Source organism: Aminobacter sp. SR38 (genome assembly GCF_014843375.1).
GTDB lineage: Bacteria > Pseudomonadota > Alphaproteobacteria > Rhizobiales > Rhizobiaceae > Aminobacter > Aminobacter ciceronei.
Genome location: NZ_CP062120.1, coordinates 55,227 through 168,094, shown reverse-complemented (window position 1 = coordinate 168,094; position 112,868 = coordinate 55,227). Strand labels below are relative to the sequence as shown.

The window sequence follows — 112,868 nt, the reverse complement described above, 5'->3', positions numbered from 1 at the left end:
CAATAATCTCCCGTCTCTCACCAGAATATCGACGCCATTAAGCACCGTGCCCGCGACATCCCCGGTGACCAGCTGGTGAAACCCGGTGTAAAGAGTAGGTGTGGCGGTGTGGCTCATGGTATCTCCCTTTTTCTGGTAAACCTGTCTGATGGCATGGTTTCACGAAACACCGGTGTTTGTCAACGTAGTTGTCGTGTAGACCGTGTTTTTATGCAGCCTCGTTCAACTGCATTTCTTGCCTCTCCGGATTGAGTGTGTTCCCGGTCTGGGCTGGAGATCGAAACCTGCCAGATCATTCCCAGACTTGGTGCCACCACTTCAACTGGCAGCTTTCTGGATCCTTTGAGATATAAAGCTTGCAGCTTGGCAAGGTACTCGATGGCAGGATGCTCGCCGGTGGCCTGCCAGGGCAGCTTTGCAATGGCGACGAGCAACGACCGCACGGGGCGAATTCCATCAATCAATCCCTCGCGGACCAGGGAGGCCCTGCTCGGTGGTTTGCGTTTCTGGGTTTCGGTGATCAAGGCTTCAAGACGGGCACGCAACTCAGCATCTGGCACCGCACCTTGCGCGCTCAAGGCAACAAGTTCGCCGAGCAGCGTTTTGTACATTGCGGCCCAATTGACGGTAGCGGGGACATCGGCGGCAGCCTGACGCCACAGATCGGCGATCCGGCGCTGCACCATAAGGATCAACTGGTCTGTGGTGGTGAACAGGCAATACCGAAGAAAGCATGCGACCTCCACGGTGCGCGCTGGCTCTTTGATCTTGGCTCCGGCTGAGGGCGGCCTGGAGACAAGTCGGCGCGCGTAGCGGCGCAAGATGAGATCGGGGATGTCTGCCAGGTGCTTATGAACGTCCAGCGTGTAAAGCAGGTCGATGCGCTCCAGTACCTCGCTGATTTGGCGGGTTGAGTGTTTCGCCGGTGCAGCCCATAGCCAACTCTGCTGGGTTTGTCCATCTGGGCGCAGCTCTGAAACTGAGGCTCGCCAGCGATCAAGTGTTGCTGGATCAACGCTGGCGGCGATGGCGGTGCCTGTTTCAACTTCAAGCTGGGCAAGTGCCGCCGCAATCAGTGTCCGAATTGCCCGCTCGTGCACGATCACCAGCTTGTTCTTGTACAGCCATTGACGCGCCCGCACGAGTAGCTGATCGCGGTCGGCGCAGCGCGCCACTTCGTCGCGCAGTTCACGTACCAGTGAGCGGCGCTGGTGCTCGCTCATCCACTGGAATCCAAGGACCGTGCAGGCTACTTGTTGGTGATCGAATAGCGTGCGCCCGCGTTCATACATGGCTCTCAGCGAGGCGACTTCTGGTGCTGCAATGCCAAGCTCGTTGCCAAGGTGGCGCCACAAGGCTACTGGAATTACCCGAAAGGCACCGAGCAAACGCCCACTCATGCGCAGGAAACCAATATGGAGCGCCAGACCAAGCTTGTGGGAATCACCTCGGCGTGCATTGATTGCGTCGCGCTCGGCACCATCGAAGGTGAAAAATGCCTTCATCTCGAAGTCGCTGATATCGCGGGGGAGCCCACGCATCCCCAAAAACGTTGTGTGCCAACCCTGCATCGTGAACCTCAAAAGTGGGAGGCCACCATACCCGTTTACAAAGCGAACAGGAAAGTCAATGAAATCAACGGTCTACCCAGACCACCCCCGCGCCAGTGCTAGCTTTGCGTACCGTCACTTATTGCACTGAAAACGAGGAGACCCCGCCATGGCCAAAATGCGCAAGGTCACCACCGTTCGCGGCTACGGTGCCTTTGTCGGCGCCAACCACCTCGAAGTGGAAGAAACCACCGGCACGGGCCAGGAGAAGACGGGCACCAAGAAGGTCATCGCCTTCAAGCGCGCCATCATCGCCGCTGGCAGCCAGGCCGTGCGCCTGCCGTTCATGCCCAACGACCCGCGCGTGGTCGATTCCACCGGCGCGCTGGCGCTCAGCGGCGTGCCCAAACGCATGCTCATCCTGGGTGGCGGCATCATCGGCCTGGAAATGGGCACGGTGTACAGCACCCTGGGCGCACGCCTGGATGTGGTGGAGATGATGGAAGGCCTGATGCAGGGCGCCGACCGCGACCTCGTCAAGATCTGGCAAAAGATGAACGCCAAGCGCTTCGACAACATCATGTTGAAGACGAAAACCGTCGGTGCCGAGGCCACACCTGAAGGCATCAAGGTCACATTCGCGCCAGCGGAAGAGGGCGGCACCGCCCCCGAGCCACAGGTGTACGACCTGGTGCTGCAGGCCGTGGGCCGCACGCCCAACGGCAAAAAGATCGCTGCTGAAAAGGCTGGCGTGGCCGTCACGGACCGTGGCTTCATCAACGTCGATATCCAGATGCGCACCAACGTGCCGCACATCTTTGCCATCGGCGACATCGTGGGCCAGCCCATGCTGGCGCACAAGGCGGTGCATGAGGCACACGTGGCGGCAGAAGTGATTGCCGGTGAACTGCAAGGCAACAAAGAGCTGGCAAGCGCCGCCTTCAACGCCCGCGTGATCCCAAGCGTGGCCTACACCGACCCTGAAGTGGCTTGGGTGGGCCTGACGGAAGACCAGGCCAAGGCCCAAGGCATCAAGGTCAAGAAGGGCCTGTTCCCCTGGACGGCCTCGGCCGCGCCATTGCCAACGGCCGCGACGAAGGCTTCACCAAGCTGCTGTTCGACGACAGCCCCGAAGCAGGATCAGGAGACGGCCATGCTGGCCGGGGCCACGGCAAGATCCTGGGCGGTGGCATGGTCGGCACCCACGCGGGCGACATGATCGGAGAGATCGCGCTGGCTATCGAGATGGGTGCGGACGCAGTGGACATCGGCAAGACCATCCACCCGCATCCGACGCTGGGCGAGAGCATCGGCATGGCGGCGGAAGTGGCGCATGGCAGCTGCACGGATGTGCCGCCTGCGCGCAAGTAAGTCCGCAGCCAAGCTACCCTGACAAGGCCCGAACTGGCGACGGTTCGGGCCTTGTGCTTTGCGTACCCAAACAATCGCCGCAGAATACTGTGCATTTGTACAGCATTCATGTCAGCCACTTCCAAGCCCAAGCTCTACAACCCACGCCACCCCGAACGCACGCTGCTGTACCAAACGGTAGCCGAGCACTACGAGACCTGGCTAGAGTTGGCCAGCGCGGGTCAGTTCGACGGCCAGGGCGACCACCACACCCCCAAGCCCTTCGTGCGCAAAGCGTTTGCCAAGTATCTTGAGTGCGGCATCTTTGCCCATGGCTTTGCCCGCGCTCGCTGCGGCGACTGTGGGCACGACTACTTTGTAGCCTTCTCCTGCAAAGGCCGGGAGTCTGCCCTCGTGCACCACCCGGCGCATGGTGGAGACAGCAGCGCACCTGAACGATCACGTATTCCCCGCCTGCCGGTGCGCCAGTGGGTGCTCTCCGTGCCCAAGAGGTTGCGGTACTTCATGCAACGCGACGGAGCGGTGCTGAGCATGGTGCTGCGCATCTTCTGCGGGTGATCGCACAAACTCTGCAGACCCACAGCCCCGGTGCGGCCCATATGGACAAGGCAGGCCTGCACATCGGTGCCATCGCCTTCATTCACCGATCGGCTCCAGCTCAATGAACACGTCCACTTCCACGTTTGTGTGGTGGACGGGGTGTTTGAGGAAGTGGAGGGCGAGGGCGATGCTGATGCGACCCCTCGAATCTCATCGCCGGGTGTCATCTTCACGCGGCCACCGGCATCGATGCGGCTACCGTGGCCCCAGTGCAGACCACACTGCAAAAACGCATCCTGCGCGCCTTCGTTGCTCGGGGCCTGCTGGAGAACTGTGACGCCAAAGACATGCTGGGCTACAAACACAGCGGCTTCTCGGTGGACGCCGGTGTCTGCATCGAAGCCCACGACCGCGCTGCGCTGGAGCGGCTGCTGCGCTATTGCGCGCGTCCACCGTTTTCCATGGAGCGCCTACGCAAAGAGGGAAGCAAACTGGTGTACCGCTGTGCCAAACAGCGCAGCGAGCCCACCAGTGACAAGCGTGGTGCCAAGGCAGATGAGCTGCACCTCACACCGCTGGAACTGATCGACCGCATCGCCGCGCTGGTGCCACCGCCACGCACCCACCGGCACCGCTACTTTGGTGTGCTGGCACCAAACTCGCCGCTGAGAGCGGCGGTAACGGCGCTGGCCCAGCCTGCTGCGTCGCAACCAGCCACGGTGGAGACTGCACAACCTGGCGCGGGCGTACCTGGGGTGGCGGCGCCGGGCAACGCGGCCACACCCACACCCGAACCTGAAGCACGCCCGAAGCGAGCGGCGCATTACTTGTGGGCGGTGCTGATTGCCCGCATCTACGAGGCATTTCCGCTGCTGTGCCCCATGTGCGGTGGGCAGATGCGCATCATTGCCTTCATCACCCACAGCGCCGAAATCCGCCACATCCTGAACCACATCGGGGTGGAGTCTGCCCCCCCGCACATCACCCCGGCACGCGGGCCACCGCTGTGGGAGGGCTGCGACGCGCCGGTGGATGATGGTGCGCAAGGCGAGCCGGATTGGGATCTGGCAGCTCAACCCGACGAGGTAGACCAGCGCGTCAATTGGTGACCCAGTGAAGCGGCGGTATCCATCGCTGCGGGGAAGCAGCTGCACGCGCGCCAGGCCCAAATGCATACTGCCTCCCAAGCTCTTGCCATTGAGCGGCAAGCGAGCGCTCAACCTTCCTTGGCCGAACGTGTTTCGAGGCCCAAAACTCGTGCCATACTTGGCCTCATGCGGTTGAATTTCCTATCCGTGGGCACATCAACGTCAAAGAATACAGTGAGATGAGGAGAAATCACTCCTTCACAGCCACCCGACATGATGATCGGCACAGCATCCACCGCAGTCATCTCCATGAATTGCTGCAGATAGTGCCGCAGGGCTGCTGTGGCGAATCCGCGTGTAGTCGTTGACGCAGCCGTTACCCTCCGTCTTCCCGAGAATACCCGTGATCTTCCTGTGAGGGATACCGCCGCCGCAAGCGCTCGGTCGAGCGCCCCTACATCGTCCGGCCCAGACTGCGCCACTTTTATAAGCGATGACGTATCCATAGGTGAATCAGATTAAATTCCGCAAAGCTAGCCGCCCAGTACTCGTTTTCTAGCCGTGGCCCGATCAGTCATGGGCGAAAGACAGAAGCTGGTTCAATCGTCAAATCAAGTCGATGGCACGCGACACTCGCGTGTTGCGCGGCGAGCCTCCGCGAGCTGCCCTTACCCGCTCAATAAGATCCTCATCGAAAGGAATTTTCTGAAGCCTCGTAAGACCGTGGACCGCTTCACTACCGAGTTTGGCCGCATTGTACATGGCGGTCACACCCCTGCTTGCGCAAAAAAATTGCCACCATCTTCCCGGATCAGCTCACGCTGCTGCGTGATCATACGGGAGAGCAGTTCCGCGCAGGCCTCACTGCGGGTGTGCACGACCTCGACTCCTAGCTCCCGCAGACGATCTTCACCCCACTCGCGAACGGTTGGGGTGCCGATCACGACCTTGGGAATACCATATAGGATCATCGCTCCTGTGCACATTGGACAGGGCGAAAGCGTCGTGTAGAGCACAGTTTCTCGATAAAATTCCGGCGGTTGCCGACCGGCGTTGGCGAGCGCAGTCATTTCTGCGTGATGGAGAGTGCTGCCGGTCTGCGCCCGGAGATTGCGTCCGCGTGAGACCAGCTTGCCGCGGTGGACGAGTACCGATCCGATGGGAAGGCCTCCTCTAGGAAACTTGCTTCCGCCTCCTCGATTGCGATCTGCAGCATGCTTGATTCAAATTTCGTGTGTTCCATAGGTTATTTTTAGACCTGTCAGGCAAAGAATAGATACGAACACCGCATTGAGCACAGAGTAACCCACTCGCGACCCAATCGCCTTCCAACCCGGGTGCCCGATGTAGATGCTCGTCGGAAACGGGCTGCCGAACGCGCCCGTGAGAATCGACGATACGCCATTATAAAGCATTGAAGGCAGCATCGGGTAGCGATCCCCGGCGCCGTCGCAGATTCAATGTTTTGCAGGAGATGATCACACTGATGCATCCGATGGGGAGAATTACAGGCAGAAACAGGGGAAGCATCGAGAACGAAGCGACCAGATCGCCCAACACAGGAACTGGCGGATAGAAAGCGAGGCGGGCATCAGCGAGGTTTCCGACCGGGACTACCTGCGCGCCTTGGACAAAATGGAGCATCCACGCTAGGCCAGTGCCGGTCACCAGGATGATCAGGCCGGAAGGGATCCCACCCTTGATGCGAAGCCGTCCAAAATAGAACAGAAATGTGACACCGAGTGTGACGAGCCCGAGAAGCGGAGAGGCGTAGGCACGAAAGAAAAGTCCATCGAAAGGAAACAGAGGCCAATGCCTCCAACGGGTGCGAGCAGCGCAGCCCGTGGCGTAAATCGACGGATACTCTCCGCCACGAAACTGCCGAAGAACTCGATGAGCCCCGAGACGAAACAAGCCAGTATACCGGCCCGCCAAGCAAAGATAGCGACATCATCCCCGGTCAATCCCTGTGCCTCGCCGATGAATTTCGCTGGGTAAAGTACGAGGAAAACAAAGGCGATTAAGGTGATGATGTTGATGCCGAACGGCAGTGCACAGACGTCGCTTCGCCCCTGCAAGCGCACCTGCTTCGCCACCCTGGCGGCGACCGGGTGATGGCCCAGGTGCTCATGGCCATCACCCTGCACGGGCTCGATGACGTGCTGGTGGCCGTGGAGTTGGCGCTGCAATCGGGCCGCGTGAGTGCCGACCATGTGCTCAACGTGCTGGCCAGGCTCAAGGAGCCCCAAGCCGTGCAAAGCCTGCCTGAAGCAGCCTTGCCTTCACTGACGCTGCACGAGCCGCCTCAGGCCGACGTGTCGCGCTACGACAGCCTGCGCCAGTCCCAGGAGGATGACCATGTCCAATGACATCGCAGCAAGCCTCAAGGGCTTGAGCCTGCACGGCATGGCCAGTGCCTGGCCGGAACTGCTGGGCATCGCCCGGCTCAAATCGCTCGACCACGAAGCCCTTCTGCATCAGCTCATCAAGGCCGAGGGCGCGCACCGGGAAGTGCGCTCCATGGCCTACCAGATGCGGGTGGCCCGATTCCCTCACCACCGCGATCTGGCTGGCTTTGCCTTTGATCAGGCCCAAGTGGACGAGGCGCTGGTGCGTCAGCTGCACGAGTTCAAGTTCATCGACTCAGCCCACAACGTGGTCTTCGTGGGCGGCCCAGGCACGGGCAAAACACACCTTGCCACAAGCCTGGGCGTTCATGCCATCCGTGCACATGGTAAGCGGGTGCGCTTCTTCTCGACCGTCGAGCTGGTCAATCTGCTGGAGGCCGAGAAAGCTCAAGGTAAGGCCGGGCAACTGGCACATCGGCTCATGTACGTGGATCTCGTCATCCTCGACGAGATGGGCTATTTGCCCTTCAGTCAAGCCGGTGGGGCCTTGCTGTTCCACCTGCTGTCCAAGCTGTACGAGCGCACCAGCGTGGTCGTCACCACCAACCTGTCGTTCTCGGAGTGGGCCAGCGTGTTCGGCGACGCCAAGATGACCACCGCGCTACTCGACCGACTCACCCATCACTGCCACATCGTCGAAACCGGCAACCAGAGCTGGCGCTTCAGGCACTCGACTGCACAACCGTCTTCGATCATCAGAGCCACACGAACCAAAACGGCCAAAGGAGCACCCCAGACAGATCACGCAGTAGACTTATCCACATCCGAACAGTCCATTTCTTCGTCAACTTAGTGGCTCAGTTTTGGACGTGACGCCTGGCTCAGTTTTGCTCGTGATTCAACACAGACCACCCCCGCGCCAGTGCTAGCTTTGCGTACCGTCACTTATTGCACTGAAAACGAGGAGACCCCGAGCGAGGCGAAAACCGCCTCGGGTGTCCGAGGCGGCAAGTCTGCATGCGGTTCAGGGAGGAAGAAACCGCGCCGGCGATCAGGGAGGAAAACCGCGCGGCCTGATGTGCAGCTCGGCCACTTTAGCCGGATTTTTCGACTTATCCGATGCGAGCGGCCCGCCGTGGGCGCTGCTCGATCTGCTGTTGCTTTTTCTCGACGTGCTTCTGCTCCTGGTGCTGCTGCTCGTCGCGCTGCACCTGGCTGATGGCCGCGCCGATCTGCCGCTTCACGCCCTCGATGCCCAGCTCGCTCTTGTGCGCCAAGTCGTTGAAGTCGGTGTGCTGCTTCATCGTGGACAGCGCCGCGATCTGCGCGCCGCTCAACATCGACGCCTTGAGCTTGGCCGCCTCGTCGCCGGCCAGCTCGACCTTGCCGGCGGCGGCGTCGGCAAGGCGCTGCTCGGCGCGCAGGTGGGTCTTGAAGCTGTCGGGCGTGATGGCGGGCAAGTCGCGCGGGTAGGTGTTCTCGGCCGGCGCGAAGATCGGGAAGATCGCCTTGCCGCCCACGGCCTGGGCGGCCGCCTCGGCCTTCTCCCGGCCGGGGTTGTTGCCGTGGGTCATGACCAGGTGCCGGTCGTCGTCGCCGGCGATGATGACCGGCTTGTCCGGGAACTTGGCGTGCAGCGCCTTCGCCACGGCCTCAAGGTTGCCGCTGTCGAAGGCGGCGACCGTGGCGTGGCCCACGGCCTCGGCCACCTGGGCCGCCGTGGCGTAGCCCTCCGAGATCACCAGCGCCGGCGCGGCCGCCAGGGCGTCCATGCCGCCGACCGGGTGGAAGCATCCTTCCTTCTTCGAGTCCTTGGCGAACCGCTTAGTGCCGTCCTCCTGGATGTATTGCATCGTCCATTGCTTGCCCTCTGCGTCGAAGGCCGGGATGTAGGTCTTCTGGCCTTCGCGGTCGGTCATCACGCCGGCCTGCGCCTGGATGCCTTTGGCTTGCAGGTAGGGCGTCGGCTGCTCGATGGGCACGAGGTCGGCCATCTGCCGACCGACGCGCTGCGCGGTGGCCTCCTGGGCCTTGTCCTGCTCGACGGCTCGCTGTGCCAGCTTCTCGGCCGCCTCGGCCTGGAGCTTGGCCTTCTCCTGGTCGCTCAAGGCGTAGCCCTTGCTCTTCCAGGTAATGTCCGTGCCGGTCTTGTTGTTGATGATCCGCCCGGCCGGGTGCCCGTCCAGGTGGCCCACGTAGAAGCCATCGAGCGCGCCCTTCTTGCCGCCCTCGACCGGCACGCGGTGCCGCTTGCCATCCATGATCGGGTGATCGCCCTGGGCGTTGCTGCCGGTGAACAGGCCGGCGCTGCGCATGGCCTCGGCGAACTCTTCCCTTGGCGTCATCGCTGGCCCTTGCTGGGCCTGCACGTTCTCGGGCTTCCAGCGTTCGAGCTTCGCCGCGTCGGCGCGCGGGCCGACATACCAGGACTTCGCGGCCTTGTCCCAAAGCGCGCCGGCGGCCTTGGCCGCGTTGCGCTGCTCGTAGGGCACGGCCAGGTACTGGCGGGCCTGCTGGGCCTGCTGCGCGGGCTTCTGCGCCTCGCCCTGGGCTTCGGGTGCCGGCTGGGCCGAACGCGGCTCTACGGCCGCTGTAGCGGCTCCCTGCGCCCATTTGGCGAAGGGAGCGGCATCGGTGCCCGGCGGCACGTACCAGGACTGTTGCTGCCGATCCCAACGCGCCCCGAGGCTCTTGGCCTCGTCCTTCTCCTTGTACGGCACGTTGATGTACTGCCGTTCGGGCTTTCGGCCTGCGGCTGCGCCTGCTGCCGCTCGCGTTCCTGGCGCTCCAGCTCGGCCGCGCGGCGCTGCGCGTCGCTGTCGTTGAGCATGGCCGACGCCTCGGCGGTCTTGCGTGCCTCTTTAGCGGCTGAAATGTCCTCTTCGGTCGCGTTGGGGTCGCGCCGTACACGCTCTTCCTGCACGCGGGCCAGCTTGGCGGCGCGCTCGTGCTGGTTGTCGGTGCCCAGCGCATCGACCAGGTGCAGGCGCTCGGCCAGAGCCTCGGCCTGGCCCTCGGTGCGGGTGCCGGCGACGAAGGCAAAGGCGTCCTCGCCGAACTGCGCATCGGCCTTGCGCGCGTAGACCTGGAACGCCTGCGGCTCGATGCCGGCCTGGGCGGCATCGACGGTCTGGCCGTCCTGCTCGGCCACGCCGACGATGCGCAGCTCTCCGCTCCAGTCGGGCGGCAGCTCAACGCCAAGGTGTTGACGGGTCGCGTCGGCGAACGCCTGGCCGTCGATCTCGCCGGCGGCGAGCTGCCGGCGCGCGGCGGCGGCCTGCTCGATGCCCTGCACCGCGTCGGCAGGATGGGCGGCCAGCAGGGCGGCCGCCTGGTCGTTGGTCGGTGGGGTCATGTTCGCCTCCTGGTCTGCGACGGCCGCTTGCTGCTGGGTCAGCGCCGGCAGGGCCATCAACTGGTCGGGCGCGTAGTTGTTCAGCTCGTCCAGGCTGCGAACCTGGTGGGGTTCACCGTCCTGGTCGTGGAACGCAAAGATGCGCTGGCCGTCGCTCCACCTGGCTTCGGCGTCGATGCTCGACACGATCTGTTCGCCGTGCTGCTGGAGCTGCTGCGCGAGGTGGAGCTGTTCGGCCATGTTGGCGAACTCTTGCGCCAAGCCCTTGCGCTCCAGGTAGGCGTTGTCGGTGTCGGTGTGGCTCGGGTCGATGCCGAACACCGGCGACAGCCGGTCATGCGCGACCGCGTAGAACTGCTCGGGATCGGTGCCGGTGATGCTGCCCACGGTTTCGAGGCCACGGCTGCGCAAGGCGTCTTCCAGGGTGTCGCCCTGGAATGCCTGGTAGTGGCTGAAAGACACGTCCGGGTTGTCCAGGACTTCGGCAATGTCCACGGCCAGGGCCTGGGCCACGGCTTCGTCCTGGGCCTGGCTCTGCTGCTGGTCTTGCTCCTGAACCTGCTTCTGCTCGAAGGCCAGCACGTAGTCGTGAATCTTCTCGGCATCGGCGGCCGCGCGGAACACCTCCAGCGGCTCGTCTTGCAGCGCCTTGATCCACGAACCCACATAGGCGGCGTGCTGGCCCGGATCGTGGCCGATGCCCAGCTCGTCGCCGACGATCATGGAAGCGATCTCGGCGCGCAGCTCTTCCTTGGCGTACCCCTCGCTCCCGAACGGGTGCGCCAGGTCGCGGTCAAGGCGCGAAGCGTGGCCCGTCCAGTGGCCCAGCTCGTGCAGCGCGGTCGCGTAGTAGCGGTCGGAGCTGGGGAACTGGCCGCGCTCCGGCAGGGTGATGCTGTCGGTCGAAGGGCGGTAGAACGCCCGATCACCGGCGGCGTGGGTGATCGTCGCGCCCGAGGCTTTCAGGATGTGCTCGGCGCGCTCGACGGCGTTCCAAGTCTGTTCCTTCTTCGGCTGGAGCGGCGGCAGGCCGTCGATCTGCTCGCCGTTGAACACGGTCGCAAAGAACACGCGCGGCCGCTCCAGCATGACGGTTTCCTTGACCGGCTGGCCCTTCGCATCGAGGACGGGCCGGCCGCTGTCGTCCAGCTTGTCTTGCTCTTCGCTGAACTTCCAGTATTGAACCGGCGTGCCTTTCTCGCCCTTGCGAACCTGCGCGCCCACGGCGGCGGCCTGCTTGTAGGTCATCCAGCGCGCATCGCTGCGGCCCTGGGCCATCAGGTGGATGGCGTTGATCCCTTTGTACCGCTTGCCGGTGGTCGGGTTCATCGGCAGGTAGGCGTTGGGTTCGCCCGGCTCCCACGGCTTTTGCCACGGTGCGGTGCCGGCCTTGAGCTGCTCGATCAGCTTTTCGGCCACGACTTCGTGAAACGGCTTCTTCGGCTCCATGTTCTCGTCCCTTCGGAATAGCTCGTTGAACTGAGGGAAGTTCTGCTGTGTCCGGGAACGGTCGCGCAGGCCCTGGGCGACCATGCACACGATGTTGTGCAGGTCGTCGGCCTGCATGGGCCGCACGCGGGCGATGCAGGTTTCCGTGAATGACTGTTGGCCGCGCTGCTGCACCTGGTCGGCGACCTGGTGCTGGCTCGGCTCGATGCCCTCGCAGTGCAGGGCAAACACTTCCTCGGCGCGCACGTCCAGGGACTGGCCGGCATAGCGCCGGTTCACGTCATCCCATAGCGGCTTGAGGGTGGGTTCGTTGCGGGCGGCCGCCAGGCCGTCCAGCAAGGCGCGCTTCTCGCCCGGCGCGAAGGTGTTGGCCCCGTAGTGGCCTAGCACCTCGTGCCGCAGCGTCATCAGTAGGTCGCTGGCGCTCTCGACGTTCTGCAAGGGCACGTCCACGCGGCCACGGTAGGCGCGGCCGGCGTGCAGCGTCTCCTTGGGCACGTAGCCGCCCTTCATGTCGGCCGGCACCTCGGCCGCTCGCGGCCCGTACAGCTCGGCCGCGTCCTCGCGGAACTTGTAGGCCAGCTCCAGCGCGCCGGGGTAGTCGCGGACGAAAGCCCGCGTCACCCCTTGCGCCTCGGCTTTCGTGATCGGCATGGGTCAGCCCTCCGACGCCTTGCGCGCGGCGGCCTGGGCAACCGTCTCGCCGGGCCGCAGGTCGTACAGCTCGCGGGCGTTCGTGGTGGTGATGAACGGCGGGATGTCGGCGCTCGGGCCTTCGTCGTCCAGGAATGCCGGCTCCAGCGCGCCATCGACTTCCACCAGGTCGTCGCCGCTCGCGGCGGCGTCCTGCTCGGACAGCGCGTCCTCCACGAACGCGCCCACGCGCTCGGCTTCGTCGGGGTCGAACTCGACCTGGAAGCCGGGCGTCAGCGCGTCGGCCATCTTCTCGCGCACGGCCTCGCGGCCGGCGGCGTCGTCGTCAACCGGCGGCAGGACGGCCAGCGGCTCGTCGTGGGCGGCGGTGTTGGTGGTGGTTTGCTCGTTCATGGTCGATCTCCTTCGCTGTGGTCATTCGGATGCCGGGCCGTTGCGGCCCTTGCTGTAGTCGGGCCGACCCTTGAGGTCGGGGTAGGTCTGCTTGCATGTGGGGAAGTTGCTGCAACCCCACCAGAATTGCCCCTTCTTCTTGCTCGGCCGGCGCGACAAGCCGCTGCCGCAGGCCATGCACTTGTGAAGGGATGACACCGGCGCGGCTTCCTTGCCGCCGGCGATGGTCACGGCTCCGCTGTTGGCCTTCGCCACCTGGTCGCGGATGAACGTCTCTTGCTTCGTGATGAAGGCGTCCAGGGCGGCCGTGCCCTGCTCGACGCCTTTCAGCATCCGCTCGTAGAGCGCGGTCAGCACCGGGCTTTTCACAACCTCGGGCAGCGCGTCGATGACGCTGCGGCCGAGGGTCGTGCTGATGATCTGCTTGCCTTTGACGGCCAGGAACTCGCGCCGCTTCAACTCGGAAATGATCGACGCGCGGGTGGCCGACGTGCCGATGCCGTCGCCCTCGCGCAGCATCTTCTTGTGCTCGGCATCGCTGACGAACTTGTGGATGTTCTCCATCGCGCGGATCAGCGTGCCCTCGGTAAAGCGCGCTGGCGGCTTCGTCTTGGCGTCCTTGCGGGTGGCGTCCGTGCAGGTCACGGCGTCGCCCTGGGCCATCGACGGCAGGGCCTGCGTGCCGCTGTCGTCGTCCTCGTCCTTCTCGCCTTCCTCGTCGGCCTGGCTGTACACGTCACGCCAGCCGTTGCGCGTGACTACCTTGCCGCTCGCGGCGAAGTTCTCGCCCGCGATCTCGACGCCCACGGTGGTCTGCATGTACTCGTGCAGCGGGTAGAACTGCGCCAGGTAGGCGCGCACGATCAGGTCGTAGATGTTGCGCTCGCGCTCGCTGAGGGCGGCCTTGCTGCCCTTCTGCATGGTCGGCACGATGCCGTGGTGCGCGGTGATCTTCGAGTCGTCCCACGTCTTGGACTTGATACGCGGATCGGCACCATCGACCAGGCCGGCCAGTTCGGGGTTGACGTGCTTGATCGCCTCCAGCACGCGCGGCGCGTCGGCGTGCTGCGACTCCGGCAGGTAGGCGCAGTCGGTGCGCGGGTACGAGGTCAGCTTGTGCGTCTCGTAGAGCGCCTGGCAGGTGTTCAGCACGTCCTCGGCGCTGTAGCCGAACTTGGCCGAGGCCAGTGCCGTAATGTCGGACAGGGCGAAGGCCAGCGGCTGGTTCTGCTTCTTGGCCTCCTGTTTGTACGCGGCGATGGTGCCCGGCTGGCCCTTGACGGCGGCCACCAGGGCGTCGGCGACGGCGGTATCGACAAGGCGGCCTTCGCTGTCCAGGCCGGCTTGATCCTCCTTCGCCTTCCATGCGGCGGCGAAGCTGCCGCCGGCGTGCTGCACCACCGCCCGGATGGTGTGGTACGGCACGGCCTTGAATGCCTCGATCTCGCGGTCGCGGGCGACCACGAGGGCCAGCGTCGGCGTCTGCACGCGGCCCACGGTCAGCAGGGCGCGCGAGCCGCCGCGCTGCGCGCGCAGCGTGTACGCGCGGCTGAGGTTCATGCCGATCAGCCAGTCGGCGCGCTGCCGCCCGCGTGCAGCGTCGGCCCAGCCTGCATAGGTGGTGTTCTCCTTCAACGCGGCCAGGCCGCGCTTGACGGAAACGGAGTCCTGCGCGCTCACCCAAAAGCGGCGCACCGGCTTGCTGTTGCGGAAGTGCTCCAGCACTTCGTCAACCAGCAACTGGCCTTCGCGGTCGGGGTCGCCGGCGTTGACGATCTCCTTGGCCTCCTTGAGCAGCTTGCCGATCACGGCGAGCTGCTTCTTCGCGTCGTCCTTGGGCTTGAGAATCCAGCTCTCGGGGATGATGGGCAGCTCATCGACGCGCCAGACCTTCTTGCCGGACTGGCCGCGCGGCACGTCATCGGGCGTGTACTCGTCGGGGTCGGCCTGTTCGAGCATGTGCCCGAAGCACCAGGTCACTTTGTCGGTGCCGCACTCGATGAAGCCGTCGCCCTTGCCGGTCGCGCCCAGCTCGCCGGCGATGGCCTTGGCGACGGACGGCTTTTCTGCGATGAAAAGGCGCATGGTGTGTCTCCTACCAGGTGATGACCGGACGGATCACGGTCTTGATTTGCGAACGATTGATCGGGCCGAAGTAGCGGCCGTCGAAGGATGTGGCGCTCACGTCCGACATAAGCAGCACCTCGGAATTGCCGAGCGTGTAGCTGTTGGACTGATAGCGCGGCAGCGGCCGACCGGCCTTGTCGGCCTTGATCGGCGCGCTGAGGGCAGCAGCTCGCCGTTGACGCGCACGCCGTCATCGGCGACGGCGACGGCATCGTCTTTAGCGGCTAAAACGCGCTTCATCATGTAGCCGTAGCCGCCCTGGCAGAAGCCGGCCCCGATGTAGCCCCTCTCCTTGGCGTCATCGAACACGCCGAGCTGCGGCGGGCAGAAGAGGACGTAGGCCCCCTTCTCCACCGGCGCGCTGCTCGTCCAGTACAGGCCGACCGGAATGCTCTTGGTGGTGTTCACGCGGGCACCGGCGGCATAGCCGCCGGCCAGCAGCAGGGCGGCCACGCCCGCGATGACGACGCCTGCCGCGATGCGTTTCAGGATGCGGCTCATATCGTGATGCCCTCCCCTTCCGTCTCGGCCTGTGCGACGGCGCGCAGGCGGTCGCTGACCTTGGGCGCAGGGATCGCGGCGCGTGCCGAGAACACTGGGTCTTTGAAGTACAGGGGTTGCTTGCCGTAGATCGCCGGGTAGCCCGCGACGTAGATCACCATGTCGCCGGCTTCTTCGATCTCGCCCTGGGCGTTCTTCTTTGGCCCCGGCATGCGCAGGCATTCGTCGGGCGTCAGCAAGGGCCGCTGCACTTCCTGGTAAGTGCGCGACACCTGGCCCAGCATCGCCGCCGTGCGGCGGCCGCTGGTCGTGATCTGCTCCTTCACCACGGTGGTCTGCCCGGTGAGGCGGGACAGGTGTTCGGCCGTCTCGACGCGGTTGGGCGGGTAGGCGTTCTGCACGTGGCAGTTCGACGTGATGCTTTCGTCGTGGCCGTAGCCCGTCTCGCGGCTCTTGAGCTGGTTAATGTCCTGGCAGATGAGGTAGCACTTGATGCCGTAGCCGGCCACGAAGGCCAGCGACTCTTGCATGATCTCCAGCTTCCCGAGGCTCGGGAACTCGTCCAGCATCATCAAGAGCCGGTGCTTGTAGTGCGCCACCGGCCGGCCGCCCTCGAAGTCCATCTTGTCGGCCAGCAGGCGCACGATCATGTTCACCATGACGCGCACCAGCGGCCGCAGGCGGGCCTTATCGTTGGGCTGGGTGACGATGTAGAGGCTTACCGGGTCGTCCTCGTGCATCAACTGCTTGATGCGGAAGTCCGACCGGCTGACGTTGCGGGCCACCACGGGGTCGCGGTACAGGGCCAGGTACGACTTGGCCGTGGACAGCACCGATCCGGCTTCTTCCTCGGGCCGATCCATCATGTCGCGGGCCGCCGAGCCGATGGCGTGATGGTTCTGGCCGTCTACGTGCCCGTAGGTCGCCATTTCCATCCAAAGCTCGCCAATGTCCCGGTTCGGGTCGGCCAGCATCGCATCGACGGACGGCAGCGTGGCGGTGCCGCCATCGTCCTTGGCCTTGTACAGCGCGTGCAGGATCACGCCGACCAGGAGCGCGAAGGCGGTCTTCTGCCAGTGCGAGTCCAGGCCCTTGCCGTCCGGGTCAACGATCAGCGTGGCAAGGTTCTGCACGTCACCCACCTCGTATTCGGTGCCGAGGCGGATTTCGTCCAGCGGATTCCAGCAGACGCCGCCCGAGGTGCTGGCCGGCTCGAAGCGCAGCACCTTGTTCTTGGCGTGCTTCTGCCGCCAGCCGGCGGTCAAGGCCCACAACTCGCCCTTCAAGTCGGTGATGACGCTGCTCGCGCCCCACGACAGCAGCGTGGGCACCACCAGGCCGACGCCCTTGCCCGAGCGCGTGGGCGCGTAGGTCAGCACGTGCTCGGGGCCGCTGTGCCGCAGGTAGAAGAAATTGCCGTCCTTGTCCTGCCAGCCGCCCACGTACACGCCGGTAGCCGTGGGTGCGGCCTTGCCGGTGACGATCTCCAGGACGTTGCGCTCGCGTGGCAGCAGGCCGGCCGCCTGAATGTCCTTCTTCTCGGCCCAGCGGGCCGAGCCGTGCAGGTACTCGTTCGCCTTCGAGCTGTTGGACGTGACGACCTTCGCCACGGCCACGCCCAGCAGGCCCACGGTCGAAACCAGCATCCCCATGCTGCCGGCCTTCATGATCTCGTCCGGGTACTGGCTGTACCACTTGTACGTCCAGTGCAGGATCGACCAGGGCGCGTACACGTGGCCCACGTTGGGGCCGAGGGTCGCGTGATAGGCGAACGTGTGGGCGAAGAACTGCGTCGCGGCCTGGAGGCCGCCGACCATCGAGGCCGCGCCCAGCACCGGCAGCAGCTTGCTCGGCTTCGGTTTGGCGGTTCGGACTTGCGGCCCTACCGCGTTGTTCATCTTGATCTTCATCTACTCCTTCCTTTCGACGTTTTGATGGAGCCTTTCGCGGTGATCGAGACGGCATCGCCGACCGCGATGCGCGTCAAGCGCCGGGCCGTGGCCTGGTCGATGGGCATAACCATGACCTCATCACCTCGTTTCAAGAGGGCCAGCGCCTGGCCCTCGATAGTCCTGGTGCCCTGGAACGTGAGCGCACCATCACCGGCAGTATATCGGGAATGCTTCGGTATATCGAAACCTTTTAGGCGCTTTGCCTCGCGTTCGGCGATGTACTTGTCGGCGGCGGCGACGCCCGGCGGCGTCTGGCCTACTCCTGTTCCTGGCCGAGAAATTCCCCGTCGCAGTGCGTGATCTGGTTGGGTTCCTTGCTGCTCCACGTGACGAGGAACATCACGCGGCAATAGCACTTCACTTCCGCCGGCGATGCGAACCACACCGAGTTCGGACAGTGCTCGCAAACGGTGCTGGCTTTGGGGCGGCGGTTTTCTTCCAAGGCGTCCAACGTCGGGCTTCCGGTGGACGGTGGCGGCGTGAAGGCCGGCGTCGGCGCGGTCGCCTCGGCCGGCGGCTGGCCGGCCGTCGCCTGCTCGGGCGACGGCTGCGGCTCCGGTAGCGTGCTGGTCGGCAGCGGGCCGCTGTCCAGGGCCGCCAGCGCCGCGTCCAGTTCGTCCTCGATGCTCTGGTCTTTCGGTTCGCTCATGGGTGTTCTCCTTGTTCAAAAGCGCCTGCCGCCGGCTCTCAAGAGCCGGATCGGTGAAGGTGATGGGTAGCTGGGAATCGACGGCGGCGCGGATCATCTGCGCCTTGAACTCCACCGTGCCGTTGACGGTGATGCGGTTGCCGTAGCGTTGCATCGCCAGGCGCAGGGCTTCTTGCAGCCCTTCGCGCGTGGCCTCGCGGGAGACTTGCAGGCGGTCACCGTCATCGCGCACGGCGCTCATGCCGGCGCGGAAGATGATCGTCCCCTTCTTCGTGATGTTGTCCACCGCCGGCGCGTGGCCGGGCTTCGCCTGGCCCTCGCCCCGGATGGTGTTGCCCTTGAGGCCCTGGGCCGCCTCGCGGGCGCGCAGGGCGGCCAGGGCGTCGGCGCCGCCGTGCTGCGCCTCCTTCTTGAGCCAGTCGGCCCACGTGCGCCGGCGGTGCTCGGCGTAGAGGGCCGTGCGCTCCTGCTGGAACTGCTTGTTGATCGCCTGGATTTCGCTGCGCAGGGCCTTGCTCGCCTGGGCGTACAGCAGCTTCTTGTTCGCGCGGCCCTCGCCGACCACCTTAATCGTGGCGCGGCGCAGGCGGTTCGACCTCTTGGCCGCCTCGATCAGCCGATCCTTGCGATGCCGGGCGCGCTCCAGGGCCTGGGCGCGCGCCGTGGTCAAGTTCTGCTGCTCGGCCTTGTACTTCGCGTACAGCTCCACGGTGTTGACGCGAAGGCGGATGGGGTCTTTGCGGTACTGCCGCTTCGCGGTGGTTTGCGCCTGCCGTTCGGGCGAAGCCTCGAACGGGCCAAGCCGCGCCTCCAGGCTCGGCTTGGAAAGGTCGCGGGCTACTGTGCTCGCCTTCACCATCGTTCCGTCGCCGGCCTCGAACACGAGGCCATTGGCGCGGACGCGCAGCTCCATTCCGTTGTCGCGCATGACCTGGTGCAGTTCCTGCCAGGACTGCGCGCCCTTGATCTCGTCCAGGCACTCGCGCTTGACCCAGCCGACCAGGCTTTCAACGCCGGCATGCCGCTCCATGTCGGCGGCCCGGCCCTCCGCGCCGCGCTTGCGCGGCTCGTGGTTGTCGCGCTCCAGGCCGTAGTCGCGCTCCAGGGCCGTGCAGAGTTCCGCCAGCGCCCGGTGCGGGTAGTACGGCTCGTGCATCGTGTGCCGCGTCGGGTGAATCTTGTTGATGGCGATGTGGATGTGCAGGTTGTCGGTGTCGTTGTGGACGGCACTGATTCGCTGATGCTCGCCATAACCCAGCCCGACGCAGATGCGTTCCTCAATCGCGCGCAAGGTGTCGGCGCTGGGCTGCTCGCCGGCCCGGAAGCTGACGATCAGGTGGTAGGTCTTGTCGCCCTTCGCGCGGGTGTTCGTGTGCTGGGTCGCCAGCACCTCCGTGATGGCGTCCTGGATGGAACCGGCTTCGCAGTTCGTCGCCTGCACGTGGCCCAGCCGGTGGTCTTTGCTTTGGGCGTCGGTGATGTAGTTCGCCAGGCCCGCGAAGTCGCTCTTGCCAAGCGAGCGCATCGGCACGTGCTTGGCGATCATGGCCGCCCCTCCGGCTTTTTAGCCGCTAAAGAAGTCAAGGCTCGGCCCTCGGCTGAACCACGGCCTTCATGATCCGGCTCATTTCGTCCTGGGTGGCCTCGATCCGGCCCAGCAGGGCCAGGATGGTCGCCTCGCCGAACTGGAGCGTTCGCACGTCATCGGTCAGCCAGAGCTTGAGCAGGCCGCCAAGGCGGCCAAGGTCGCCGTTGACGCGCACCAGCTCGCGCACGTGCTGGTAGTCCATGACGCCCTTGATCTGGTAGCCCTGGCCCACGTCGCGCAGATAGCGCGCCACGCTGACGCCCGCCCTCTTGGCGTTCGCCTCGATCTCGTCTTTCTCTTCGGGGAACACCGGCACCCGCAGGTGCTGCCGCCGCCGGCGGCCGTGTTCCTTTTCGTCGTTCTCCATGCCTCGCCTCGTCTCTCATGCCGGCGGTAGCCGGCTGCCTCGCAGAGCAGGATGACCCGTTGAGCGCCCCCGGCGCGAATAAGGGACAGTGAAGATAGATAACCGGCTCGCCGGTTAGCTAACTTCACACATCCTGCCCGCCTTACGGCGTTAATAACACCAAGGAAAGTCTACACCAGCCATTACGATTTATCCGCAACTATCGCGCTATCAGGCCGCAAAAGCAGCAACGGATATAGCGAAACCGCCACAATGGCCCATAATGCCGCTATCGAAGCGTGCCAATGCACGCCGATAGCGGACTTTTTGCGTTGCCGTAGCGCCGCTTAGTAGCGTTACATTTGCGATGAGAGGATTAGATGGACGAACACGATGCCAAAGACCTACCCCGAAGAGCTGGCTGAATGGGTGAAGGGACGGGAAGCCAAGAAGCCGCGCCAGGACAAGCACGTGGTCGCGTTCCTGGCCGTCAAGAGCGACGTTCAAGCGGCGCTCGATGCGGGCTATGCGATGAAAACGATCTGGGAGCACATGAAGGAAACCGGCCGGCTGCGCTGTCGGTACGAAACCTTCACCCAGCACGTGAAGCGGTACATCAAGGCCGCGCCGGTAGCTTCCCCGCCGCCTCCCGCCACTCCCCCGGACAGCCAGCCCAAGGGCGCGAAGCCCGAGCCGAAGGCCGCCCGCCGGCCTCGGAATCAAGAGTGAGCCGCCCAAGATCGGCGGCTTCACGTTTGATGCGACTCCAAAGAAAGAGGATTTACTGTAATGGCGAAAATTCACATGGTTCTGCAAGGCAAGGGCGGCGTCGGCAAGTCGATGATCGCGGCCACCATCGCGCAGTACAAAGCCGGCAAGGGACAGAAGCCGCTTTGCATCGACACCGATCCGGTGAACGCGACGTTCGAGGGCTACAAAGCCCTCAACGTGCGCCGGCTCAACATCATGGACGGCGACGAGATCAACACCCGGAATTTCGACGCCCTGGTCGAGATGATCGCGTCGGCCGAGGGCGACGTCATCATCGACAACGGGGCCAGCTCGTTCGTGCCGCTGTCGCACTACCTCATCAGCAACCAGGTGCCGGCGCTGCTCCAGGACATGGGCCACGAACTCGTGGTGCATACGGTCGTCACCGGCGGCCAGGCCCTGGTGGACACGGTGAGCGGCTTCGCCCAGCTCGCCAGCCAGTTCCCGGCCGAATGCCTGTTCGTGGTCTGGCTGAACCCGTATTGGGGGCCAATCGAGCACGAGGGCAAGGGGTTCGAGCAGTTGAAGGCGTACACGACCAACAAGGGCCGTGTGTCCGCCATCATCCAGATTCCGGCGCTGAAAGAGGAAACCTACGGCCGCGACTTCGCCGAAATGCTCCAGGATCGGCGCACCTTCGATGAGGCCCTGGCCGATTCGGCGCTCACGATCATGACGCGGCAGCGGCTCAAGATCGTGAAAACCCAGCTCTTCGCCCAGCTCGAAAACGCGGCGGTGCTCTGATGGCGGCCGACGACAAGATCGAGGAGCTGATACGGGAGATCGCGGCCAAGCACGGCATCGCCGTGGGCCGCGACGATCCGATCTTGATCCTCCAGACCATCAACATGAAGCTGATGCAGGACAGCGCATCGGCCCAGCAGGAAATCTTGGACGCCTTCAAGTCGGAACTGGAGTCCATCGCCCACCGATGGGGTGATGACGCCAAGGGAAAGGCGGAAAGGACGCTCAACGCGGCGTTGGCGGCCAGCAAGGACGCCATGACGCGGGGAATGCAGGAGGGCGCGAAGGCGGCCGCCGAGGCCGTGCGGCGTGAGGTTGAGGCGGTGACGGCGCAGCTCGTCGCGCCGATCCGCGAGGCGCGGCGCGTCGCCATGATGAACATGGTCGCGGCCGGCATGGCGGTCGTGGCCGCCGGCCTGGCCCTGTGGGCCTCGCTGTAGATGGCGATGCGGGATCTCATCGTCAGAACTGGCGATGGTCGACCGCGCCGGCGGCATCGCCAGGTTCGGCGATGCTGGCCAGCTCCCGGCATCGTCGCTTGTGACGATGCTGCAGGATGATTCCACCAGGCCCTCGGCGGGCCTCCCTCGCCAGAAATGGCGATGCTCGAGAAAAAAGCCCGGCGACCGCCGGGCTTCGTTTTTATGCGGGCCTGGCTGACAGGCCCAAGGACTGCGATCTCCCTGGCCGCTCCTGGGCCTGGGATTGCTTGCGCTCCTGCTCCTGCTTGCGCATCAGCAGCTCATGCCGGCGGGCGGCCTCGCGCATGGCATCCCAATCGGAAGCCAGCTCGGGGTTCTCGGCGCGCATCTTGCGCGTCGCCAGCTCTTCGATCTTCGGCGAGTGCAGGCCCATGCCTTCCTTGATCTCGCGGACGGCCTCCAGGCGCGCGTGAAGCGTCTGCAAGCGGGCCTGCTGCTGCGCCTGCTGGTTCTGCCAGGCTCGCTTAGAGCCGGGCAAGGAAAGCCGGCCAGGCGCGGACGCCTGGGTCTGCTGCAAACGGGCCTGCTGCCGGTCGATCAGGTTTTCTAGCCTGTCCTCGATGTGCTCCACCTGGTCGTGCTTGGCCTGCACGTAGAGCGCCAGGGTTTCGGGGTAGGACTGCTCGACCGGGGCCGCCTCTAGGGTGGCCTGCTGCTCGATCTCGGCCGCCTGGGCGGCCTCCAGCAAGTCGGCTCCGGTGTCCTCGCGCGAAGCGCCGAAGGCGGCACCGCCGAGGGTGGCCGGCGCGCTGACGCGGGCCGGCTTGGTGGCGCGGCTCTCGGTGCCGCTGCCGGGGATGGTGAGTCGTTTCAAGGGCGTGCCTCCTTTTTAGCCGCTAAAGCTACATGGAGCGCCCCCGCGTCAGTTTCGGGGCCTCTGCGGCGACTGCCGCCTTGCCCTGGGCGTTGTAGCTGATGCTCTTTGCGCTCCCAATTTCAGGTACTTTATCGAAATCTGACCGAGCGTGCATGACAAAGTTCTTGCCGATCTGCTGGTACACGTTGGTGGCGTCGGCATGAACGATCACGCCGGCGTGGGTCTGCTTCTTGTCGGCCGCTTGGGCCGTGTACAGGTTGTAGATGCCGGGCTTCAACGCGCCCGCCTTGTCTACTTTCTGATTCGTCCAAGCGCCGTCCTTTTCGGCCTGAACGATGCGTTGACCGTTCATGACCAAGAGGCGTTCTTTCATCGGGCACTCCTATGGTTGCCGTAGTTCTCAAAAGGGTGATGGTGGCCCCATGCAAGCCGCGCTCCAACAAAAAAGCCGACCTCGGCAAAGCGAGGCCGGCTCTTCCCAGCGGCCGGGTTGTGCGTTTTGTCAGGGTTCCAGGGTAATTTTAAGGAAAACCAACCGATTTATCAGGTCTTTTTGCGTCCGCCGCTGGTCGGATCGGCCGCCCGGCCTTGCGCCATGACGGTTTCCAGGGCCTCCAGCCGGCCGCGAAGCCCGGCCGCTTCCTCGCGGGCCTGGGCAGCGTCGCGCTTCGCCTGGTCGCGCTCGCCCTGGGCGGCGGTCAGCCGCTCGGCCTGGCGGTGTGCCTCGGCCGCCATCGCCTTGCGCTGCTCCTGGTGGGCCTGCTCGGCCGCCTCGGCCTTGGCCTGCACCTTCACCAGCTCCGCGCGCACCTGGTCGCGCTCGGCGGCGGCCGCCTCGGTGGCCTTCCGCTGCTCGGCCTGAGCGGCGCGCGCCTGGTCGGTCGCCTGGTTCGCCCGCTCCAGGTCGGCACGCAGCTCGCCGGCGCGGCGCTCGATCTCGGCGGTACGGCTGTTCGCGGCCGCGAGGTCGGCCCGCAGGGCCTCCACCTGGTCGGCGCTGGCCGTGGCCCTCTCCTGGGCCTTGTCGCGCTCTGCGCGCGCCTGGCGGGCTTCCTGATGGGCGTGATCCAGCTCCGTGCGCAGCTCGCCGGCCCTGGCCTCGGCCGTGGCCGCGCGCTCGCTGGTCGCCGCGAGCTTGCCGCGCAGCTCGTCGGCCTCGCCCTTGGCGGCCGCCTCGACGGCCTCCAGGGCCGCGATGCGGGCCTTGGCCTCGTCCAGCTCGCCGGTGAGCTGGTCGGCCAGCTCTGCGGCTTCCTGGCGCGCTGCTTCCGTCTCCTGGCGCACGGCCTCCAGCGCCTCGCGCTCGGCGGCCAGGCGGTTGTTCGCCATTTCCAGCGCCACGGCCCACAAGTCGCCGCCCAGCTCGGCCAGCTTGTCAGTGATCGCCTGCGGTGCCGGCTCGCGGATCGGGGCGGCCTGGCTGGCCTTGCGTGCGCGCCACTCGTTCATCGCCTCGCTGATGGTGGTGAAGCTGCCGCTGCCGAGCTGCTTGCGCACGTTCGCCAGCGTGGGGTTCTGGCCGGCCGCGTCCAGTTCGTCGGCCACCGCAAATATCTGCTCCTTCGAGATCGCCATGTCGGGCCTCCTTTGGCCGGTTGTATGTTGTAGCGTGAAGCATACTACAACATACAACACTACGCAAGCGGTTTAGCTGAACTTTTTTTAGCGGCTAAAACGCGGGCAAAAAAAGCCCCGCTCGATGGCGGGGCGATGGGTGGGGGTCGGTGGTCGGCGATGCCCGGCGCTGGGCGTGTCAGCCCTCCAGCAGCGCGACAAGCTGCACGGTGCCAAGGTCGGCCTCGAACTCCTGGCCGTCATCCTCGTATTTGAGCCAGGCCCAGCCCTCGGCCGGGGGCCGGCGGTTGAGGATCAGCCGTGCCGGCCGGTCGTCGTGCTTGACCTGGATGATGGCCTTCTTGAGCTTGTCGGGGTCGGCCTCCTTCGGCTCCTTCTTCCCCTTGGCGTCATCATCCTGCGGCCCCTGCTCGCCGTCGCCGGCCTCGGCGTCGGTCTTGCCGGTCAGCGCATCGACGGTGTTGGGATCACGGTCGCCGTCCTCGTGACTGCGCTTGTCCTCCAGGAACTCGCGCAGCAGCTTCACCGAGCCGCGCGTCAGCTCCTGGCTGTCGTCGGCCAGCCAGGCGGCCACCTCGTCGGGGTTCTTCTTGTAGGCCGTCACCAGCTCGTTGATGACAGTCACGTCCTTGCCCCGGCCGCTATTGAACGCCTCGGCAATGGGTTCGGGCAAGTCCAGCAGCGTGACGTGCTGCGTGACGAAGGCCGGCGACTTGCCGATCTCCTTGGCGATCTCGCCCTTCTTCTTGCCCTTCGCCAGCTCGCGGCCGATGAAGTCGGCGATCTCACGCGCCGTCAGCTCGTTGCGTTGCAGGTTCTCGATAACCTGGTCGGCCTCGTTGTAGTCGTTGTCGATGAAGGCCGGGATCGTGGTCTTGTGCGCCCACTTCGAGCCGCGATAGCGCCGCGCGCCGTGGTTGATGAGGTAGCGCCCGGTGCGTCCGGGTTCTCGCGCACGCTGATGGGCGACTTCACGCCGCGCGCTTTGATCGTCTCGCCGATCTCCGCGATGCTCTCCGGCGAGAAGCCGGGGTTGTCGGCCGTGCGCGGCTGGTGCGGGTCTTCGTCGATCAGGTCAAGCGGCAGCTCCTGCGGGCCTGCGCCGCCGGCGTTGGCCGCCGGCTGCTCGTTCAGCAGGCCGGCCAGGTCGCCCAGCCCGTCCAGGCCCAGCCCGGACGATTGCGGCTTGTCCTGCTCCTTCTTCTTGGCGTTGGTCTTGGCGCTCATTGCGCGATCTCCATCTTCGTGAACACGTAATCCGCCAGCGCACGCACCTCCTGGGTGGCCTTCCGCGCGGCGGTCTTCTTGATCTTCCACACCGGCATCTGCTCGCCCAGCGCCTCGGCGATGCTGTCACGCGCGCCGATGCTGAACGGCAAGATGAGCTGCGGGTATGCCTGCTGCAACGTCGCCAGGTTGTTGACGTGGCGCGGCTTCCGCGCGTCCACCTTGTTCGGCACCATGCCGAGGAAGCGCAGCTTGGGGTTCTGCTTGCGCAGGTTGCTGATGACCGCGACCATCTTCTTCATGCCCTGCAAGCTGTACGCCTCCATTTCGATGGGCGACAGCATGTAGTCGGCCGTCAGCACGGCCGCCGTCATGGCGACGCCAAGGGAGGGGGCCGTGTCGATCAGGCACACGTCGAAGAACTCGCCCAGCGCGGCCACACTGGCCCGCAGCGCGGCGGCCGCCTGGGAAAGCTCCATCTTGTCCAGGTTCGCCAGGTTGGCGTCTGCCGCGATCAGCGCCAGGCCGTCATCCTCCCGGTCAGCGAACCAGGCGCGCAGCTCGTCGCCGCCGGCGGTGAACATGCGACTGGCGGGATAGCCCGAGTCGTGGCCGGCCAGCGTCCAGCTCGCATTGCCCTGGGTGTCCAGGTCGATCACTGCAACCCGAAGGCCGCGCTCCTGGAAGTCGAACGCCAGGTGGCAGGTTGCGAACGTCTTGCCTTGACCGCCTTTCTGAATTGCCGTGACCAGTGTTTTCATGAGTTGGGTTCCTGTTTCCTCTTTCCCTTGGCGTCGGCTTCCCAACGCTTGACGATGAACGCTTGATGCTCCGGCAGTACCGCCGTCACCCGCTCGAAGCCCTGCGGGAGCACTTCCCCCGCCACTGCCCACACGCGGCTGACCGCTTGCGATACCGCCCCCTTGGTCAGCCCCAGCGAGGCCACAAACTCGGCCTGGGGCCTTCCATCGACCAGCACGCCGCGCGCTATGTCGATGGTCTGTTGCCCGATCTCCAGGCCCTTGATCGCCGCCTGGAATTGGGCTTCGGTTAGCCGTTTCTTCATGGAGAACACCCATATAAACTCCACACCCGGTTGTTGAACAAAGGCGGTGCCAGCCGCCGACCATGTGCAGAAGTTTAGCTAAACTCGCCGCCCGCGTCAAGCGTTTTAGCGGCTAAAAATGGGCGCGTGATCTTCTTTCTTGGCGTTCAACCTGGCCGCGTCAGCGGCACTCATGAAGAACGTCATCAGCGGGCCGACCGTGCGGCTCGAACCGTTGGCAAAGCACACGTCGAACTGACCGCCGGCGGTGTGCGGATCGACGCCTTCCACCAGTCGCCAGGGGTCAAGGCCCCATTCCTCGGATTGCGCGCTGTACCAATAGGCCGGCGCATCGCCGTTCAAGTCGCTGGCCGCGTACTCGCGCACCAGGACGGCCACCCGGCCGGTGTTCGGCTCCACGAATCCCGGCGGGTAGGGTAGGGTCTGTTTTTTCATGTCAAAGCCCCTTCGGCTTGTAGATCGAAACGAAGTAGGTGATCGCGGTCAGCACCGCGAAGTACGCCAGGAACGACCAACCGGCATACACGCCAGGCGTGTTCCAGTGGTAGAGCATCCGCACGAACTGGAAGAAGGTGGCAATCGACAGCACCCACTTGAGGATCGGCCAGACCAGCACGGTCGCCACCCATACGAACTTGACCAGGCCGGCCAGCAGGCCAGCACCGGGGGCCTTGTTGGGGGCAGCAGACGCGGCGGCAGGCTCCACCGGCGCGGGCGCGGCGGGCTGCTCGATCTCCTTGGGGAACTTGATGATGTTGGACATAGCTTGACCCTCCACGCGCTTACGTGTTGAATGCTGGGTGCTCCCACTCGGAAGCATGGTTACGGTGTGCCAGCACCAGGCCAAGCGCCCCGGATCACTCCGGGGCGTTCCTCCACCTGGGGCCGCCCTTGATCTTGCCTCGGCTCACGCAATACTCCTTCTTGGCGTCCTCGATAGGCCCGGCCGTTGCCGACCGGGCCATGTGCTCTTACCAGCCGGCCCGGCGCTTGGCCTGCTCGACGGCTTCCATCGACCAATGGCCCTTGGCCTGCCCCTCCAGGGAGCATCCGGCGAAGTACGCCTTGCCGCGCAGTTCCTCGGCTTTGCACACCAGCTCGGCCGCCTCGGCCATCATGGCCGCGATCTCGTCACGGCGGGCCGGGAAGTCGGTCGCTGCCGCGCCCTCCAGCTCGTCAATCCAGGGCATAATCTTGTTGTCGCTCATCGGACTTTCTCCGGTAGTTGACCTGGGCAATGTGCCCGGCCTTCAAGTGCTATATTAGGGCAAAATGCCCTAGCCTGTCAAGCACTTTAGCTAAACTTTTTTCGCTTTACCGGAATCCGAAGGCTAAACTTTAGCCGCTAAAACCTTTCCCTTGGCGTCAATCCTCTTTCCAGATCACGCCCAGCCCGGCCTGGTCGCACAGGATCGCCCATGCCGCATAGGGAATCGGGGTGTCCTCGCCGATCCAGCGGCGGATCGTGCGGTCGCCCTTCGCGCCCAGCCCCAGCGCCTTCGCGGCCTTGCTGCCGCTGAACCCGGCCAGGCGCAGCACCTCTCGGACTTCCTCGCCGGTCGGTTGCGCCCAGCGTTCGGCCGGCTTCAAGCACTCCAGCCGGATATTGGCGTCGTTCGTCATTCGTTCGTTCTCCTGGTCAAGTGATAAGCCGCAACTGGTCGAAGCCGTAGATCGACTGGATGCAGCTCGGGTCTGAATCGACCACGCGCCGGCCTGCGCGATTGGTCTTGTACGTTACCGGCCTGTCGTCGTGCGCCCACACCTGGCGGGTGTCGGGATGCACCTTCACGATGATGATGCGCTTGCCGATGTAGCGGTCGAAAACCGGGTGATGGACGCTCACGATCTCGCACCGCTGGCCGGGCTTGAACTCCACCAGGTCGGCCGGGCCTCCATCGCCATTCCTGGCGATGCTGCAGGTTGCCGCGCTCGCTCGCGGCATCGTTGTTTCCGGCGATACAGGCCCGCCCTCGCCCGGCTCGGCATCGTCGGCTTTGACGATGCTGCAGGTCATCGTCGTTTCTGGCGATGCGGGATCTCGCTCCGGGCCTGCGCCGGTGATTTTTCCCTTGGCGTCCAACCCGGCGGCCCTGGCCGCCTTGATCCTGGTCGCGGCCTCGGCCGCCCAGCGCCTGGCGATGAAGGCCCGATGCGAGGGCAGCACCACATCGACCAGGACGAACCCCGGCGGCACCAGGACGGTCGCCGGTGCGCGCCGCGCCGGCGGCTCCAAGCCGGCCAGCCAAGCGGGCAGGGGAGCATCGGCCAGGCGGTCGCGGTAGCTGGCCTCGACCATCACCGGGCGCTTCTTCTCGGCTCGCTGCGCAGCCAGGATGCCGCGCGCAACCTCGTCCACCGTCATGCAGCCCTGCGCCGTGTCGAAGTGCGAGCGGTAGCCCGTTTCGGAGATAAACGGCCTGTCCAGGTCGATGACGTGGAACTGGAAGTGGGCACCCAGCGGCCCGCCGTAGCCGGCCTCGTACTCCACCAGGGCGCGCATGTCGCCATCCGCGACCAGGAACTGGCCGCGCTGGCCCCACAAGGGCACGTCGCCAGGCACCGCCGCGCAATGGCGCTCGATGACCTGGCCGGGCGCGTCGTGGTCGGCCATGCTGCCCACGTGCGTTCCGCCGTTCATCTTCCAGATGACGGCCTCGTATCGGTCGCTGGCCGCCTCGGCGGCCGCACCGTCACCGCGCATGATCGCCGCGTCGATCTCCACCACGGCCGCCACGGCGGCGGCCAGCAGCTCGTCGCGGTCGGTGGGCAGCTCGGCCAGCAGCTCGGCCGCCGGCGCGTTCCAGTCCTGGCCCGGCTGGGCCGGCGTCTTGCGTTTCTTCGCCATCGGCCGGCCCCTCGTGTCAGCACGCCGCCACGCGATCACGTCGCGGGCTTCGTAGCCGTGGCGCTTGCAGTCGTCGCAGAATCCCGAGCTGAACCCCTTGTGGTTCGTGCCGATCCATGCGGCCGGCTTGCCGCATTCGTGGCCGTAGGTGCCCGGCTCGGCGTTGTGGCACTTGCCGTCCGTCGCGTAGCTGTTCGTCGGTGCCTGGGGAGCGTTGTTCCTGGTCATGGTCGCCTCCTGGAAGCCCCGGCCGAAGCCGGGGCCGCCCTCATCAGTCAATAGCCCGGTAGATCGCGGCCGCCTCGGCGTGGCTGGCTGCGAAGCCGCGCAGGAAGTGATAGCGGTCGATCAGGGCATCGCCGGCGTCCGTGTCGGCGGCCTCGGCCGCGAGCTGACCCAGCGCGAACAGGGTTGCGACAATGCCGGCGGCGTCGGCCGACAACTCGCCTCGGAAGCCGTTGCCGTCCACCTCGATCTCCAGGCGGTCGGCCAGGTCGGGGGCCATGTAAAAACCGCCGTCCGACAAGGTGTAGTAGTGCCAATACGCGCCGCTGTAGCGTTCGCAGAGCCGGCGAAGCCAGGCATACACCAGGGCCTCGCCGCGCATCATCAGACGCGGGCCGAAGTAGGCGGGCAGGAAGTCGAGGCGCTGGGCCTCGGCGACCAGGGAAGCGGTAACGGGTTGCTCTTGGGTGTTCATCGGACTTTCTCCGGTAGTTGACCTGGGCGAAATGCCCGGCCTTCAAGTGCTATATTAGGGCAAAATGTCCTAATCGTCAAGCACTTTAGCTAAACGTTTTAGCCGCTAAACCTTGCCCTTTCCCTTGGCGTGCATTACAATGTAATTCACGAACCCAACCGGAGAACCAATCATGGCTGCAAACCAGCTCGTACAAACGCGCATCGACGGCGCGATCAAGGAAGAAGCGGCGGCCGTCCTGGCCGCGATGGGCCTTACCGTGTCCGACGCGGTGCGGCTGCTGCTCACGAAGGTGGCCCAGGACAAGGCGCTGCCCTTCGAGCCGCTGATTCCGAACGCCACCACCATCGAGGCGATGAAGGAAGCCCGCAAGGGCAAGCTGCCGCGCTTCGCCACCGTCAACGATCTGATGGCCGATCTGCATGCGGCAGATTGAGCGCACCGGCCAGTTCAAGCGCGACTACAAGCGCGAGGCGAAAGGGCAGCACCGGGCCACGCTCGACGCCGACCTGGTGCCCGTCCTGGTCGCGCTCGCCGACGACCAGCCGCTGGAACCTCGGCACCGCGACCACGCGCTGACCGGGGACTGGAAGGATCACCGGGATTGCCACGTCAAGCCCGACCTGGTGCTGATCTACCAGAAGCCCGACGCCGACACGCTGCGCCTGGTGCGCCTCGGCTCTCACTCCGAACTCGGCTTGTGATCGGCGCGGGCCTGGCCCCGCGTCTCACGTTTCATTGACACTTGAGGGGCGCTTTCCGCGCCACCGGCCGAGCTGGCCGACCCCCTTCCTTGGCGTAAAACCTGCGGCGGTGGAGCTGCTGCGATGCTTGAGGATCGCGCGGCCGGTCGAACCGCGGCGACCTGGTTGGGGAGTGTGAGGGGGCTTTGCCCCCTCGCAAGCTCTCGAACTTACTGCCTTCCGCCAGGCGCTTGCGCCTGGCTCTCCTAAGCCGTAGCGCCGAAGGCGCTCCATTGTGGGGTGAGGCCGCAAGGCGGCCGAGGGGCGTAGCCCCTGGGGGGATGGGAGGCCGCTTGCGGCCGGGTGGGATCGAGAAGGGGGGTTTCCCCCCTTCGGCGGCCGGTCATGCTGCGCGGTAGCTTGGGCCGTGTTGCCGTTTTTTTCGCCAGCCTCTGGTTAAAACTACCTGGTTATATAAAAAGGTTATAAAGACGGTTAAAAACCTGGTTAGCATGACCGAAAAACGCGCGTAAACCGTTGTCACGCCAAGGAAAAGCGCGAAGAGGCAGCCCCTCAAGTGTCAATGGATAAGCCCCCCATGTGTCAATACGCTGCCCCTCAAGTGTCAAGAACCGCGCCCCTCAAGTGTCAGTAGGGCCGCCCCTCATCAGTCAATAGCCCGGTAGATCGCGGCCGCCTCGGCGTGGCTGGCTGCGAAGCCGCGCAGGAAGTGATAGCGGTCGATCAGGGCATCGCCGGCGTCCGTGTCGGCGGCCTCGGCCGCGAGCTGACCCAGCGCGAACAGGGTTGCGACAATGCCGGCGGCGTCGGCCGACAACTCGCCTCGGAAGCCGTTGCCGTCCACCTCGATCTCCAGGCGGTCGGCCAGGTCGGGGGCCATGTAAAAACCGCCGTCCGACAAGGTGTAGTAGTGCCAATACGCGCCGCTGTAGCGTTCGCAGAGCCGGCGAAGCCAGGCATACACCAGGGCCTCGCCGCGCATCATCAGACGCGGGCCGAAGTAGGCGGGCAGGAAGTCGAGGCGCTGGGCCTCGGCGACCAGGGAAGCGGTAACGGGTTGCTCTTGGGTGTTCATCGGACTTTCTCCGGTAGTTGACCTGGGCGAAATGCCCGGCCTTCAAGTGCTATATTAGGGCAAAATGTCCTAATCGTCAAGCACTTTAGCTAAACGTTTTAGCCGCTAAACCTTGCCCTTTCCCTTGGCGTGCATTACAATGTAATTCACGAACCCAACCGGAGAACCAATCATGGCTGCAAACCAGCTCGTACAAACGCGCATCGACGGCGCGATCAAGGAAGAAGCGGCGGCCGTCCTGGCCGCGATGGGCCTTACCGTGTCCGACGCGGTGCGGCTGCTGCTCACGAAGGTGGCCCAGGACAAGGCGCTGCCCTTCGAGCCGCTGATTCCGAACGCCACCACCATCGAGGCGATGAAGGAAGCCCGCAAGGGCAAGCTGCCGCGCTTCGCCACCGTCAACGATCTGATGGCCGATCTGCATGCGGCAGATTGAGCGCACCGGCCAGTTCAAGCGCGACTACAAGCGCGAGGCGAAAGGGCAGCACCGGGCCACGCTCGACGCCGACCTGGTGCCCGTCCTGGTCGCGCTCGCCGACGACCAGCCGCTGGAACCTCGGCACCGCGACCACGCGCTGACCGGGGACTGGAAGGATCACCGGGATTGCCACGTCAAGCCCGACCTGGTGCTGATCTACCAGAAGCCCGACGCCGACACGCTGCGCCTGGTGCGCCTCGGCTCTCACCCGAACTCGGCTTGTGATCGGCGCGGGCCTGGCCCCGCGTCTCACGTTTCATTGACACTTGAGGGGCGCTTTCCGCGCCACCGGCCGAGCTGGCCGACCCCCTTCCTTGGCGTAAAACCTGCGGCGGTGGAGCTGCTGCGATGCTTGAGGATCGCGCGGCCGGTCGAACCGCGGCGACCTGGTTGGGAGTGTGAGGGGCTTTGCCCCTCGCAAGCTCTCGAACTTACTGCCTTCCGCCAGGCGCTTGCGCCTGGCTCTCTAAGCCGTAGCGCCGAAGGCGCTCCATTGTGGGGTGAGGCCGCAGGCGGCCGAGGGCGTAGCCCTGGGGATGGGAGGCCGCTTGCGGCCGGGTGGGATCGAAGGGGGTTTCCCCTTCGGCGGCCGGTCATGCTGCGCGGTAGCTTGGGCCGTGTTGCCGTTTTTTTCGCCAGCCTCTGGTTAAAACTACCTGGTTATATAAAAAGGTTATAAAGACGGTTAAAAACCTGGTTAGCATGACCGAAAAACGCGCGTAAACCGTTGTCACGCCAAGGAAAAGCGCGAAGAGGCAGCCCCTCAAGTGTCAATGGATAAGCCCCCCATGTGTCAATACGCTGCCCCTCAAGTGTCAAGAACCGCGCCCCTCAAGTGTCAGTAGGGCCGCCCCTCATCAGTCAATAGCCCGGTAGATCGCGGCCGCCTCGGCGTGGCTGGCTGCGAAGCCGCGCAGGAAGTGATAGCGGTCGATCAGGGCATCGCCGGCGTCCGTGTCGGCGGCCTCGGCCGCGAGCTGACCCAGCGCGAACAGGGTTGCGACAATGCCGGCGGCGTCGGCCGACAACTCGCCTCGGAAGCCGTTGCCGTCCACCTCGATCTCCAGGCGGTCGGCCAGGTCGGGGGCCATGTAAAAACCGCCGTCCGACAAGGTGTAGTAGTGCCAATACGCGCCGCTGTAGCGTTCGCAGAGCCGGCGAAGCCAGGCATACACCAGGGCCTCGCCGCGCATCATCAGACGCGGGCCGAAGTAGGCGGGCAGGAAGTCGAGGCGCTGGGCCTCGGCGACCAGGGAAGCGGTAACGGGTTGCTCTTGGGTGTTCATCGGACTTTCTCCGGTAGTTGACCTGGGCGAAATGCCCGGCCTTCAAGTGCTATATTAGGGCAAAATGTCCTAATCGTCAAGCACTTTAGCTAAACGTTTTAGCCGCTAAACCTTGCCCTTTCCCTTGGCGTGCATTACAATGTAATTCACGAACCCAACCGGAGAACCAATCATGGCTGCAAACCAGCTCGTACAAACGCGCATCGACGGCGCGATCAAGGAAGAAGCGGCGGCCGTCCTGGCCGCGATGGGCCTTACCGTGTCCGACGCGGTGCGGCTGCTGCTCACGAAGGTGGCCCAGGACAAGGCGCTGCCCTTCGAGCCGCTGATTCCGAACGCCACCACCATCGAGGCGATGAAGGAAGCCCGCAAGGGCAAGCTGCCGCGCTTCGCCACCGTCAACGATCTGATGGCCGATCTGCATGCGGCAGATTGAGCGCACCGGCCAGTTCAAGCGCGACTACAAGCGCGAGGCGAAAGGGCAGCACCGGGCCACGCTCGACGCCGACCTGGTGCCCGTCCTGGTCGCGCTCGCCGACGACCAGCCGCTGGAACCTCGGCACCGCGACCACGCGCTGACCGGGGACTGGAAGGATCACCGGGATTGCCACGTCAAGCCCGACCTGGTGCTGATCTACCAGAAGCCCGACGCCGACACGCTGCGCCTGGTGCGCCTCGGCTCTCACTCCGAACTCGGCTTGTGATCGGCGCGGGCCTGGCCCCGCGTCTCACGTTTCATTGACACTTGAGGGGCGCTTTCCGCGCCACCGGCCGAGCTGGCCGACCCCCTTCCTTGGCGTAAAACCTGCGGCGGTGGAGCTGCTGCGATGCTTGAGGATCGCGCGGCCGGTCGAACCGCGGCGACCTGGTTGGGGAGTGTGAGGGGGCTTTGCCCCCTCGCAAGCTCTCGAACTTACTGCCTTCCGCCAGGCGCTTGCGCCTGGCTCTCCTAAGCCGTAGCGCCGAAGGCGCTCCATTGTGGGGTGAGGCCGCAAGGCGGCCGAGGGGCGTAGCCCCTGGGGGGATGGGAGGCCGCTTGCGGCCGGGTGGGATCGAGAAGGGGGGTTTCCCCCCTTCGGCGGCCGGTCATGCTGCGCGGTAGCTTGGGCCGTGTTGCCGTTTTTTTCGCCAGCCTCTGGTTAAAACTACCTGGTTATATAAAAAGGTTATAAAGACGGTTAAAAACCTGGTTAGCATGACCGAAAAACGCGCGTAAACCGTTGTCACGCCAAGGAAAAGCGCGAAGAGGCAGCCCCTCAAGTGTCAATGGATAAGCCCCCCATGTGTCAATACGCTGCCCCTCAAGTGTCAAGAACCGCGCCCCTCAAGTGTCAGTAGGGCCGCCCCTCAAGTGTCAATACCGGGGCAGGGTTCCTAACAGGGTTATCCACAACTTCGGTGGATAACTCCATGCCGATCAGGCACTTAGGCCGCCTCGGCGGCCGCCTGGACGGCTCGACCAGGCCGAAATCGGCCGCTGCCCCCCAAGTGTCAACATCGCGCCGGCCCCGCTGCCCCTCAAGTGTCAACGTCAGGGCTGCGCCGGCCGGCCTCGGCCGACTTGTCCCGAAACTGTCCACAACGGCCGCGCCGGTGGGGCAGGGCAGGGAAGGCCCCGGAAACGGGCCAGGAAGGCCCGTCAGGGCCGCAAAGCCCAGCGGCGAGGGCCACCGGCCCGGTGAGCGTCGGGAAGGCGCTGGAAGCCCGCCAGGGGCGAGACGGGCGGCTCTGCCGCCTGGCTCGATGCGCAGCACGACATAGCCGGTTCTCGCGGCCGCCGGCCGGGAGAATCCCCCGCAGCTCGGCCCCTCAAGTGTCAAAGGGTGGATCTCATCGTCAGAAGCGGCGATGCGAGATCCAGCGCCGGCGTCGGCCGTCATCGTCGGAACTGGCGATGGGGCCCTCGGTTCATCGTCAAAGGTGGCGATGGTCGACCGTGGCCAGGACGTGGCCAGCCTCGCCGGAAGTGACGATGCTGCAGCTCGACGTGCGCGAGCTGGTGCGCGGTACTGCCTGGGGTCGCCTCAGAAAACGGAAAATAAAGCACGCTAAGCCGGTTGCAGCGGTCGTAGCGGCCTGAACTTGCCCGCGCCGATCTTGGCGCTGCTGCGCCAGAGGTAATCGCCGGTGAGGTTGATGTGTTGAGATGGACGGCTCCTGCTCCAACCGCTGTGCCATAGTGGCGTGCGGGTAGAAAACTGGAGGAGCAGTTGATGAAAACGATCGCGACGATTGGCCTTGATCTGGCGAAGAATGTTTTTCAGGTGCATGGTGTCGATGATGCCGGAAACGTTTTGGTTCGGCGGCAACTTCGGCGAGCTGAGGTGCTACGGTTTTTCAGCAGCATCCAGCCTTGCCTTGTTGGCATCGAAGCGTGCGGCAGCTCACATTACTGGGCGCGGGAAATCGAAAAACTCGGCCATACTGTCAGGCTTATGCCGGCTGGCTACGTGAAGCCGTATGTCAAAAGGGGCAAAACCGATGCCGCCGATGCAGAGGCGATCTGCGAGGCCGTGACACGACCAACAATGCGTTTTGTTGCTGCCAAGTCTGCCGAGCAACAGTCTGTACTGATGATGCACAAGGTTCGCGAGCTTCTTGTCCGCCAGAGGACGATGCTGATCAATTCATTGCGTGGGCACTTAAGCGAATTCGGCATTATCGGAGCTGGCGGAGCAAAGAACGTGCCCAAGCTTGTCGAACATTTCCACGAGATGCAGAGCACATTGCCTGAAGTGGCTCGGACAATCCTATGGGCGATAATCGATCAGCTGCGGCGCTTAGGCGCCGAAGTCGTAAAGATCGAAAAGAAGATCGTCGACGCTGTGAGATCTGACGCCGCAGCAAGGCGCCTTCTCTCAATACCGGGCGTAGGGCCCATAACGGCGAGTGCGATCACCGCGGCCGTGGCGGACATCAAGAACTTTTCTTCCGGACGGCGCTTCGCTTCCTGGTTGGGATTGACACCAAGACCGCACAGCTCCGGCGGAAAGGAACGCACAAGCGGCATCAGTAAGCAGGGTGACGGATACATTCGAAAGCTATTGGTTGTCGGTGCAACCGCAATAATTCGTTTCGCCAAAAATGGGAGCAGCGCCAGTCACGATTGGGCTGTGAGCCTGATGGATCGAAAGCCGGCACGCGTCGTAACGGTCGCACTTGCAAACAAAACAGCGAGGATCATCTGGGCGCTGTTGATACGAGAACAGCGGTATATGAAAGCCGTCACGGCTTAAGTGAGATTTCGGGCGTATCATTACGTCCGAGATGGCGGAGAGGTGCTGAAATGTGATGATCGAGCCGGTCGAACCGGAGACGAGGAAAGCCCCTGGGAGCATTGAGCTTCAAAGCTCGATGATGTGTTTGGGACCTTGTCTGCGGACTTCATCATGGCCAGCGACCAGTGCGGTCGCGCGAGTAGGCCGGACACATGATTGCAATCGACCGCGAGATATCACATGAATCACCCCTGTGCCGCAGGAGCCGTCCACACATGCTCCCAACCGAGCGGCGACAGGTACTGCAACAGCGCGTCATCAACGGCATGGCCGTTGCCACGCAGCGCGTGCGCAGCCCGTTCCAGATAGACCGTGTTCCACAACACGACGGCAGCCGTTACCAGATTGAGGCCGCTAGCCCGGTAGGGGTCTCCTCGTTTTCAGTGCAATAAGTGACGGTACGAAAAGCTAGCACTGGCGCGGAGGTGGTGTTGGTAGATCGTTGATTTCATTGACTTTCCTGTTCACTTTCAAATCTGCGATTCGTGGCGTCAAACCGTGGTCGGTTTCATCCATTGGTGCCAGTTATCGATGCATTTGGCCGCGAAGGCAGGATTTGGTCAGCATAGCGGTCAACCGGGAAGCGAAACACACCCCGCAAGTTGATGCTCTCCAGCCTGGTGGGCGCAATCTTCCCGATCAGTTCCGGTGGAATGACCTGGCGGCGGTTCGACCAGCGATCCAGGACCGCCTGCATCTGTGAGGTATTCCACGCCATCACGATGTTGGCCATCAGGCTCAACGCATCGGCCACAGCCTGCATTTCATCGACACGTTTGGCCTGCGCCGGGCTGATCCGGCCGGTATAAATGGCGCGCTTGAGGGCGTTAACAGCCTCGCCCCGATTGAGCACCCGGCGCAACTCGTTCCTGAAAGCGTCCTTGACAAAGTAGTCAGCCAAAAACGCCGTACGCAGCAACCGCCCCAATTGCACGCCAGCCTCATAGATTGGATCGCCCTGGGCGGCAGAACCGAACCGCGCAAGAGCTGCCACCGCACTGGCATGTCCGCTCATGACCGAGGCTGCCAGGTGCACCAGACTATCCCAATGCTTTTCGATCAAAGCGACGTCGACATTGGCTTCGCACACCGCAGCGATTTCTGCGGGCACTTTGGTGCCGCGTGGCACAAAGAGGTGGCGCTGTTACTTGAACCATGGTACCTATTTCTTCGGGGGCAAAATCCCTAGTCATTGAAACCCCAATCGCAAGCCGCTTCTCAGAAACTTCTTGTTGTGCCACTTCACGGGAAGTAAATACGGTAGCATGAGGAGTCATTACCCCCTCTGTTCCTCCAGACATTACAAAGGCAATTTTCTTCTCAACTTCTTTGGTGTCTACATTAAGATATTCCGCCATTAAGGACGAAAAAGAAGCAGTGCAAAACCCACGTGTGAAATCATTAACACAGCCGTTGCCTTCTGTCTTGCCCAAAATAGCTACTACTTCCTCCGGGTTTAACTGACCACTGTCAATTAACTCTTTCAAACCGGAAACATCATCGGGCGAATCCATAGGAATGCGATACACTTTTACATCGAGCATAGTCAATACCTCCTATTTTGCATTTTTGTGGGGGAGATCAACCCTCCCCCACACTTAAAACTAAGCAAATAATACACCAATCACTATAATTATGAATAATGAGGCAAGACTGTAAGGTAAGTTTCCTTTAATAATATCCATAACATTCTGCTTAAAAGCACCAGCAAGAACTGCTATGTTAATTTGAACCGGACTCACCTGGGTGCCAAAACCAATGGCTACTGCTACTAGACCTAGCGCTAAGGGAGATAGCCCAATTGCAGCCAGTGTAGGCAAAATTAACGCTGCGACAGCAGTAGATAGAGCTCCTACCGGGATAGCAAGAAGATATCCGATTAAAATGGCAATGGGTACAACCAAGACTTGGGGAACATTATTGACTAAGTTTGCAATAGCTACAAAAGTGCCAATTTCACCAATCATATTGATAAAGCCCAAGAACAAACCGACAGAAAATAAAGTTACAAGAAAAATACGACTGCCGTCTACTAGGGCATCTGATGCTTCTCGGGGACTAAACTTAGCACAGACCATAGTAAGGATTACTGTAATTATAACATTTATCGCTGGAGTAAAAATATTAATGTGAATAAGTTTGTTAATATTAGATCCGAACACCGCCATAATCAAAAGCGCAATAAAGGGTACCGCTTTTATCCACATTTGATTAACAGAATCAGTAGCATCCTCTGCAGCCGCAGCATTTTCACTGGTCTCACTTCCAGTGCCTTTAAACATAGTCCCCCGTTTTAATACTCCAAATACTGCAATTCCTATGCCTATCACAAAGAACAGAGCAACTATCGGCTGCATTAAAGAAAAATATTCAAATATATCAATCTTAGCCATTTGAGCCGCAACTACAGCATGACCCGATACTGGAGTGGTAGAAAAAGCAACTGCGGAGACAATCGTCATACCGGCTATAACTTCAGGCACCGCACCGAACGCAGCAAAGACTAAAGGTGCTATTACGATACTATTACTTGATGCTAACCCTGACATTAAAGTGGCTACTCCCTGGATTAGAACCATAAAACCTGCCAGTATCGCTATACGTCCTTTAAAATAATGATTAGCCAAATTTACAACAGAATTGATGGAACCAGCTTTTGTAACCATTGATGCCGTAGCGGCATACAAAATTGGAACCGTCATACCGAGCATTTTGGTAATGCCTTCTGTAAAAAGCTTATTAATTACTACTGCATCTAATCGTCCCAATATAATTGCTAAGGCTCCGCCTATGAATGCCGCAACCAACATATGCTGCTTCCGCACCAAAAGAAAGATAATAATCAGCAAAGGTAATACCAGTAATAAAAATTCCATGTTATTCATCTCCTCAAATTAACATCAATAGGTAAAAATCTTACGCGTTAGGGAAATGCTGAACAAATCAAGTTCAAGCGCCCGCGGACCGATTTCGAGCGCGTATCAGTGATGACCATTCGAGGTCGAAGACATTTTTCGCTTCCGATCGGGTCGTTCACGGGCTGTTGCCCCCCGTTTTCGCTCCTTGGTGTCCCATCAGGACGCACCTCGGGCATGAAGCGCCAACAACGGTCGGCGCGCCAGGAACAGATTGGCCAGGCCGAAGAGCGAGAACAACTGAGCTTCGTTCTTCGCCAGCCCGCGGTAGCGGGTCTTCTTATGCTTGAAGAGGTTCTTGACCACATGGAACGGGTGCTCGACCTTGGCGCGAATGCTCGCCTTGACGCGCTCAAGCTTCTCGAGAAGCTTCCCCAGCCGGTTGGCCGGCAATGCCTTGCGCTTGCTGCGCTTCATGGCGACGTGCCAGGTCACCTTGGTGCCCCGGTTCTCTTCGCGCTTCTCGACGCCCTGATAGCCCGCGTCACCGAGCACCTCCGTCTCCTTACCGTGCAGCAGCTTGTGCGTCTGGCTCACGTCGCTCACGTGGGCGGCCGTCGCGACCACCGCATGCACCAAGCCTGACTCGGCATCGACGCCGATGTGCGCCTTCATCCCGAAGTACCACTGGTTGCCCTTCTTTGCTTGGTGCATCTCGGGGTCGCGCGCCTTGGCGCGGTTCTTGGTCGAGGGCGGCGCAGCGATCAGGGTGGCATCAACGATGGTGCCCTCGCGCATCATCAGGCCCTTCTCGGCGAGATGCGTCTTGATGACCTCGAAGATCTTGCGCGTAAGCCCGTGCGTCTCCAGCAGGCGGCGGAACTTCAACAGCGTGGTCGCGTCGGGCGCCGCTTCCCGAGCCAAGTCGATGCCGACGAAGCCGCGGATCGCCTGGCTGTCGTAGATCGCGTCCTCAATCCCTTCGTCCGACAACCCGAAACACTGCTGCGCCACGTACATCCGCAGCATCCGTCCCACCCCGATCGGCGGGCGCCCGCGACCCGCGCCCTTCGGGTAGAACGGCTCGATCTCGGCCTCCAGCGCCGACCACGGCGTCACCGCCTCGATCTCGGCGAGGAACCGGTCACGCCGCGTCTGCTTCTTCTTGGCGGCGTACTCCAGCTCGGAAAAGCTCGATTGCATCGGTTGAGGTCCCGTTGTGGCTCAGCAGCGGCCATTATCTCAAAGGCATCCCACCAGCCGGGCGGTGGCGGACGAATAAATCAGTGGCTCCAATGAAAGAACGCAAGGGACAACACGCCTTCAACTGGCGGCTTTTCTTGGGTTCGGTTTCGTTTTGATCGGCGATTTTGCCGATCGGCTAAATCTCTTCCTTCCGCTGGATGGGTGATTTCCCGCCCCTCGGTTCTCGAACCAATCTCCAATACGTGACCTGATGCGTTAGCTTCGGTCACAGAGTGACGTTCGGCTCCCGGTTTCCCATTCTCCTTTATGAGCGCAGCCCAGACCTGCCGGGCTCGCTAGCCAGCGATCAGGACAACCGGGATATTGTCGACGTGCTCTCCATGTTGCTTTCGCCGCGCTGCTCGTAGGCGCGCTGGTCCCGCAGGATCTGGAAGGCGATCGTCAAAAGCTTGCGCGCGATGGCCACACGCGCCTTGTTTGTTCCTCTGATCTTCAGATGTTCGTATTGGGCGCGAAGCTGCGGATCGCTGGCGATGGCAGGAGAAACGGCTTCGACGAAAGCCCAGCGCAGCCACTTGTTGCCTTGCCGGATGATCTTACCGTGGAAGGTCTTGCCGCCGGAGGAATAGGTCGACGGCACCAGTCCGGCATAGGCGGCGAGCTTCTTCGGGTTGCGAAACCGCGATATGTCGTCGATCTCCGCGTCGATCAGTCTTGCAAAGAACTCGCCGATGCCGGGGATCGTCTTCAACAGCTTCACATTGGCATTGGCTTTGGTCATCGCCCGGATCGTCGCTTCCGATTGCTTGATCCTGACATCGATGTCGCCGATGAAGGCAAGACCTCGGTCGATCTGAATGCGGTCGATCTCCGAGACCTTGACCTGCGCAAGTTGAATGCGGCCGGCCTTGCCAAACAGGTCGCCCAGCTTCTTCAGCTGCGCCGTCTGCTCCGGATACCGATCAAACACCGTGACGATACGGTTCTTCGTCATCGTGCGCAGCCGCACATAAAACATTCGCTCGCGTAGCGCGACACGCAGCTCTCGGGCCTTTTCGCCGGGTGCCCAAGCCTCCGGCACCAGGTCGGCTCGCAGCAGATGCGCCAGCACCGTCGCATCGATCTTGTCCGTCTTGATCTTGGCGTCAGCGATCGCCTTGACCTTCAATGGATGGGCGAGAACGACATCATCACAAATGTCGTCGAGCCAGTCGTAGATCACCATCCAGTTGCGGGTCGCCTCGACAACCGCATGGCTATTCTCACGATATCGCTCCAGAAACCCGCCTAGCGACTGGCGGTCGTTCTTCACCCGGCCGGATCTCAGCGTCTTGCCACTGCTGTCCTGTACAACCAGGTGGCTGTAGGATTTGTGGTAGTCGACCCCGATGTGGTATTCATAAGAGGCAGTCATGCTTCCAACTCCCTTATTGAGATCTTCAAAACCCCAATAGGATAAGCCGAAAGGCTGGAAGTGTGACTGTCCCTCTATCATCACCTGCATCTCAGTGATCCGTTCTCTCAGCGGCGGCGACCTCTTTCATGTCACCTCCTTGTTGTTGAGGGGGGCGGGCGCGCCTCTTCGCGCCGCTGGCATTGTGCCCGGCAAAGGCGTTGTGCGCATGCCGGGCGCTACCGCCATTGCTTTCTGGGGACGCTGTGTGTCTTTGTTTAACGACTGAGATTGTGGGTATCCTGCGTTTCGTCGTTTAAATCAAAGTTAGGCCCATGACAACACCGTCCTCGCCCACCAATGCGCCCTCCGACGCGGACCGTGAGTCGCTCGGCGCCCTGTATCAAGTCACCGCCGCCGACATTGCATTCTTCAAGCAGCAGCAGTGGACAGTCATGAACTACACCGTTGGCCTAGACGCTGCGCTAATAACGATCTCACAGCATTCGGCAACGAAGCCCCTGACTGTTGCTATAGCCTGGGCATTGGTGTTTCTTGCTTGCGCAATACCAGTTGTCGCGGCTATGGCCTTGGCTCGCCTACGAAAGTCACTTGATGCCCGCCGCACGCGACTTGCTCAGACCCGCACCCTCTTGGGCCCTGTCTTCATCTCGGCCTGGGAAGTCCCAAAGGAGCCGGATGACTTCTACTTCTTGTTTGTTGGCGTACTCCTGTGCACCTGGGTGGTCACACTCTTTCTCGCCTGGCCGCGCGCATAAGGCCTAACCCCTCGGTCGAGGCGAGGCCCAACGGCGGGCCACCAGGCCCGGACTGGCGGTACGCGGTACATTCTCGCCAGTCCGGGCCTGGCGTCCCACCATTGGTCCCGCCTCACCTCAAACGTCAAGCCTCACGAGGGAGCCCTCGCTACGTGAGAAGAACATGCCCATGACATCCAGTCTCCTCCTCTATCCGATGGCGGCCCACATCGGCCTCACGGCCATCCTCTATGCGCTTCTGACCATGGCTCGTGCCCCGTCAGTCTGGGGGGTCGGCCGCGCGCCAGACGGCAGCAATCCCTGGGCTGGTACAGAGCGCCGAATCAGCGCCAACCTGTCGAATCAGTTTGAGTGGCCTCTGTTCTTCTACGTCGCGTGCTTGTTGCTGCTTCAGCGGCCACTGGCCGGGCAGTTGGAGCTTTCTCTGGCGTGGCTCTTCGTCGCAGGGCGGGTCGCACACAGTTGCATCCAGGTCTTCACAACGAATGTGCGTCTGCGCGGCATTGTCTTCACCGTCAACTTTTTGGCCGTCCTGGCCATGTGGGTCGCGCTGCTTGCGCAGTCGGGCGCACCGTAGCCTGCGGCCTCACCCGATTGCCGGCAGCACCTCGCCCCGGCTCTCACCAAACCCGATCCTCGCCGCCCCAGGCTTCTCGCACCAGCCGCGCAGGATCACGGTGTCGCCGTCTTCCAGGAAGCGGCGCTGCGCGCCGATGCCGGGCAACGGCACGTCCTTCGTGCCGCCCACGCTGAGTTCGACGATGGCGCCGGCCTCTGCCGCCGTGGGGCCCGAGATCGTGCCCGTGCCCAGCAGGTCGCCGGGTTGCAGGTTGCAGCCGCCCACGGTGTGCTGCGCCAGCATCTGCGCGATGGTCCAGTACTGATGGCGGAAGCTGGTGGCCGAGAGGCGGTCGGGGGCGATGCCGCGTTCGCGGTGCTCGCGCGCTTCCAGCCGCACCTCGAGCTGCACGTCCACCGCGCCGCTGGCGGTGTTGGCGGCGCTGTCCAGGTAGGCCAGCGGCTGCGGTTCGTCGGCCGGGTGCGCGAAGGGCGCGCGGTAGGGCGCGAGCGCTTCCATCGTCACGATCCAGGGTGAGACGGTGGTGCAGAAGTTCTTGCCCAGGAAGGGGCCGAGTGGCGCCATTTCCCAGAACTGGTGATCGCGCGCCGACCAGTCGTTGAGCAGGCACATGCCGAAGATGTGGTCTTCGGCTTCGGCCAGCGGAATGGGCGAGCCCAGAGCGTTGCCCGGGCCGACGTAGAAGCCCATCTCCAGTTCGTAGTCGAGCCGCTTGCAGGCGCCGTACACCGGCGCGCTGGCGCCCGGCGGCATGGCCTGGCCCATGGGCCGCTTGAATGCCGTGCCGCTGATGACCACGCTGGACGCGCGGCCGTGGTACGCGATGGGGATCCACTGGAAGTTGGGCGTGAGCGGGTCGTCCGGTCGCATCACGCGGCCCACGTTGCGCGCGTGGTGGATCGAGGTGTAGAAGTCGGTGTAGTCGCCGATGCGCGTGGGCACGCGGTGCTCCACCTCGGCCTGCGGCACCAGGCTGGCGCGCAGCGCGTTCATGCCGGGGCCGCTGGCACCCGTCTTGAGCAGGTCGAACAGCGCGTGGCGCAGCGCGCGCCAGGCCGATGGCCCCATGGCCAGGAAGTCGTTGAGCGCGTCGCCGGTGCAGGCATTCACCGCCTGCGCCGCCGGGCCCGACACCGCGTTGTCGCGCGCTATTGCCGCGAGGTCGATCACTTGGTCGCCGATCGCGACACCACCGCGAAAGGCCTCGCTGGAGCCCTTGCGGCGGAAGACGCCGAAGGGCAGGTTCTGGATCGGAAAGTCGGTGCCCGGTGCGTTGGCCGATTCGAGCCAGCTGCGCGCTTCGGGGTCGTGTGTGTGGTTCAGTTCCATGGTGTTCATGCCGCGGTGGCTTGCAGGGCGTCGTCGAATATGGCGACCGCACGGGTCCAGCCGGCCGAGGCGCCGCGGATCTTGTGCGGGAAGCAGGAGATGAAGAAACCGTCGGCCGGCAGGACCTCGAGGTTGTGCATCTTTTCGATGTGGCAGTAGCCGATGTCGCGCCCGGCCTTGTGGCCTTCCCAGATCAGCGAAGCGTCTTTCGTCTCGCCGTATTTCTGCGCGGTGTGCACGAAGGGCGCGTCCCAGCTCCAGGCGTCGGTGCCGGTCAGGCGCACGCCGCGCTCCAGCAGGTACATGGTGGCCTCGTAGCCCATGCCGCAGCCGGCCGAGACAAAGTCGTTGTGACCGTAGCGCGAGCCGGCGCGCGTGTTCACCACCACGATCTCCAGCGGCTTGATGGTGTGGCCGATGCGCTTCAGCTCCGCTTCCACGTCGTCGGCCGTCACCACGTAGCCGTCGGCGAAGTGGCGAAAGTCCAGCTTCACGCCGGGCTGGAAGCACCACTCCAGCGGCACGTCGTGGATCGCGATCGCGGGCTTCTTCTCACCCAGCGCCTTGTCCATGGTGGAGTGGAAGTGGTAGGGCGCATCGAGGTGCGTGCCGTTGTGCGTGGAGAGCTGCACCAGCTCCACCGCCCAGCCTTCGCCGTCGGGCAGGTCTTCCTTCTTCAGGCCGGGAAAGAACGGCTCGATCTGCTCGAAGGTGTTGTCGTGCGTGAAGTACTGGATCTTGGGCGCGAACGCGGGCGGGTCGCTCAGCACGTCGTTTTCCAGGTAGATGGACAGGTCGATGAATTTGCGGGGCATGGTGTTCTCCAGAGGGGCGGTGATGTCAGGGGTGTTGCCAGCGCAACAGGGATTTTTCGGCCACGGCGAGCAGCACGTTGCTCAGGAAGCCCATGGCCCCGAGCAGCACGATGCCGGCGAACAGGTCGCTGGCCTGGAACGAGCGCGCGGCCAGCAGGATGGCCTGGCCCAGGCCGGGTTGCGAGGCGATCATCTCGCCCACCACCGAGACGATGAGCGAGACCGTCATCGACAGCCGCATGCCGGCGAGGATGTCGGGCATGGCGTTGGGCAGGCCGATCTTGAGCACGAAGGCGAGGTGGCTCAATTCCAGCGAACGCGATACCTCGCGCAGCTGCTTGTGCACGTTCGCCAGGCCGTGCAGCGTGGCCAGCAGCACCGGCCACATGGCACCGAAGGCCACCACCGCCAGCACCATGCCACCCGAGAGGCCGAACAGCGCGATGGCCAGCGGCATCACCGCCGAAGCCGGTAAGGGGCGGATGAACTCCAGCGTGGGCGCGATCCACTCGCTGGCGCGCCGGGAGCTGCCGATCAGCGCGCCCAGCGCGATGCCCAGTGCGCTCGCCAGCACCCAGCCGCTGAACATGCGGCTGAGCGTGGCCCATGTGTAGGCCGCAAGGTCACCGCCGGCCAGGCCCTGCACCAGGCTGACCAGCGTGGCCTGCGGCGTGGGCAGGAAGGCGCGATTGACCCAGCCGCTGGTGCTGGCCGCCCACCACAGGGCGATGAAACCGCCGAGCACCAGGAGGGAACCGGAGGCGCTGCTCAGTGCGCCGAGGGCTCGATGTGTTTTGTGTGCTGCGCTCATGCCGCTTGCTCCCCCATGGCGCGCGCCACGCGGCGCTGCAGCGCCAGCGCGCCGACGTTGATGGCGTAGCCGACCACGCCGATCCAGGCCAGCCAGGCCAGCATGAGCGCCGGGTCCAGGCTTTGCTGCGCGATCATCATGGCGTAGCCCATGCCGTGCGGGTTGGCCGCGATCTCCACCGTGACGGCCACCACCAGCGCGATCGCCACACCGAGGCGCAGCGCGACGAACAGGCGCGGCACGATGGCCGGCCCGACGATCCAGGCGAAGCGCTGGCGGGGCGTGAGTTCCAGCGCGCGAGCCACCTCCAGCAGCCGCGGCTCGACCTGCTGCACCGCCGCCTGCGTGAGCACCAGCATGGGCCACAGGCAGGCGAAGGCGACCACGCTGAGTTCCATGCGCAGGCCGAAGCCGAACACCAGCATGGCCAGCGGGATCAGCGCCACCGAGGGAATCGGGCGCGCCACTTCTACGCTGAGAAAGCCCAGCTGCGCGGCGCGGCGCGACAGGCCGAGCAGGGTGCCCAGCAGCAGACCACCGAGCGCGCCGATCAGCAGGCCGAGCGCGGCGGTGCCCAGCGTGAAGGCGGTGGCTTCGAACAGCGATCCATCGGTGATGGCGCCGCCGAAGGCGCGCAGCGCGGCGCTGGGCGGTGCGATGGCATCGCTGCCCTGACCGGTGGTGCGGGCCCAGATTTCCAGCGCGCCGATCAGCAGCGCGGGAAACGCGAGCGACTTCATGCGAATGACCATGGCGCTCAATGCCCCAGGTAGTGGTACAGCTCGCGGCGCAGGCGCAGGAACTCGGGGTGTTCCTTGGTGCTCAGCTGGTCGCGCGGTTGCGGCAGCGGCACCTCGATCAGCGCGGCCAGGCTGGGCAGCGCGGGCGTGGGGTTGCTGCGCAGCGCGATCACGCGGTCGCCCAGGTACAGCGCTTCTTCCAGGTCGTGTGTCACGAACATCACCGTCAGGCCCTCTTCGCGCACCAGGCGCGCGAGCTCGTCCTGCAGGGTCTCGCGCGTCATCGCGTCCAACGCACCGAAGGGCTCGTCCATCAGCATCACGTCGGGCTGCTGCGCGAGGCAGCGCGCGATCTGCACGCGCTGCTGCATGCCGCCCGAGAGCTGCGCCGGAAACTTGTCGGCGTGCGCGCTCAGGCCGACGGTTTTCAGCACGCGTGCGATGCGCCCCGGCCGGTCGGCGACGGGCACCTGCGCCGCTTCCAGCGCCAGGCTCACGTTGGCCTGCACGGTGCGCCAGGGCAGCAGGGCGCGCCCGTAGTCCTGGAACACGAAGGCCACTTCGCGGCTCGGACCGGTGATGGCCGCGCCCTTGCGGCGCACGCTGCCGTGGCTCGGCGCCACGAAGCCGGCGGCGGCGCGCAGCAGGGTGGTCTTGCCGCAGCCCGAGGGACCGATCACGCACACGAACTCGCCGCGCTTCACCGTCAGTTCGACGGGCGAGAGGATTTGCCGGCCGCCGAGCTCGATGGCCACGTGGTCGAAGTGCAGGACGGTGTCGGTCATGGTCGGTGCGGGCGCGTGGGGCGTGGCGTGCCTCACTTGGCGATCAGGCGCGCGACATCGGGCACCGTCTTGAGCATGTCCTGGTCCTTCATGAGGTTGACCCAGTAGGTGAGCTGCTTCTCGGTCACGACCGGGCCGGGCGGCGAGATCTGCACCTTGGCGATCACCTCGGGCGGCAGCTTGATGTACTTGCCGATGGCGGCGCGCACGGCGTCGTTGTTCTTCGGCTGGTTCATGAAGCCAGCGGCCTCCTGCACCGCTTCGCGGAAGGCCTTGGCGGCCGCCGGGTTCTTCGCCACCCAGTCGCGCCGCGCGGTGTGGATGATGGTGGGCTGGTTCTCGGGCAGGAAGGTCGAGTAGTAGGAGGCCACGTAGCCCACACCGCTGTCGGTGATGCGGCTCATGAAGGGGTCGGCACTCACGACCGCATCCACCGAACCGCCGCGCAGCAGGTCGCCGTGCTGCGGGAACGAGGCTTCGACGAAGTTCACCTTTTTGAAGTCCACGCCCTGGTTCTTGAGCCAGCCGCGGAAGGTCACGTGCAGGAAGGCGCCCAGACCCGGCACGCCGATCTTCTTGCCCACGCAGTCCTGCGCGGTGCGGATGCCGCTGCCGGCCTTGGCCACCAGGCCGAAGCCGGTGATGGTCTTGGAGGTCACGCCGCCACCGGCCACCACCACGTGGTCCAGGCCACCATCGACCGACTGCAGGAACACGCTGGGCGTGGGGCCACCGATCTGCAGCGAGTCGGCCTGCACCGCGGCCGGGATGGTGGAGTTGATCGGGATGAACTTGAGCTCCACGTCGAGCGCGCGTTTCTTGAAGTAGCCGTTCTCGGCCGCGACGAACACCGAGGCGAAGTCGGTCACGGCGGTGTAGCCGAACACGATCTTGGTGGTGGCTTGCGCGAAAGCCGGCAGGCTCATCGCGGCGGGAACGGAGGCCAGGGCGGCCAGGGCGGTGCGACGTTTCATGCTTGTCTCCTTCTGGGTGGGGTGATCGAACTCTTCCGGGGCGATTCGGGCAGGGCGGCGCGCAGGCCGCCCACGATGAAGCGCACCAGCCGCTCGGCGGCGGCGGGGTCGCTGGGCTTGTTCTGGTTGCGCGAGAGGCGCGCGACGCGGACGTCCACCAGATGGTGCAGCAGGGCGCCCAGCGCGAACTGGTAACCCCAGGCCGCGTCGGCGCGGCTGCCCTGGGGCAGGGCGTGGTGCAGCGCGTCGATGAAGCGGTGCGCCATCGGGTCGAAGAAGTCGCGCAGCACGCGGTCGGACTCCTCGCCGTGGTAGGCCAGTTCGCGGCCCACCAGCTGCGCGTAGTACTGGCCTTCGGGGCTGGAGCGCATGCGGATCACCGGGCCCACGAAGGCCTCGACGATGCGCGTGAGGGTCTGCGGGTCCGCCGGGTCGTGCGACGCGGCATCGAGCGCTTCGAGGCGCTCGTCGATGGTCTGGCTCCAGTGCGCGAAGACCGCGTGGAACAGGTCCTGTTTCGGGCCGTAGTAGTAGGCCACCAGGGCCAGCGGCACACCGGCTTCTTCGGCGATCTGGCGGATCGTCACCGCGTGGTAGCCGCGCTGCGCAAACAGCTTCTCGGCCGCGAGCAGGATGGCCTGCTGCCGGTCGGGGCGGGGCGGCGCTTCGCTTTTTCGGCGGGCAGGGGCGGGCGCGGTCTTGCGGGCAGGCATGGCGGGATTGAACGCTTGATCAAAATTGTTGTACACCCGTACAAACCCTCGGCAACACCGAGGGCCTTGGGCTACCAGTGCACCATCGGCAGGCCGGGCACGGGCGAGGTGAAGTACGGGATCGTGGTGCCCATCAGGCTGCCGAGGTAGACCGTGCGCAGGTCCGGGCCGCCGAAGGTCACGCTGGCCATCCACGGCGCCAGCGTGCCGCGCGCGCGCAGCATGTCTTCGGCGGTGAGCGTGCCGTCGTTCATGTGGTCCAGCAGCACTTTCGACGCCTCGGGGTTGCCGTCGTCGAGCAGCAGGCGCTGGTCGCCTTGCGGCGTGAGCGCGATCAACTGGTCGGTCATCACCAGCGTGCACCAGAGGTTGCCGAAAGCATCGAAGGCGATGCCGTCGGGAAAGCCGCCCAGGTGCGAAGGCCCGAACACCTCGCGTTCGGCCAGGCCCACGCCCTGCGCCGACTCCACCACCCGCATGCGGCTGATGTGCGGCCCGGTGGTCTCCACGATGTAGAGCCATTCCTCGCGCGCGTCGAAGCGGATCTCGTTGGTGAAGTGGAAGCCGTCGGCCACCACGCGCAGGCCGTGCGCGTCCACCACCGCGATATAGCCGTCGCGCACGCGGCTGCTCGCCGCCACGGTCCAGGGGTTCACGCGCGTGGACACGGTCAGCCAGATGCGGTCCTTCGTGTCGCGCAGCACGAAGTTGACCTTGCCAATCGGCTGGCCGTCGATGCGGTCGTGCAGCGTGCGCGTCTGGCCGTCGCGCGTCATGACCTCCAGCCGGTCGGTGCCGAAGTTGGCGATCAGCACGTCGCCGTTGGCGGCGAAGGCCAGGCCGTTGGGCAGCGTGCCCTGCGTGTACTTGGCCTCCACGTCGTCGGTCGATGCCTGCGCGGCGGTGGCGAAGCGCTCGTCGGCGCGCTGGCCGATGAAGCGCTGCTGGCCATCGGCGCCGATGCGCGTGACGCCGCCGCGCGCGTCGGCGGCCCACAGCGTGCCGTCGCGCTCGGCGAGGATGCACTCGGGGCGCTGCAGGTCGTGGCCGATGGTGCGGATCGCGGCGCGATCGACCTGAAAGCCGTTGAGCGGGTTGGAGGTCGAAGGCATGGCGTGTCCCCGGTGGGTGCAGCCGCGGGTTGCGGCCGGTGCTGTGCATTGAACGGGGCGTGCCGATTCTTGTACAACCGTACAAACCCTAGGCGTGGTGTGCGCCGGCCGGGTCTAAGCTCGACGCATGACCGCCCCCTACGTGCCCCAGATCCGCCTCTACCAGCAATGGCTCGCCGAACAACGCGGCCTGCGCTTCGACAGCTACGACGCGCTCTGGCGCTGGTCCATCACCGACCTCGATGGCTTCTGGCAAAGCATCTGGGACTACTTCGACCTGCAGTCGCCCACGCCGCACACCAGCGTGCTCGAGCGCAATGTGATGCCCGGCGCGCCGTGGTTCAGCGGTGCGCGCATGAATTACGCGCAGCAGGTGTTCCGCCATGTGCAGGCGGCCCAGGCGGCGGGCTTTCCGGCCGTGGTCAGTTGCAACGAGAAGGGCCGGCGGGAGGAACTCAGCTGGCCCGAACTGCGCCGCCAGGTGGCCTCGCTCGCGCAGCACCTGCAGGCCCAGGGCGTGCAGCCGGGCGACCGCGTCGCGGCCTACCTGCCGAACATTCCCGAGGCCATGGTGGCCTTCCTCGCCACCGTGTCGCTCGGTGGTGTGTGGAGCATCTGCGCGCCCGACATGGGCACCAACGCCGTGCTCGACCGCTTCCGCCAGATCGACCCGGTGGTGCTGATCGCCTGCGACGGCGTGAGCTACGGCGGGCGCGACCACGACCGCCTCGCCGTGGTGGCCGAACTGCGCGCGGCCTTGCCCACGGTGCGCCACGTGGTGCTGCACACCAACCTTGCCGACACCCCCGAGGCCCAGGCCGCGGCGCTGGAGGCCGCGGCACCCTGCACCGGCTTTGCCGCCGCCACCGCGCGCGACGACCGCGCGACCGCCGCATTCGAACCCGTGTGGCTGCCGTTCGACCACCCGCTGTGGATCGTTTATTCCAGCGGCACCACCGGCCTGCCCAAGCCCATCGTGCACGGCCATGGCGGCACGGTGATCGTGGGCCTGGCGCTGAAAAGCCTGCACAACGACGTGGGCTGCAGCTACCACCCGAACAGCTGGGGCGAGCGCTACCACTGGTACAGCTCCACCGGCTGGGTGATGTGGAACGCGCAGACCAGCGGCCTGCTCAACGGCACCACCTGCGTGATTTACGACGGCAACCCCGGCGGCGCCAAGGACAAGCCCGACTGGACCACGCTCTGGCGCTTCGCGGCCGAGCAGGGCGTGACCTTCTTCGGCGCCGGCGCGGCCTTCTTCGCCAACTGCATCAAGGCCGGCGTGGACCTCGCCACCTGTGGCGACCTCTCGGCCGTGCGCGCGCTCGGCACCACCGGTTCGCCGCTGTCGGAGGACGCGCAACGCTGGGGCACCGAGCAGTTCCGCCGCATCGCGAAGACCGAGGCGCAGCAGGACATCTGGTGGTGCAACATTTCCGGCGGCACGGACTTCGCGGGCGCCTTCATCGGCGGCAACCGCGAACTGCCGCAGACCCCCGGGCGCATGCAATGCCGCCTGCTGGGTTGCGCGGTCGAATCGTGGAACGAGCAGGGCCAGCCGGTGATCGACGAGGTCGGTGAGCTGGTGTGCGCGCAGCCCATCCCGTCCATGCCGCTGTACTTCGTGGGCGACGTGGACAACAAACGCCTGCTCGGCAGCTATTTCGACACCTACCCGGCGGGCCAGGGCCGCAAGCCCGGTGGTGGTGACCTCGGCCCCGAGGCCGGCGCGGTCTGGCGCCACGGCGACTGGCTGCGCATCGGCGCCGACGGCTCCTGCGTGATCTACGGCCGCTCCGACGCCACCATCAACCGCCATGGCCTGCGCATGGGCACGAGCGAGCTCTACAGCGCGGTCGAGGCCCTGCCCGAGGTGATGGACTCGATGGTGGTCGACCTCGAATACCTCGGGCGCGAAAGCTACATGCCGCTGTTCGTGGTGCTGCGCGAAGGCCTGGTGCTCGACGACGTGCTGAAGGCGCGCATCAACGACAGCATCAAGACCGCGCTGTCGCCGCGCTTCGTGCCCAACGGCGTGTTCCAGGTGGCGGAGATCCCGCGCACGCTGTCGGGCAAGAAGCAGGAACTGCCGATCAAGAAACTGCTGCTCGGCCAGCCGCTGGAGAAGGTCATCAATCGCGAGGCGATGGCCAACCCGGGCTGCCTGGACTGGTACGTGAAGTTCGCGGCGTCTCGTGCCGCCGCGGCGTAGCCTTCAGTTCGCGACCGTGAAGCGCTGGCGCGCGTGCTTCGGTTGTTCGATCTCGTCCACGATGGCGACGGCCAGGTCGGCCACCGAGATGCCGGCAGGCGCGTCGCCCGTGCCCGGCAGCAACTGGTCGCCGCCCGTGCGGTACTGGCCGGTGCGTTCGCCGGGTGCCAGCGCGATGGGCGGCGAGACGAAGCTCCATTCCAGCGCGGTTTCGCCGCGCAGGCGCGTCAGCAGGTCGCGCGCGGCCAGCGCGCCCTGTTTCCATTCGGGGTCTCCTCGTTTTCAGTGCAATAAGTGACGGTACGCAAAGCTAGCACTGGCGCGGGGGTGGTCTGGGTAGACCGTTGATTTCATTGACTTTCCTGTTCGCTTTGTAAACGGGTATGGTGGCCTCCCACTTTTGAGGTTCACGATGCAGGGTTGGCACACAACGTTTTTGGGGATGCGTGGGCTCCCCCGCGATATCAGCGACTTCGAGATGAAGGCATTTTTCACCTTCGATGGTGCCGAGCGCGACGCAATCAATGCACGCCGAGGTGATTCCCACAAGCTTGGTCTGGCGCTCCATATTGGTTTCCTGCGCATGAGTGGGCGTTTGCTCGGTGCCTTTCGGGTAATTCCAGTAGCCTTGTGGCGCCACCTTGGCAACGAGCTTGGCATTGCAGCACCAGAAGTCGCCTCGCTGAGAGCCATGTATGAACGCGGGCGCACGCTATTCGATCACCAACAAGTAGCCTGCACGGTCCTTGGATTCCAGTGGATGAGCGAGCACCAGCGCCGCTCACTGGTACGTGAACTGCGCGACGAAGTGGCGCGCTGCGCCGACCGCGATCAGCTACTCGTGCGGGCGCGTCAATGGCTGTACAAGAACAAGCTGGTGATCGTGCACGAGCGGGCAATTCGGACACTGATTGCGGCGGCACTTGCCCAGCTTGAAGTTGAAACAGGCACCGCCATCGCCGCCAGCGTTGATCCAGCAACACTTGATCGCTGGCGAGCCTCAGTTTCAGAGCTGCGCCCAGATGGACAAACCCAGCAGAGTTGGCTATGGGCTGCACCGGCGAAACACTCAACCCGCCAAATCAGCGAGGTACTGGAGCGCATCGACCTGCTTTACACGCTGGACGTTCATAAGCACCTGGCAGACATCCCCGATCTCATCTTGCGCCGCTACGCGCGCCGACTTGTCTCCAGGCCGCCCTCAGCCGGAGCCAAGATCAAAGAGCCAGCGCGCACCGTGGAGGTCGCATGCTTTCTTCGGTATTGCCTGTTCACCACCACAGACCAGTTGATCCTTATGGTGCAGCGCCGGATCGCCGATCTGTGGCGTCAGGCTGCCGCCGATGTCCCCGCTACCGTCAATTGGGCCGCAATGTACAAAACGCTGCTCGGCGAACTTGTTGCCTTGAGCGCGCAAGGTGCGGTGCCAGATGCTGAGTTGCGTGCCCGTCTTGAAGCCTTGATCACCGAAACCCAGAAACGCAAACCACCGAGCAGGGCCTCCCTGGTCCGCGAGGGATTGATTGATGGAATTCGCCCCGTGCGGTCGTTGCTCGTCGCCATTGCAAAGCTGCCCTGGCAGCCACCGGCGAGCATCCTGCCATCGAGTACCTTGCCAAGCTGCAAGCTTTATATCTCAAAGGATCCAGAAAGCTGCCAGTTGAAGTGGTGGCACCAAGTCTGGGAATGATCTGGCAGGTTTCGATCTCCAGCCCAGACCGGGAACGGGCGTTTCAGGCGTTGGAGGTGGCCACCCTGTTTGCCCTGCGCCGCGCGGTGCGCAATGGCTCGGTCTGGATTGAGCACAGCCTGAGCTTTCGGGGTCGTGCGCGCTTGTTCTTCACGGACGAGCGTTGGCAGGCAGAGTCCAAGAAACACTATGCCCGTCTATCGTTACCCAGCAAGGCTGCCACTTTCTTGAAGCCTTTGCTGGCCAGAGTAACTGCCGGTGTCGATGCGGTGGCCGCTGCAGCCCGCAGTGGCGTACTGCGCGTGGATGATGAACTCCATTTGTCGCCATTGCCCGCAGAGGACGAAGACCCAGAAGTGACCAAGCTGCGCGCGGCTTTGGATCACCGCATCGGTGAGGTTCAATTGCCGGAAGTGATTCTGGCCGTTGACGCCCAGGTGCGCTTTAGCTGGATCATGCTCGGACGTGAGCCGCGCTCTACCGACGAGCTGCTGATGGTCTATGCCGGCATCATGGCCCACGGCACCAGTCTGACTGCGGTCGAATGCGCGCGCATGATTCCGCAATTGTCTGCCACCAGCATTCGCCAGGCCATGCGCTGGGCGCGGGACGAACGGCGTCTGAGCCAGGCCTGCCAGGCTGTGCTGGAATTCATGCAGCGACACCCGATTGCCGCCACCTGGGGGCGGTCCGATTTGGCATCTTCTGACATGATGAGCATGGAGACCACCAAACGGGTGTGGCAAGCCCGGCTTGATCCTCGGCGCAACACACCTTCCATTGGAATCTACTCCCATGTAAAAGACCGGTGGGGCATCTTCCATGCGCAGCCCTTTGTGCTCAATGAGCGCCAGGCGGGCGTGGCCATTGAAGGTGTCATCCGCCAAGAAAAGCTGGAGACCAGCCAGCTTGCTGTGGATACCCATGGCTACACCGACTTTGCCATGTCACATGCCCGTTTGCTTGGTTTTGATCTTTGCCCGCGGTTGAAGGAACTCAAACAGCGCCACCTCTTTGTGCCACGCGGCACCAAAGTGCCCGCAGAAATCGCTGCGGTGTGCGAAGCCAATGTCGACGTCGCTTTGATCGAAAAGCATTGGGATAGTCTGGTGCACCTGGCAGCCTCGGTCATGAGCGGACATGCCAGTGCGGTGGCAGCTCTTGCGCGGTTCGGTTCTGCCGCCCAGGGCGATCCAATCTATGAGGCTGGCGTGCAATTGGGGCGGTTGCTGCGTACGGCGTTTTTGGCTGACTACTTTGTCAAGGACGCTTTCAGGAACGAGTTGCGCCGGGTGCTCAATCGGGGCGAGGCTGTTAACGCCCTCAAGCGCGCCATTTATACCGGCCGGATCAGCCCGGCGCAGGCCAAACGTGTCGATGAAATGCAGGCTGTGGCCGATGCGTTGAGCCTGATGGCCAACATCGTGATGGCGTGGAATACCTCACAGATGCAGGCGGTCCTGGATCGCTGGTCGAACCGCCGCCAGGTCATTCCACCGGAACTGATCGGGAAGATTGCGCCCACCAGGCTGGAGAGCATCAACTTGCGGGGTGTGTTTCGCTTCCCGGTTGACCGCTATGCTGACCAAATCCTGCCTTCGCGGCCAAATGCATCGATAACTGGCACCAATGGATGAAACCGACCACGGTTTGACGCCACGAATCGCAGATTTGAAAGTGAACAGGAAAGTCAATGAAATCAACGATCTACCAACACCACCTCCGCGCCAGTGCTAGCTTTTCGTACCGTCACTTATTGCACTGAAAACGAGGAGACCCCTACAGACAGTGGCGCATCTGGCCAGCACCATGGGGCGTGAATCCGTCCCCACCCACGACACCCCCACGCCGCCGGGCCCTTGTTGCCGCCGCCACCCTCGCGGCGCTGCTGGCCGCCGCATGGCTGGCGTGGTGGGCGCTCGTGCCCACCAGCGATGAACTCGCGCGCCGCGTGGAGGCGGTGTTCGAGGCGCGCATGGGCCAGAAGCTCGTGGTGGGCCAGGTGCGCTGGCGCGTGCTGGGTCGGCCGATGGTCGAGGTGCTGGACGCGCGCACGGTGCAGCCCGAAGTGATCCGCGTTCGCCGGGTCGCGATCTACCCGCAACTCATGCCTTTGCTGCGGCAGCGGCTCGCCATCGACCGCCTCGAATTGGACGGCGCCTTGGTGCCACACGGTGCCATGGCCGCGTACCGCGGCAAGACGCCGGACGAAAGCGGCGCCATGTTCGTGCGCGCGGTGGCATTCAATGACCTGACCTACATCTCGTACAGCGGCATCCCGGTGGTGTACGAGGGCGACATTCACTTTGACGACGACCGCCTGGTGCACCGCCTGCGGCTGCGTCGTCCCGGCGTGGAGCCGCCGGTCTCGCTGGATGCCACGCGCGACGGCAAGGCCGACGGTGGGGCAGACCTTTACCAGCTGCGCGTGCAGGCCGCTGGCGGATCGGCGCGCGGACAGGCGCGGCTGGCCACCTCGGCCGAAGGCCGCATGGTCCTCACGGGCGAACTCGCACCGCGCGGCGTGGAGGTGAACGCGCTGCTCGAGGCCTTTCACCGCCACTCGCCCATCAATGGCGCCGCATCGGGCGAGACGGAACTGCGCGCCGAAGGCGATACCGCGGGTGAACTGTTCCGCACGCTGCACACGCGCAGCGTGCTCAGGGTGGAGCGCGCGAAGATCCTGCGCTTCGACATCGACAAGGCCGTCAAGTCGCTCGGCGAGGACCGCGCTGGCGAGACCCCGCTGGACAGCCTCACCGGTGTCATGGACACGCAGAACACCGAGCAAGGCATGAAGACGACGTTCACCCAGGTGGAAGCGGTGGCGGGCAACTACACCGCCACTGGCCAGGCCACGCTCTACCGGAAGCGCGTCGATGCACAAGGCCAGCTGGAGATCGGTGGGGGCATCGTCGACGTGCCCATTTCGGCGCATGGGCCGCTCCGCAAACCGGAGTTCAGCATCGCCTGGGGCACCATTGCAGGCGCCGCCATCGGCACGGCGGTGTTGCCGGGCATCGGCACCGTCATCGGGGCCAAGATCGGCGGGGCGGTGACGGGGCCGCCCAAGGCGCCGCCAGCCAGCCCGCGCTCGCGATGAAGGCGGCCCCGTCAGTCAGTCTGGCTTTGAGGCTTGTCCGCGGCTGAGCAGCGCGTACAGGATGATCGCGCCGAAGGTGGCGGTGCCGATGCCACCGAGTGCGAAGGCGCCGATCTTCAGCGTGTAGTCGCCGGTGCCCAGGATCAGCGTGATCGCGGCCACCAGCAGGTTCTTGTTGTTGGAAAAATCGACCTTGTTCTCGACCCAGATGCGCGCCCCGGCGATGGCGATCAGGCCGAACACGACGATGGACACGCCCCCCATCACCGCCAGCGGGATCGCCTGGATCAGCGCGCCGAACTTGGGGCTGAAGCCGAGCAGGATGGCGATGCACGCGGCCACCACGAACATGGCGGTCGAGTAGATCTTGGTCGCGGCCATCACGCCGATGTTTTCCGCGTAGGTGGTCACGCCGGTGCCACCCGCCGCGCCGCTGACCATGGTGGCCACGCCGTCGCCGATGAAGGCCTTGCCCAGGTAGGGGTTGAGGTCGCGCCCGGTCATGGCGCTCACGGCCTTGACGTGGCCCAGGTTCTCGGCCACCAGGATCAGCGCCACGGGCGCGATCAGCAGCATGGCCTGCGCCTCGAACACCGGCGCGGTGAACTTCGGCAGGCCGAACAGCGGGGCTGCGGCCATCGCCGAGAAGTCGATCGGCTTGCCCAGGCCCAGGCCGTTGGTGAGCACGGCGTAGATCAGGCTCGCCACGATCAGGCCCACCAGGATCAGCAGGCGCTGCGTCATGCCGCGCGTGTACACGGCGACCAGGCCCACGCTCAGGAAGGTCACGGCCTGCATCCAGGCATCGAAGCCGGTGGGCGCCATGTTCTTGATCGGGATGGCCGCGAGGTTGAGGCCGATCACGGCGACCACCGCGCCGGTGACCACCGGCGGCATCAGGCGCTCGATCCAGTGCACGGCCACGTCGCTCTCGACCTCTTCCACCTCCATGCCCTTCATGGGCGTGGTCCTGGTGTGGCGCTCGTTGGTCAGGTGCACGATGAAGCCGATGAGCGTGTAGACCGCACCGCAGACAATGATGCCGCCCAGCACCACGCCCAGGTTGGTGTTCAGCCCCGGGCCGGCATAGCCGCTGGCGGCGATCACCACACCGATGAAGGCGAAGCTCGAGCCCAGGTAGCTCGGCACCTTGCCACCGGTGATGACGAAGAAGATCAGGGTGCCGATGCCGCTCATGAGGATGGCGACGTTGGGATCGAAGCCCATGAGCAGCGGGGCCAGCACGGCGGCGCCGAACATGGCGATGACGTGCTGCACGCCCATCACCGCGGTCTGCGGCCAGGGCAATCGCTCATCGGGCGCGATCACGCCCCCGTTGTCGAGCGTGGAAGCGGGTTTCTCCGTCCAGTTGAGCAGGCCCATCGGATGTCTCCAATGAAAGAACGCAAGGGACAACACGCCTTCAACTGGCGGCTTTTCTTGGGTTCGGTTTCGTTTTGATCGGCGATTTTGCCGATCGGCTAAATCTCTTCCTTCCGCTGGATGGGTGATTTCCCGCCCCTCGGTTCTCGAACCAATCTCCAATACGTGACCTGATGCGTTAGCTTCGGTCACAGAGTGACGTTCGGCTCCCGGTTTCCCATTCTCCTTTATGAGCGCAGCCCAGACCTGCCGGGCTCGCTAGCCAGCGATCAGGACAACCGGGATATTGTCGACGTGCTCTCCATGTTGCTTTCGCCGCGCTGCTCGTAGGCGCGCTGGTCCCGCAGGATCTGGAAGGCGATCGTCAAAAGCTTGCGCGCGATGGCCACACGCGCCTTGTTTGTTCCTCTGATCTTCAGATGTTCGTATTGGGCGCGAAGCTGCGGATCGCTGGCGATGGCAGGAGAAACGGCTTCGACGAAAGCCCAGCGCAGCCACTTGTTGCCTTGCCGGATGATCTTACCGTGGAAGGTCTTGCCGCCGGAGGAATAGGTCGACGGCACCAGTCCGGCATAGGCGGCGAGCTTCTTCGGGTTGCGAAACCGCGATATGTCGTCGATCTCCGCGTCGATCAGTCTTGCAAAGAACTCGCCGATGCCGGGGATCGTCTTCAACAGCTTCACATTGGCATTGGCTTTGGTCATCGCCCGGATCGTCGCTTCCGATTGCTTGATCCTGACATCGATGTCGCCGATGAAGGCAAGACCTCGGTCGATCTGAATGCGGTCGATCTCCGAGACCTTGACCTGCGCAAGTTGAATGCGGCCGGCCTTGCCAAACAGGTCGCCCAGCTTCTTCAGCTGCGCCGTCTGCTCCGGATACCGATCAAACACCGTGACGATACGGTTCTTCGTCATCGTGCGCAGCCGCACATAAAACATTCGCTCGCGTAGCGCGACACGCAGCTCTCGGGCCTTTTCGCCGGTGCCCAAGCCTCCGGCACCAGGTCGGCTCGCAGCAGATGCGCCAGCACCGTCGCATCGATCTTGTCCGTCTTGATCTTGGCGTCAGCGATCGCCTTGACCTTCAATGGATGGGCGAGAACGACATCATCACAAATGTCGTCGAGCCAGTCGTAGATCACCATCCAGTTGCGGGTCGCCTCGACAACCGCATGGCTATTCTCACGATATCGCTCCAGAAACCCGCCTAGCGACTGGCGGTCGTTCTTCACCCGGCCGGATCTCAGCGTCTTGCCACTGCTGTCCTGTACAACCAGGTGGCTGTAGGATTTGTGGTAGTCGACCCCGATGTGGTATTCATAAGAGGCAGTCATGCTTCCAACTCCCTTATTGAGATCTTCAAAACCCCAATAGGATAAGCCGAAAGGCTGGAAGTGTGACTGTCCCTCTATCATCACCTGCATCTCAGTGATCCGTTCTCTCAGCGGCGGCGACCTCTTTCATGTCACCTCCTTAGGGTGCCGCTCCAAAAAAAGCATCTATTAGGCAACTATAACCTCATCCTTCACAATGATACGTCCATTTTTAATTACGCATAGTCTTTTTGCTTGGTCGATTATTGCCCATTGTGGTGACAACGAATTTAATACAACAAGATCGGCCTTTTTACCAACTTCTATCCCATAGTTCTTTTCAATTCCTAAAACTCTAGCACCCTCTGACGTTATCATTTTCCAAATTAGTCCCAAATCTCTGTTTGTCTTTAACTCTAATCTCTGAGTTTCGATCAGAGCCCCTTGTACCATATCACCGTTGCCAAAGGGAACCCAAAAATCTCTGATATTGTCCGAAGCACAGCCAAGATTGATGCCAGCTTCAAGCAGCTTTATCACCGGCATAGTAGGCGGTGTACTACTAAAACAGGTAACAAATTTCATACCCGAATCCTTGTACAATGGGATTGCCTCATCGAGCCATTCGGACGGAGCATCTGCAAAACACCAGGCATGACTCGTAGTTACTCTACCCTTATACCCATTTTCAATTGTCTTTTGGGCAAGACGATTTATCGAATATACTCCAACAGTTCCAATATCATGTATGTGATAGTCGATATCAACATCGTATTCCTTTGCTAATTTAAAGCATAGGTCTAAAGAACCCTCAACATTATTTTCCCGCGTAGCAGGATCAACTCCCCCAACTAAATCACAGCCCATATCCAAGGATTTTCTAATCAATGATTCAGATTCCAAATCAACGAAAAATCCACTCTGTGCAAAGGCTACGACTTGTATATCGATAAGATCCTTTAACTCTTCCTTGGCTTCTAAAACTGCTTCCACTGCTTTTGTTTTAGCAACTGAATCTACATCTACATGGGTCCGGGTGTATAAAGTCCCATGGAGTACCTGCATGTGAGCATGTTCTATCACATGTCTTTTTATTTCTTCGTGGGTAGCATTTTTATAATATTTCAAGCCATCCTCGATGGCAGCATCCCTTGTATAAGGTCTGCTCCAAAACTTCGGTAATCTTTCACCTGTGCTCGTAAATGACTTATCCATATGGGTATGTGCATCGACAAATCCGGGAGACACAAGGTTACCCTTTGCATCAATTTCGTCTTTTACGGTTCCTTCAATTTTAGCTTCTATTTTGATTATTCTGTCACCAACAATCCCAATATCATATACACTGTCTTTTTCACTTAGATAGGCGTTTCTAATGATTAAATCAAAATCTTTACTCATTTTTATCCTCCTTTTTTAAACTAGGACTTGTAACTTCGAGCCTCCTTTTTGGTAGATTTAAACTAACTTTTTAGGTTCGGGAATAATAATCGTACCAGCTTCCCCTTTTAAGGCCCGTCCAATTTCTTCCGGAGAGGTAATAATCGACTTATGGCCTCCGTTTTCAACAAACAATAAAGCTGCTTCCATTTTTGGTCCCATGCTGCCTGGCGGAAAGTGGCCCTCTTGTTGATACCTACGCCCTTCGCTGACTGTAATCGTATCTAGTTCCTTTTGTGACTCCTTTCCATAGTTAATTGCGACATGACTCACCCCTGTAAGTATTACAAAGGTTTCAGCTCCTACGTCCCTGGCTAGTTGTTGGCCGGCTAAGTCTTTGTCAATAACTGCTTCAACCCCCGTATAGTTCCCATTGTCATCTAGGTAAACGGGAATTCCCCCTCCTCCGGCGGCAATAACTACTGTTCCTCCTTCCAACAAATAATGGATCGCCTCTTTCTCCAAAATTTCTAATGGAAGGGGTGAGGGAACTACCCGCCGCCATCCACGCCCACTGTCTTCTATCATTACATAACCTTTTTCCGCAGTAATGTTTTTTGCTTCATTTTCACTGTAGAAAGGTCCAACCGGCTTTGTGGGATTTTGAAAGGCAGGATCAGCTATATCTACCTTGACCCTTGTAACTACTGTAACTACCGGTATCTGGGCTTTATCTTTTACTAATACATTTGTCAGCTCCTGTTGAATGGCATAACCTAAGGAACCTTGGGTATTAGAAACACAAACATCTAGAGGCATAGCCGGTACAATTGATTTGCTTAGTTCATTTTTAATTAAAATATTACCTACCTGTGGGCCGTTCCCATGAGTTAACACGAGGTGGTACCCATTTTTTATCAAATCAACAAGGTTAGAACACATTTCTTTGATATTAACCACCTGTTCCTGAAAAGTACCCTTCTGGTTCTCTTTTGTAATGGCATTACCCCCAAAAGCTATGACAATACTTTTTCCCATTTAACTACCCCGTTATTTTTAATTTTTGCAGCTATTTTACATATTCTTGGACAAAAGCCGATAGAGCTTTGTTAAAGCAGGCTTTAGGGGGATTTACAAGGCCAGCCCCTATTTGCCCTACCCCAGGTTCTTTATGAGCTATCCCTGTATTTATTTGCGGTAAAATTCCAACTTCAATAACTTTTCTGAGGTCAATCCCGGTAGCACTACCTCGGAAATTAAACTGAGGAATATTAAAGAATTTATGCTCGTCCAAAGTTATCTCATACATACGGTTAGAACAGCTAAAAGCATCTTCTACGGAGCCCCCGACAAACTGGGTAATAGCTGGAGCCGCCGCCATGGCAAATCCTCCTATCCCGGCCGTTTCGGTGATAGCACTATCACCAATGTCCGGATTGAATCAAGCCGGGTTTCGTGGAGGCCTCAACTCTTGAGAGAATGAGGCATGAAGAAATCCAATACCTACTCCCCCGAAGTTCGTGAGCGTGCCGTGCGCATGGTCATGGAGCACCGTGATGACTACCCCTCCGAATGGGCTGCCATCGAATCCATCGCGCCCAAGATCGGCTGTGTCCCCCAGACCCTGCACGGTTGGGTGCGTCGCCAGCAGACCGATGCCGGCGTCATTCCTGGCCCAACCACCGAGGAGCGGCAGCGCATCAAGGATCTCGAACGCGAGAACCGCGAACTGCGTCGAGCCAACGAGATCCTGAAGCTGGCCAGCGCGTTTTTCGCCCAGGCGGAGCTCGACCGCCGCATCAAGAGCTGAAGCGCTTCGTCGACACGTACCGAGATCGCTTCGGGGTCGAGCCGATCTGCCGTGTGCTGCAGATCGCCCCGTCTGGCTATCGCCGCCATGCGGCGCAATGTCGGCAGCCAGAACGGCTGTCGGCGCGTCGCCGGCGCGACCTGGTCCTGATGCCTGAGATCCAGCGCGTCTGGGAGGAGAACATGTCCTGCTATGGCGCCCGTAAAGTCTGGAAGCAGCTGCGTCGCGAACGTATCTACACGGCGCGCTGCACCGTGGCCCGGCTTATGAAGCAGCTCAAGATCGAAGGCATTCGTCGTGGCAAGGTGGTCAAAACGACGATTCAGGACAACAAGGCCGTTTGCCCGCTGGATCGTGTGCAGCGCCAGTTCAAGGCTGACCGCCCGAACCAGCTCTGGGTCTCGGACTTCACCTATGTCTCGACTTGGCAGGGCTGGCTCTATGTGGCCTTCGTGATTGATGTGTTCGCACGCCGGATTGTGGGCTGGCGCGTCAGCCGCCGCATGACCACGGACTTCGTGCTGGATGCGCTGGAGCAGGCGCTGCATGCCCGTCGATTCGATCGCTCAGGTGACCTGATTCATCACAGCGACCGAGGCAGTCAGTATGTCTCCATCAGCTACACCGAGCGGCTGGCCGAAGCCGGTATCGAGCCATCGGTGGGCAGCAAGGGCGACAGCTATGACAACGCGTTGGCCGAAACCATCAACGGGCTGTACAAGACGGAGGTCATCCATCGTCAGTCCTGGAAAAGCCGGGAGGCGGTCGAGATGGCAACATTGGACTGGGTTCACTGGTACAACACGAAACGACTGATGGAGCCGTTGGGTGATATCCCGCCGGCGGAAGCTGAGGCAAACTTCTACCGGCAGCAAGCAGGTCAGGCCATGGCGGCCTGACTTAAACGAAACGGCCTCCACGGAAACCGGCTTGATTCAGATTGGCGTCTTCTTCGGTAAACCCTGGGAAAATGAGGCCCTTAACCATTTCAGCGGGAGCTGTAAACCATCTGGTTCCTAAACCACTTATCCGAATTCCAAATTCTGTCCCGTTTCGTGCCATGGTTGTAACCATTGTACTATAAGACGGATAGGAAATTCAACCGCATGAGGCCAAGTATGGCACGAGTTTTGGGCCTCGAAACACGTTCGGCCAAGGAAGGTTGAGCGCTCGCTTGCCGCTCAATGGCAAGAGCTTGGGAGGCAGTATGCATTTGGGCCTGGCGCGCGCGCAGCTGCTTCCCCGCAGCGATGGATACCGCCGCTTCACTGGGTCACCAATTGACGCGCTGGTCTACCTCGTCGGGTTGAGCTGCCAGATCCCAATCCGGCTCGCCTTGCGCACCATCATCCACCGGCGCGTCGCAGCCCTCCCACAGCGGTGGCCCGCGTGCCGGGGTGATGTGCGGGGGGGCAGACTCCACCCCGATGTGGTTCAGGATGTGGCGGATTTCGGCGCTGTGGGTGATGAAGGCAATGATGCGCATCTGCCCACCGCACATGGGGCACAGCAGCGGAAATGCCTCGTAGATGCGGGCAATCAGCACCGCCCACAAGTAATGCGCCGCTCGCTTCGGGCGTGCTTCAGGTTCGGGTGTGGGTGTGGCCGCGTTGCCCGGCGCCGCCACCCCAGGTACGCCCGCGCCAGGTTGTGCAGTCTCCACCGTGGCTGGTTGCGACGCAGCAGGCTGAGCCAGCGCCGTTACCGCCGCTCTCAGCGGCGAGTTTGGTGCCAGCACACCAAAGTAGCGGTGCCGGTGGGTGCGTGGCGGTGGCACCAGCGCGGCGATGCGGTCGATCAGTTCCAGCGGTGTGAGGTGCAGCTCATCTGCCTTGGCACCACGCTTGTCACTGGTGGGCTCGCTGCGCTGTTTGGCACAGCGGTACACCAGTTTGCTTCCCTCTTTGCGTAGGCGCTCCATGGAAAACGGTGGACGCGCGCAATAGCGCAGCAGCCGCTCCAGCGCAGCGCGGTCGTGGGCTTCGATGCAGACACCGGCGTCCACCGAGAAGCCGCTGTGTTTGTAGCCCAGCATGTCTTTGGCGTCACAGTTCTCCAGCAGGCCCCGAGCAACGAAGGCGCGCAGGATGCGTTTTTGCAGTGTGGTCTGCACTGGGGCCACGGTAGCCGCATCGATGCCGGTGGCCGCGTGAAAGATGACACCCGGCGATGAGATTCGAGGGGTCGCATCAGCATCGCCCTCGCCCTCCACTTCCTCAAACACCCCGTCCACCACACAAACGTGGAAGTGGACGTGTTCATTGAGGCTGGAGCCGATCGGTGAATGAAGGCGATGGCACCGATGTGCAGGCCTGCCTTGTCCATATGGGCCGCACCGGGGCTGTGGGTCTGCAGAGTTTGTGCGATCACCCGCAGAAAGATGCGCAGCACCATGCTCAGCACCGCTCCGTCGCGTTGCATGAAGTACCGCAACCTCTTGGGCACGGAGAGCACCCACTGGCGCACCGGCAGGCGGGGGAAAACGTGGTCGCTCAGGTGTGCCGCCGTCTCCACCATCCGCCGCGTGGTGCACGAGGGGCAGACTCCCCGGCCTTTGCAGGAGAAGGCTACAAAGTAGTCGTGCCCACAGTCGCCGCAGCGAGCGCGGGCAAAGCCATGGGCAAAGATGCCGCACTCAAGATACTTGGCAAACGCTTTGCGCACGAAGGGCTTGGGGGTGTGGTGGTCGCCCTGGCCGTCGAACTGACCCGCGCTGGCCAACTCTAGCCAGGTCTCGTAGTGCTCGGCTACCATTTGGTAGAGCAGCGTGCGTTCGGGGTGGCGTGGGTTGTAGAGCTTGGGCTTGGAAGTGGCTGACATGAATACTGTACAAATGCACAGTATTCTGCGGCGATTGTTTGGGTACGCAAAGCACAAGGCCCGAACCGTCGCCAGTTCGGGCCTTGTCAGGGTAGCTTGGCTGCGGACTTACTTGCGCGCAGGCGGCACATCCGTGCAGCTGCCATGCGCCACTTCCGCCGCCATGCCGATGCTCTCGCCCAGCGTCGGATGCGGGTGGATGGTCTTGCCGATGTCGACAGCGTCCGCACCCATCTCGATGGCCAGGGCGATCTCGCCGATCATGTCGCCCGCATGCGTGCCGACCATGCCGCCGCCCAGGATCTTGCCGTGGCCCCGGCCAGCATGGCCGTCTCCTGATCCTGCTTCGGGGCTGTCGTCGAACAGCAGCTTGGTGACGCCTTCGTCGCGGCCGTTGGCAATGGCGCGGCCCGAGGCCGCCCAGGGGAACAGGCCCTTCTTGACCTTGATGCCCTGCTGCTTGGCCTGGTCTTCGGTCAGGCCCACCCAGGCCACTTCGGGGTCGGTGTAGGCCACGCTGGGGATCACGCGGGCGTTGAAGGCGGCGCTGGCCAGTTCCTTGTTGCCCTGCAATTCGCCGGCGATCACTTCCGCCGCCACATGCGCCTCGTGCACCGCCTTGTGCGCCAGCATGGGCTGGCCCACGATGTCGCCGATGGCGAAGATGTGCGGCACATTGGTGCGCATCTGGATGTCCACGTTGGGGTCTCCTCGTTTTCAGTGCAATAAGTGACGGTACGAAAAGCTAGCACTGGCGCGGAGGTGGTGTTGGTAGATCGTTGATTTCATTGACTTTCCTGTTCACTTTCAAATCTGCGATTCGTGGCGTCAAACCGTGGTCGGTTTCATCCATTGGTGCCAGTTATCGATGCATTTGGCCGCGAAGGCAGGATTTGGTCAGCATAGCGGTCAACCGGGAAGCGAAACACACCCCGCAAGTTGATGCTCTCCAGCCTGGTGGGCGCAATCTTCCCGATCAGTTCCGGTGGAATGACCTGGCGGCGGTTCGACCAGCGATCCAGGACCGCCTGCATCTGTGAGGTATTCCACGCCATCACGATGTTGGCCATCAGGCTCAACGCATCGGCCACAGCCTGCATTTCATCGACACGTTTGGCCTGCGCCGGGCTGATCCGGCCGGTATAAATGGCGCGCTTGAGGGCGTTAACAGCCTCGCCCCGATTGAGCACCCGGCGCAACTCGTTCCTGAAAGCGTCCTTGACAAAGTAGTCAGCCAAAAACGCCGTACGCAGCAACCGCCCCAATTGCACGCCAGCCTCATAGATTGGATCGCCCTGGGCGGCAGAACCGAACCGCGCAAGAGCTGCCACCGCACTGGCATGTCCGCTCATGACCGAGGCTGCCAGGTGCACCAGACTATCCCAATGCTTTTCGATCAAAGCGACGTCGACATTGGCTTCGCACACCGCAGCGATTTCTGCGGGCACTTTGGTGCCGCGTGGCACAAAGAGGTGGCGCTGTTTGAGTTCCTTCAACCGCGGGCAAAGATCAAAACCAAGCAAACGGGCATGTGACATGGCAAAGTCGGTGTAGCCATGGGTATCCACAGCAAGCTGGCTGGTCTCCAGCTTTTCTTGGCGGATGACACCTTCAATGGCCACGCCCGCCTGGCGCTCATTGAGCACAAAGGGCTGCGCATGGAAGATGCCCCACCGGTCTTTTACATGGGAGTAGATTCCAATGGAAGGTGTGTTGCGCCGAGGATCAAGCCGGGCTTGCCACACCCGTTTGGTGGTCTCCATGCTCATCATGTCAGAAGATGCCAAATCGGACCGCCCCCAGGTGGCGGCAATCGGGTGTCGCTGCATGAATTCCAGCACAGCCTGGCAGGCCTGGCTCAGACGCCGTTCGTCCCGCGCCCAGCGCATGGCCTGGCGAATGCTGGTGGCAGACAATTGCGGAATCATGCGCGCGCATTCGACCGCAGTCAGACTGGTGCCGTGGGCCATGATGCCGGCATAGACCATCAGCAGCTCGTCGGTAGAGCGCGGCTCACGTCCGAGCATGATCCAGCTAAAGCGCACCTGGGCGTCAACGGCCAGAATCACTTCCGGCAATTGAACCTCACCGATGCGGTGATCCAAAGCCGCGCGCAGCTTGGTCACTTCTGGGTCTTCGTCCTCTGCGGGCAATGGCGACAAATGGAGTTCATCATCCACGCGCAGTACGCCACTGCGGGCTGCAGCGGCCACCGCATCGACACCGGCAGTTACTCTGGCCAGCAAAGGCTTCAAGAAAGTGGCAGCCTTGCTGGGTAACGATAGACGGGCATAGTGTTTCTTGGACTCTGCCTGCCAACGCTCGTCCGTGAAGAACAAGCGCGCACGACCCCGAAAGCTCAGGCTGTGCTCAATCCAGACCGAGCCATTGCGCACCGCGCGGCGCAGGGCAAACAGGGTGGCCACCTCCAACGCCTGAAACGCCCGTTCCCGGTCTGGGCTGGAGATCGAAACCTGCCAGATCATTCCCAGACTTGGTGCCACCACTTCAACTGGCAGCTTTCTGGATCCTTTGAGATATAAAGCTTGCAGCTTGGCAAGGTACTCGATGGCAGGATGCTCGCCGGTGGCCTGCCAGGGCAGCTTTGCAATGGCGACGAGCAACGACCGCACGGGGCGAATTCCATCAATCAATCCCTCGCGGACCAGGGAGGCCCTGCTCGGTGGTTTGCGTTTCTGGGTTTCGGTGATCAAGGCTTCAAGACGGGCACGCAACTCAGCATCTGGCACCGCACCTTGCGCGCTCAAGGCAACAAGTTCGCCGAGCAGCGTTTTGTACATTGCGGCCCAATTGACGGTAGCGGGGACATCGGCGGCAGCCTGACGCCACAGATCGGCGATCCGGCGCTGCACCATAAGGATCAACTGGTCTGTGGTGGTGAACAGGCAATACCGAAGAAAGCATGCGACCTCCACGGTGCGCGCTGGCTCTTTGATCTTGGCTCCGGCTGAGGGCGGCCTGGAGACAAGTCGGCGCGCGTAGCGGCGCAAGATGAGATCGGGGATGTCTGCCAGGTGCTTATGAACGTCCAGCGTGTAAAGCAGGTCGATGCGCTCCAGTACCTCGCTGATTTGGCGGGTTGAGTGTTTCGCCGGTGCAGCCCATAGCCAACTCTGCTGGGTTTGTCCATCTGGGCGCAGCTCTGAAACTGAGGCTCGCCAGCGATCAAGTGTTGCTGGATCAACGCTGGCGGCGATGGCGGTGCCTGTTTCAACTTCAAGCTGGGCAAGTGCCGCCGCAATCAGTGTCCGAATTGCCCGCTCGTGCACGATCACCAGCTTGTTCTTGTACAGCCATTGACGCGCCCGCACGAGTAGCTGATCGCGGTCGGCGCAGCGCGCCACTTCGTCGCGCAGTTCACGTACCAGTGAGCGGCGCTGGTGCTCGCTCATCCACTGGAATCCAAGGACCGTGCAGGCTACTTGTTGGTGATCGAATAGCGTGCGCCCGCGTTCATACATGGCTCTCAGCGAGGCGACTTCTGGTGCTGCAATGCCAAGCTCGTTGCCAAGGTGGCGCCACAAGGCTACTGGAATTACCCGAAAGGCACCGAGCAAACGCCCACTCATGCGCAGGAAACCAATATGGAGCGCCAGACCAAGCTTGTGGGAATCACCTCGGCGTGCATTGATTGCGTCGCGCTCGGCACCATCGAAGGTGAAAAATGCCTTCATCTCGAAGTCGCTGATATCGCGGGGGAGCCCACGCATCCCCAAAAACGTTGTGTGCCAACCCTGCATCGTGAACCTCAAAAGTGGGAGGCCACCATACCCGTTTACAAAGCGAACAGGAAAGTCAATGAAATCAACGGTCTACCCAGACCACCCCCGCGCCAGTGCTAGCTTTGCGTACCGTCACTTATTGCACTGAAAACGAGGAGACCCCGACACTGACCTTGAGCTGGTCGGCGACCAGTTTCAGCAAGGGCGGAAACGGCGGCTCATCGACGCCAAGGAGGATGCCGGGAAAGCGCAGGTAGCAGAGCTGAACTGCAAAGCCCAAGCGGTTCGCAGGCCCGCGCCGTTGCCGGATGATGGAGAGGTCGGTATCGCTGAACGTGTAGTATCGGATCAAGTCGTCCTTGGTATCCGGCAACGCCAACAGGCTTTCCCGCTCGGCGGCGGACAGAATGGAACGACGTGGCATATTTACTGATCCGCTCTCAAGTATTGATACAGGGTCTCCCGGCTGACACCAAACTCGCGGGCCAGCTTCGCTTTTTGTTCGCCGGCGGCGGCCCGCTGCCGCAGATCGGCTACCTGTTCGGGCGACAGCGCTTTCTTGCGGCCCCGGTAGGCTCCGCGTTGCTTGGCGAGCGCGATGCCTTCCCTCTGCCGCTCGCGGATCAAGGCCCGCTCGAATTCAGCGAACGCCCCCATGACCGACAGCATCAGGTTCGCCATCGGCGAATCCTCGCCGGTGAAGGTCAGGCTCTCCTTGACGAACTCGATGCGCACGCCGCGCTTGGTGAGCTTTTGCACGAGGCGGCGCAAGTCATCGAGGTTGCGCGCCAAGCGATCCATGCTGTGAACCACCACGGTGTCGCCTTCGCGCACGAAGGCCAGCAGCGAATCAAGCTCGGGCCGCTGGGTGTCCTTGCCCGACGCCTTGTCGGTGAACACCTTGCCGACTTCGACGTGTTCAAGTTGCCGTTCCGGGTTCTGGTCGAAGCTGCTGACCCGGACGTAGCCGATGCGTTGACCCTGCAAGATGCCTCCCTGGACGAAAATGTCAGGAAGAAATCTATGACCTTTTTCAGCTAGTGTCAATAAATAACACAACCGACTCTATTCTGACGTTGTGAGGCAGTCTACCCTGACATCCGGTTAGGGTATGCCTCAATCTGACGGTAGCGAGTCGCAGGCGTTCGGATCGGCATCGGTTTCGTTCCCTGTCTTGGCACGCGCTTCGAAGCGTTGATAACACTCCAACCCGCAGAAGTGCTCGACGTATTCCGCGCCTTCCGGGGTGAAGGCGGCATCGAGCGGGATTTCCTTGCAGCACACGCAGCAACTGGTGGTGGTCGAGTCACTTGCATTCATGGTGGCACCCCTCCATTGACTGACGAAGACGGCGAATGCCGCCGCCGGCATTGGCTTCGCGAACAGGAAGCCTTGTCCTGTGTCGCAGTCCGCTTGTCGCAATAGATCAAGACTCGCCGATGTTTCCACGCCTTCAGCCACCACATCCATGCCCAGCCCGTGCGCAAGCTGAATCACGGTGTGCACGATGGTTTGGTCGCGGCGGTCGTTGGCGAGCCCGGCGACAAACGATTGGTCGATCTTGAGCGTGCTGATTGGGCAGCACTTCAGATGTTGCAGACAGGAATACCCCGTCCCGAAGTCATCGGCGGCGAAGCGCACACCGATCTGCCGCAAGGCGTCCAGGGCGGGGAAGATCGCCGGATCACCAAACGCGACCGATTCGGTCAGCTCGATTTCGAGATACTCGGCGGGCAACTCGGCATCAGCCAGCACGCCCTTTACCCACCCGTCGAAGTCCGGTCCCACTTGGCTCGCCGAAACATTGACGGCCAGCCGGAACGGTCGCCATGCCAGCATTCGCCAGTCACGCATCTGGCGGCAGGCTTCGCCCAGCACCCAAGCGCCGATTTCAGGCATCAGGCCGGACGATTCGACCACGGGCAGGAACTGGCCCGGTGGCAATAGTCCAAGCGTCGGATGACGCCAGCGCAACAGGGCTTCCGCGCCGACAATCCCACCACTGCGCAGATCGACGACGGGCTGGTAGTGCAGTTCAAGCTGCCCGCGCTCGACCGCTTGGGCCAGTTCCGGCGTCGTCCATCCATCCGGCCGGAAAGCGCTCATTCTCTTTCCCTGAATGCCCGCAACGCCCGCGACAGGGACAGAAGGAACAGGCCGGTCAAACCGAGCGCCGCGATGACCCAATGCTCGCCGAGGAAAGCACCGGCGGTTGTGCCGGCCAGCACGACAGCGAGGATGGGCAGGTGGCAGGGGCAAGTCAGCACAGCCAGTCCGCCCCACAGGTAGCCGGTGATCGGTTTGTGCGTCTCGGACGGCAAGCGCTCGGGGTTGTTCATGGCAGACTCTCCGCGTGCTGTGCCGGCTCGGTCGGCAGGGTGGCCAACTGCACTTCCAGATCGGCCAACGCTTCGCGCCGACGCTCGACGAACTGACGCAGCAGGGCAAGCTGCGCGGCCGCTTCGTCGCCGTCCGCCGCATCCAGCGCCCGGCACAGCCGCGCCAGCGCGTCGAGGCCGATGCCCGCCTCGAAGGCCGCCCGCACGAAGCACAGCCGTTGCAAGGCGGCGTCATCGAACAAGCCGTAGCCGCCTGGTGTGCACGCCACCGGGCGCAGCAATCCGCGCAGCAGGTAGTCGCGCACGATATGCACGCTCACCCCGGCATCAAGAGCCAGCCGGGACACCGTGTAGGCGTTCATTGAACACCTCCTTTTTCTCACCCGGCGCAGCAGGAAAGCTGCTTCACATCCTTGTTGAAGGTCTGCGCCGCGAGCTTCAACCCCTCGACCATCGTCAGGTAGGGGAACAACTGGTCGGCCAGTTCCTGCACCGTCATGCGGTTGCGAATGGCCAGAGCCGCCGTCTGGATCAGTTCACCCGCTTCCGGCGCGACCGCCTGTACGCCGATCAGCCGATGGCTGCCTTCCTCGATAACCAACTTGATGAAGCCGCGTGTGTCGAAGTTGGCGAGCGCACGCGGCACGTTGTCCAAGGTCAAGGTGCGGCTGTCGGTCTCGATCCCGTCGTGGTGGGCTTCCGCCTCGCTGTAGCCCACGGTCGCCACTTGCGGATCGGTGAACACCACGGCCGGCATTGCGGTCAGGTCGAGCGCCGCATCGCCGCCGGTCATGTTGATCGCGGCACGGGTGCCGGCCGCTGCCGCCACATAGACGAACTGCGGCTGGTCGGTGCAGTCGCCGGCCGCGTAGATGTTCGGGTTGCTCGTGCGCATGCCTTGGTCGATGGCGATGGCACCTTGCGCATTGACAGTGACCCCCGCTGCGTCCAGCGCGAGGCTGCGCGTGTTCGGTGTCCGACCGGTGGCAACCAGCAGTTTGTCGGCGCGCAATTCACCGTGCGTGGTGGTCAGCACGAATTCACCGTCCATATGGGCGACCTGGCTGGCTTGCGTGTGCTCCAGCACCTCGATGCCCTCGGCACGGAAAGCGGCTGTCACCGCCTCGCCGATGGCCGGGTCTTCACGGAAGAACAAGGTATTGCGCGCCAGGACCGTGACCTTGCTGCCCAGCCGGGCAAAGGCTTGCGCCAGCTCCAGCGCCACCACCGACGAGCCGATTACGGCAAGGCGTTCGGGAATGGTGTCGCTCGCCAGGGCCTCGGTGGAAGTCCAGTAGGGTGACTCTTTCAAGCCCGGAATCGGCGGGACCGCCGGGCTGGCACCCGTGGCGACCAGGCAGCGGTCGAACATCACGACGCGCTCGCCACCCTCGTTCAAACGGACGGTAAGGCTCTGGTCGTCCTTGAAGCGCGCCTCACCGTGCACAACGGTGATGGCCGGATTACCGCCCAGGATGCCTTCGTACTTGGCGTGCCGCAGTTCGTCGACGCGGGCCTGCTGCTGGGCCAGCAGCTTACTGCGGTCAATCGTAGGCACAGTTGCCGCAATACCGCCATCGAACGGGCTTTCCCGGCGCAGATGGGCGATGTGGGCGGCGCGGATCATGATCTTGGACGGCACACAGCCGACATTGACGCAGGTGCCGCCGATGGTGCCGCGCTCGATCAGCGTGACCTGCGCGCCTTGCTCGACGGCCTTCAGCGCCGCCGCCATCGCGGCTCCACCGCTGCCAATGACCGCTACCTGCACCGGGGGCTCGTTGCCACTGTGCTTTTCGGCGGCGGCCATCCATCCCCGCACCTTGTCGAGCAGTCCGACGCGGTTGTCCGCCAGTGGCGCATCGGCTAGCGTTGCCTTGTAGCCCAGTCCGGCCACGGCGGCAGTCAGCGCGTCCGGCGATGTGCCCGGCACGATGGCGAGTTGCGCTGTGCCCTTCGGATAGGACACCAGCGCCGACTGCACGCCTGGCACTTTTTCCAGCGCTTCCTTGACGTGCGCCGCGCACGAGTCGCAAGTCATGCCGGTGATTTTTAGATGGGTCATGCAACAGATCCTTTATCGTTTGTGGCGCCAGACAATGACGTCCGTTGTGCTGCGGTGCCGTTTTCAGTGACTCACTGCTTGACGCTGGACGGATAGCCCGCGTCTGCGGTTGCCTTGGTCAGCTTCTGCACGCTGGTCTTGGCATCGTCGAAGGTGACGACCGCTTGGCGTGTCTCGAAAGTCACGTCAACTTTGCTGACGCCTTCGACCTTGGAAATCGCCTTCTTGACAGTGATCGGGCAGGCGGAGCAGGTCATGCCCGGTACGGACAGCGTGACGGTCTGGGTGGCGGCCCAGACGGGGGCAACAACGGCGGCGAGGGCGAGGGAGGCAAACAGTTTCTTCATGGTGAACTCCGATCAGTAGAAAAATGGCATGACGTAGGGAAATCCGAGCGCGACCAGAACCAGCGCGGCCACGATCCAGAAAATGAGCTTGTAAGTAGCTCGCACTTGGGGAATCGCGCAGACCTCACCCGGTTTGCAGGCCGCTGCCTGCCGGTAGATGCGCCGCCAGGCGAAGAACAACGCCACCAGCGCCACGCCGATAAAGATGGGGCGATAGGGTTCCAACACCGCCAAGTTGCCGATCCAAGCGCCGCTGAACCCCAAGGCGATCAGAACCAACGGCCCGAGGCAGCAAGCCGAGGCGAGGATGGCGGCAAGCCCTCCAGTGAAGAGCGCGCCGCGCCCGGTTTTTGGTTCAGACATGCGCTTGTCCTTTCGAATTGAAATTGGATAGCGTAACCTTACTTCCGTACTCATGTACGGAGTCAAGCGATATGGAAAACAATTTGGAGAACCTGACCATTGGCGTTTTCGCCAAGGCGGCCGGGGTCAATGTGGAGACCATCCGTTTCTATCAGCGCAAGGGCTTGTTGCTGGAGCCTGACAAGCCCTATGGCAGCATCCGCCGCTATGGCGAGGCGGATGTAACGCGGGTGCGCTTCGTGAAATCAGCCCAGCGGCTGGGCTTCAGCCTGGATGAGATCGCCGAGCTGCTGCGGCTGGAGGATGGCACCCATTGCGAGGAAGCCAGCAGTCTGGCCGAGCACAAGCTCAAGGACGTGCGCGAGAAAATGGCTGACCTGGCGCGCATGGAGGCCGTGCTGTCTGAGTTGGTGTGCGCCTGCCATGCGCGAAGGGGGAACGTTTCCTGCCCGCTGATCGCGTCACTACAGGGTGGAGCAAGCTTGGCAGGTTCGGCTATGCCTTAGCGTGCTTTATTTTCCGTTTTCTGAGACGACCCCTGCCTCGCCGGAAGTGGCGATGCTCGAGAAAAAAAGCCGCCTCGATCTCGGGCGGCTCCAGGGGAGGGCAGGGGGGCGATCACCGCTTGCAATGCACCAGGTCGTCGTTCACCCACGCACTTTCGACCAGGCCGTTTTCGCGCAGCTCGTCGCACGCTTCGCCTACCTGCTCGCGCCACTTCTTCGGCCGGGTGGAATCCGAGCCGCACATCAGCCGGAACGTCTCCAGCTTGAGCGGGTACGGCTCCTTGTGGGTGGCGAAGTAGTCGAACATGCGCCGCGCGGTGGGCGACAGCTTGCGGTACTTCTCCCACACGAATTTCGTGTAGTGGTCGCCGGCGAACAGCACCACGATTTCGGCGTCGATCTCGACCTGGCAGCGCGACGTGCGCTTGCCGCGATCCAGGACGCGGAAGCGCCGGATCAGCGACACCGATTCGAGCCGGCCGATGCGTTGGGATGAGAACTGCATGGCCGACGCCTGGAGCCGCGTCAGGCATTCCTCGGCCCTTGTGTAGTACCGACCGTTGATTGACCAGTCCAAGTCCTGGCAAAGCTCGTAGAACGTGAAGGAAACCGGCTCTCCGAGCGCGGTGCGCTTCGCGTACTCCAGCACCTGGGCGAATACCAGCTCGTCGTCGTCGGCGCGCAGCTCGATCCCGGTGTAGGTGATCTCCACGTCTTTGTTGACGTGGTAGATCGACTGGCCTTGCAGCGCGGCGCGCGGCACCTTCTTGTTGCGGACGGTGAAGATCGCCGACCGCCCGAAGTCGTTGGGCAGTGCCCGCATGTGATCCGGCCAGGGAGCCAGGTCGAACAGCGAGAGCTGCATGTCCTTGATCTGCTGCTTCGTGTGCTTGAGCAAGGCCGTCTGCTTGGCCTCGCTGACCTTCTCGGCCAGCTCACCGCCGGCCGTTCGCTTCTTGGTCGCCATCGCACTACTCCGTTTGTCCTGGGCCAGCGCGCCGATCTGCTCGGCCATCTTGTTCACGGCGGTGCGCGGTTCGGGCGGCAGGCCCATCGTGCGCGCAAGCTCGGCCGATTCCTGCGCCATGCGCTCGGATCGCTCGACGGCGGCACTTGCCGGCGTCGGTAGCTTCGGCGGCAAAGCCGCCTCGTTGTCGCCGGCCGTGGCCGGCAGCTCGAAGAGGGAACCGGCGGGGCGGAAGGCCCCGCCGGCGCTGCCCGAGTCCCTGCGAGCGGCGGCGGTACGGGCGGCAAGGTCGGTGGCGTCGGCTTCGCTAAGCCCGCCCTCGATGAGCTTGCGCCTGTATTCCTGCTCGTTGAACTCGTTCTGCATCTAATCTCCCTCCTAGCATACTGCCCGGCCGTGGCCGGGCCTGGCCTTACTGGCCGCCGCCTGGCGCTTTGGTGTCCAGGTATTCGATTTCCTCGGCGATGAAATCGAAGCCGTATTCGGTCTTGCCGTCCTTCTCGTACTTCGTCGGCTCGATGCGGCCCTGGACGAACACCTTGGAGCCTTTGCCCAGGTACTTGCCCGCGTTCTCGGCCAGGCCGCCGAACGACTTGATGCGGAAGAAGTCCGTCTGCTCCTGCTTCGCACCGGCTGCGTTGCGCCACACGCGATTGACAGCCAGGTCGAAAACGGCGCGGGCGCTGTTTTCGCTATGGCGAACGTCGGTATCGCGGGTAAGATTACCGATAAACTGGAACAGGTTGTGGCTCATTCGTCATGCTCCTTTCGCTAATGGAGTCGTCAGTTTAGCTAAACCTGCGTCCGTGGTCAAGAACTTTAGCGGCTAAAATTTTCTGCCGCCCGCACCGAGAAGGCATACGGGCCTTGTACAACTACATCTTCTTCACGAACGTGCTCCGGCTGCTCGATGAGCGGCACATGACGAAAAAGGAGCTATCGGACAGGTCGGGGGTTTCGATCTCCTTCCTGTCCGATCTCACTACTGGCAAAGCCAACCCCTCCCTAAAGGTGATGGAGGACATTGCGCAGGCCCTTGAAACTCCCCTGCCGCTCCTGCTTGAATCGACCGACCTGGACAAAGAAGCCCTTGACACCCTGGCCGGCGGCAAGGCACCCCGAAGCCTGCCGCCAGGCTTCGAGCGCGTGGCGGCCGTGCTGCCAGAACACCAGGCGTTCATCGTCAAGAAGTGGGGCGAAGCGACAAGGAAGAAACTTAGAGGGAGTTGACGCCAGGATGTGAGAAGGGAAGGGAAGCGGCGCGGAACTGAGCCACAAGAGCCAGCCAAGTTTTAGCCGCTAAAGCCCGCCGGGGTGGCTCAACCCCCGGACAACCCATAACGCAAACGCCACGGGTTCGGCGCGAGGGCGCACGGAGCATGCGCCGCGTTGTCGCCTCTTTCGCCCCTGCAATCCGCGATGCAACGTCGCGGCCGAAGTCACCCTTGTGCGCTTCGGTGTTGCGGTCGAAATTAGTTCGGTATATCGTATGAACCTGTGTAGAATGCGCGAAACGCAACGGCATACAGGGCATACGGAATGACCGACCAGAAACCAGAACACAACAGCATCAAGGAACGGGCGAAGAAGAAGCTCGAACGCGACATGGGGCCGGAGCTGCTGGCCGCCCTCAACGATCCCAAGACCGTTGAAATCATGCTCAACGCGGACGGCAAGCTCTGGCTCGAACGCCTGGGCGAGCCGATGAAGTGCATCGGCACGCTGCGCGTCGCGCAGGCGCAAGCCATCATCGAAACCATCGCGGGCTACCACGGCAAGGAAGTCACGCGCTCCAAGCCGATCCTGGAAGGCGAGCTGCCCCTTGATGGCAGTCGCTTCGCCGGCCAGCTCCCGCCGGTTGTGCCCGCACCCACCTTCGCCATTCGGAAGAAGGCCGTCGCCATCTTCACGCTCGATCAGTACGTCGAACGCGGAATCATGACCGCGCCGCAGCGCGAGGCATTGATTGCAGCGGTGCGCGCGCACCGGAACATCCTTGTGATCGGCGGCACCGGCTCGGGCAAGACCACGCTGGTGAACGCGATCATCAACGAGATGGTGATTCAAGACCCGACCGAGCGGGTTTTCATCATCGAGGACACCGGCGAAATCCAGTGCGCCGCCGAGAACTACGTCCAGTACCACACCAGCATCGACGTGAACATGACGGCGCTGCTGAAAACCACCCTCCGCATGCGCCCCGACCGAATCCTGGTCGGCGAGGTGCGCGGCCCCGAAGCCCTTGATCTGTTGATGGCCTGGAACACCGGGCACGAAGGAGGTGCTGCAACCCTGCACGCAAACAACGCCAAAGCTGGATTGGATCGGCTCGCCATGCTCATCAGCATGCACCCCGATTCCCCGAAACCCATTGAACCGCTTATCGGCGAGGCGGTTCACGTGGTTGTTCATATCGCCCGCGTCGAAGGCTCGCGGCGCATCCAGGAAATCTTGGAGGTTTCCGGGTTCGCCAACGGCCAGTACATCACCAAAACCCTCTGACTAGGAGTTACGACCAATGCAAGCAACCTTCCCGGCATTCCGCCTCAACCGCAACGCCCTGTTCTACATGGGCCTCTTCGCCCTCCTGGCGTTCTTCCTGCTGGCCCCCCAGCACGCATTCGCCTCCGAGGGCACCGGCGGCTCTCTGCCGTATGAGAGCTGGCTGACCAACCTCCGCAACTCCGTCACCGGCCCGGTGGCCTTCGCGCTGTCGATCATCGGCATCGTGGTCGCCGGCGGCATCCTGATCTTCGGCGGCGAACTCAACGGCTTCTTCCGCACGTTGATCTTCATCGTCCTGGTCATGGCCCTGCTGGTCGGCGCGCAGAACATGATGAGCACGTTCTTCGGCCGTGGCGCGGAAATCGCCGCCCTGACCGATGGCGCGCTGCACCAGGTCAAGGTCGCCGCGCTGGACGTGGCCGGCTTCCCCGGCGAAGCCGTCATGCGCTGGGCCGAGCGCGGCCACATCGCGGGGTAAGTCATGGCTCTGCGCGCGATCCCCATCCGTAGGGCCGGCAACCGAGAAAACCTGTTCATGGGCGGGGATCGTGAGCTGGTGATGTTCTCGGGCCTGCTGGCCGGCGCGCTGATTTTCAGCGCCCAAGAAGTGAGGGCAACGGTGTTCGGCATCGCCTTGTGGTTCGGCGCGCTCTTCGCGCTGCGCCTCATGGCGAAGGCCGATCCGAAGCTGCGACACGTGTACCTGCGGCACCGCCGGTACAAGCCGTACTACCCGGCTCGCAGCACGCCCTTCCGTGACAACACGCCGAGTCAAGGGAAGCAATACAAATGATCGAAGCAATCGCAATTGCCATTGCTGTGCTCGGTGCGGTTCTGTTGCTCATCCTCTTTGCCCGCATCCGGGCTGTCGATGCCGAGCTGAAGCTCAAGAAGCATCGCGCCAAGGATGCCGGCCTGGCCGATCTGCTCAATTACGCCGCCGTGGTCGATGACGGCGTGATCGTGGGCAAGAACGGCTCCTTTATGGCCGCCTGGCTGTACAAGGGTGATGACAACGCCAGCAGCACCGAGGAACAGCGGGAAATGGTGTCGTTCCGCATCAACCAGGCCCTGGCGGGCCTGGGGAACGGCTGGATGGTGCATGTCGATGCTGTGCGTCGGCCTGCGCCGAACTACTCGGAGCGGGGCGTGTCATCGTTCCCCGACTCCGTTTCCTTCGCCATTGACGAGGAACGCCGGCGCTTGTTCGAGGGCCTGGGCGCGATGTTCGAGGGCTACTTTGTCCTGACCGTCACGTGGTTCCCGCCAGTGCTGGCCCAGCGCAAGTTTGTCGAACTCATGTTCGATGACGATGCGGTGGCTCCCGACCATACGGCGCGCACTACGGGCCTGATTGCGCAGTTCAAGCGCGAGATCACCAGCCTGGAATCGCGCCTGTCCTCGGCGGTCAAGATGACGCGCCTGCGCGGCCAAAAAGTCGTGTCGGAAGAGGGCAGGGAAGTCACGCACGATGACTTCCTGAGCTGGTTGCAGTTCTGCGTGACGGGCCTCCATCACCCGGTCATGCTGCCCAGCAATCCGATGTACCTCGATGCGGTAATCGGCGGGCAAGAGCTGTGGGGCGGCGTCGTGCCCAAGATCGGGCGCAAGTTCATCCAGGTGGTCGCCATCGAAGGCTTCCCCTTGGAGTCAACGCCTGGGGTGCTCTCGGCCCTGGCCGAGCTGCCCAGCGAATACCGCTGGTCGAGCCGCTTCATCTTCATGGATCAGCACGAGTCCTTGAAGCACCTGGACAAGTTCCGCAAGAAGTGGAAGCAGAAGATTCGCGGCTTCTTCGATCAGGTGTTCAACACGAATACCGGCTCGATCAACCAGGACGCGGCCGCGATGGTCGGCGACGCCGAGGCGGCCATCGCCGAGGTCAACAGCGGCTTGGTGGCGGCCGGCTACTACACCAGCGTAGTCGTGCTGATGGACGAGGATCGGGAGCGCCTGGCGGCCTCCGCGCTCCTGGTCGAGAAGGCCGTCAACCGCCTGGCCTTCGCGGCCCGTATCGAGACGATCAACACGCTCGATGCGTACCTGGGCAGCTTGCCCGGCCACGGCGTCGAGAACGTGCGCCGGCCGCTCATCAACACGATGAACCTGGCCGACCTGCTGCCGACAAGCTCGATCTGGACGGGCAGCGCCACGGCTCCGTGCCCGATGTACCCGCCGCTGTCGCCGGCGCTCATGCACTGCGTGACGGTGGGCGCTACGCCGTTCCGCCTGAACCTGCACGTGCGCGACCTGGGCCACACCTTCATGTTCGGCCCGACCGGCGCAGGCAAATCGACGCACCTGGGCATCATCGCCGCGCAGCTCCGTCGCTACGCCGGCATGTCGATCTACGCCTTCGACAAGGGCATGTCGATGTACCCACTCGCGGCCGGCATCCGCGCGGCCACGAAGGGCAAGAGCGGCCTGCATTTCACGGTGGCCGCCGACGATGACCGCCTGGCGTTCTGCCCGCTCCAGTTCCTCGAAACGAAGGGGGATAGGGCCTGGGCGATGGAGTGGATCGACACCATCCTGGCGTTGAACGGCGTCAACACCACGCCGGCGCAGCGCAACGAGATCGGCAACGCGATCATGAGCATGCACGCCAGCGGCGCGCGCACGCTCTCCGAGTTCTCGGTGACGATTCAGGACGAGGCGATCCGCGAGGCCATCAAGCAGTACACGGTGGACGGCTCGATGGGCCACCTGCTCGACGCCGAAGAGGACGGCCTGTCGCTGTCCGACTTCACGGTGTTCGAGATCGAAGAGCTGATGAACCTGGGCGAGAAGTTCGCGCTGCCGGTGCTGCTCTACCTGTTCCGCCGCATCGAGCGCGCACTGAAAGGCCAGCCCTCCGTCATCATCCTGGACGAAGCCTGGTTGATGCTGGGCCACCCCGCGTTCCGCGCCAAGATCAGGGAATGGCTCAAGGTGCTGCGCAAGGCCAACTGCCTTGTGCTGATGGCGACGCAAAGCCTCTCCGACGCGGCCAACTCGGGCATCTTGGACGTGATCGTGGAATCGACCGCGACCAAGATTTTCCTGCCTAACGTCTACGCCAGGGATGAGGACACATCGGCGCTCTATCGCCGTATGGGCCTCAACGCGCGTCAGATCGAAATCCTGGCGACTGCCATTCCGAAGCGTCAGTACTACTACGTCTCGGAGAACGGCCGCCGTCTCTATGACCTTGCCCTGGGGCCGATGGCCCTGGCCTTCGTCGGTGCGTCCGACAAGGAATCGGTCGCCACCATCAAGAGCCTCGAAGCCAAGTTCGGCCACGAATGGGTGCATGAGTGGCTGGCCGGCCGTGGGCTGAATCTCAACGACTACCTGGAGGCCGCATGAGCATCGCCGACACCCTCAAGGGCTTGATCTTCAAGAAGCCCGCCAACTCCGCCGAGCCGCGCGATCCGCGCCGCTCGAAGGAACCGCTCGCCGGCGGCCGCCGTGCGGGCGAGGCCGAGAACCCCTACCTGGCCGCGCGCCGCACCTGGAACGATCACGTGGGCAGCGTCGTCTCGCAGCGCCAAACCTGGCAGGTGATAGGCATCCTGTCGCTGTTGATCGCGCTGGCCGGCGTGGGTGGCGTGATCCACATCGGCAGCCAGTCGAAGTTCATCCCCTACGTGGTCGAGGTGGACAAGCTGGGCCAGACGGTGGCCGCCGGCCCGGTGCAGGCCGCAGGGAAGGCCGATCCGCGTGTCATCCACGCCGCCGTTGCGGACTGGATGAGCTGCGCGCGCATGGTGTCGCCTGACGTGGCCTTGCAGCGCAAGTGCGTGTTCAAGGCGTACTCGATGCTCGCCCCCAACGATCCGGCGACGCCAAAGATGAACGAGTGGTTGAACGGCACGCCCGATTCCAGCCCGTTCAAGCGCGCCGAGAAGGAAATGGTCAGCGTCGAGATCAAGACCGTCATCCCGCAAACGCCCGACACCTGGCAAGTCGAGTGGGTGGAAACCACGCGCGACCGCCAAGGCACGCTGAAAGGTCAGCCCGTCACCTGGCGCGCGCTCGTGACTACCTACATCGCCGAGGTCACGCCCAACACCACCGATGAGCAACTGCGGAACAACCCGTTGAGCATCTACGTGCGTGATTACTCCTGGTCCCGCATCCAATGAATTCGAGGTCATCCACCATGAAGAAAACCCTCTCCGCTTTGATCGTGGGCGCTGCTGTGGCGGTGCCCTCCCTGGCTCTGGCCGCCCCTGGCGACGACATTGCCGACAAGTATTTCAACAAGACCAACCCGACGCTGACCGCTCAAGAGCGCGCGGCGCTCGCCATCGCCAAACGGTGGGAAGCGGGGTCGGCGACCGGCATCAAGCCGGTGGCCGGCTCGGGCGGTGCCATCAAGTTCGTGTACGGCGCGCAGCAGCCGAGCATCGTTTGCGCGGTGCTCCAGGTGTGCGACGTGGCCTTGCAGCCCGGCGAACAAGTGAACTCGATCAACCTGGGCGACACGGCCAGGTGGACGGTGGAACCGGCCATCACCGGCAGCGGCGCGACCGAGGTTCAGCACCTCATCATCAAGCCGATGGACGTGGGCCTCGAAACCAGCCTGGTTGTGACCACGAACCGCCGCAGCTACCACTTCCGCCTGCGCTCGCATCGCACCGAGTACATGCCGCAAGTCTCGTTCACGTACCCCGAGGAAGCGCAAGCCAAGTGGGACGCGATCCAGCGCCGCGAGAAGCAGGAACGCACCGACAACACCCTGCCGGCGACGGGCGAGTACCTGGGCGATCTCTCGTTCGACTATGAGCTGTCCGGGTCGGCGAGCTGGAAGCCTGTGCGCGTCTACAACGATGGCCGCAAGACCATCATCGAAATGCCCGGCACGATGCAGCAGACCGAAGCGCCGACGCTCCTGGTCGTGCGCAAAGAGGGCGGCTTGTTCACCGACGACGAAACGGTGCTGGTCAATTACCGCGTGCAGGGCAATCGCTACATCGTGGACACGGTGTTTGACCGCGCGATCCTGATTGCCGGTGTTGGCAGTAGCCAAGACCGCGTGACCATCAGCCGGAGGAAGTGACCATGCGCAAGATCGTCTCTCTCGCGCTGCTCGCCCTCGCCCTGGGCCTCGGCGGCTGCGCAACCACCAGCCAGTACGGCAACTTCGTCCAGTCGGCCGCGCTCGATCAGCAGAAGCTCGCCACCGACGCGGTGCAGCAGCTCGCCACGCTGTACGCGCCGGCGCGCACGCGCCTGGAGCTGCAACAGCCGACGCCCGATCCGTTCGGCCAGGCGCTCGTCAAGTCGCTGCGCGACAAGGGCTATGCCCTCCTGGAGTACGCCCCGGCCGGCGCTTCCACGCAGGCCCCGGCCTCGGCGGCATCGCAGGCGAGCGCACCGGCCACCACGGCCGCGTCGGGCGGCCTGCCGTTGCGCTACGTGCTCGACCAGGCTGGCGACTCGAACCTGTACCGCCTGACCTTGATGGTCGGCAATCAATCCATCACCCGCCCTTACCTGGCGCAAAACGGCACGTTCGCGCCGGCCGGGTACTGGGTGCGCAAGGAGTGACGCCATGACAGAAAACGCCGATCAGATGGCACCTGACGCTTCGCCTGGCGAAGTGTCCAAGAAGGCGGGCGTCCGTCGCGTCAACAACATGCCCATGTACATCCTCGGCGGCGTCCTGCTGTCGTTCGTGCTGGTCATGGCCCTGGTCGCGGCGGATCGCGCGGCCAAGCAGAACGCGCCGGCGGACGGCCCCAAGGAGAAGGCCGGCAACACGTCGATGTTCGCCAAGGAGATCGCAGGCGACAAGACCGGCGGCTTGATCGAGCCGGCAAGCCCGCTCAAGGTGCCCGACATGCCGACCGGCCCGGCGTCGGCTCCGCTGGAGATCGCGCGGCCGTCCAACCCGGACGCGCCGCCGGCCCCGCCGGCCAACCCCGGCAACCCGGGCCAGCCGGTGAACGACGACGAGGCCCAGCGCATCCGCATGGCGAAGATGCAGATGTTCGGCGAAGCCGTGAAGGCCAAGACCACCGTGCGCGTGGATGCCCCGCGTAGCAACGGCTCCGCGCCGGGTGGCCCGAGCACCTACACCGGCACGCCGCAGACGCGCGATGAAATGCTGAACCGCATCGCAGCGGTGCAGCAGCAAATCGACGCGCAGCGCAGCAACGATCCGACCGCCGCCTATCAAGCACGCCTGGCGCAGATTCGCGGCATGGGCGTCGGTGGTGGCGGCGCGGCTCCGGCCGCCGGCGGCATGGGCGCGGGCGGTGCGCCGCAGCTCCTGCAAACCTCGACCAGCGGCGGCGGGCGCAACAGCATGGCGCAGTTCGGCCAAGGTGGGCAGGGCGACCGCTGGAAGCTGGATTCGCAGCCGGAAGCGCCGCGCACACCGTTCGAGCTGCGCGCGGGCTTCGTCGTGCCGGCCACGCTCATTTCGGGCATCAACTCCGATCTGCCGGGCCAAATCATGGCCCAGGTCGCGCAGGACGTGTACGACACACCGACCGGCAAGCACCTGTTGATCCCGCAGGGATCGCGCCTCGTCGGCTCGTATTCGAGCGACGTGGCCTACGGTCAAGCGCGCGTGCTGGTTGCGTGGCAACGCATCGTGTTCCCCGATGGCAAGGCGATGGACATTGGCGCGATGCCAGGCGCGGACAGCGCGGGATACGCGGGCTTCCACGACCAGGTGAACAACCACTATGTGCGCCTGTTCGGCTCGGCCTTCCTCATGTCCGGCGTGACAGCAGGCATCACCTACAGCCAACGCCAGAACCAGGCCACAAACACCTATGGCGCACCGAGCGCCAGCAGTGCCCTAAGCGAAGCCCTCGGCCAGCAGCTCGGCCAGGTTACGGCGCAACTCATCGCCAAGAACCTGAGCATTTCGCCGACGCTGGAAATTCGGCCGGGGTATCGCTTCAACGTCGTGGTCACGAAGGACATGACGTTTTCCAAGCCGTACCGTTCCTTCGATTACTAACGCCATAGGAGAAAAGCACCATGAAGCCGAAGTTTTTAGCCGCTAAATTGGCCCTCGTCATTGCTGTTTCGAGCACGCTGGCGGTCACACCTGTGCAGGCTGGCATCCCCGTCATCGACGGCACCAACCTGTCGCAGAACATCATGACGGCCATCGAATCGGTGGCCCAGACGCTCAAGCAAATTGAGCAGTACAGCACCCAGCTCCAGCAGTATCAAAACCAACTCCAGAACACGATGGCCCCGGCCGCGTATATCTGGGATCAGGCGCAATCGACCATCAACGGGTTGATGAACGCGGTCAACACGCTGGATTACTACAAGACCCAACTCGGCAGCCTGGACAGCTACATCGGCAAGTTCCAGGACGTGAACTACTACAAGAACTCGCCGTGCTTTACGGCGGCAGGGTGCTCCGACGCGGAACGCGCAGCACTTCGGAATGTGGCCCAGCTCGCGAGCGAGTCGCAGAAGAAGGCCAACGATGCCTTGTTCAAGGGCCTCGATAGGCAGCAAACGAATCTCACGGCCGATGCAGCGACGTTGCAGCGTCTTCAATCGGCAGCGCAGGGCGCGCAGGGCCAAATGCAGGCCATCGGCTACGCCAACCAGCTCGCCAGCCAGCAGGCCAACCAGCTCTTGCAGATTCGTGGCCTGCTGATCGCGCAGCAGAACGCGATGGCAACCAAGATGCAGGCCGACGCCGACAAGGAAGCCCAGCAGGCGGCAGCGGCCGCACAACTGCGCCAGGGCAGCTACCGGGCCAGCCCGGCGCGCACCTGGTAAGGGGGATTCATGAAAGCAATCAAGGCTCTGTCCTTGGCCTCGGCCGCCCTCGTGGCGGCCTTGGTCGCCGGCTGCGACAACAAGCCGGCCACGGCCCCCATGCCGGAAGTGAACGACGAGAACTGCAAGCCCGAGAACATCGCCAAGATCGAGGACAAGGGCGTCCAGCAGGCTTTTCGTCGCTGTGCTTGCGTCGTGGTGGGGATTTCAAGCCCAGCCCGAAACGCGAATGGTGAGGTGCTGACGATGAGAATGCCAGCCAATCTAAAAACCCTCGCCCTGCCGCTGTTCGTCTGGCTGGCGTTCTTCGCGGTCGATGCCCACGCGGCCATCGACAACGCCGGCGTGTTCGATAGCGTGCTGGATCGCTACCAGGCCGCCGCGAGCGGCTGGGCCGGTGTCATCACCACGGCCGCAACCTGGCTCTTCTGGACGCTGGTTGTGATCTCGATGGTCTGGACGTTCGGCATGATGGCCTTGCGCAAGGCCGACATTGGCGAGTTCTTCGCGGAGTTCGTCCGCTTCACGATCTTTACCGGCTTCTTCTGGTGGGCGCTAACCAACGGCCCTAACTTCGCCTCGTCCATCTATGCGTCGTTGCGGCAGCTCGCCGGCAACGCGACGGGCCTGGGCAATGCTCTGTCGCCCTCGGGCATCGTGGACGTGGGCTTTGCGATCTTCGACAAGGTGATGGATCAGTCCTCGGTGTGGTCGCCGGTGGACAGCATGGCCGGCATCCTCATGGCCGTGGCGATCCTGGTCATCCTGGCCCTGGTCGGTGTGAATATGCTTCTGCTGCTCGCGTCGGGCTGGGTGCTCGCCTACGGCGGCGTGTTCTTCCTCGGCTTCGGTGGTTCGCGCTGGACTTCCGACATGGCGATCAACTACTACAAGGTCGTCCTGGGCGTGGCCGCGCAGCTCTTCGCAATGGTGCTCCTGGTGGGCATCGGCAAGACCTTCCTCGATGACTACTACTCGCGCATGAGCGCCGGCATCAGCCTCAAGGAAATGGGCGTGATGCTGATCGTCGTCATCATCCTCTTGGCGTTGGTCAACAAGATTCCGCCGCTCATCGCCGGGATCATCACCGGCGCGAGCGTGGGCGGTGCCGGCATCGGCCAGTTCGGTGCAGGTGCTGCGTTGGGTGCCGCAGGCATGGCAGCAGCAGCGGCCGCGACCGGCGGCGCCGCTCTGGCCGCCGGCGCAGCCTCGGCCGCCGGTGGTGCCTCTGCCGTCATGGCCGCCTTCTCGAAGGCCAATGAGAACGTGTCGGCAGGCACGGACGTTATGTCGGCCTTCTCGGGCGGCGGCAGCTCGGGCGGCGGTGCGGGCGGCGGCGGCGACGCCGGCACCGGCAGCACGCCCTTCGCTCAGGCTGCGGGCTTTAGCGGCAGCTCCGGCGGTGGCTCTTCGTCGGGTGGCGGCAGCCCCTCGACCGGCAGCAGCTCGGGCAGCTCGAAGGGCGGCGATAAGGGCGGCGGCAAAGCCGACGCCGGCGGCCAGGGCAGCAGCTCGACGGCCAGCACCGGCAGCAGTGCCGACAAGGCCGCCAAGAACGAACCCAAGCCCGCCGGCGGGGCAGGGCAAGGGCAGCAGGCCGCACCGGGCAGCACCGGCCCCGGCTTGCTCGCATCGGCCGCATCGGCCCTCGGCACGGCCGGCCGCATCGCCGCCGACGCCGGCGCGAACTTGGCGAAGGGAACCGCCGATGTTGCCAAGGCCAAAGCCGCGAGCCTGCGCGAAGCCGCAGCCGAGCGGATCGCCGACACCACTGGCGGAAAGATCGCCGCCGCGATCAAGGCGCAAGGAAGCGGCACGGCCGAGAACATCGACGTGCCCGACCAGCAGCCCGCGCCGAGCTTCGGCGACAACAGCCTGGCAGGCGGCCCTGCCGATGCCGATCCCGAGTCCGAAGTAGCTGCGTTCGCCAACCGCGAGCAAGGCCGCGACGGCACAACTGCGTAACCAAGGAGAGTCCAACCATGAAGAAGAAACTGTTTGCCCTGGCCGCCCTCGTGGCAGCCCTCGGATCGACCGCCGGCACGGCCAGCGCGCAAGACGTGCTGACCGGCGACACGCGCCTGGCCTGCGAGGCGATCCTGTGCCTGTCGTCGGGCACGCGCCCGAGCGAATGCACGCCGTCGCTGTCGCGGTACTTCAACATCACGAAGCGCAAGCTGTCGGACACGATCCGCGCCCGCCTGAACTTCCTCCAGCTTTGCCCGGTGGCGAGCCAGACGCCGGAAATGCAGTCGCTCGTGTCGGCGATCTCGCGCGGCGCTGGCCGGTGCGACGCGCAGTCGCTGAACTCGACGTTGGTGATGTGGACGGGCGGCTACGACGATGGGCGCACGTACATCAGCAACCAGTTGCCTGACTACTGCGGGGCCTACACCGGCCACGCCTACACCGACTTCGCCAGCAGCGGCACGCTGCCGCGCTATGTCGGGACGCCAGAGCGGGGCGGGTATTGGGTCGAAGCGCGCGACTATGACCGCGCCTTGGCCGAGTACAACGAACGCATCCGGCGCGAGGACGAAGAGCGCCGCCGCCAGTCCTGGCTGAACTGAGGGAGGGGAGGGCATGCCGTTCTTCGCCGATCTGCCGCCGCAGCTCCAGGAGCGCGTCGTCTGCTCGATCTCGGCCGCCGTCAAGTACGAGGTGCCGGTCAACATCGTGTTGGCCGTCGCCGAGAAAGAGGGCGGCAAGCCGGGCCAGTGGGTGCGCAACTCGAATGGCACGCATGACGTTGGCCCGATGCAGTTCAACACCGCGTACCTGGGCGACCTGGCCCGATACGGCATCACGGCGAACGATGTGGCGGCTGCCGGCTGCTACTCGTTCGACCTGGCCGCCTGGCGGCTGCGGATGCACATCCGCAACGACAAGGGCGACCTCTGGACGAAGGCGGCGAACTACCACTCGCGCACGCCGCAGTACAACGCGGTGTACCGGGCCGACTTGATGCGCAAGGCGTCGAAGTGGGCCGATTGGCTCGAAGCTCGGTTCGTCACGCTTGACGTGACGAAGGCCGGGGCCACGCCCTCGACGCCCAGCCAGCCCGCGACGGTGGCCCAGCGGGCGACGCCGGCGGCCAGGCCGGCACCAGCACCCCAGCAGGCCGCCCCAGCGGCCGCAGCAGCTCGCAGCGTGTCGGTGGCCGGCTACGTGCCCCGCACGGTGTCTTTCAACACTTCACGCGAGGGGTCGGCCGAGTAGGCCGGCTCTTCCGATTTAGCGGCTAAACATGGACAAATTCCCCGTGCAGGCTACTTGTTGGTGATCGAATAGCGTGCGCCCGCGTTCATACATGGCTCTCAGCGAGGCGACTTCTGGTGCTGCAATGCCAAGCTCGTTGCCAAGGTGGCGCCACAAGGCTACTGGAATTACCCGAAAGGCACCGAGCAAACGCCCACTCATGCGCAGGAAACCAATATGGAGCGCCAGACCAAGCTTGTGGGAATCACCTCGGCGTGCATTGATTGCGTCGCGCTCGGCACCATCGAAGGTGAAAAATGCCTTCATCTCGAAGTCGCTGATATCGCGGGGGAGCCCACGCATCCCCAAAAACGTTGTGTGCCAACCCTGCATCGTGAACCTCAAAAGTGGGAGGCCACCATACCCGTTTACAAAGCGAACAGGAAAGTCAATGAAATCAACGGTCTACCCAGACCACCCCCGCGCCAGTGCTAGCTTTGCGTACCGTCACTTATTGCACTGAAAACGAGGAGACCCCGCCATGGCCAAAATGCGCAAGGTCACCACCGTTCGCGGCTACGGTGCCTTTGTCGGCGCCAACCACCTCGAAGTGGAAGAAACCACCGGCACGGGCCAGGAGAAGACGGGCACCAAGAAGGTCATCGCCTTCAAGCGCGCCATCATCGCCGCTGGCAGCCAGGCCGTGCGCCTGCCGTTCATGCCCAACGACCCGCGCGTGGTCGATTCCACCGGCGCGCTGGCGCTCAGCGGCGTGCCCAAACGCATGCTCATCCTGGGCGGCGGCATCATCGGCCTGGAAATGGGCACGGTGTACAGCACCCTGGGCGCACGCCTGGATGTGGTGGAAATGATGGACGGCCTGATGCAGGGCGCCGACCGCGACCTGGTCAAGATCTGGCAGAAGATGAACGCCAAGCGCTTCGACAACATCATGTTGAAGACGAAAACCGTGGGTGCCGAGGCCACACCTGAAGGCATCAAGGTCACATTCGCGCCAGCGGAAGAGGGCGGCACCACCCCCGAACCCCAGGTGTACGACCTGGTGCTGCAGGCCGTGGGCCGCACGCCCAACGGCAAGAAGATTGCCGCTGAAAAGGCTGGCGTGGCCGTCACGGACCGTGGCTTCATCAACGTCGATATCCAGATGCGCACCAACGTGCCGCACATCTTTGCCATCGGCGACATCGTGGGCCAGCCCATGCTGGCGCACAAGGCGGTGCATGAGGCACACGTGGCGGCAGAAGTGATTGCCGGTGAACTGCAAGGCAACAAAGAGCTGGCAAGCGCCGCCTTCAACGCCCGCGTGATCCCAAGCGTGGCCTACACCGACCCTGAAGTGGCTTGGGTGGGCCTGACGGAAGACCAGGCCAAGGCCCAAGGCATCAAGGTCAAGAAGGGCCTGTTCCCCTGGACGGCCTCGGGCCGCGCCATTGCCAACGGCCGCGACGAAGGCTTCACCAAGCTGCTGTTCGACGACAGCCCCGAAGCAGGATCAGGAGACGGCCATGCTGGCCGGGGCCACGGCAAGATCCTGGGCGGTGGCATGGTCGGCACCCACGCGGGCGACATGATCGGAGAGATCGCGCTGGCTATCGAGATGGGTGCGGACGCAGTGGACATCGGCAAGACCATCCACCCGCATCCGACGCTGGGCGAGAGCATCGGCATGGCGGCGGAAGTGGCGCATGGCAGCTGCACGGATGTGCCGCCTGCGCGCAAGTAAGTCCGCAGCCAAGCTACCCTGACAAGGCCCGAACTGGCGACGGTTCGGGCCTTGTGCTTTGCGTACCCAAACAATCGCCGCAGAATACTGTGCATTTGTACAGCATTCATGTCAGCCACTTCCAAGCCCAAGCTCTACAACCCACGCCACCCCGAACGCACGCTGCTGTACCAAACGGTAGCCGAGCACTACGAGACCTGGCTAGAGTTGGCCAGCGCGGGTCAGTTCGACGGCCAGGGCGACCACCACACCCCCAAGCCCTTCGTGCGCAAAGCGTTTGCCAAGTATCTTGAGTGCGGCATCTTTGCCCATGGCTTTGCCCGCGCTCGCTGCGGCGACTGTGGGCACGACTACTTTGTAGCCTTCTCCTGCAAAGGCCGGGGAGTCTGCCCCTCGTGCACCACCCGGCGCATGGTGGAGACAGCAGCGCACCTGAACGATCACGTATTCCCCCGCCTGCCGGTGCGCCAGTGGGTGCTCTCCGTGCCCAAGAGGTTGCGGTACTTCATGCAACGCGACGGAGCGGTGCTGAGCATGGTGCTGCGCATCTTTCTGCGGGTGATCGCACAAACTCTGCAGACCCACAGCCCCGGTGCGGCCCATATGGACAAGGCAGGCCTGCACATCGGTGCCATCGCCTTCATTCACCGATTCGGCTCCAGCCTCAATGAACACGTCCACTTCCACGTTTGTGTGGTGGACGGGGTGTTTGAGGAAGTGGAGGGCGAGGGCGATGCTGATGCGACCCCTCGAATCTCATCGCCGGGTGTCATCTTCACGCGGCCACCGGCATCGATGCGGCTACCGTGGCCCCAGTGCAGACCACACTGCAAAAACGCATCCTGCGCGCCTTCGTTGCTCGGGGCCTGCTGGAGAACTGTGACGCCAAAGACATGCTGGGCTACAAACACAGCGGCTTCTCGGTGGACGCCGGTGTCTGCATCGAAGCCCACGACCGCGCTGCGCTGGAGCGGCTGCTGCGCTATTGCGCGCGTCCACCGTTTTCCATGGAGCGCCTACGCAAAGAGGGAAGCAAACTGGTGTACCGCTGTGCCAAACAGCGCAGCGAGCCCACCAGTGACAAGCGTGGTGCCAAGGCAGATGAGCTGCACCTCACACCGCTGGAACTGATCGACCGCATCGCCGCGCTGGTGCCACCGCCACGCACCCACCGGCACCGCTACTTTGGTGTGCTGGCACCAAACTCGCCGCTGAGAGCGGCGGTAACGGCGCTGGCCCAGCCTGCTGCGTCGCAACCAGCCACGGTGGAGACTGCACAACCTGGCGCGGGCGTACCTGGGGTGGCGGCGCCGGGCAACGCGGCCACACCCACACCCGAACCTGAAGCACGCCCGAAGCGAGCGGCGCATTACTTGTGGGCGGTGCTGATTGCCCGCATCTACGAGGCATTTCCGCTGCTGTGCCCCATGTGCGGTGGGCAGATGCGCATCATTGCCTTCATCACCCACAGCGCCGAAATCCGCCACATCCTGAACCACATCGGGGTGGAGTCTGCCCCCCCGCACATCACCCCGGCACGCGGGCCACCGCTGTGGGAGGGCTGCGACGCGCCGGTGGATGATGGTGCGCAAGGCGAGCCGGATTGGGATCTGGCAGCTCAACCCGACGAGGTAGACCAGCGCGTCAATTGGTGACCCAGTGAAGCGGCGGTATCCATCGCTGCGGGGAAGCAGCTGCACGCGCGCCAGGCCCAAATGCATACTGCCTCCCAAGCTCTTGCCATTGAGCGGCAAGCGAGCGCTCAACCTTCCTTGGCCGAACGTGTTTCGAGGCCCAAAACTCGTGCCATACTTGGCCTCATGCGGTTGAATTTCCTATCCGTTCCGCGTTCAGTTACCAACTGAACAGCTTCAACCTTGAATTCCCGGCTGAATTGCCTTCTCTTTGCCATTTGCTATCTCCTGTTTCATCGACCACCTTAACAAAGTGTCTTTGAAACCGGCAGCAGCCCAAAGTTCGTAGCTCTCAGCCAAAAACCAGTGGTGTTGCCTGTTAGTGTGGCGATCTAAATCGTGAACCTTCATGTTGGACGCTCCTGTCGGTTCAAGTGGGTGGGTAAACACCTCCACATTGGCACATCGCGATGCCGCTGAGGTGGGGGGCGGTCATCCCATTGGTCGGCGTCATCACTTCGGATCTGCGGCGGTCGGCTGCACGGTCTGCTCGAACTCTAGCTGCAGGCGCAGACCGGATACGATGCCCGCGACGATATCGCTTCCGGATGTGGAGCCGATAGCCAAGACGCGCGCCAAGGGCGCGAGAAAATCGTTTTCGGTACCGTGCATCAGTCGTTCAATCAGTTCGCTGATGATGGCGCGGACGCGACCAGTTGCCGCCTTCGACAGCGCCGCGTAGCTAATCGCGTTGGTGGCAAACTCGGCCCCGACGATCATTTCCAGACATTCGCAGCGCAAGGTCTGACTTGGGCTGCGCAAGACATTCAGGACCGCGAAAAGGCCGACTAGGTAGTCGTCGCCTGACGGCGTCAGTCCGGGCCCGAGACCGATCATCGACTTCGCATGTATACGGGCGTCATCGATGTTCCGGCGCAGCAGCGCATTGCACAGGCGACCCGAACGAGCCGCCAGCGCCGCCGATACATCATGCTCGAAAGTGCTGCCACCGGCTAGAAGACGCAGCATGCCGCCCGCATCAGCGGCGCATTTGAGATAAACAGTTAGTGCGTGGAGATTGCGTCGGAGCAGCGAAGCGTCGGCGGGATACCGCGGTAACTCGCCGCTCCAGCCCTTGACATCTCTGAATCGTACGTCCAAGAAGGGGCCGACGTGCATCAGATTTCCGACGGTACTCACCCGCTGGCGCGCAGCGACGTGGATCTCACTGAAGTCTGCGCTGTCGACAATGATGGTGTCGGGTGCGTTATCAAGATCGCAACTGGCCAGCGTAAACAATCCGCCACCCGAAAGCTCGATGTTGATAACTCGCTTGAAGACGCTATGCACTCGGCCGCCGAAGCCTACGCTGCTAAGCGAGCGCATGAACACCATGTCGGCGCTCAAGGCGGCCATCACATGCAGTGGCTTGCCTGCAACCGTTCCGGTGTGCGGTTCTCTGCCTGTGTGCACCAAAGTCATCATTGCACCCTCAACATTTTGTATTCTGAACCAGCAAAACTATACCTCGTGCGAGGTTACGTTCACCAGATCACCCCAAGGCAGACGACATCCTGCATGAGCACCAAGGGTCCGACGGCGGAGATCATGCTGCAATCATTGCACCGGGCTAACGCGCGGCAACGCTTTCAGACTTCATTGCTGGTTTAATGACGAACGAAGGGTAAGCCAATCGCCGCGGACGCTTGCGCACCGCGGCCAATGGCGGCGAGAATCGCCAATGCAACGAAATAGGGCGTCATCTGGATGACGTAGGAACTGACCGGCAGCCCCCATCCTTGCACGAGCAATTCAAGCCCCGCGACTGCCCCAAACATCAAACAGCTAATTACAGTGCCAAGCGGCATCCAGCGCCCAACGATAATGGCCGCGAGAGCGATGAATCCACGCCCATTGGTCATTCCATCGGTGAAAGTTCCAACCTCCTGCAGGCTGAGTACGGCCCCCCCTAAACCTGCAAAAGCGCCACCGACGACTATCGCCAGGATACGAATTCGCACCGGATCTGCGCCGACCGCAAACGCAGCGTCTGGATTTTCCCCTGTCGCGCGCAGCAAGAGCCCGTTACCTGTCTTCAAGAAAAAATGTACAGCGACTGCCAGACCAAGGGCCGCATAGACCAATGCAGGCTGTCGAAACAGGATCGGGCCGATGATCGGCAAATCCGCTAGATATGGGATTGGCAAAATTGCCAAGGTCTCGAACTGAACGACGGGGGCAGTACCTCCGAATAGGCCACGCAGCAGAAAACTTGTAAGGCCGAGTGCGAGGATATTTACGGCCAACCCGGTCACAATCTGGTCTGCATGGAACTTTGCAGTTGCAATAGCAACAATGAGCCCAAGCGCAGCGCCACTTGCGGCGCTGACAATCAGGCCTGCGCCAGAACTTCCGAGCGACATCGTCGCGACTGCGCCACCAAACGCCCCTGCCAGCATCATTCCCTCGATGCCCACGGCAAAAGTCCCGGCTTTCTCAGAGATGAGTCCGCCAATTGCCACAAAGAGAAGCGGGGTCGCTACGCGAATTGACGCTCCGAGAAACTCTATTAAAAGATTGCCATCCATAAATCACCTACACCCTGCGAAGGCGCGTACTCATGCCGATTGAACTCAATACAAAAACCATGGTCAACCCCACGATGACAAAAACCAACGAAGAAGGGACACCCACCTCGCGCTGCATAGACAGAGCGCCGGCCTCTAGGAAGCCGAGGAACAGGCCCGCTGGCAGCACGGCAATAGGGTTTGTAGCCGCCAAAAGAGCCACGGCAACGGCGCTGAATCCGAATCCAAGCGAGAAACCCTCGATCAGACGGTAATGAATCCCCATAATTTCAATGCTGCCAGCAACGCCCGCCAAAGCGCCCGCAATCATCATGATGGTGAACGTACATTGCGACCTGGACACGCCTGCGTAATCCGCAGCAGCATGGCTTTCTCCTATCAGGCGTAAGCGAAACCCGAAAGTTGTTCGCCACAAGACAAAATGTCCAACGACCACGGCAAGGACTGCAGCGACGATGCCGATATGCAAGTCCGTCCCTGGCAATAATTTGGGAAGCCAAGCCATTTCCGTGAGAATGGGTGACTGCGGGAAACCGGCCCCCGGGTCGCCCAATACGCCGTGCAGCAAATGACCAACAAACAGCAGACCGACAAAATTGAGCAGCAGAGTCGTCAAAACGACGTGAACGCCGCGTTTGACGCTGATGACCGCGGCGATCCCTGCCCACGCAGCGCCGCCGACTGCTCCCGCGACGACCGCAGCAGGTATTAATACGAGCGGCATATCGGGGAAGTAGAGCGCGACCGAGGTCGATGCCAGTCCTCCAACGGCAATCTGTCCTTCTGAGCCTATGTTGATGACCTTTGCGCGAAAGCAAAGGGCAACTCCGACCCCGGTGAGAATATAAGGCGTGCTCCTGTTGAGTCCAAACGCAATCCGATCCGTCGAGCCGAAAGCGCCATTCAGCAGCGCCCAATAGGCGGCTGAAGGATTCTTGCCGGAAATCGCAATCAACACTGCGGTTATTGCAAAAGCAAGCAAGACCGCAATGAGTACAAGCAACATGGTTCGCAGACCGTCCGAACCGAAGATCTCACTCAACACGCCGGTCGCGCGGTTGACGACCGGAAGCGCAACATCCGTGCTGGTGGTGTGGCTTTCTTTGCGAGGTGCAGTCATACTAATTCCGCTACTTGAGCCGGCCGGAGCGCTGTGGTTCCGGCCATCGCCAAGCCGATTTCGGTGACATCTACCTGTTCCCGAGGCACAGCCTCCGACAGCCGTCCTGCACAGATAACGGCTATTCGGTCACCCAAAATCAGAACTTCATCCAATTCGGTGGATAGATAGAGTATCGCCACGCCCGCATCTCGCAATGCCAGCACCTGGTCGATGACAAACCGTGTGGCACCCGGATCCAAGCCCCACGTAGGCTGGTGTGCGATCAGCACTTTTGGGCTGCGTCCAATCTCGCGCGCAAGGACAATTTTTTGTTGATTGCCGCCCGACAAAGTTTGCACCGGTGTGGTCGATCTGGCGACGTTGATCCCGAACTGTCCAATTCTTCGAACTGCAGACGAGCGGATAGCAGAAAAGTCGAGTAAGCCGTGACGGGAAAACGGCGGATTAAAAAAATCCCGAAGGGCAAGGTTTTCTTCGACCGACATGCTTGGCACCAGGGAAGTGTGAATCCGATCCACCGGGATATAAGAAATGCCAGAAGAGAGTCGAAATCGAACATTGGCGCGGGTGATATCACGACCATCCAACAATATGCTGCCCTGATCTGAACTCTTCAAGCCAGCGAGTACGTTCACGAAATCAGCCTGACCATTACCGTCAATGCCTGCGATAGCGACGATCTCTCCAGCATGCAAAGACAGGTTGATATCGGTGAGTTTCATGACACCGCTGGCGCCACGTTGTGACAATCCTTTCACAGTCAGAACCTCCGGTCCGAGCGCGCGCTCTACACGCCTTATCGGTGGTGGCACCTCCCGTCCGACCATCATCTGAGCCAAACTCGTTTTGGTTGCGGATTTTGCGGCGCATTGGCCGATGACTTTCCCGTCCCGCAGCACGACGATGTCGTCGCAGACCTCCAAAATCTCACCAAGCTTGTGCGAAATGAAAATAACCGACTTTCCCTGTTCTCGAAGCTGTCGCATGACGTCGAGAAGTTGCTTAACTTCCGGGGGACTCAAGTTCGATGTCGGCTCATCAAGCACAAGGAGATCGGCGCCACGGATAATCGACTTCACAATCTCTACTCGCTGTCGGCTGCCGTAACTAAGTTGCCCGACCTTCGCGTCAGGATCGACCTCCAACCCGTAAGTTCTACTTGCGTCCACGATTAGTTTGGCGCATTGCTGAGCGCGCACTGGATGACCCAATTCATTCCACCCTAGCATGACGTTTTCAGTTACCGTCATCGCGTCGACCAGCATAAAGTGCTGATGGATCATGCCGATGCCGACGGCAATCGCGTCCTTCGGCGTGTGTCCGGTCAGCTCACGCCCTTTGAAAAAGATCTTTCCTGCATCTGGTCGCACGATGCCGAAAAGAATCTTCATCAGCGTGCTTTTGCCAGCGCCATTTTCGCCGAGTAGGCCCAAAATCTGTCCTCGTCCAACTTTGACATCAATGCCGCGCGCTGCGCGTAGCGAACCGTAGTCCTTGCAGATACCACGCATTTCCAACATCAGATTCTCCAATTTGGCGGGGACGCGAGGATCAGATTCCACCGCGTGCATCTTGGCGTGTTACGTTGATCTTCAGCTGGCCTGACGCCAACTGCTTTTTGATCTTTTCCAGTTCGCCAACCACTGAGGCGGGAACCGCCGGGTTGAATTCGAGTTCTTTCGAATAGCGTAAACGTGCACCGGTTGTTCCGCTGCTTCCCAAGCCATAAATCAGATACTTGCCGCCAACACTTTCTGTCTTGTTTTGCTGAACGGCTGCGGCATACATCTCCGGCCATTCTTCGACGACATTTGCGAGCACAGCCTCCGGCGCAATCTGTGTGTGCCCCAGCGAACGCCCTGTAACAAAAACACCTCTTTCCTTCGCCGCTTTGATGAGCCCGGCTTGACCAGCATTCAGTTTTCCAGAAACTACGTCAGCACCGCGCGTGATCAGCGATAGCGCCGCTTCCTTCGCAGCTGTCGGGTCTTCCATGCTTTGCAGATAGATAACCTTTACTTCGATATTCGGTCGTACACTTATTGCGCCCTTTCGGAAGGCGCCAACTTGCGCCGTCACGGTAGGTAACCCTTCAAGGCCGCTAATAGCACCGATCTTGTTTGTCTTGGACATGCGAGCAGCAAGAACGCCCATTAGGTAGCCGAACTGTGCGTTGTCGTACTCAATTGATGCAACATTCTTCCCCGAACCGGTGGCTCCTGATCCGATTAGGAATAGCGTTTTCGGGAACTCCGGCCCGACCCGCTGAGCCGCTGAGAGAAAGCGACCCGAATGTCCAACCACAACATCAACTCCCTTCCGGGCATATTGACGCATACTTTCAACCATATCTGCAGCTTGAACGTTTTCGGAGTAAGTAACGTTCCAACCCAACTCCTTGAACCTTTCGGTGCTTTTGAAGCCTTCCGAATTCCAACTCTGATCGTTGATGCTTCCCGGCAAAAGAAATGCAGCCGATTTTTGCGCGAAAGCGCCACTCGAGGTCATCAAAAGCCCCATCAAGACAACAAGTGCCGCAAGACCGCCATGCGGAAAGCACCTTAAGTTTATCGTTCGCATGTAACCGCCATCGTCTTTGAAGTTATTTTGGATTGATCAGATGATCGCCGTGGTTGAAAGATCAAAACCCTCATCGAACCGTCCAGATTATGACTCAGCTTGAATCCTGAACCTGTCCGGATCTGCTCTCCGGCACTCGACTTCTTTATGCATTTTGGCGAACCAGTTTCCGGACTATCCAGCAGGGGTGTAGTGGGCATTTTCATGGTGTCGACCATTCAGCGCTTTCAATTAAAGTACAAGTACGAAAATGCATAATATCAATATTCATGAGTAGTCGCGGAACGACGTTGATCCAGCGGCCAATCGCATGGCAACGACACGTCCGCCCTTGAGTACGAAGAGCGGAGACTGTTGATCCAGAACAACCTCCTCGGGCGTCGCCGATGGGAATACTGCGAGATCCGCGACTGCCCCTTCCACGACGCCTAAAAGTGAGGGGAATCCCAGCATGCGGGCAGCGTTGATGGTGACCGCATCGAATACCCGTCTGAGATCTTGCGGTGTTCCCAGCGCGGCAATTTGACAGGCAAAAATGGCTGATCCAAGGGGATTCGCCGCTCCGAGCGGATAGAACGGATCCCGCAGGTTGTCCGAGCCAAACATTACGGAGACTCCGGCATCGAGTAATTCACTCAGCCGCGTAATTTTGACAATGATCGGATTAACCACGACATAAACATCGGCGTCCGCAAGGGCGGCAATGGTCGACCGTGCTACGTCATCCGTCTGTACGGACAGCGAGCTGATGTGCGCGACGGTCACATTGGGCACACGCCGTTCACGGGCAGCTTCAATCACAAAGGGAAGCGTAAAGTCTTCCCGCCGGTCGGACTCATCGACGTGCATGTCTACGGGCAGGCCGAACTCAGCAGCAAGGTCAAAAACGGCTCGGACATGGTCCTGCGGGCGATCATCCAGCGCGGGTGCGCCGCCGACGGCATCCGCGCCCAGTTTGATCGCCTCCCGCATGAGGTCCACGGCCCCCACAGAGCAGAAGAGTCCCTCCTGAGGGAAGGCGACGATCTGGATATCGATCAATCCCGCGCAGACTTCACGCGCCTCAAGGACACCACGGATACCTGCGAGGCCGACAATCGGGTCGACATCGACGTGTGTCCGCAATGCGGTGGTTCCCGCACGGGATGCCATCAGGGCCGCACGTATGGCCCGTTCTCGAACATCTTCAACCGTGAACGTACGCTTGATATCACGGGTGGCCCGAATTGCCATCTCAAGGCCTCGTCGCGTTCGAAGGTCGCCAATGCTTCCTGCGGGAACCCGATCTGCCGTCAGGGCCTTATCGAGATGGATGTGAGGCTCTACCAGGCCGGAAGTGACCAGACCCTCATGAGCATCGATCTCCACCGATCCTTTTGTTTTTGTCGACTTCACGATGGACGCAATGCGCCCATCGTGAATAAGAATATCGACAATTCCCTCCGTATCGGCAAGACGCGCGTTACGAATTGCGACGTCTACATAACTATGGGTTTCCATTGACATCTCTCACAAGCTAAATGGACGTTGAGCGGCATTCAAGACAAGTTAGGCCATCATCCAGGTGCCGGTCTTGCCGTCCAACGCGTCGATGACCGACTCCGGACTGGTGATAAGAACCTTGCCCCTGGATCCACCCTCGAGGAAGCGCATCGCAGCTTCCACCTTGGGGCCCATGCTGCCAGGAGGAAACTGTCCCTCCGCCATGTACTTCCGAGCCTCTGCGAGCGTCATTTGCTCAAGGGCGCGCTGGTCCGGCTTCTTGAAGTTGATGCTGATCTGATGCACGCCGGTGGAGATCAGAAGAAGATCGGCGCCAAGCTCCCTTGCCAACAGAGCGGACGTAAGGTCCTTGTCGATCACGGCCTCAACACCCTTGTAAAAACCATCCCCGATCTCGGCCACCGGGATTCCGCCACCGCCGGCTGCGACGACGAGATGCCCGGCCGAAACGAGGGTCTTGATCGCATTCAACTCCAGCACCTTCGTTGGCTTGGGCGAGGGGACAACACGGCGGTAGCCGCGTCCGGCATCCTCAACGATGTGCCAGCCATCCTCGTCGCGATGCTGTTCAGCTTCGTGCTGTGACATAAACGGTCCGATGGGCTTGGTTGGGTTCTCGAAAGCGGGGTCGGCCGTATCCACGACACAGCGGGTGAGCACCGCAGTAGCCGTGGCGTCCAACCCAAGCTCAGTCATCGCCGTTTGCAGGGCGTCGACGACGATGTAGCCGATACCGCCCTGGCTGTCTGCGACACAGATATCAAGCGGCAACCTGGGAAGAACATCGGCGCTGCGGTCCGACCGGAGCACAATGAAACCGACCTGTGGTCCGTTTCCGTGGGTGACGATGACACGCCACCCAAGCTTGATCATTTTGGCTAGCTGACGGGCCATGTCCAGCGCGTTCTCTATTTGCTCCGCAATAGTGCCCTTTTGGCCCTCAATGAGAAGCGCATTTCCACCGATTGCAACGACGGCAAGTTTTGACATAGGTATCCTTCCTCTATTAAGCTGTGCGCGCGATAACTGCAACGGGACCGCCACCGGCGGGGCCCTGATGCTCGGAGCCGCCGGAGACATAAACCATGGGATCTCCCACGATCGAAGCGATAACTGCATTGACGACCGCTCGCGCATGGCGCGTGCTGTTAATGTCCGAATCGTCCAGCATCGTGTGGCGGCGGTTACGAACCTCACCGTCCGGGGAGGCTTCAGCCTTGGCAAATACATTGACCACGCGGCCGAGCTCGTCGACGGTCGGCAGGTCGTTCTCGCAGCACCCGACGTCGCGCAGGGCCTGCCGGACCGCTGCACCGTCGATGGCGTCCTTCATCTCGGCGTGGCCGATGACGAGGTCACCACCCCATGCGCGGCTGTTGCCCATGACGATGATCTCGTTGTTCATCAACTCGATACCCGCCGAAGTTGAGGCAACCGAGGAGTAGAGACTGTAGTCTGCGGTAATAACTTCATCACTGAGGTTGGCCTTCTCGACTTCCCCGAGGGCCAGGGCGATACCAAGCGCGGATGCGCCGCGGGAGTAGCCCATGGACTCATAGGTATCTTCGGTGGCAACCGTATGCCCGCGCTCGACAGCGTCATGCATGCGGCCGGCAGTGAGCAGTGGGCACTTGACCTGAACGAAGTGGACATCGGATGCATCCGCGATGCCGGCTTCGCGCATGGCGCGGCGAACAGCGTCGGCTGTTTCCGTGACCTGCGGCATGCGGCCGATCTCCTCCGGCAGGAACTCGCGGGTAAAGATCTGCTGAACGGCAAGTCGCTTGCCTTCAGCGGCGGTCTTCTGCTTGTTGTCCGTCTTCTGCACGGTGAAGATGGTGCAGTGAGGCGCCATGACGCCTTCGGTACCGCCGGACATGATGAAAGCGATGCGCTCGCCGACCTCTTGCCGGGACACGCCCAGTTTCTCGGAGAAGTAGACCTTGAACGCGAGGGTGGTGTAGCCACGCGTGAAGTCATTGACACAGCCGTTGCCTTCGGTCTTGCCGAGAACGCAGACGACCTCTTCGGCACGGATCACTCCCTCATCGATGAGCTTGGCTACGCCACTAACATCGGCTGGATTACTCATTGGAACTCGAAAAACTTGCGCTTGCATGATGGACTCCTTGTGTTGAATATGAACAGACTATTTCGCGGAAACAAACTGATCGGCGAGTGCGGCCAAAGCGGACGCAAAGCACTCGATCGGTGGAGAGACAAGGCCGGCACCGATTTGGCCAACCCCGGCATCCTTGTGGGCGATGCCTGTATTGATGAGCGGCAGGATGTTCTTGTCGGCGACAAGCCGAACATCGATCCCGGTTGGTGTGCCGATGAATCCAAGCGGCGGGAGTGAGTATGTGGGATTTCGTCCCAGCGTGATCTCGTACATCTCCCGGGTGTATTGCTTGGCTGTCTCTGGGGTTCCCCCGACAAACTGCACGATGCCCGGCGCTGCCGCCATGGCGAATCCACCGATGCCCATGGTTTCCGTAATGGCGCTGTCGCCAAGATCGGGGGCGGCATCGTCTTCGCCGAATCCGGGGAAGTAGAGCCCCTTCACCATCTGGGCCGTACCGGTGAACCACTGGTTGCCGGTACCGCTCATCTGGATGCCGAACTCGACGCCATTCCTGGCCATGACAGTGACCAGGCTGCTGTTCGGGACGTTGGATCCCGCCATGAGTGCGACCTTTGCCGCAGCCATCGAGAAGTTCAGGTAGAAATGGTTGTTGCCGGCGATAAAATCCAGCACATCGGGGATCTGATCCTTCGGGAAGTCACTTCGGACCAGGGCAGGCACGATCTCCCGAAAGAGAAGTGATGTGGCCGCCTGATTCCGGTTGTGGCACTCATCGCCCATCTGCAGCGCTTGCGCGGTGATGGACTTGAGGTTGACGCCGCCAAGCGCGCGGGCAATGACCGAGAGCGCCGGACCCAGCACGTCCCGCATCCACGCGAGACGGGAGAGCACGTCCTCTCCGTACGCTCCGAACCGCAGCGCCTTGCCGAGACCCTCGTTGAGATTGCTGAAGGCGCGATTGCCGCCGTTGGCATCCTCGATAACCAGAACCGGCATCGACGCAGAGATCACACCGGCCATGGGACCGACTGCGTTGAGGTGATGGCACGGCGAGAACTCGATGGCTCCTTGCTCGCACATCTTGCGTGCGGCTACGTCGTCTGGGGCAAGCCCCTCGAAGAGCATGGCGCCGATGATAGCTCCCTGCATCGGCCCCGCCATGTCTTCCCATGCGACCGGCGGGCCAGAGTGAAGAATGGTGCGGTCGGTCATGCCCACGAGGGCATCTCTGGCGGGGAGGCAATCAAGCCACATGGGCTCCGCACCGAGCACACGCTCAAGTGCAACCTTGTTGGCGGCATCGATGGCATCGCCGATGTCGTCGCCAGACATCATGGTCGCCAGCGACCATCCAGCGTCAACGTCGCCGGAGAGGGGTGGAGACCAGTCGATCGATATGACGCTGGCGCCTGCGGCCTCGAGATCGTCACGGAATGAAGGCAGTCCGAGGTTCGCGATTTTTAGATCGGACTGTATGAGATCACGGATTGATGACATGAATGGGCTCCTTATTTCTGAGTGATCTGGGCGACTTGGGCGATTTTTCCGGCAAAGCGGCTCGCCTGGGCATTGCTTGAGAGGATGGTGACGCCAGCCTCGCGAAGGGCGGCCTCCTGTTGTTCTAGCCCCTGGAGATCGTCACTCGTTCCACAGACCGATGCGACGATTGGAAGCGTGCGACCTTCAGCACGGGCGACTTCCATTGCTTTTCGGATTGCTGGCATCAAAGCACCTGCGGGGTTGGCGTTCGCGCCGTAGCCGAGTACCAGATCCAGCAAAATGACTGCTGTCTCGGGATCTCGCGCTTCCTGAACGATCCGATCGTTCCGGAACCGGAAGTCGAGCATCGGGTGGGGCCGTCCAACCGTGAACTCATCTTCACCGAAGTCGATGCAGACGTGCCCGGTGCTGATGTTGTTGTTCTTGAGCTTCATCTGCTTGTTGATAGGTGTATTGGACGAGACATCGCCCACGAATTCACGAAGGAGGAGGAGCGCTTCGTAGCAGAAGGTTCCTCCGGAGAAGAGTCCTCGGACATATTTCTGCTCTTTCGATAGCTTCGGCAGGGTCGGCGCAGGCGCGTAGCGCGAACCAGTATCGGATCCTGTTTCGGCGCGCACCGCCTGACGCGCAGCGTCTTCCAGCGTTTCCGCTGGAATCAGCCCGTGGTCGCGAACCATCTTCGAGTCTCCTCCGAGGAAGCAGACGACAATTGGCTTCGACGTCCCCTTGGCTGTATCAAGAATAGAGGCAGCTACCTCAGGGGCAGGCGGTTTGGAGATCAAGACGATCACGTCGGTCATGTCATCATCCAACAGCGCTTTCAACGCGAAGCGCGCCATGCGCCCTTTGACGGCACTCGAGAGGTCGCGACCACCGGTACCGAAGGCCTGCGAGATGCCCGAGCCGAGTTCATGGATGAGCGAGGTCACTTCCTGAGCTCCCGTTCCTGAGGCGGCGATCACGCCGATGCGTCCACGTCGTACTGCATTGGCGAACCCCACGGGAACGCCATTGATGATGGCGGTACCACAATCAGGGCCCATCATAAGCAAGCCTTTGCTTATAGCAACGTCCTTGAGAGCGATCTCCTTCTCCACCGAAACGTTGTCGCTGAAGAGGTGGACGTGCATGCCGGCCTTGAGCGCCTTCATGGCTTCGGCGGCGGCGTACTCGCCAGGCACGGAGATGAGGGTCAGGTTCACACCTTCGACAACCGCCCCCATTACAGATGAGATTGCCCGCTTCTGCGCGCCACCCCCATCGCTGGCAGTGGATGCATCGGTGTTGAGCGCGGCGATTGCCTTCTCGATCGCCGTCCGAGCGGCGTCCTCGGAGGCTGCGACGATGGCGATGACCAGATCGGTAGGTCTAGCGTCATTCAGGGCGGGGGCATCAAGTCCGCCCTCGCGCATGATCTCGATATTTCCAGCGGTGCCCATCATGATCGACGCATTGGTGACACCGTCCTCAGCGAGGAGATCGCTGGACAGGCGCATGAGGGTGACTGAGTCCTGATAAGTGTTACGACGAACTTCTACGACGATTGACATTGCTTTTTCCTATATGTGGCTGAGATGCTTAACCGAAGATATATGCAAGGCCTGCAAGCAATAGCGCCATGGCTATGACGCCAGGCGCGTTGATGCGGACGATGCGCGAGATGCTGACCTTGAACCCATAGCTGAGGGAGGCCACATTGAGCTGGCTCCAGCTCATCTGCGTGCCCATGCCGATGGCCATCATCACAAAGCCAAGCTGGAGCGGGGTGAAACCTGCCGCGCCCAGCGCTGGGCCGATCAACCCCATCACGGCGACGGCATATGCGCCCGCCGGAATCGCAATGAGGAATCCGACCAGCGCCGCGACAGACACAACAAACTCCTTTGGAACCTGGAGCGCCGCTTTGGCAATCAACTGGAAGGCGCCGATATCGCTGATCATATTGACGAAGGCCAGGAAGAGACCCACTGCGAAGAGTCGCACCAAAATGAAGCTCCCGCCTTCGATGAACTTCTGCGCGGCGGAGTCGATGGTTCCGAGTCGCATTAGGAAGACAAGGACCACGGTAATGCTGATGTAGACCATAGGTGAGAAGAACTGCGGCAGACCCCACGCTACGAAAAGATCATTCAGAGGGCGACCCAACACCACTGCACCGAGGAGCCAAAGTGCGGGAGTCGCACGGGCCCATAACTGACGCGCGGGTGTCGCCAGCGTCACACCAAAATCATCAGTGAGGGTTGGGGCGCCTTCAGTTGCCTTGATGTCGTCGCCGGGAACGAAGGCACCCTTGCGGCGGCGAACATCCCACCAGGCGATGGCCATACCGATCGCTACAGCGAGGAGGAAGAACGCACGCATATCAGCAACATACGGTCCAACATCACTCAGACCAGCAAGGCGGCTGGTGAGCGCGGACTCTGCCGACGAGGGGCTGGTGGTGAAGGCACCTGCCGTGGCGATTGCCATCCCAATGATCACGCCCGGCGTAGCTCCAACTGCCGCCGCGATGAGCGGAGCGGTGATGACAGTGTTCCCGGCGCCGAGCCCCGCCGTGTAGGTGGCGAAAGCCTGAAGCATGACCACAAAAGCAGCCAGCAGTTCCATCCGACCGTTCAGCCGACGTCGGGCTATCTCAAGGAGGGCCGCGAAACCTCCGAAGGCCGCGACCATCGCCGCAGCGGAGGCGTTGACAATGGGGGACGTAAACGAGAGCATGGTCGGAATGGTTGATGAGAACCGGTAGAACGCCCTCTTGAGATCAAGGATGACGACCCGGGTTTCTCCGTTTACGGTCTCTTGAACGAGCGGGAGGTGATCCCGAAATAAGTACGCCATAACGATCGCGAGCAATCCACCAGCCGCCGCCGCGACAACCATGTTCCGCTGGCGGAACAGCAGTATGAGAACAACGATTAGCGGAATTATTGAAATCCAGGCCATGTTAAATATCCTTTTTTACACAAACGAACTGTAGATTTCGTGGCCTCCAAACAACCGCCGTTGAATGAGTTCGTAGCGCAAGATTGTGTGGTTGACTTGACGAATAATTAATCTTATGCAGGCGAACCAAAACAGACAAGCGCGTCACGTTATCTTTCAACAATGGCATTGCTATTGTGAATCAAGCCGGGTTTTGAATCAAGCCGGGTTTCGTGGAGGCCTCAACTCTTGAGAGAATGAGGCATGAAGAAATCCAATACCTACTCCCCCGAAGTTCGTGAGCGTGCCGTGCGCATGGTCATGGAGCACCGTGATGACTACCCCTCCGAATGGGCTGCCATCGAATCCATCGCGCCCAAGATCGGCTGTGTCCCCCAGACCCTGCACGGTTGGGTGCGTCGCCAGCAGACCGATGCCGGCGTCATTCCTGGCCCAACCACCGAGGAGCGGCAGCGCATCAAGGATCTCGAACGCGAGAACCGCGAACTGCGTCGAGCCAACGAGATCCTGAAGCTGGCCAGCGCGTTTTTCGCCCAGGCGGAGCTCGACCGCCGCATCAAGAGCTGAAGCGCTTCGTCGACACGTACCGAGATCGCTTCGGGGTCGAGCCGATCTGCCGTGTGCTGCAGATCGCCCCGTCTGGCTATCGCCGCCATGCGGCGCAATGTCGGCAGCCAGAACGGCTGTCGGCGCGTCGCCGGCGCGACCTGGTCCTGATGCCTGAGATCCAGCGCGTCTGGGAGGAGAACATGTCCTGCTATGGCGCCCGTAAAGTCTGGAAGCAGCTGCGTCGCGAACGTATCTACACGGCGCGCTGCACCGTGGCCCGGCTTATGAAGCAGCTCAAGATCGAAGGCATTCGTCGTGGCAAGGTGGTCAAAACGACGATTCAGGACAACAAGGCCGTTTGCCCGCTGGATCGTGTGCAGCGCCAGTTCAAGGCTGACCGCCCGAACCAGCTCTGGGTCTCGGACTTCACCTATGTCTCGACTTGGCAGGGCTGGCTCTATGTGGCCTTCGTGATTGATGTGTTCGCACGCCGGATTGTGGGCTGGCGCGTCAGCCGCCGCATGACCACGGACTTCGTGCTGGATGCGCTGGAGCAGGCGCTGCATGCCCGTCGATTCGATCGCTCAGGTGACCTGATTCATCACAGCGACCGAGGCAGTCAGTATGTCTCCATCAGCTACACCGAGCGGCTGGCCGAAGCCGGTATCGAGCCATCGGTGGGCAGCAAGGGCGACAGCTATGACAACGCGTTGGCCGAAACCATCAACGGGCTGTACAAGACGGAGGTCATCCATCGTCAGTCCTGGAAAAGCCGGGAGGCGGTCGAGATGGCAACATTGGACTGGGTTCACTGGTACAACACGAAACGACTGATGGAGCCGTTGGGTGATATCCCGCCGGCGGAAGCTGAGGCAAACTTCTACCGGCAGCAAGCAGGTCAGGCCATGGCGGCCTGACTTAAACGAAACGGCCTCCACGGAAACCGGCTTGATTCACTCTCGGCCAGGTCGTACTTGGTGGCGCGCGGCGTCTCGCCGCTCAAGATCATGGTGAACTTCGCATCGGCCGCCGATTTCGTGGCAGACAACTCGACGGCCGAGGGCCGGCGCGAGAACCAGCGCGTGGACATTGAGGTGGTCTACATCCCCACCTACTGAGCGATCCGGCATCGCCATTCCTGGCGGTGCTGCAGGTCGCTCCAGCAGCTTCGCATCGTCGGCTCTGACGATGCAGGCCCGGCCGGCTTCCCTTGACAGCATCGCCATTTCTGACGATGCTGGCCAAGTCCCGATTTACTCCAGGAAGAAGGCCATGAGATACCCCGGCGGCAAGGGCGGTGCCGGCGTCTACCAGACGATCATCAACAACATCCCGCCTCACGACACGTACATCGAAACGCACCTGGGCGGCGGCAACATCCTGGAGCGCAAGCGGCCCGCTGCCCGCAGCGTCGGCATCGACGTTGATCCCGAGGTGATCGAGGTCTGGCAGCAGCTCGACGTGCCCGGCCTGGAGCTGCACCACGGCGACGCCGTGGCCTGGCTGGAGTCCCACCAGTTCACCGGCTCCGAGTTCGTCTACGCCGATCCGCCCTACGTGATGGACAGCCGGCGCGGCGGCAAGCTATACCGCCACGAATACGACGACGCCGACCACGTGCGGCTGCTCGACGTGCTGGCCGGCTTGCCGTGCGCGGTGATGGTGTCGGGCTACAGCTCAACGATCTATGACAGCTCTCCCTTGGCGTCATGGAGAACCATCGACTTCAACGCGATGACGCGCGGCGGCATCGCTATCGAACGGCTGTGGATGAACTACCCCGAGCCGGCCGAGCTGCACGATCTGCGCTACCTCGGCAGCAACTTCCGCGAGCGCGAGCGCATCAAGCGGAAGAAAGCCCGCTGGCAAGCGAAGCTCGCCAAGCTCGATCCGCTGGAGCGGGCGGCGATCATGGAATGCCTGCGCGAGCTGGAGGCGGCCGAGTAGGTCACGCCTGCGCCTGGTTGTGCAGCGCCCATACGCGCTTGACCTGGCTTTCACTGCACCCGGCCAGCCTGGCCGTCTCTGGAATGCTGTGGCCTGCGCTGCGCAGCGCCACGATGCGTTCATGCACCTTTGTGTTGGCCTTGCGGCCGGTGTAGCGGCCGGCGTCCTTCGCCAGCTCGACGCCCTGCCGCTGCCGCTCGCGGCGATCCTCGTAGTCGTCGCGGGCCATCTGCAACGCCAGCTTCAAAAGCATGTCCTGGATCGACTCCAGCACCACCTTTGCCACGCCCTTCGCCTCGGCGGCCAGGTCGGATAGATCGACCACGCCAGGGACAGCCAGGCGCGCGCCCTGGGCGCGGATCGAGGCCACGAGGCGTTCGGCCTCGGGCAGCGGCAGGCGGCTGATGCGGTCGATCTTCTCCGCAACGACGACTTCACCGGGTTGCAGGTCGCCGATCATGCGCAGCAGCTCGGCGCGATCGGCGCGAGCGCCCGAAGCCTTCTCGCGGTAGATGCCGGCGACGTAGAAGCCGGCGGCCCTGGTGCTCTCCACGATGGCGGCCTGCCTGGTCAAGTCCTGCTCGTCGGTGCTGACGCGCAAGTAGATGCGCGCGACCTTGAAAGCGACGCCGGCGGCCTGGTGCTCGGTCGGCGTCCGCATGATGCGGTCGGCACCTTCGACCAGGCCATCGCCGCCGACGCGCAGCGGTGGCGTCTTGGCGAGCGCCTGGCGCGCTGCGCGTGACTGGCGCGGCATGGCCGCAATCTGTGTTTCCTGGGCGGTGCGCGGCGTGATGATCGCGCTGCGCTTCGCCTTGGTCTTGCCTGGGAAGTAGCCGTTGCGGCTGGTCATGGGTTCCTCCGGTCATTTTGGGTATACGCAAAGTGTCCGGTCATGCTACCCCCGGCCAAAAAGGCCGTCATGCGATTTATCTGTCATTTTCAGAAGGTGACTGCACGGAATATCAAGAGTCGGCTGCACAGTCTTTTCTGATCTGTGGTCGTCTCAGAAAACGGAAAATAAAGCACGCTAAGCTGTGGAAGCCCCTGCCAAGCTCGTTCCACCTTGCAACGACGCAATCAGCGGACACGAAACATTCCCCTGCCGCGAATGGCAGGCGCACACCAGGTCAGACAGCACAGCCTCCATGCGCGCCAAATCGGCCATCTTCTCGCGCACGTCTTGGAGCTTGTGCTCGGCCAGGCTGCTGGCCTCCTCGCAGTGGGTGCCATCGTCGAGCCGCAACAGCTCGGCAATCTCGTCCAGACTGAACCCCAGCCGCTGTGCCGATTTCACGAATTTCACCCGAACCACGTCCGCCTCCCCATAGCGGCGGATGCTGCCGTAAGGCTTGTCCGGTTCCGGCAACAGGCCCTTGCGCTGATAGAAGCGGATTGTCTCCACGTTGACCCCGGCCGCCTTGGCAAAAACGCCAATGGTCAGGTTTTCCAAATTATTTTCCATATCGCTTGACTCCGTACATGAGTACGGAAGTAAGGTTACGCTATCCAATCCAAATTCAAAAGGGCCAACGTATGTCTGAACCACAAAACGGGCGCGGTGCGCTCTTCGCCGGCGGGCTGGCCGCCATTCTTGCATCGACCTGCTGCCTGGGGCCGCTAGTACTGGTCGCCCTGGGCTTCTCCGGTGCTTGGATCGGCAACCTGACGGTGCTGGAACCCTATCGACCGTTGTTCATCGGCGCGGCGCTAGTGGCGCTGTTCTTCGCCTGGAAGCGGATTTACCGGCCCGTGCAGGCATGCAAGCCAGGTGAGGTCTGCGCGATTCCGCAGGTGCGCGCCACCTACAAGCTGATTTTCTGGATCGTGGCCGTGCTGGTCCTGGTCGCGCTTGGATTTCCCTATGTCGTTCCATTTTTCTATTAACCAGGAGTTCATCATGAAGAAACTGTTTGCCTCCCTTGCCCTCGCCGCCGCTGTTGCCCCGGTGTGGGCCGCCACGCAGACGGTCACCTTGGCCGTTCCTGGCATGACCTGCGCGACTTGTCCTATCACCATTAAAAAGGCCTTGAGCAAGGTCGACGGTGTTAGCAAGACCGAGGTCGACTTCTCAACCAAGCTTGCCGTCGTAACGTTTGACGATGCGAAGACCAACGTC

Annotated in this window: 95 protein-coding genes, 21 pseudogenes and 2 other annotated features (2 of these 118 cut by a window edge); of the genes and pseudogenes, 41 read left to right on the top strand and 75 right to left on the bottom strand. The window is 62.4% G+C overall.

Translation table 11 applies throughout. The annotated features are described in order from the left end of the window. Nucleotides 1-117: the 5' portion of a hypothetical protein gene (locus IG197_RS36600; protein ID WP_246765568.1), read on the bottom strand. Its footprint begins 69 nt before the window's first position; only the first 117 of its 186 coding nucleotides appear in the window; the start codon lies at nucleotides 115-117; the stop codon falls past the left edge of the window. Nucleotides 118-257: 140 nt separating this feature from the next. After that, a pseudogene (locus IG197_RS35885) lies at nucleotides 258-1,571 on the bottom strand (Tn3-like element IS1071 family transposase); the annotation flags it as partial. Nucleotides 1,572-1,707: 136 nt separating this feature from the next. On the opposite strand from IG197_RS35885, the pseudogene IG197_RS35880 reads away from it, so the two are divergent. The 3 genes and pseudogenes from IG197_RS35880 to IG197_RS36590 all read left to right on the top strand — a co-directional run. Then, nucleotides 1,708-2,921 (top strand): annotated as a pseudogene (locus IG197_RS35880) (NAD(P)/FAD-dependent oxidoreductase); the annotation flags it as partial. 108 nt (nucleotides 2,922-3,029) lie between these two features. After that, nucleotides 3,030-3,479 (top strand): transposase zinc-binding domain-containing protein, encoded by a 450-nt coding sequence (locus IG197_RS36595; RefSeq protein ID WP_246765567.1) that lies wholly within the window; start codon nucleotides 3,030-3,032, stop codon nucleotides 3,477-3,479. Between the two features lie 251 nt (nucleotides 3,480-3,730). Further along, nucleotides 3,731-4,570, top strand: a complete 840-nt coding sequence (locus IG197_RS36590) for a transposase (RefSeq protein ID WP_256441302.1) — start codon at nucleotides 3,731-3,733, stop codon at nucleotides 4,568-4,570. A gap of 107 nt (nucleotides 4,571-4,677) precedes the next feature. On the opposite strand, the gene IG197_RS35870 is transcribed toward IG197_RS36590, so the two are convergent. The 3 genes from IG197_RS35870 to IG197_RS35860 all read right to left on the bottom strand — a co-directional run bounded on the left by IG197_RS35870 (nucleotide 4,678) and on the right by IG197_RS35860 (nucleotide 6,645). Continuing rightward, the gene (locus tag IG197_RS35870; RefSeq protein WP_246765566.1) at nucleotides 4,678-5,055 is read right to left on the bottom strand and encodes a ring-opening amidohydrolase; all 378 of its coding nucleotides are present in this window, start codon (nucleotides 5,053-5,055) and stop codon (nucleotides 4,678-4,680) included. Between the two features lie 261 nt (nucleotides 5,056-5,316). Continuing rightward, nucleotides 5,317-5,679: a nucleoside deaminase gene (locus tag IG197_RS35865; RefSeq protein WP_371746641.1), complete on the bottom strand. Its 363-nt coding sequence runs from the start codon at nucleotides 5,677-5,679 to the stop codon at nucleotides 5,317-5,319. Between the two features lie 546 nt (nucleotides 5,680-6,225). Continuing rightward, nucleotides 6,226-6,645, bottom strand: coding sequence for a hypothetical protein (locus tag IG197_RS35860; protein ID WP_192321905.1), 420 nt, complete (start codon nucleotides 6,643-6,645; stop codon nucleotides 6,226-6,228). On the opposite strand from IG197_RS35860, the pseudogene IG197_RS35855 reads away from it, so the two are divergent. Both IG197_RS35855 and istB read left to right on the top strand, forming a co-directional pair. After that, nucleotides 6,622-6,918 (top strand): annotated as a pseudogene (locus tag IG197_RS35855) (IS21 family transposase); the annotation flags it as partial. The gene IG197_RS35860 and the pseudogene IG197_RS35855 sit on opposite strands and share 24 nt — an antisense overlap. Continuing rightward, complete coding sequence (istB, locus tag IG197_RS35850; protein WP_019372643.1) at nucleotides 6,908-7,750, top strand: IS21-like element ISAav1 family helper ATPase IstB; 843 nt, start codon at nucleotides 6,908-6,910, stop codon at nucleotides 7,748-7,750. The pseudogene IG197_RS35855 and the gene istB, both read left to right, overlap by 11 nt. A 259-nt stretch (nucleotides 7,751-8,009) precedes the next feature. Here the strand turns inward: istB and IG197_RS35845 are convergent. The 7 genes and pseudogenes from IG197_RS35845 to traJ form a co-directional block, all read right to left on the bottom strand. After that, nucleotides 8,010-12,355 (bottom strand): annotated as a pseudogene (locus tag IG197_RS35845) (zincin-like metallopeptidase domain-containing protein). A 3-nt stretch (nucleotides 12,356-12,358) separates the two neighbouring features. Continuing rightward, complete coding sequence (locus IG197_RS35840; protein WP_006122510.1) at nucleotides 12,359-12,748, bottom strand: protein TraD; 390 nt, start codon at nucleotides 12,746-12,748, stop codon at nucleotides 12,359-12,361. Between the two features lie 21 nt (nucleotides 12,749-12,769). Continuing rightward, a complete protein-coding gene (locus tag IG197_RS35835) occupies nucleotides 12,770-14,833 on the bottom strand; it encodes a DNA topoisomerase III (protein WP_011114056.1) in 2,064 nt (687 codons plus the stop codon). A gap of 10 nt (nucleotides 14,834-14,843) precedes the next feature. After that, nucleotides 14,844-15,376 (bottom strand): annotated as a pseudogene (gene traF / locus IG197_RS35830) (conjugative transfer signal peptidase TraF). Beyond that, complete coding sequence (locus IG197_RS35825) at nucleotides 15,373-17,286, bottom strand: type IV secretory system conjugative DNA transfer family protein (protein ID WP_000694765.1); 1,914 nt, start codon at nucleotides 17,284-17,286, stop codon at nucleotides 15,373-15,375. Before IG197_RS35825 ends, traF begins: the two are co-directional and overlap by 4 nt. Next, nucleotides 17,283-19,523 carry a TraI/MobA(P) family conjugative relaxase gene (traI, locus tag IG197_RS35820; RefSeq protein WP_011117146.1) on the bottom strand — a complete coding sequence of 747 codons (2,241 nt, stop codon included), beginning with the start codon at nucleotides 19,521-19,523 and terminating at the stop codon, nucleotides 17,283-17,285. The genes IG197_RS35825 and traI overlap by 4 nt, the downstream gene beginning before the upstream one ends. 34 nt (nucleotides 19,524-19,557) lie before the next feature. Continuing rightward, nucleotides 19,558-19,932: a conjugal transfer transcriptional regulator TraJ gene (gene traJ, locus IG197_RS35815; RefSeq protein ID WP_000426567.1), complete on the bottom strand. Its 375-nt coding sequence runs from the start codon at nucleotides 19,930-19,932 to the stop codon at nucleotides 19,558-19,560. A 372-nt stretch (nucleotides 19,933-20,304) separates the two neighbouring features. On the opposite strand from traJ, the pseudogene IG197_RS35810 reads away from it, so the two are divergent. The 3 genes and pseudogenes from IG197_RS35810 (at nucleotide 20,305) to IG197_RS35800 (ending at nucleotide 21,866) form a co-directional block, all read left to right on the top strand. Further along, nucleotides 20,305-20,701: pseudogene (locus tag IG197_RS35810) on the top strand (TraK family protein). Next, nucleotides 20,701-21,426 (top strand): ArsA-related P-loop ATPase, encoded by a 726-nt coding sequence (locus IG197_RS35805; RefSeq protein WP_011114058.1) that lies wholly within the window; start codon nucleotides 20,701-20,703, stop codon nucleotides 21,424-21,426. The pseudogene IG197_RS35810 and the gene IG197_RS35805 overlap by 1 nt, the downstream one beginning before the upstream one ends. Continuing rightward, nucleotides 21,426-21,866, top strand: coding sequence for a conjugal transfer protein TraM (locus IG197_RS35800; RefSeq protein WP_000718516.1), 441 nt, complete (start codon nucleotides 21,426-21,428; stop codon nucleotides 21,864-21,866). Before IG197_RS35805 ends, IG197_RS35800 begins: the two co-directional genes overlap by 1 nt. Before the next feature lie 202 nt (nucleotides 21,867-22,068). Here the strand turns inward: IG197_RS35800 and kfrC are convergent, their stop codons facing one another. The 12 genes and pseudogenes from kfrC to IG197_RS35735 all read right to left on the bottom strand — a co-directional run bounded on the left by kfrC (nucleotide 22,069) and on the right by IG197_RS35735 (nucleotide 30,141). Continuing rightward, nucleotides 22,069-22,722 carry an IncP plasmid survival protein KfrC gene (gene kfrC, locus IG197_RS35795; RefSeq protein ID WP_000826922.1) on the bottom strand — a complete coding sequence of 218 codons (654 nt, stop codon included), beginning with the start codon at nucleotides 22,720-22,722 and terminating at the stop codon, nucleotides 22,069-22,071. Between the two features lie 28 nt (nucleotides 22,723-22,750). Next, on the bottom strand, nucleotides 22,751-23,098 hold the full coding sequence (gene kfrB, locus IG197_RS35790) for an IncP plasmid survival protein KfrB (RefSeq protein ID WP_000664557.1): 348 nt from the start codon (nucleotides 23,096-23,098) through the stop codon (nucleotides 22,751-22,753). Between the two features lie 170 nt (nucleotides 23,099-23,268). Next, nucleotides 23,269-24,300 (bottom strand): DNA-binding protein, encoded by a 1,032-nt coding sequence (locus IG197_RS35785; protein ID WP_011114059.1) that lies wholly within the window; start codon nucleotides 24,298-24,300, stop codon nucleotides 23,269-23,271. 178 nt (nucleotides 24,301-24,478) lie between these two features. Beyond that, nucleotides 24,479-25,527, bottom strand: a pseudogene (locus tag IG197_RS35780) (transcriptional repressor gene korB). After that, entirely contained in the window at nucleotides 25,524-26,288 is a 765-nt protein-coding gene (locus tag IG197_RS35775) for a ParA family protein (RefSeq protein ID WP_011114061.1), read from the bottom strand. Before IG197_RS35775 ends, IG197_RS35780 begins: the two are co-directional and overlap by 4 nt. After that, complete coding sequence (locus tag IG197_RS35770; RefSeq protein ID WP_011114062.1) at nucleotides 26,285-26,593, bottom strand: transcriptional regulator KorA; 309 nt, start codon at nucleotides 26,591-26,593, stop codon at nucleotides 26,285-26,287. Before IG197_RS35770 ends, IG197_RS35775 begins: the two co-directional genes overlap by 4 nt. Before the next feature lie 105 nt (nucleotides 26,594-26,698). Next, nucleotides 26,699-27,028 carry a DUF2761 domain-containing protein gene (locus IG197_RS35765; protein ID WP_011114064.1) on the bottom strand — a complete coding sequence of 110 codons (330 nt, stop codon included), beginning with the start codon at nucleotides 27,026-27,028 and terminating at the stop codon, nucleotides 26,699-26,701. A gap of 1 nt (nucleotide 27,029) precedes the next feature. Beyond that, on the bottom strand, nucleotides 27,030-27,356 hold the full coding sequence (kleE, locus tag IG197_RS35760; protein WP_011114065.1) for a KleE stable inheritance protein: 327 nt from the start codon (nucleotides 27,354-27,356) through the stop codon (nucleotides 27,030-27,032). A gap of 208 nt (nucleotides 27,357-27,564) precedes the next feature. After that, on the bottom strand, nucleotides 27,565-27,801 hold the full coding sequence (gene kleA, locus IG197_RS35755) for a stable inheritance protein KleA (RefSeq protein ID WP_011114066.1): 237 nt from the start codon (nucleotides 27,799-27,801) through the stop codon (nucleotides 27,565-27,567). Between the two features lie 157 nt (nucleotides 27,802-27,958). Further along, nucleotides 27,959-28,216 carry a transcriptional repressor KorC gene (gene korC, locus IG197_RS35750; protein ID WP_011114067.1) on the bottom strand — a complete coding sequence of 86 codons (258 nt, stop codon included), beginning with the start codon at nucleotides 28,214-28,216 and terminating at the stop codon, nucleotides 27,959-27,961. A gap of 16 nt (nucleotides 28,217-28,232) precedes the next feature. Then, nucleotides 28,233-29,441 carry a hypothetical protein gene (locus IG197_RS35745; RefSeq protein WP_011114068.1) on the bottom strand — a complete coding sequence of 403 codons (1,209 nt, stop codon included), beginning with the start codon at nucleotides 29,439-29,441 and terminating at the stop codon, nucleotides 28,233-28,235. A gap of 271 nt (nucleotides 29,442-29,712) precedes the next feature. After that, complete coding sequence (locus tag IG197_RS35735; protein WP_011114069.1) at nucleotides 29,713-30,141, bottom strand: antirestriction protein; 429 nt, start codon at nucleotides 30,139-30,141, stop codon at nucleotides 29,713-29,715. A 172-nt stretch (nucleotides 30,142-30,313) separates the two neighbouring features. On the opposite strand from IG197_RS35735, the gene IG197_RS35730 reads away from it, so the two are divergent. Both IG197_RS35730 and IG197_RS35725 read left to right on the top strand, forming a co-directional pair. Then, nucleotides 30,314-30,577 (top strand): type II toxin-antitoxin system RelB/DinJ family antitoxin, encoded by a 264-nt coding sequence (locus tag IG197_RS35730; protein ID WP_011114070.1) that lies wholly within the window; start codon nucleotides 30,314-30,316, stop codon nucleotides 30,575-30,577. Next, entirely contained in the window at nucleotides 30,564-30,845 is a 282-nt protein-coding gene (locus IG197_RS35725) for a type II toxin-antitoxin system YafQ family toxin (RefSeq protein WP_011114071.1), read from the top strand. Before IG197_RS35730 ends, IG197_RS35725 begins: the two co-directional genes overlap by 14 nt. A gap of 646 nt (nucleotides 30,846-31,491) precedes the next feature. Here the strand turns inward: IG197_RS35725 and IG197_RS35720 are convergent. Next, entirely contained in the window at nucleotides 31,492-31,920 is a 429-nt protein-coding gene (locus IG197_RS35720) for an antirestriction protein (protein WP_011114069.1), read from the bottom strand. 172 nt (nucleotides 31,921-32,092) lie between these two features. On the opposite strand from IG197_RS35720, the gene IG197_RS35715 reads away from it, so the two are divergent. Then, a complete protein-coding gene (locus IG197_RS35715; protein ID WP_011114070.1) occupies nucleotides 32,093-32,356 on the top strand; it encodes a type II toxin-antitoxin system RelB/DinJ family antitoxin in 264 nt (87 codons plus the stop codon). Continuing rightward, a pseudogene (locus IG197_RS35710) lies at nucleotides 32,343-32,623 on the top strand (type II toxin-antitoxin system YafQ family toxin). Before IG197_RS35715 ends, IG197_RS35710 begins: the two are co-directional and overlap by 14 nt. A 632-nt stretch (nucleotides 32,624-33,255) precedes the next feature. On the opposite strand, the gene IG197_RS35705 reads toward IG197_RS35710, so the two are convergent. Then, the gene (locus tag IG197_RS35705; RefSeq protein WP_011114069.1) at nucleotides 33,256-33,684 is read right to left on the bottom strand and encodes an antirestriction protein; all 429 of its coding nucleotides are present in this window, start codon (nucleotides 33,682-33,684) and stop codon (nucleotides 33,256-33,258) included. Between the two features lie 172 nt (nucleotides 33,685-33,856). Between IG197_RS35705 and IG197_RS35700 the strand changes: the two genes are divergently transcribed. From IG197_RS35700 to IG197_RS35690, 3 genes are all read left to right on the top strand, one after another. Next, a complete protein-coding gene (locus IG197_RS35700) occupies nucleotides 33,857-34,120 on the top strand; it encodes a type II toxin-antitoxin system RelB/DinJ family antitoxin (protein WP_011114070.1) in 264 nt (87 codons plus the stop codon). Beyond that, nucleotides 34,107-34,388 carry a type II toxin-antitoxin system YafQ family toxin gene (locus tag IG197_RS35695; protein WP_011114071.1) on the top strand — a complete coding sequence of 94 codons (282 nt, stop codon included), beginning with the start codon at nucleotides 34,107-34,109 and terminating at the stop codon, nucleotides 34,386-34,388. Before IG197_RS35700 ends, IG197_RS35695 begins: the two co-directional genes overlap by 14 nt. Nucleotides 34,389-35,897: 1,509 nt before the next feature. Next, complete coding sequence (locus IG197_RS35690) at nucleotides 35,898-36,920, top strand: IS110 family transposase (protein WP_192321175.1); 1,023 nt, start codon at nucleotides 35,898-35,900, stop codon at nucleotides 36,918-36,920. A gap of 254 nt (nucleotides 36,921-37,174) precedes the next feature. Here the strand turns inward: IG197_RS35690 and IG197_RS35685 are convergent. The 6 genes and pseudogenes from IG197_RS35685 to IG197_RS35660 form a co-directional block, all read right to left on the bottom strand. After that, nucleotides 37,175-37,327, bottom strand: a pseudogene (locus IG197_RS35685) (Tn3 family transposase); the annotation flags it as partial. Between the two features lie 143 nt (nucleotides 37,328-37,470). Next, nucleotides 37,471-38,106, bottom strand: a pseudogene (locus IG197_RS35680) (Tn3 family transposase); the annotation flags it as partial. After that, on the bottom strand, nucleotides 38,003-38,476 hold the full coding sequence (locus IG197_RS35675; protein ID WP_246765570.1) for a ring-opening amidohydrolase: 474 nt from the start codon (nucleotides 38,474-38,476) through the stop codon (nucleotides 38,003-38,005). The gene IG197_RS35675 and the pseudogene IG197_RS35680, both read right to left, overlap by 104 nt. 90 nt (nucleotides 38,477-38,566) lie before the next feature. Further along, entirely contained in the window at nucleotides 38,567-39,838 is a 1,272-nt protein-coding gene (locus IG197_RS35670) for a hypothetical protein (RefSeq protein ID WP_218186845.1), read from the bottom strand. Nucleotides 39,839-40,036: 198 nt separating this feature from the next. Continuing rightward, nucleotides 40,037-41,020 carry an IS5 family transposase gene (locus IG197_RS35665; RefSeq protein ID WP_021444719.1) on the bottom strand — a complete coding sequence of 328 codons (984 nt, stop codon included), beginning with the start codon at nucleotides 41,018-41,020 and terminating at the stop codon, nucleotides 40,037-40,039. A 349-nt stretch (nucleotides 41,021-41,369) separates the two neighbouring features. After that, on the bottom strand, nucleotides 41,370-42,437 hold the full coding sequence (locus tag IG197_RS35660) for an IS110 family transposase (RefSeq protein ID WP_031303603.1): 1,068 nt from the start codon (nucleotides 42,435-42,437) through the stop codon (nucleotides 41,370-41,372). A gap of 927 nt (nucleotides 42,438-43,364) precedes the next feature. Here IG197_RS35660 and IG197_RS35655 point away from each other — a divergent pair. Beyond that, on the top strand, nucleotides 43,365-43,772 hold the full coding sequence (locus tag IG197_RS35655; protein WP_021443821.1) for an MAPEG family protein: 408 nt from the start codon (nucleotides 43,365-43,367) through the stop codon (nucleotides 43,770-43,772). Between the two features lie 9 nt (nucleotides 43,773-43,781). On the opposite strand, the gene fahA is transcribed toward IG197_RS35655, so the two are convergent. The 8 genes from fahA to IG197_RS35615 are packed head-to-tail and all read right to left on the bottom strand — an operon-like array spanning nucleotide 43,782 to nucleotide 51,054. After that, entirely contained in the window at nucleotides 43,782-45,104 is a 1,323-nt protein-coding gene (gene fahA, locus IG197_RS35650; RefSeq protein WP_036987736.1) for a fumarylacetoacetase, read from the bottom strand. Between the two features lie 5 nt (nucleotides 45,105-45,109). Continuing rightward, entirely contained in the window at nucleotides 45,110-45,919 is an 810-nt protein-coding gene (locus IG197_RS35645; protein WP_021443823.1) for a cyclase family protein, read from the bottom strand. 25 nt (nucleotides 45,920-45,944) lie between these two features. Beyond that, complete coding sequence (locus IG197_RS35640; protein ID WP_021443824.1) at nucleotides 45,945-46,730, bottom strand: ABC transporter permease; 786 nt, start codon at nucleotides 46,728-46,730, stop codon at nucleotides 45,945-45,947. After that, on the bottom strand, nucleotides 46,727-47,482 hold the full coding sequence (locus IG197_RS35635) for an ABC transporter permease (protein ID WP_021443825.1): 756 nt from the start codon (nucleotides 47,480-47,482) through the stop codon (nucleotides 46,727-46,729). The genes IG197_RS35640 and IG197_RS35635 overlap by 4 nt, the downstream gene beginning before the upstream one ends. A gap of 5 nt (nucleotides 47,483-47,487) precedes the next feature. Further along, entirely contained in the window at nucleotides 47,488-48,255 is a 768-nt protein-coding gene (locus tag IG197_RS35630) for an ABC transporter ATP-binding protein (RefSeq protein WP_192321901.1), read from the bottom strand. A 32-nt stretch (nucleotides 48,256-48,287) separates the two neighbouring features. Further along, nucleotides 48,288-49,229: an ABC transporter substrate-binding protein gene (locus tag IG197_RS35625; RefSeq protein ID WP_021444766.1), complete on the bottom strand. Its 942-nt coding sequence runs from the start codon at nucleotides 49,227-49,229 to the stop codon at nucleotides 48,288-48,290. Further along, nucleotides 49,226-49,978: a TetR/AcrR family transcriptional regulator gene (locus IG197_RS35620; RefSeq protein ID WP_218186846.1), complete on the bottom strand. Its 753-nt coding sequence runs from the start codon at nucleotides 49,976-49,978 to the stop codon at nucleotides 49,226-49,228. Before IG197_RS35620 ends, IG197_RS35625 begins: the two co-directional genes overlap by 4 nt. Nucleotides 49,979-50,013: 35 nt before the next feature. Then, nucleotides 50,014-51,054: an SMP-30/gluconolactonase/LRE family protein gene (locus tag IG197_RS35615; protein ID WP_192321899.1), complete on the bottom strand. Its 1,041-nt coding sequence runs from the start codon at nucleotides 51,052-51,054 to the stop codon at nucleotides 50,014-50,016. Between the two features lie 127 nt (nucleotides 51,055-51,181). On the opposite strand from IG197_RS35615, the gene IG197_RS35610 reads away from it, so the two are divergent. Further along, the gene (locus IG197_RS35610; RefSeq protein WP_021444857.1) at nucleotides 51,182-53,269 is read left to right on the top strand and encodes an acetoacetate--CoA ligase; all 2,088 of its coding nucleotides are present in this window, start codon (nucleotides 51,182-51,184) and stop codon (nucleotides 53,267-53,269) included. 3 nt (nucleotides 53,270-53,272) lie between these two features. Here the strand turns inward: IG197_RS35610 and IG197_RS35605 are convergent. Then, nucleotides 53,273-53,536, bottom strand: a pseudogene (locus tag IG197_RS35605) (NAD(P)-dependent oxidoreductase); the annotation flags it as partial. A 145-nt stretch (nucleotides 53,537-53,681) separates the two neighbouring features. Between IG197_RS35605 and IG197_RS35600 the strand changes: the two are divergent. After that, a pseudogene (locus tag IG197_RS35600) lies at nucleotides 53,682-56,596 on the top strand (Tn3-like element IS1071 family transposase). 179 nt (nucleotides 56,597-56,775) lie between these two features. Further along, nucleotides 56,776-58,062: an AsmA-like C-terminal region-containing protein gene (locus tag IG197_RS35595; RefSeq protein ID WP_156350891.1), complete on the top strand. Its 1,287-nt coding sequence runs from the start codon at nucleotides 56,776-56,778 to the stop codon at nucleotides 58,060-58,062. A gap of 15 nt (nucleotides 58,063-58,077) precedes the next feature. Here IG197_RS35595 and IG197_RS35590 read toward each other — a convergent pair whose 3' ends face one another. The 5 genes and pseudogenes from IG197_RS35590 to IG197_RS35570 all read right to left on the bottom strand — a co-directional run bounded on the left by IG197_RS35590 (nucleotide 58,078) and on the right by IG197_RS35570 (nucleotide 63,521). Continuing rightward, nucleotides 58,078-59,445, bottom strand: a complete 1,368-nt coding sequence (locus IG197_RS35590; protein ID WP_192321897.1) for a solute carrier family 23 protein — start codon at nucleotides 59,443-59,445, stop codon at nucleotides 58,078-58,080. A 269-nt stretch (nucleotides 59,446-59,714) separates the two neighbouring features. Next, nucleotides 59,715-60,781, bottom strand: a pseudogene (locus IG197_RS37075) (IS110 family transposase). 168 nt (nucleotides 60,782-60,949) lie between these two features. Next, nucleotides 60,950-62,161 carry an N-isopropylammelide isopropyl amidohydrolase gene (atzC, locus tag IG197_RS35580; protein ID WP_011117177.1) on the bottom strand — a complete coding sequence of 404 codons (1,212 nt, stop codon included), beginning with the start codon at nucleotides 62,159-62,161 and terminating at the stop codon, nucleotides 60,950-60,952. A gap of 57 nt (nucleotides 62,162-62,218) precedes the next feature. Then, nucleotides 62,219-63,178: a carbamate kinase gene (gene arcC, locus IG197_RS35575; protein WP_011117178.1), complete on the bottom strand. Its 960-nt coding sequence runs from the start codon at nucleotides 63,176-63,178 to the stop codon at nucleotides 62,219-62,221. Between the two features lie 31 nt (nucleotides 63,179-63,209). Further along, nucleotides 63,210-63,521, bottom strand: coding sequence for a hypothetical protein (locus tag IG197_RS35570; RefSeq protein ID WP_371746631.1), 312 nt, complete (start codon nucleotides 63,519-63,521; stop codon nucleotides 63,210-63,212). 105 nt (nucleotides 63,522-63,626) lie between these two features. Here IG197_RS35570 and IG197_RS35565 point away from each other — a divergent pair. Continuing rightward, nucleotides 63,627-64,849, top strand: a protein-coding gene (locus tag IG197_RS35565) for an IS3 family transposase (protein WP_111734041.1) whose coding sequence is annotated in 2 segments (ribosomal slippage) — nucleotides 63,627-63,915 and nucleotides 63,915-64,849 — 1,224 coding nt in all. Because the reading frame shifts where the segments join, the coding sequence is not laid out codon by codon here. Beyond that, nucleotides 63,905-64,021 (top strand) — a sequence feature (AL1L pseudoknot). Its footprint overlaps the gene before it by 117 nt. Before the next feature lie 40 nt (nucleotides 64,850-64,889). Here IG197_RS35565 and IG197_RS35560 read toward each other — a convergent pair. The 12 genes and pseudogenes from IG197_RS35560 to merT form a co-directional block, all read right to left on the bottom strand. Next, nucleotides 64,890-65,033 (bottom strand): annotated as a pseudogene (locus IG197_RS35560) (DUF1116 domain-containing protein); the annotation flags it as partial. A gap of 190 nt (nucleotides 65,034-65,223) precedes the next feature. Beyond that, nucleotides 65,224-66,770: pseudogene (locus IG197_RS35555) on the bottom strand (IS91-like element ISPps1 family transposase). A 108-nt stretch (nucleotides 66,771-66,878) separates the two neighbouring features. Beyond that, nucleotides 66,879-67,484: pseudogene (locus IG197_RS35550) on the bottom strand (FAD-dependent oxidoreductase); the annotation flags it as partial. Nucleotides 67,485-67,615: 131 nt separating this feature from the next. Next, nucleotides 67,616-70,531, bottom strand: coding sequence for a Tn3-like element IS1071 family transposase (locus IG197_RS35545; protein ID WP_003049965.1), 2,916 nt, complete (start codon nucleotides 70,529-70,531; stop codon nucleotides 67,616-67,618). A 145-nt stretch (nucleotides 70,532-70,676) separates the two neighbouring features. Further along, nucleotides 70,677-70,937: pseudogene (locus IG197_RS35540) on the bottom strand (DUF4158 domain-containing protein); the annotation flags it as partial. 2 nt (nucleotides 70,938-70,939) lie between these two features. Then, nucleotides 70,940-71,500: a recombinase family protein gene (locus IG197_RS35535; protein ID WP_011239984.1), complete on the bottom strand. Its 561-nt coding sequence runs from the start codon at nucleotides 71,498-71,500 to the stop codon at nucleotides 70,940-70,942. A gap of 129 nt (nucleotides 71,501-71,629) precedes the next feature. Beyond that, nucleotides 71,630-72,619, bottom strand: coding sequence for a DUF3330 domain-containing protein (locus tag IG197_RS35530; protein WP_003132006.1), 990 nt, complete (start codon nucleotides 72,617-72,619; stop codon nucleotides 71,630-71,632). After that, nucleotides 72,616-72,852 (bottom strand): broad-spectrum mercury transporter MerE, encoded by a 237-nt coding sequence (gene merE, locus IG197_RS35525; protein ID WP_003132004.1) that lies wholly within the window; start codon nucleotides 72,850-72,852, stop codon nucleotides 72,616-72,618. The genes IG197_RS35530 and merE overlap by 4 nt, the downstream gene beginning before the upstream one ends. Then, entirely contained in the window at nucleotides 72,849-73,214 is a 366-nt protein-coding gene (gene merD, locus IG197_RS35520; protein WP_000995360.1) for a mercury resistance co-regulator MerD, read from the bottom strand. Before merD ends, merE begins: the two co-directional genes overlap by 4 nt. A 17-nt stretch (nucleotides 73,215-73,231) precedes the next feature. Then, nucleotides 73,232-74,917 carry a mercury(II) reductase gene (merA, locus tag IG197_RS35515; RefSeq protein ID WP_003158917.1) on the bottom strand — a complete coding sequence of 562 codons (1,686 nt, stop codon included), beginning with the start codon at nucleotides 74,915-74,917 and terminating at the stop codon, nucleotides 73,232-73,234. Nucleotides 74,918-74,988: 71 nt separating this feature from the next. Then, a complete protein-coding gene (merP, locus tag IG197_RS35510; RefSeq protein WP_003131987.1) occupies nucleotides 74,989-75,264 on the bottom strand; it encodes a mercury resistance system periplasmic binding protein MerP in 276 nt (91 codons plus the stop codon). A 12-nt stretch (nucleotides 75,265-75,276) separates the two neighbouring features. Further along, a complete protein-coding gene (merT, locus tag IG197_RS35505; RefSeq protein ID WP_003131974.1) occupies nucleotides 75,277-75,627 on the bottom strand; it encodes a mercuric ion transporter MerT in 351 nt (116 codons plus the stop codon). 71 nt (nucleotides 75,628-75,698) lie between these two features. Between merT and IG197_RS35500 the strand changes: the two genes are divergently transcribed. Next, nucleotides 75,699-76,133, top strand: coding sequence for a mercury resistance transcriptional regulator MerR (locus tag IG197_RS35500; protein WP_003131969.1), 435 nt, complete (start codon nucleotides 75,699-75,701; stop codon nucleotides 76,131-76,133). A gap of 112 nt (nucleotides 76,134-76,245) precedes the next feature. Here the strand turns inward: IG197_RS35500 and trfA are convergent, their stop codons facing one another. Both trfA and IG197_RS35490 read right to left on the bottom strand, forming a co-directional pair. Next, entirely contained in the window at nucleotides 76,246-77,466 is a 1,221-nt protein-coding gene (trfA, locus tag IG197_RS35495; protein WP_011114072.1) for a plasmid replication initiator TrfA, read from the bottom strand. Between the two features lie 46 nt (nucleotides 77,467-77,512). After that, nucleotides 77,513-77,854, bottom strand: a complete 342-nt coding sequence (locus IG197_RS35490; protein ID WP_000019167.1) for a single-stranded DNA-binding protein — start codon at nucleotides 77,852-77,854, stop codon at nucleotides 77,513-77,515. Nucleotides 77,855-77,967: 113 nt separating this feature from the next. Here IG197_RS35490 and IG197_RS35485 point away from each other — a divergent pair, with 113 nt between their 5' ends. The 13 genes from IG197_RS35485 to IG197_RS35420 all read left to right on the top strand — a co-directional run bounded on the left by IG197_RS35485 (nucleotide 77,968) and on the right by IG197_RS35420 (nucleotide 90,570). Beyond that, the gene (locus IG197_RS35485) at nucleotides 77,968-78,330 is read left to right on the top strand and encodes a transcriptional regulator (RefSeq protein ID WP_011114045.1); all 363 of its coding nucleotides are present in this window, start codon (nucleotides 77,968-77,970) and stop codon (nucleotides 78,328-78,330) included. Nucleotides 78,331-78,639: 309 nt separating this feature from the next. Next, nucleotides 78,640-79,602, top strand: coding sequence for a P-type conjugative transfer ATPase TrbB (gene trbB, locus IG197_RS35480; RefSeq protein ID WP_000132020.1), 963 nt, complete (start codon nucleotides 78,640-78,642; stop codon nucleotides 79,600-79,602). A 16-nt stretch (nucleotides 79,603-79,618) separates the two neighbouring features. Beyond that, nucleotides 79,619-80,083 (top strand): conjugal transfer system pilin TrbC, encoded by a 465-nt coding sequence (gene trbC / locus IG197_RS35475; RefSeq protein WP_011114046.1) that lies wholly within the window; start codon nucleotides 79,619-79,621, stop codon nucleotides 80,081-80,083. Between the two features lie 3 nt (nucleotides 80,084-80,086). Next, nucleotides 80,087-80,398 carry a conjugal transfer protein TrbD gene (locus IG197_RS35470; protein ID WP_001207961.1) on the top strand — a complete coding sequence of 104 codons (312 nt, stop codon included), beginning with the start codon at nucleotides 80,087-80,089 and terminating at the stop codon, nucleotides 80,396-80,398. Beyond that, the gene (locus IG197_RS35465) at nucleotides 80,395-82,953 is read left to right on the top strand and encodes a VirB4 family type IV secretion/conjugal transfer ATPase (protein WP_011114047.1); all 2,559 of its coding nucleotides are present in this window, start codon (nucleotides 80,395-80,397) and stop codon (nucleotides 82,951-82,953) included. Before IG197_RS35470 ends, IG197_RS35465 begins: the two co-directional genes overlap by 4 nt. Next, nucleotides 82,950-83,732, top strand: coding sequence for a conjugal transfer protein TrbF (locus IG197_RS35460; RefSeq protein ID WP_011114048.1), 783 nt, complete (start codon nucleotides 82,950-82,952; stop codon nucleotides 83,730-83,732). The genes IG197_RS35465 and IG197_RS35460 overlap by 4 nt, the downstream gene beginning before the upstream one ends. A 17-nt stretch (nucleotides 83,733-83,749) precedes the next feature. After that, nucleotides 83,750-84,649, top strand: coding sequence for a P-type conjugative transfer protein TrbG (trbG, locus tag IG197_RS35455; protein WP_006122480.1), 900 nt, complete (start codon nucleotides 83,750-83,752; stop codon nucleotides 84,647-84,649). Between the two features lie 2 nt (nucleotides 84,650-84,651). Then, a complete protein-coding gene (locus IG197_RS35450; RefSeq protein WP_006122479.1) occupies nucleotides 84,652-85,140 on the top strand; it encodes a conjugal transfer protein TrbH in 489 nt (162 codons plus the stop codon). A 4-nt stretch (nucleotides 85,141-85,144) separates the two neighbouring features. Then, nucleotides 85,145-86,566: a TrbI/VirB10 family protein gene (locus IG197_RS35445; RefSeq protein WP_011114050.1), complete on the top strand. Its 1,422-nt coding sequence runs from the start codon at nucleotides 85,145-85,147 to the stop codon at nucleotides 86,564-86,566. A 20-nt stretch (nucleotides 86,567-86,586) separates the two neighbouring features. Continuing rightward, a complete protein-coding gene (trbJ, locus tag IG197_RS35440; RefSeq protein WP_010890135.1) occupies nucleotides 86,587-87,351 on the top strand; it encodes a P-type conjugative transfer protein TrbJ in 765 nt (254 codons plus the stop codon). A gap of 9 nt (nucleotides 87,352-87,360) precedes the next feature. After that, entirely contained in the window at nucleotides 87,361-89,316 is a 1,956-nt protein-coding gene (gene trbL / locus IG197_RS35430; protein ID WP_246765562.1) for a P-type conjugative transfer protein TrbL, read from the top strand. A 17-nt stretch (nucleotides 89,317-89,333) separates the two neighbouring features. Continuing rightward, entirely contained in the window at nucleotides 89,334-89,921 is a 588-nt protein-coding gene (locus IG197_RS35425) for a TrbM/KikA/MpfK family conjugal transfer protein (RefSeq protein ID WP_010890138.1), read from the top strand. A 13-nt stretch (nucleotides 89,922-89,934) separates the two neighbouring features. Next, nucleotides 89,935-90,570 (top strand): transglycosylase SLT domain-containing protein, encoded by a 636-nt coding sequence (locus IG197_RS35420; protein ID WP_011114052.1) that lies wholly within the window; start codon nucleotides 89,935-89,937, stop codon nucleotides 90,568-90,570. 42 nt (nucleotides 90,571-90,612) lie between these two features. On the opposite strand, the pseudogene IG197_RS35415 reads toward IG197_RS35420, so the two are convergent. Continuing rightward, nucleotides 90,613-90,942, bottom strand: a pseudogene (locus IG197_RS35415) (DUF4158 domain-containing protein); the annotation flags it as partial. Nucleotides 90,943-91,078: 136 nt separating this feature from the next. Between IG197_RS35415 and IG197_RS35410 the strand changes: the two are divergent. Next, nucleotides 91,079-92,293: pseudogene (locus IG197_RS35410) on the top strand (NAD(P)/FAD-dependent oxidoreductase); the annotation flags it as partial. A 108-nt stretch (nucleotides 92,294-92,401) separates the two neighbouring features. Then, nucleotides 92,402-93,948: pseudogene (locus IG197_RS35405) on the top strand (IS91-like element ISPps1 family transposase). Between the two features lie 216 nt (nucleotides 93,949-94,164). On the opposite strand, the gene IG197_RS35400 reads toward IG197_RS35405, so the two are convergent. From IG197_RS35400 to IG197_RS35345, 12 genes are all read right to left on the bottom strand, one after another. Beyond that, on the bottom strand, nucleotides 94,165-94,338 hold the full coding sequence (locus IG197_RS35400) for a hypothetical protein (protein ID WP_156350873.1): 174 nt from the start codon (nucleotides 94,336-94,338) through the stop codon (nucleotides 94,165-94,167). 102 nt (nucleotides 94,339-94,440) lie between these two features. Then, the gene (locus IG197_RS35395) at nucleotides 94,441-95,412 is read right to left on the bottom strand and encodes a DUF2877 domain-containing protein (protein ID WP_021443700.1); all 972 of its coding nucleotides are present in this window, start codon (nucleotides 95,410-95,412) and stop codon (nucleotides 94,441-94,443) included. 182 nt (nucleotides 95,413-95,594) lie between these two features. After that, a complete protein-coding gene (locus tag IG197_RS35390; protein ID WP_021443699.1) occupies nucleotides 95,595-96,515 on the bottom strand; it encodes an ABC transporter permease in 921 nt (306 codons plus the stop codon). A gap of 7 nt (nucleotides 96,516-96,522) precedes the next feature. Next, nucleotides 96,523-97,635, bottom strand: coding sequence for an ABC transporter permease (locus IG197_RS35385; protein WP_021443698.1), 1,113 nt, complete (start codon nucleotides 97,633-97,635; stop codon nucleotides 96,523-96,525). Further along, nucleotides 97,632-99,158: an ABC transporter ATP-binding protein gene (locus IG197_RS35380; protein WP_021443697.1), complete on the bottom strand. Its 1,527-nt coding sequence runs from the start codon at nucleotides 99,156-99,158 to the stop codon at nucleotides 97,632-97,634. The genes IG197_RS35385 and IG197_RS35380 overlap by 4 nt, the downstream gene beginning before the upstream one ends. A 31-nt stretch (nucleotides 99,159-99,189) precedes the next feature. Then, complete coding sequence (locus IG197_RS35375; RefSeq protein WP_032489970.1) at nucleotides 99,190-100,218, bottom strand: BMP family protein; 1,029 nt, start codon at nucleotides 100,216-100,218, stop codon at nucleotides 99,190-99,192. Between the two features lie 267 nt (nucleotides 100,219-100,485). Then, nucleotides 100,486-101,718 (bottom strand): amidohydrolase family protein, encoded by a 1,233-nt coding sequence (locus tag IG197_RS35370; RefSeq protein WP_177342878.1) that lies wholly within the window; start codon nucleotides 101,716-101,718, stop codon nucleotides 100,486-100,488. A gap of 48 nt (nucleotides 101,719-101,766) precedes the next feature. Further along, nucleotides 101,767-102,711, bottom strand: a complete 945-nt coding sequence (gene arcC / locus IG197_RS35365; protein WP_032489968.1) for a carbamate kinase — start codon at nucleotides 102,709-102,711, stop codon at nucleotides 101,767-101,769. Nucleotides 102,712-102,727: 16 nt separating this feature from the next. Then, the gene (locus IG197_RS35360) at nucleotides 102,728-103,840 is read right to left on the bottom strand and encodes a ring-opening amidohydrolase (RefSeq protein ID WP_031302833.1); all 1,113 of its coding nucleotides are present in this window, start codon (nucleotides 103,838-103,840) and stop codon (nucleotides 102,728-102,730) included. A gap of 30 nt (nucleotides 103,841-103,870) precedes the next feature. After that, nucleotides 103,871-105,295: a DUF1116 domain-containing protein gene (locus IG197_RS35355; RefSeq protein WP_371746638.1), complete on the bottom strand. Its 1,425-nt coding sequence runs from the start codon at nucleotides 105,293-105,295 to the stop codon at nucleotides 103,871-103,873. A gap of 20 nt (nucleotides 105,296-105,315) precedes the next feature. Then, nucleotides 105,316-106,860, bottom strand: coding sequence for an acyl-CoA synthetase FdrA (fdrA, locus tag IG197_RS35350; protein WP_021442837.1), 1,545 nt, complete (start codon nucleotides 106,858-106,860; stop codon nucleotides 105,316-105,318). A 28-nt stretch (nucleotides 106,861-106,888) separates the two neighbouring features. Beyond that, nucleotides 106,889-108,253, bottom strand: coding sequence for a hypothetical protein (locus IG197_RS35345; RefSeq protein ID WP_021442838.1), 1,365 nt, complete (start codon nucleotides 108,251-108,253; stop codon nucleotides 106,889-106,891). Between the two features lie 243 nt (nucleotides 108,254-108,496). On the opposite strand from IG197_RS35345, the gene IG197_RS35340 reads away from it, so the two are divergent. From IG197_RS35340 to IG197_RS35330, 3 genes and pseudogenes are all read left to right on the top strand, one after another. Beyond that, nucleotides 108,497-109,719, top strand: a protein-coding gene (locus IG197_RS35340) for an IS3 family transposase (protein ID WP_111734041.1) whose coding sequence is annotated in 2 segments (ribosomal slippage) — nucleotides 108,497-108,785 and nucleotides 108,785-109,719 — 1,224 coding nt in all. Because the reading frame shifts where the segments join, the coding sequence is not laid out codon by codon here. Then, nucleotides 108,775-108,891, top strand: a sequence feature (AL1L pseudoknot). (Overlaps the previous gene by 117 nt.) A gap of 36 nt (nucleotides 109,720-109,755) precedes the next feature. Continuing rightward, nucleotides 109,756-109,920 (top strand): annotated as a pseudogene (locus IG197_RS35335) (OmpA family protein); the annotation flags it as partial. Between the two features lie 154 nt (nucleotides 109,921-110,074). Beyond that, on the top strand, nucleotides 110,075-110,749 hold the full coding sequence (locus IG197_RS35330) for a DNA methylase (RefSeq protein WP_011178411.1): 675 nt from the start codon (nucleotides 110,075-110,077) through the stop codon (nucleotides 110,747-110,749). A 1-nt stretch (nucleotide 110,750) separates the two neighbouring features. On the opposite strand, the gene IG197_RS35325 is transcribed toward IG197_RS35330, so the two are convergent. Together IG197_RS35325 and IG197_RS35320 are read right to left on the bottom strand one after the other, a co-directional pair. Then, nucleotides 110,751-111,602, bottom strand: coding sequence for a recombinase family protein (locus IG197_RS35325; protein WP_011296189.1), 852 nt, complete (start codon nucleotides 111,600-111,602; stop codon nucleotides 110,751-110,753). A gap of 177 nt (nucleotides 111,603-111,779) precedes the next feature. Then, nucleotides 111,780-112,214 carry a mercury resistance transcriptional regulator MerR gene (locus IG197_RS35320; protein ID WP_032490487.1) on the bottom strand — a complete coding sequence of 145 codons (435 nt, stop codon included), beginning with the start codon at nucleotides 112,212-112,214 and terminating at the stop codon, nucleotides 111,780-111,782. Between the two features lie 71 nt (nucleotides 112,215-112,285). Between IG197_RS35320 and IG197_RS35315 the strand changes: the two genes are divergently transcribed. After that, the gene (locus IG197_RS35315; RefSeq protein ID WP_001294663.1) at nucleotides 112,286-112,636 is read left to right on the top strand and encodes a mercuric transport protein MerT; all 351 of its coding nucleotides are present in this window, start codon (nucleotides 112,286-112,288) and stop codon (nucleotides 112,634-112,636) included. Between the two features lie 13 nt (nucleotides 112,637-112,649). Next, nucleotides 112,650-112,868, top strand: the 5' portion of a protein-coding gene (gene merP / locus IG197_RS35310; protein WP_011405607.1) for a mercury resistance system periplasmic binding protein MerP. Its footprint extends 57 nt past the window's final position; only the first 219 of its 276 coding nucleotides appear in the window; it begins with the start codon at nucleotides 112,650-112,652; its stop codon lies beyond the right edge, outside the window.

What these genes read in the sequence shown, in the direction of transcription:
- IG197_RS36595 (WP_246765567.1), top strand. Translation starts at nt 3,030, where the DNA reads ATGTCAGCCACTTCCAAGCCCAAGCTCTACAACCCACGCCACCCCGAA.
- IG197_RS35870 (WP_246765566.1), bottom strand. Translation starts at nt 5,055, where the DNA reads ATGGATACGTCATCGCTTATAAAAGTGGCGCAGTCTGGGCCGGACGAT.
- istB (WP_019372643.1), top strand. Translation starts at nt 6,908, where the DNA reads ATGTCCAATGACATCGCAGCAAGCCTCAAGGGCTTGAGCCTGCACGGC.
- IG197_RS35840 (WP_006122510.1), bottom strand. Translation starts at nt 12,748, where the DNA reads ATGAACGAGCAAACCACCACCAACACCGCCGCCCACGACGAGCCGCTG.
- IG197_RS35835 (WP_011114056.1), bottom strand. Translation starts at nt 14,833, where the DNA reads ATGCGCCTTTTCATCGCAGAAAAGCCGTCCGTCGCCAAGGCCATCGCC.
- IG197_RS35825 (WP_000694765.1), bottom strand. Translation starts at nt 17,286, where the DNA reads ATGAAGATCAAGATGAACAACGCGGTAGGGCCGCAAGTCCGAACCGCC.
- traI (WP_011117146.1), bottom strand. Translation starts at nt 19,523, where the DNA reads ATGATCGCCAAGCACGTGCCGATGCGCTCGCTTGGCAAGAGCGACTTC.
- traJ (WP_000426567.1), bottom strand. Translation starts at nt 19,932, where the DNA reads ATGGAGAACGACGAAAAGGAACACGGCCGCCGGCGGCGGCAGCACCTG.
- IG197_RS35805 (WP_011114058.1), top strand. Translation starts at nt 20,701, where the DNA reads ATGGCGAAAATTCACATGGTTCTGCAAGGCAAGGGCGGCGTCGGCAAG.
- IG197_RS35800 (WP_000718516.1), top strand. Translation starts at nt 21,426, where the DNA reads ATGGCGGCCGACGACAAGATCGAGGAGCTGATACGGGAGATCGCGGCC.
- kfrB (WP_000664557.1), bottom strand. Translation starts at nt 23,098, where the DNA reads ATGAAAGAACGCCTCTTGGTCATGAACGGTCAACGCATCGTTCAGGCC.
- IG197_RS35785 (WP_011114059.1), bottom strand. Translation starts at nt 24,300, where the DNA reads ATGGCGATCTCGAAGGAGCAGATATTTGCGGTGGCCGACGAACTGGAC.
- IG197_RS35775 (WP_011114061.1), bottom strand. Translation starts at nt 26,288, where the DNA reads ATGAAAACACTGGTCACGGCAATTCAGAAAGGCGGTCAAGGCAAGACG.
- IG197_RS35770 (WP_011114062.1), bottom strand. Translation starts at nt 26,593, where the DNA reads ATGAAGAAACGGCTAACCGAAGCCCAATTCCAGGCGGCGATCAAGGGC.
- IG197_RS35765 (WP_011114064.1), bottom strand. Translation starts at nt 27,028, where the DNA reads ATGAAAAAACAGACCCTACCCTACCCGCCGGGATTCGTGGAGCCGAAC.
- kleE (WP_011114065.1), bottom strand. Translation starts at nt 27,356, where the DNA reads ATGTCCAACATCATCAAGTTCCCCAAGGAGATCGAGCAGCCCGCCGCG.
- kleA (WP_011114066.1), bottom strand. Translation starts at nt 27,801, where the DNA reads ATGAGCGACAACAAGATTATGCCCTGGATTGACGAGCTGGAGGGCGCG.
- korC (WP_011114067.1), bottom strand. Translation starts at nt 28,216, where the DNA reads ATGACGAACGACGCCAATATCCGGCTGGAGTGCTTGAAGCCGGCCGAA.
- IG197_RS35745 (WP_011114068.1), bottom strand. Translation starts at nt 29,441, where the DNA reads ATGGCGAAGAAACGCAAGACGCCGGCCCAGCCGGGCCAGGACTGGAAC.
- IG197_RS35735 (WP_011114069.1), bottom strand. Translation starts at nt 30,141, where the DNA reads ATGAACACCCAAGAGCAACCCGTTACCGCTTCCCTGGTCGCCGAGGCC.
- IG197_RS35730 (WP_011114070.1), top strand. Translation starts at nt 30,314, where the DNA reads ATGGCTGCAAACCAGCTCGTACAAACGCGCATCGACGGCGCGATCAAG.
- IG197_RS35725 (WP_011114071.1), top strand. Translation starts at nt 30,564, where the DNA reads ATGCGGCAGATTGAGCGCACCGGCCAGTTCAAGCGCGACTACAAGCGC.
- IG197_RS35720 (WP_011114069.1), bottom strand. Translation starts at nt 31,920, where the DNA reads ATGAACACCCAAGAGCAACCCGTTACCGCTTCCCTGGTCGCCGAGGCC.
- IG197_RS35715 (WP_011114070.1), top strand. Translation starts at nt 32,093, where the DNA reads ATGGCTGCAAACCAGCTCGTACAAACGCGCATCGACGGCGCGATCAAG.
- IG197_RS35705 (WP_011114069.1), bottom strand. Translation starts at nt 33,684, where the DNA reads ATGAACACCCAAGAGCAACCCGTTACCGCTTCCCTGGTCGCCGAGGCC.
- IG197_RS35700 (WP_011114070.1), top strand. Translation starts at nt 33,857, where the DNA reads ATGGCTGCAAACCAGCTCGTACAAACGCGCATCGACGGCGCGATCAAG.
- IG197_RS35695 (WP_011114071.1), top strand. Translation starts at nt 34,107, where the DNA reads ATGCGGCAGATTGAGCGCACCGGCCAGTTCAAGCGCGACTACAAGCGC.
- IG197_RS35690 (WP_192321175.1), top strand. Translation starts at nt 35,898, where the DNA reads ATGAAAACGATCGCGACGATTGGCCTTGATCTGGCGAAGAATGTTTTT.
- IG197_RS35675 (WP_246765570.1), bottom strand. Translation starts at nt 38,476, where the DNA reads ATGGATTCGCCCGATGATGTTTCCGGTTTGAAAGAGTTAATTGACAGT.
- IG197_RS35670 (WP_218186845.1), bottom strand. Translation starts at nt 39,838, where the DNA reads ATGGAATTTTTATTACTGGTATTACCTTTGCTGATTATTATCTTTCTT.
- IG197_RS35665 (WP_021444719.1), bottom strand. Translation starts at nt 41,020, where the DNA reads ATGCAATCGAGCTTTTCCGAGCTGGAGTACGCCGCCAAGAAGAAGCAG.
- IG197_RS35660 (WP_031303603.1), bottom strand. Translation starts at nt 42,437, where the DNA reads ATGACTGCCTCTTATGAATACCACATCGGGGTCGACTACCACAAATCC.
- IG197_RS35655 (WP_021443821.1), top strand. Translation starts at nt 43,365, where the DNA reads ATGACATCCAGTCTCCTCCTCTATCCGATGGCGGCCCACATCGGCCTC.
- fahA (WP_036987736.1), bottom strand. Translation starts at nt 45,104, where the DNA reads ATGGAACTGAACCACACACACGACCCCGAAGCGCGCAGCTGGCTCGAA.
- IG197_RS35645 (WP_021443823.1), bottom strand. Translation starts at nt 45,919, where the DNA reads ATGCCCCGCAAATTCATCGACCTGTCCATCTACCTGGAAAACGACGTG.
- IG197_RS35640 (WP_021443824.1), bottom strand. Translation starts at nt 46,730, where the DNA reads ATGAGCGCAGCACACAAAACACATCGAGCCCTCGGCGCACTGAGCAGC.
- IG197_RS35635 (WP_021443825.1), bottom strand. Translation starts at nt 47,482, where the DNA reads ATGGTCATTCGCATGAAGTCGCTCGCGTTTCCCGCGCTGCTGATCGGC.
- IG197_RS35630 (WP_192321901.1), bottom strand. Translation starts at nt 48,255, where the DNA reads ATGACCGACACCGTCCTGCACTTCGACCACGTGGCCATCGAGCTCGGC.
- IG197_RS35625 (WP_021444766.1), bottom strand. Translation starts at nt 49,229, where the DNA reads ATGAAACGTCGCACCGCCCTGGCCGCCCTGGCCTCCGTTCCCGCCGCG.
- IG197_RS35615 (WP_192321899.1), bottom strand. Translation starts at nt 51,054, where the DNA reads ATGCCTTCGACCTCCAACCCGCTCAACGGCTTTCAGGTCGATCGCGCC.
- IG197_RS35610 (WP_021444857.1), top strand. Translation starts at nt 51,182, where the DNA reads ATGACCGCCCCCTACGTGCCCCAGATCCGCCTCTACCAGCAATGGCTC.
- IG197_RS35590 (WP_192321897.1), bottom strand. Translation starts at nt 59,445, where the DNA reads ATGGGCCTGCTCAACTGGACGGAGAAACCCGCTTCCACGCTCGACAAC.
- atzC (WP_011117177.1), bottom strand. Translation starts at nt 62,161, where the DNA reads ATGAGTAAAGATTTTGATTTAATCATTAGAAACGCCTATCTAAGTGAA.
- arcC (WP_011117178.1), bottom strand. Translation starts at nt 63,178, where the DNA reads ATGGGAAAAAGTATTGTCATAGCTTTTGGGGGTAATGCCATTACAAAA.
- IG197_RS35570 (WP_371746631.1), bottom strand. Translation starts at nt 63,521, where the DNA reads ATGGCGGCGGCTCCAGCTATTACCCAGTTTGTCGGGGGCTCCGTAGAA.
- IG197_RS35545 (WP_003049965.1), bottom strand. Translation starts at nt 70,531, where the DNA reads ATGCAGGGTTGGCACACAACGTTTTTGGGGATGCGTGGGCTCCCCCGC.
- IG197_RS35530 (WP_003132006.1), bottom strand. Translation starts at nt 72,619, where the DNA reads ATGAGCGCTTTCCGGCCGGATGGATGGACGACGCCGGAACTGGCCCAA.
- merE (WP_003132004.1), bottom strand. Translation starts at nt 72,852, where the DNA reads ATGAACAACCCCGAGCGCTTGCCGTCCGAGACGCACAAACCGATCACC.
- merD (WP_000995360.1), bottom strand. Translation starts at nt 73,214, where the DNA reads ATGAACGCCTACACGGTGTCCCGGCTGGCTCTTGATGCCGGGGTGAGC.
- merA (WP_003158917.1), bottom strand. Translation starts at nt 74,917, where the DNA reads ATGACCCATCTAAAAATCACCGGCATGACTTGCGACTCGTGCGCGGCG.
- merP (WP_003131987.1), bottom strand. Translation starts at nt 75,264, where the DNA reads ATGAAGAAACTGTTTGCCTCCCTCGCCCTCGCCGCCGTTGTTGCCCCC.
- merT (WP_003131974.1), bottom strand. Translation starts at nt 75,627, where the DNA reads ATGTCTGAACCAAAAACCGGGCGCGGCGCGCTCTTCACTGGAGGGCTT.
- IG197_RS35500 (WP_003131969.1), top strand. Translation starts at nt 75,699, where the DNA reads ATGGAAAACAATTTGGAGAACCTGACCATTGGCGTTTTCGCCAAGGCG.
- trfA (WP_011114072.1), bottom strand. Translation starts at nt 77,466, where the DNA reads ATGCAGAACGAGTTCAACGAGCAGGAATACAGGCGCAAGCTCATCGAG.
- IG197_RS35490 (WP_000019167.1), bottom strand. Translation starts at nt 77,854, where the DNA reads ATGAGCCACAACCTGTTCCAGTTTATCGGTAATCTTACCCGCGATACC.
- trbB (WP_000132020.1), top strand. Translation starts at nt 78,640, where the DNA reads ATGACCGACCAGAAACCAGAACACAACAGCATCAAGGAACGGGCGAAG.
- trbC (WP_011114046.1), top strand. Translation starts at nt 79,619, where the DNA reads ATGCAAGCAACCTTCCCGGCATTCCGCCTCAACCGCAACGCCCTGTTC.
- IG197_RS35470 (WP_001207961.1), top strand. Translation starts at nt 80,087, where the DNA reads ATGGCTCTGCGCGCGATCCCCATCCGTAGGGCCGGCAACCGAGAAAAC.
- IG197_RS35465 (WP_011114047.1), top strand. Translation starts at nt 80,395, where the DNA reads ATGATCGAAGCAATCGCAATTGCCATTGCTGTGCTCGGTGCGGTTCTG.
- IG197_RS35460 (WP_011114048.1), top strand. Translation starts at nt 82,950, where the DNA reads ATGAGCATCGCCGACACCCTCAAGGGCTTGATCTTCAAGAAGCCCGCC.
- trbG (WP_006122480.1), top strand. Translation starts at nt 83,750, where the DNA reads ATGAAGAAAACCCTCTCCGCTTTGATCGTGGGCGCTGCTGTGGCGGTG.
- IG197_RS35450 (WP_006122479.1), top strand. Translation starts at nt 84,652, where the DNA reads ATGCGCAAGATCGTCTCTCTCGCGCTGCTCGCCCTCGCCCTGGGCCTC.
- IG197_RS35445 (WP_011114050.1), top strand. Translation starts at nt 85,145, where the DNA reads ATGACAGAAAACGCCGATCAGATGGCACCTGACGCTTCGCCTGGCGAA.
- trbJ (WP_010890135.1), top strand. Translation starts at nt 86,587, where the DNA reads ATGAAGCCGAAGTTTTTAGCCGCTAAATTGGCCCTCGTCATTGCTGTT.
- trbL (WP_246765562.1), top strand. Translation starts at nt 87,361, where the DNA reads ATGAAAGCAATCAAGGCTCTGTCCTTGGCCTCGGCCGCCCTCGTGGCG.
- IG197_RS35425 (WP_010890138.1), top strand. Translation starts at nt 89,334, where the DNA reads ATGAAGAAGAAACTGTTTGCCCTGGCCGCCCTCGTGGCAGCCCTCGGA.
- IG197_RS35420 (WP_011114052.1), top strand. Translation starts at nt 89,935, where the DNA reads ATGCCGTTCTTCGCCGATCTGCCGCCGCAGCTCCAGGAGCGCGTCGTC.
- IG197_RS35400 (WP_156350873.1), bottom strand. Translation starts at nt 94,338, where the DNA reads ATGAAGGTTCACGATTTAGATCGCCACACTAACAGGCAACACCACTGG.
- IG197_RS35395 (WP_021443700.1), bottom strand. Translation starts at nt 95,412, where the DNA reads ATGATGACTTTGGTGCACACAGGCAGAGAACCGCACACCGGAACGGTT.
- IG197_RS35390 (WP_021443699.1), bottom strand. Translation starts at nt 96,515, where the DNA reads ATGGATGGCAATCTTTTAATAGAGTTTCTCGGAGCGTCAATTCGCGTA.
- IG197_RS35385 (WP_021443698.1), bottom strand. Translation starts at nt 97,635, where the DNA reads ATGACTGCACCTCGCAAAGAAAGCCACACCACCAGCACGGATGTTGCG.
- IG197_RS35380 (WP_021443697.1), bottom strand. Translation starts at nt 99,158, where the DNA reads ATGTTGGAAATGCGTGGTATCTGCAAGGACTACGGTTCGCTACGCGCA.
- IG197_RS35375 (WP_032489970.1), bottom strand. Translation starts at nt 100,218, where the DNA reads ATGCGAACGATAAACTTAAGGTGCTTTCCGCATGGCGGTCTTGCGGCA.
- IG197_RS35370 (WP_177342878.1), bottom strand. Translation starts at nt 101,718, where the DNA reads ATGGAAACCCATAGTTATGTAGACGTCGCAATTCGTAACGCGCGTCTT.
- arcC (WP_032489968.1), bottom strand. Translation starts at nt 102,711, where the DNA reads ATGTCAAAACTTGCCGTCGTTGCAATCGGTGGAAATGCGCTTCTCATT.
- IG197_RS35360 (WP_031302833.1), bottom strand. Translation starts at nt 103,840, where the DNA reads ATGCAAGCGCAAGTTTTTCGAGTTCCAATGAGTAATCCAGCCGATGTT.
- fdrA (WP_021442837.1), bottom strand. Translation starts at nt 106,860, where the DNA reads ATGTCAATCGTCGTAGAAGTTCGTCGTAACACTTATCAGGACTCAGTC.
- IG197_RS35345 (WP_021442838.1), bottom strand. Translation starts at nt 108,253, where the DNA reads ATGGCCTGGATTTCAATAATTCCGCTAATCGTTGTTCTCATACTGCTG.
- IG197_RS35330 (WP_011178411.1), top strand. Translation starts at nt 110,075, where the DNA reads ATGAGATACCCCGGCGGCAAGGGCGGTGCCGGCGTCTACCAGACGATC.
- IG197_RS35325 (WP_011296189.1), bottom strand. Translation starts at nt 111,602, where the DNA reads ATGACCAGCCGCAACGGCTACTTCCCAGGCAAGACCAAGGCGAAGCGC.
- IG197_RS35320 (WP_032490487.1), bottom strand. Translation starts at nt 112,214, where the DNA reads ATGGAAAATAATTTGGAAAACCTGACCATTGGCGTTTTTGCCAAGGCG.
- IG197_RS35315 (WP_001294663.1), top strand. Translation starts at nt 112,286, where the DNA reads ATGTCTGAACCACAAAACGGGCGCGGTGCGCTCTTCGCCGGCGGGCTG.